The sequence below is a fragment of the Aurantiacibacter hainanensis genome (genome assembly GCF_036321025.1).
Lineage (GTDB): Bacteria > Pseudomonadota > Alphaproteobacteria > Sphingomonadales > Sphingomonadaceae > Alteraurantiacibacter > Alteraurantiacibacter hainanensis.
Genome location: NZ_JAZAPB010000002.1, coordinates 166572 through 280423, shown reverse-complemented (window position 1 = coordinate 280423; position 113852 = coordinate 166572). Strand labels below are relative to the sequence as shown.

Below are 113852 nucleotides of genomic sequence, written 5' to 3'. Positions count from 1 at the left end.
GCGCGCCTCTACCGGCGTTCCATCACGTGCCGTGGCGGGATTGAAGCGTATGCGCTCGATCACCAGCGGGCACACGAGGGCGGTGGTGGCCGCATCCACCTGGGTGCTGGCAACCGAGCAGTCGCGGGCACGGCCATCGGTGGTGACGGTGAAATGCACGGTCACGGACTTGCCGAAGCGCGCCGCGCGCCCCCCTTCCGGCACGGGAAAGTCGCGCGCCTCGTTCAGTTCGCCCGAGCGCACCGATGGACCCACGGCAACTGCGCCGCCCTGCCCCGATCCGCTGCGCCCGCTGCCGGTTCCCTCGCCTTCTCCGCCAGCGCCGGTCCCCTCGCCGCGGTCGGCCGCGCCGCTGGTGTTGGCGGTGCCGGTGGACGCGGCCCGCGGCGCCGGGCTGGGCCGGGGAAGCGGGCGTTCGGGCGCGGTCACCTCGCGCGCCACCGCTTCCTTGCCGGCCTCCGCCGCCGCGCCTTCGTCGGGCTGAGGCGGAGACACGCTGGGCTCGGTCTCGGGCGGTTCTTCCTCGTAGGTGGAGACGGTGACGGTCACCAGCGAAGTTGCCTGCTCCACCACGCTGGCGGTGAATTCGGGCGCTAGGGCGCGGGCAAGACCGTAGAGCGCCGCGAAGTGCAGCAGGACGATCACGACGATCAGCTTCCAGTTCAGACGCTTTGGCGGACCGTATCCGGGGGTTGCCATCGGTGCTCCTTCCGCGCGCCAACTAGGCGCAGCGCCCTCCAAAAGCCACCCCCCGGCGACCTGCCCCCGCGAGGCGTTTCGCGCAGACGACGAAGCGAGGAACGGCGAGCCTTAACCGTTCGTTGTATAGGTGTAAGTCGATAAAAAGAAAGGAATTCTCATGTTCGAGAAGCTACGCATCAAGGAACATATGGAAGTCACCAACTTCGAGGGCCAGCACGTCGGGACGGTCGATGACGTGAAGGACGACCGCATCAAGCTGACCCGCACCGACAGCGAAGACAACATGCACCACTACATGCCGCTGGATTCGGTGGACCGCATCGACGACAACCGCGTCTACCTGAAGCAGGGCGCGACCATTCCCGCCGGTCTCGCATCCTGACTTCGATCCGATAGCGCACAGCGCTTGGAAAATGGCCCCGCAAGCCTATCCGGCTTCCGGGGCCTTTCCATGTCCGCACGCCGCCAGATACTGGCGACGCTAGCTGTCCCAGCCGAAGTGGTCGGCCAGTTCCTTCGGGGTAAAGCGATAGGAACTGGCATCGGGGGAAGACAGCATGGTGGCGTTCCATTCCTCGAATGCCGCCTTCAGTCGGGCGAAAGTGTCTGCCTCGCGGAATTTCAGGTTGGCCCGTTCCAGCGGGTCGGCGACGATGTCGAAGAGGTATTCCTCTCCGCCGATGGAAAGGTACTTGTATCGCCCGTGCCGCGCCGCCTTCTGGTCCTTTGCCCAGAAGCGCCAGAACAGCGTGCGATCGGGCGGAGTGGCGCCAGCGAGCACCGGGCGTAGATCCATGCCGTCGCTGGGATAGTCCGGGTGCGGAGCCGTGCCGGCAGCGGCCAGGAAAGTGGGCAGAAAATCCATCGACAGGGCGGGCACGTCGGTTTCGGTGCCGGGCATGGTCAGACCGGGCCACTTGACGATGAAGGGCACGCGCATGCCGCCCTCCAGCAGTTCGGTCTTGATCCCGGTGAACGGCCAGTTGTCGCTGAAGCGCTCGCCGCCGTTGTCGCTGGTGAAGACGACCACGGTATCCTGCTCCATGCCCAGTTCGCCAAGCCGGGCGAGCACGCGGCCCACGTTCATGTCGAGGCTGGTGACCATTCCGGCATAGGTTTCCATGTCGCCGCCGTCGAAATGGGTAATGTCCAGTGAGCCGGGAATGGTGGGTCCGGATTCGGCCAGCCGCGCGCTTTCGGCGCGCCCTTCTGCGTCGTTGGCTTCCCACGGCCAGTGCGGGGCGGTAAAATGCAGCGACAGCAGCCAGGGCCTGTCCGCCTCCGCCGCACGGTCGTCGAGGAACGCGATGGCGCGGTCGGCCATCAGGTCGGTCATGTAGCCGACTTCCTCAATGGGCACGTCGCCGTCCCACAGGTCCGGCTGCCCGGCGACGTTGTGCGTGAAGTAGTCCACGCCGCCGCCGCGGATGCCCCAGAATTCGTCATAGCCGCTCTTCAACGGGCCGAAGTCGGGAAGCCAGCCGAGATGCCACTTGCCGACCAGCCCCGTGTGATAGCCGGCATCGCGCAACAGCGAGGGCATGGTCGGGTGCGCCGGATCGAGGCCGAGCTCGCGGTTGCCCAGAGGCTCCTCCAGGCCGACGCGCAGGCGATACTGGTAGCGTCCGGTTATCAGGCCGACGCGGGTGGCCGAGCAGACCGCCGAATTGGCATAGCCATGCGTGAACTTCAGGCCCTGCGCTGCCAGACCGTCGAGCACCGGAGTCTCGTACTCGCGCCGTCCGTAACAGGAGAGGTCGGCATAACCGAGGTCGTCGGCCATGATGAACAGGAAGTTCGGCCGTCGGCCGGGCGAGTGCGCCAGACCCGGCACGGTGACGGCCAGCGTCGCCGCACCGGCAGCGCCGATGGCGCCGCGCCGGGTGAAATTGCCGGTGATCGTCTTCTTGCTCACGAAATGCGTCCCCCAAAACTTGCGATTGCCTGCGCAGATGCGGGGCCGGATGCTAGGGAGTAGCCCCGGCCCCGCCAAGACCCTCCGGCTACATGCGCACCCGAATACCGAGCGTGTAGCGCCGCCCGAGCACGTCGTAGACTGCCGTGTTGACCTGCGAGGAATAGCCCAGAAAGGCGCTGTACGATGGCGTGACCGGCGGCGCTTCGTCGCCGAGGTTGGTGATGTTTCCGTAGATCTCCACTTCCGTGCCGGCGAGGTCGAATTCGTACCCCAGCCGCAGGTCGATGTAGGTCACGGAGTCCACCGAGTTGTCCTCGATCCCGATGCCCTCCACCAGCGAGGCGTCCTGTATCCCCCCGCCGATGTGCCGCACCTGCACCAGCCCGGAAAGCCCGCCGTTGCGGTAGGTGATGCCGCCGGTGGCCTTGAAATCGGCATAGGGCAGGTACACGCCCGAAGACTGCGTTGCCCCGGTCTGGCCGGTGACATCGGTGACGTTGCCGTTGAAATCGGTGTCGGAGCGTTCGAGCAGCCACGAGGTGAACAGGCGCGCCGAGAGCGATTCATCGCCGCCCAGCAGGTCGAGATCGGTATTGTAGCTCGCTTCGAAATCGAGGCCTTCGACATTGGCCGCCGCCACGTTGACGAAGACATCGCCCACCAGCACGATATCCCCGCTGGCACCCGGCGTTGCCGTGCCGCTTGTAAGGGTGATGAGGTCGCAGAATTCCTGCGCGCTGTCCTCGAAGCAGCGGCGCAGCACTTCCTGGTTCCCGACCTGGCTGATCGCGCCGCTGATCTCGATGTTGTAATAGTCCACGCTCAGCGAAAGGCCGGGAATGGCATCGGGCTGAAGAACGACGCCAACCGTCCACGTGTCGGCTTCCTCCGGGCTGACCTCGGGGTTGCCGCCGGAAAAGCGGGTCACGTTGATAGCCTCGACGGCTGCGGTACGCGGGTCGTCGACCACCGCGCTGCCGCCGGTGCGATCGAACCGTTCCGACAGGTTGCCGGCCCGCACGTCGCGCGAATAGGTGCCGCGCAGACGGATCTGTTCGTCGATGAATCCGAGTTCCAGTCCGCCCTTGTAGGCCCAGACGGAGCCGGAGCCGGAATAGTCCGCCCAGCGCACCGCGGCATTGGCATTGGCCGTGAAGCCGTCGGTATCCACCAGCGGCATCAGCACTTCGCCGAACGCTTCCCAGACTTCCGAGCGGCCCTTGATGTTCGACACCTTGGAATACTGGATGCCCACCGTGTTGAGGCAATCGGGCGTGCTGACCCCGCGCAAGCCGGGCGCCTCTCCATTGCACAGCACGGGATGGCCGCTCTCGTGGTCCGATGCGGGATTGGTCACGTCCTGCACCAGCTGCAGGATCTCGTCGCGGCGATAGGATCCGCCCAGGGCCACCGCCAGCGGCCCGGCCCACAGCTCCAGCAATTCGCCCGAGGCCGAAATCTCGGCGAAGTGCTGCTCGAAGGTCGTCAGGTTCACCTTTTCCGGCGAGGTCGTGTAGTCGTAGGTGCGGCCGCTGGCGAAGCCATCGTCGGCGAAGAACAGGGGGGTGGAGATGCTCTGCCCCGCCTCGACCCCGGTGACGTAGTCGACGGCGGCGGCAGAGGCATTGCCCCGGCCGAACAGGTTCAGCGGCTCGCATCCCGGGAAGGCATCGCCGAACAGCGATACGCGGCAGACCGGATTGCCAGTGCCGTCGTCCACGGCATCGACCGCGGCGAATATGCGGTCGACCCGCAGGCCGAACTGGCGCCAGTCGCGCTCGGAATGTCCGTACTGGTAGAAGGCATCGACCGACCACCCGCTGTCGAAATCGTATTCGAGACCCACCGTGCCGATGTGCTGGGTGGTCTGGTCGTCGAGGTAGAGTCCGCCAATGTCTTCGAGGCTGCCCATGCGGCGCAGGGTGAAGCTCTCGATATTGTTGGCGATCATCGTCTGGCGCAGGCTGTCCGGCAGGAAGAAGTTATCCTGGAAGATCGTCAGCGCCGTTGGCGTTCCGCCGAAGCTGGAGCGCGGCGTGTTGTACTGCCAGATTCTGGTGCGCCCGTGCAGGTACTGTGCGAACAGGGTCAGGTTGTCGGTCGCTTCGAAGTCGGCGTAGGCGAACACCGAATAGCGCTCGAGGTCGGGATAGAGACTTGGCGCTTCGGCTCCCAGGTCATCGTTGTGGCCGCCGCCCGCGGTGCGCGCAGGAGGGATGCCATAGGGGAACTGGTTCACCGTTCCGGGCTGATAGGGCGCCACGTTTCCGGTGCTGTCGAACACCAGCTGGTGAATGGCCGTGCCGGGAGCGACGACCCGCCCGTCGAAGCTGGCGTTGGCCGAAACGGTGCCGGGAACGAAGCGGTATGGATCGGCGGCGGTGCCGCTGCCGAAGGTGCCCCATCCCTGGTACCAGTCGCGATCCCGGTAAGTGAATATGCCTTTCTGGTCGTAATATTCGCCCGCTACCAGGATGTGGCCGCGACCGCCGGCGAAGCTGGTGCCGAAAGTGCCGGAAATCTCGTAGTTGTCGCCGTCGCCGCGTTCGGTGATGCCGCCCTGGGCCGACACTTCGAGCCCGGTGAAATCGGTATCGAGGATGAAGTTGACCACGCCTGCCACCGCGTCGGAGCCATAGGCCGCCGATGCGCCGCCGGTGGTGGTTTCCACCGCCTGGATGGCGGCCTCGGGGAACAGGTTGATGTCCACCCCGCCGAATGCGCTGGTGGAGGGAACACGCCGCCCGTTGAGCAGGGTCAGCGTGCGGTTCACGCCCAGCCCGCGCAGGTTGAGCGTGCCGTAACCGGCGCGCGTGAAGAAGGCTCCGCTGTTGGGGGTCTGGTTGCCGTAGAACTGGGGCAGCTGCGAAACGCCGGTGATCAGCGCTCCGGGGGAAAGGGTTTCCAGTTCCTCCGCCCCCACCACGGTGACGGGAACCGGTGCCTGCATGCCATCTGTCTGAATACGCGACCCGGTGACGTAGATGATCTGCCTGTCCTGCTCCGCCGCCGGCTCGCCTGCGGGCGCGAAGTCGTCCTCCGCATCCTGCGCCGTCGCCTGCCCGGCCGACAGCATCAGGGCCAGTGCGCTGGCCCCTCCTGCCAGCATACCCTTCGTTGCACGCAGCCGCGCGCCAACCTTGCCTGGTGACATGGTTTCTCCCTCCCTTGTCCTCTTCTGCAAGGAAATTCCGGCACGCGCGGGACAAAAGCAACGCATCGCAAGGTGATGGTTGTTATAACCCACACATTATGTATTCCTTGCGCGATGATAATACCGAGCCTGCCTTTCACCCTGCGCCAGCTGGAGGTCTTTTCCACCCTCGCGATATCCGGCAGCTTTCGCGGCTGCGCGGAACAGCTGGGCATTTCGCAGGCGTCGGTCAGCAACCAGCTCAAGGCGCTGGAAGATCAGCTGGCCGTCACGCTGTTCGACCGGAAGCCCGGGCGCAGACCGCTGCTGACGGCGGAAGGCCGCGCGTTCGAGAGCGACCTGCGCGAATTCTATGCCGCGGCGCAGCGGTTGGCCGCGCACCGGGCCGCCCGGCGATCGGCGGACACCACCATCCAGTTTCGCCTGCTGGTGGGGCAAGGCATGTTCGACTTCTACATTCGCCAGAAGCTGGACAGCTTCTTTGCGCAGAACCCGCAGATCGAACTGGAATTCGAGACCCGGCCTCCGACCTCCGACGTGCCCAGCCTGCTGCAGGCCGGTCGTTTCGATTTCGCCCTGATCAACATCCGCGAGGATCTCGGCACGCCCGACGGCCTGCAGCCGCTGGCACGGGTTCGCGGCGGCATCTACGGCCACCGGTCCTTCGCCGAGGGAGAACGACTGCCGCTGTCACCGGAGCAGGTAAGCCTGCTGCCTTTCGTCCTTCCGCACGCCGGCAGCCGGCAGGAGCGCGAACTGCTGGCCGCGCTTGCCCGTGCGGACGTCAGGCCGCGCAAGGTGGTGGGCCATTCGCAATACTACGATGTGATGGGCGCGATGCTGGAGCGCGGGGTTGCCGTCGCCTCGTTCTCCGAACCGCTGCTTCGCCCCGAAACGCGCGAACAGGTGGTCCAGCTGATGCCGCTCGTCGACTGGCGCATGTGGCTGTTCTGCAAGCCCGCCTCGCCCGATCCCCGCCGCGACGTGGTGAAGTCGTTCCTGATCGATGCGACGATCGGCGATCCCGACTTTCCCGCGGCGGAGGTCTTCGCATAGGGCGACCATTCGCTCGACAAGCGGGCCGCGGCTTCCTAGCTGGACTGGCATGACCGGATCCTATCGCTTTGCCATAGACCGCGGCGGCACCTTTACGGATGTCGTGGCGCAGACGCCGGATGGTGCCATCGTCACCACCAAGCTGCTCTCCAGCAATCCGGAGCAATATCCCGATGCCGCCAGCGAAGCGGTACGGCGGCTGATGGAGGAACACGGCAGCGCGCCGATCGCCGAGCTTCGCATCGGCACGACCATCGCCACCAACGCCCTGCTGGAAAGGCAGGGAGAGCGTGTCGCGCTGGCAATCACGCAGGGACATGCCGATGCCCTCAAGATCGGCAACCAGGCGCGGCCCGATATCTTCGCCCGTCACATCGTGAAGCCCGAGAGGCTGGAAAGCCGCACCGTCGAGATCGCGGAGCGCGTGGGGGCCGACGGGGAGGTTCTCGTGGCGCTGGACGAGGATGCGGCGCGGCGCGACCTGCAAGCCCTGCGCGAGGACGGCTACGAAGCCCTCGCCATCGTCCTGATGCACGGCTGGCACTACCAGGATCACGAGAAGCGCCTGGCCACGATCGCGCGCGAGCTCGGCTTCACGCAGGTCAGCGCCAGCCATGAGGTTTCCCCGCTCATCAAGCTGGTGCCGCGCGGCGATACCTCGGTCGCGGACGCCTATCTCTCGCCCGTGATCCGGCACTATGTCGACCAGCTGGCGCAGCGCCTGCCCGATCACGGCAGCCTTCGCTTCATGCAGTCGAACGGCGGGCTGGCCGATGCGCGCGCCTTTCGCGGCAAGGACGCGGTGCTGTCCGGTCCCGCAGGCGGTGTCGTCGGCATGGTGGAGACGGCACAGGCGCTGGGATACGACAAGCTGATCGGCTTCGACATGGGCGGCACCAGCACCGACGTGTGCCACTATGCCGGCGAGTACGAACGCACAGGCGACAGCGTGGTGGCCGGCATCCGCATAGCCGCGCCGATGATGCAGGTGCATACCGTGGCCGCGGGCGGCGGCTCGATCTGCCGCTTCGACGGACAGAGCCTGCGCGTCGGCCCCGAAAGCGCGGGCGCCGACCCTGGCCCTGCCTGCTATCGCAAGGGCGGTCCGCTGACCGTTACCGACTGCAACCTCATCCTTGGCCGTATCGACCCCGCCGAATTCCCGCGCGTCTTTGGCCCGGACGGCGACCAGCCACTCGATCCCCACGCCTCGCACGCGCGGATCGCGGAAATCGTCGACCAGCTTCCCGAGCCGATGAGCGTCGAGGATCTGGCCGAGGGCTTTCTCACCCTGGCGGTGGACGAGATGGCCAACGCCATCCGCACCATCTCCACCGCCCGCGGTCACGACGTGACGACCCACGCCCTCGCCTGCTTCGGCGGCGCGGGCGGCCAGTTCGCCTGCCGCGTGGCCGACGAGCTGGGCATCGAGACGGTCCTGGTTCACCCGCTGGCAGGCATGCTCAGCGCCTACGGCATCGGCCTGGCGCCGGTGGTTTCCATGCGCGAGGCGGGCGTGGTGCGCCCGCTGGAGGAGGATTTCAGCGAGGCGCTGGCGGACCTGAAGGAAACCGTCACGCGAGACCTTACCGCGCAGGGCATCGATGCCGGCAACATAGAGCTCGTCCCGCGCCTGAGACTGCGCTTCGAGGGCAGCGACACCACGCTCGACCTGCCGCACGGCACGGACACGGACGCCCGCTTTCGCGAGCAGCACCGCCGCCGCTTCGGCTGGTCGGACGAAGAGGCTCCCGTGGTGCTTGAAGCCCTGAGCGTCGAGGGGCGCGGCACCAGCGGCGGGCTGGCGAGCCAGAGCGTGGTCGAAAAACGCGGCTCGCTCACGCCCGGCCAGTCGCTCGACGGACCGGCCATGATCCCCGACCCCGGCTCCACCACCATCGTCGAGAAGGGGTGGCGCGCCACCCTGGCGGACGAGGGTTCGCTGATCCTGAAGCGCACCGCCCCGCGCGAACATGCCGCTATCGCAGGCAGGCCGGAGACAACCGGAGTCGATCCCATCCGCCTTGCCGTGTTCAACAACATGTTCATGGCGATTGCGGAGGAAATGGGCGTGGTGCTGGAAAGCACCGCAAGCTCGGTGAACATCAAGGAACGGCTCGATTTCTCCTGCGCCCTGTTCACCGGTGAAGGCGAACTGATCGCCAATGCACCGCACATCCCGGTGCACCTCGGCTCGATGTCGGCCAGCATCCGCCGGGTGGTGGACAACCGCGCCGGAAGCGAGCGCGGCATCAGGCGCGGCGATGCCTATTGCCTGAACGATCCCTACGCCGGCGGCACCCACCTGCCGGACGTCACGGTGATCGTGCCGGTGTTCCTTTCCGACGACAGCGTGCAGCCCGATGCCTTCGTCGCCGCGCGCGGGCACCACGCCGATATCGGTGGCACCGCGCCCGGCTCCATGCCGCCCGACAGCACCAGCATCGCCGACGAGGGCATCCGCCTCGACGACGTGCTGCTGGTGGACGAAGGACAGTTCCGCGCCGAGCACCTGCGCGACCTGCTGACCTCCGGCACGCATCCGGCGCGCAACCCGGCGCGCAATCTTTCCGACCTCAAGGCCCAGCTGGCCGCCTGCGCGCGCGGCGCGGACCTCCTCGGGGATGCCGCGAGCGAGCATGGCCGCGAGGTGCTGGTCGCCTACATGGGCCACGCGCTCGACCACGGCGAAGCGGCCGTGCGCACGCTGGTGGAGCGGCTGACTTCCGGCAGCTTCACCTACGCGATGGACAACGGCGCGCAGGTCTCGGTTGCCGTCAGCATCGATCAGGATGCGCAGACCGCGCGCTTCGATTTCACCGGAACCAGCGACCAGCTGCCGAACAACTTCAACGCGCCTGCCGCCATCACGCGGGCCGCCGTGCTCTATTGCCTGCGCTGCCTGATCGACGACGACATTCCGCTGAACGACGGCTGCCTGCGCCCGGTGGAGATCGTCGTGCCGACAGGCTCGATGCTTGCACCCGAACCGCCCGCGGCGGTGGTGGCGGGCAATGTCGAGACGAGCCAGGTGGTGACCGACGCGATCTTCGCCGCGCTCGGCGCTCTCGCCCCCGCCCAGGGGACGATGAACAACTTCACCTTCGGCGACGACACGCGCCAGTATTACGAGACCATAGCCGGCGGCTCCGGCGCGGGTGACGGACACGACGGCACCGACGCGGTGCAGACCAACATGACCAACAGCCGCCTGACCGATCCCGAAGTGCTGGAGACCCGCCTGCCCGTGCGGGTGGAGCGGTTCGCCATCCGGTCCGGCTCCGGCGGCAAGGGGCGATGGCACGGCGGCGAAGGGGTGGAGCGGGCGATCCGCTTCCTTGAGCCCATGCGGGCGCAGATCCTCGCCAATCGCCGCAAGGTGGCGCCGCGCGGTATTGCCGGGGGCGGCGATGCCCTGCCCGGCGAAACCCATGTCGAAAGGGCCGATGGCTCCTCGCTCGATCTGGGAGCGACAGGCGGCGCGGACATGGCTCCCGGCGACACCATGATCATCCGCACTCCGGGCGGAGGAGGTTACGGCAAGGCATGAGACAACTCGACGAAACCATCGCCCGCCGCTTCGCCAGCACCGCGCTGGGGCACGTGGGGCAGGAATATCCCAACTCGCTGGGGCAAGTGATGAACGGGCCGTTCGACGCGAAGACGCCGCGCGAACTGCATCCGGCGTTCTTCGGCAGTTACGACTGGCACAGCTGCGTGCACAGCTGGTGGACCCTGCTGACGCTGCGCCGCCTGTTTCCCGACATGCCCGAAGCCGCGCAGGTCGATGCGCTGGCGGCGGAGACCTTCACGGCCAATAAGCTGGCGGGCGAACTGGCCTATGCACGGCGCCCGGAATCGCGCGGGTGGGAAAGGCCCTACGGCTGGGCCTGGCTGCTCGCCCTGCACAGCGAAGCGGCGCGCCGTGACGATCGCGACTGGGCCACGCTGCTGGAGCCGCTTGCCAGGCATTTCGCGGCAGGGTTCAAGGACTACCTGCCCAAGCTCACCTATCCCATCACCACCGGCACCCACGCCAACACCGCCTTTGCCCTTACGCTGGCGCATGACTGGGCGAACCAGTTCGATCCTGCACTGCGCGGCCTGATCGAGGACTACGCGAAGGCCAATTTCGCTCAGCTGGACGAATATCGCGGCTGGGACATAGGGGGCGATTCATTCCTGTCGCCGGTGCTTTCGGTGGCGCTGCTGATGCAGCGCGTCCTGCCGCCGGATGAATATTCCGACTGGTTCGACCGCGTCCTCCCGGAAGGCGGCTGGCTGGAGGATGCCTGTCACCCCGTGACCGTTTCCGATCCTACCGACGGCAAGCTGGCGCATCTCGACGGCCTCAACCTCAGCCGCGCGTGGGCCCTTCAGACGATGGCCCGGCGGCTGGGCGCCGCGCCGCGAGCCGAGGCTCTGCGCAAGCTTGCCGACGAGCACTTCGCAGCCTCGCTTCACGCGGTGGACGGTGACTACATGGGCTCCCACTGGCTGGCGAGCTTCGCGCTGCTGGCACTGCTGGCGGCGGTGCCCGACGAGACCTGAGCCCGCCGCCGGCTTCATAGTCATTCTCCTCAGGTTTCGAACAATAGCAGGCTGTTAGCGCGCATTTCTAGGCGCGAAGTTCCATGCTATACTCACCTCCCACTGCATCAATACAGGGAGGTGACTATGAGTGCTGGAAGTGGAAGCGAGTCCGCGACCCCCGATCACTATTTCGTAGAGATCGTGGAAAGCGGCAAGACCCGGTACGTTCTTTGCGGAGCCGTCGCCTCTTTTGATCCGGACAAGGTTTCCGAGGCAACGCTTCAGGGCATCCAGGAGCTGTTCAAACGGGATTGTCTTCGCGCGGTACCTGCCGACTCCGACTTGCAGGCCCTGCCCATGACATTCGAACTCTACTCTTTCCAGTCCGGCAAGAATCAGTGAGCCTCGAGCCTCGCGCTCGAACCCTTGAAGACACGTTGAAGGCCGCGACAGCGGTCGCCAGGGCAGCGGGCGTGACCCGGGTGGCCGACGTTACCGCCTTCGGCGTACCCGGCATTCCTGTCTGCCAGGCCGTCAGGCCATGGTCGCGATCCCTGTGCGTTGCGCAGGGCAAGGGGCTGACCCCCAGTGCCGCGGTCGTTTCGGCACTGCTGGAATCGGTGGAGCTGTGGGCGGCGGAGAACCTTGAGGCTGATGGCCCGGTGCGGCCGCTCGAAAGCTTGAGTCCGGCGGACCAGGCAATCTGGCATGGGGAGAGACACCCGCTGGCGATCTCCCTTTCCCGCCATCTCGATCGCGCATGGCTGCAGGCCGAGGACCTGTCTTCGGGGGAATTGCGGCCGGTTCCGTTCGACCTCCTCTCCCTCGATTTCACCGGCGACCTTCTCGAATGCCCGGCGACGTCTAACGGCCTGGCGTGCGGCAATACGCGGGACGAGGCAATCGCATCGGGCCTTGCCGAACTGCTTGAGCACCATTGCTGCGCCTGGTTCGCGTCCCTTTCTCCCGCAGAACGAGTGTCGTGTCAGGTGAAGCTCGACAGCATCGACGATCCCCTGCTGGAAAGCCTGATCGCGCGCGCCAGGGCAGCGGGCTTTTCGCTTCGCGCCTGGAGCGTGGGCAAACCGTTCGGAGTGAGCGCCTTCCAGTGCCTGTTGACGGAAGACAGGCGCCAGTTCGACGATCTTGCCCCCTCCACGGGAAGCGCCTGCCACACCGACAAGCGGATCGCCCTTGCCAAGGCCCTGCTGGAGGCGGTGCAGTCCCGCGCCACGCTTTTCGCAGGCGCGCGGGACGACATCAGGGCCGATGCCTATATCGACGGTCGAAAGCAGGAATTTGCACTGATGCTCGCGTCCCTCGGATTCGGCGAGGGGCGCAAGGACTGGAAGCAGTTGCCGTCATCCCGGCACCGGGATGCGGGGGATATAGTCCGCGCGTTTCTGCGTGCTGTCGCGGCGATCACGGACCTGCCAGTCCTTGCCTACCGGCACGACCTGCCGACCGACGAGATCGAGTTGTGGCACTGCCTGGCACCCGGGCTGCACGATGGCGCGCGGCGCAACCGGGAGCGGCGCGATGCCCCGGCACGGCGCGCTCCGCAAGCGGTCCGCGCGGATCGCCGGGACCGCAAGATCGTGTTCGCAGGCCCGAGCGTGCACGGCCTGGAATGCCCTGACCACATCGAGCTGCGCCCTCCCGCGGCCTGCGGCGACCTTCTTGCCCTGCTGGCGGAGCCGCCAGCCACCGTCGCGCTGGTCGACGGTGTCTTTCGAACGGCGAGAACCGTGTGGCACCGCGAGATCCTGAGCCTGCTCGAAGCCGGGTGGCGCGTGCTGGGCGCAAGCAGCCTGGGGGCGATCCGCGCCGCCGAGTTGGCGCCCTACGGCATGGTGGGGGTGGGAGAGATATTCGCGGGCTACGCCCACGGCGCCATCACGCGCGACGATGCCGTGCTTCTCCACCATGGGCCGGCCTATCTCGGTTTCGAGCCTTTCAGCGTGGCGCTGGTGGACGCGGAATTCACGCTCGCCCATCTGGACTTGGGCGAGCACGACCGGCGCATGATGCAGAGGATCGTGCGAACCACGCCCTATCCGCAGCGCACCTGGCAAGCCTGCTGCGAACGGTTCCGGCAGCGCACCGGAAGCCCTTTCCCCGTCGCGGTGCAGGAACTGGAACGCATGCCTTCGCTCAAGCGCATGGACGCGGTGGCCCTGTTCGACGTGCTGCGCGAGCCGCGACCATCTGCCACGCGGCTGCCGTGCGCCCCTCCCTATACGATCTACTACGACCGCCTGATCACCAGCATGGCCGGAGCATCTCCCGTAGTCCATTCTTGACGAAATTCCTGTTCTCCAGCGGGAATAGCGGGAGTGTCGCGTCCAGCCATTCGTCGACGTCGTCGAGAGTCGGCGCCTCGCTCCGCTGCCAGGCCTTGCGAAAGGCGGAAGCGAAGGATTCCGCGACCGGGACGAGGTCCTTCATGTGGCCATTGAGCCGCGTGGCATTGGCGAGCCTGACCGCGGTATACTGCAGGCCGATTTCCCCCGACACGATGAAGTGGTCTTCCGCAGCCCGCGCTTCGCCGCGCAGGGCCGCGATCACGGCATAGTCGGCATGATAGTCGCTGGGCGGGAAGGGGTTGAGGCGAAAGGCGCGCTGCATCAGGTCCTCGGCCAGTTCGAATTCGCCCAGGTGGCAGAAACCGAAGGCGCACATGTTGACCGTATCCGCATCGCGCGGAAGGCTTTCGAGCGCCACCATGAATTCCCGCCGCGCAAGGTCGAGATTGCCCTTGCGCAGCTCGCACCAGCCCTTGCGAAGGTGCAGTTCGCTTTGTTCGGGATGCAGCCTGGCTACCGCGGCGAGGTGCTCTTCCGCCTTGGCGCGGAAGGCCTGCACGTCGTGCCCGCACAGCTGCTGCCAGAAATCGGTGTTGTACATGCGCACGAGCAGCAGCCTGGCGCCGACGTGCCTCGGATCGCTCTCGACCAGTCCTTCCAGCAGGTCCACCGCGCGCCGGACGGACTCCAGGTCGCCCGCCTGCCGGATGAGGAGCCTGGCGCGGGTGAACCTGTCGCGGTCGCTCTCGCCCCCCTCCTCCGCAGAAGCCAGCTTCTGCTGAAGATCGCGGTCGATTGCCGAAAGGACAGCGCCGCAGGCCTTCTCGACCAGCGTGTCGAGCGTGTCGAAATCGGCCTGCTCCACCCGCAGCTTCTCCGCCCACACGATGATCTGCGTGGCGGCATCGGCCAGTTGCAGGCTGGCGCGCATCTGCTCGCCCAGCTTCGACACTCCCAGCGACAGCGAATAGATGGCGAGCGCGTTCTCGGCCTCGGCAAGCGTGCGCGTCGCGGGCTCGTGGGCGAGGTGGATTACCTCGACGCTCTGCAGTCTCTGGATTTCCGTGCAGATGTCGACCGCGCAGGCGCTTGCGAAGGATTCCAGCTCGCCATCGGCAGAGCGCGAGGACGATACCAGCACCAGTGGCAGCAGGTCGCTCTTTCCGATCAGCCTGCCGGGCGATGCGGGCGCGGAAGCCGTCCCGGTCGCGTCCGCATCGGTGGAGTGCGGCTCCGCGCCGGTCAGGGAATCGAACAGGGCTCTCGTCTGTCGCGAAGGCCGGACATCGAATTCGGCCTTCAGGCAGCGTTGCAGCTCGCGGTAGCGCCGGTGCAGCGAGCTTGCGTCGCCGGCCATGTGATCAAGCTGCATGCCCAGCCGTACGGCTTCCTCGTTCGCGGGATCGAGGCGGTCGAGACTGCGCAGGATTTTGCGGGCGTGCTTCATGTCACTGACATCCACCTCGCCAAGAGCGTCCAGCACGTCTCCGATCAGCTGGTCGCGCAGCCTCGTCCGCTCCGTCGCGAGCCACTCGTCGAAACCGGGCGAGAGATCGATCAGGTCTTCCAGAGGTTCGCCCTGCACCAGGTCCAGCGCATCCGCCAGACGGGGGAGATCCCGGCGTGCGGCGGCCTGCCGTATCTGCTCGAGGTCGCTCGTCACCCGGCCTTCGGTCAGGGCGATGGAGTCGCGCCCCATGTCCAGGGCATCGGAAAATCGCGGCAGGTCGCGCAGTTCCATGAGGGCATGGCGCAGGCTTCCGCGCGCCTGCTCCGCGCCGCGGTCGGTCCACAGGAGAGATGCGAGAATGCCACGCGAGGCGGCACGTTCGGGGGAAAGCACGAGGTAGGCGAGGATGGCGCGGGCCTTGCGCCCGGGCAGGTCCAGCGATTGGCCGCCCACCCTGATCGCGAACGAGCCGAGCAGGACGATCTGGGGCTGCTGTTCGGGTGACGCCGCAAGTCGATCCGCCGTCGTAGCTGCCACGCGAGGTATCCCCCTCCCTGCGCGGGCGAAAAGACAGTCTGGCCAGCAGGTCTGCCCGCACTGGCTCAGAATCTGCCCTGTGTCGGTTCACAAGGCAAGACGCGGGTGCCGCCGAGACGACACCCGCGTACATGCAGAAGATTGCCATCGCTCAGTTGGCGAAAGCCAGGCGGATCCGCGACGGGCGGTTCGGGTCGCCATCGGCGCCGGCGAGTTCGACCGAGCCCCGGGCCTGGTTGATGGCGAATTCGCGCTGTCCGGCGACGCCCGTTTCGGCTTCGCGCTCGCACTTCTTCACCTGCATGCGTTCGCTCAGGGTCGTGGCGCTGGGAACCCGGCAAACGCGGCTGATCGCATGTTCGATGCGGGAATCGAGCGTTGCGATCCCTTCGGGCGTCTGCAGGTTGAGATCGCCGTACTCCACGTACTGCTGGCGAACCTCTTCCTGCGCCAGGGCGACCGTGGGTACGGCAACCTGGACGGCGAAAAGGGCGGCAAAGGCTGCCGCGGCGGTGGTCTTGATGGTCTTGCTGCTCATTGTCTGTCTCCATGTCCTTGTCCGACGGAATTGCCGAACGCCGTCCTTGTGAGACAGGCTATGTGATCGCTCCGGTGATCGGGCGTGAAAAGAACGTGAAAAATGAACCCGCAGGTGGTGTCGGGACACATTTCTCGCCTCCGGACCGTTGCGGGCGTCGCTCGAAGGGCGCCGATCTGCTATGAAGGCAATCGGGGTCGCGCAGCCGGGAGACCGAATATGCGCCGCACGATCATGCTTTCCACCGCAGCATTGGCGACTTTCGCAGTCGGAAGCGCCTCTGCCAGTCAGCCCGCCGGTTTTTCGGCGCAGTCGCTCGAGGCTCTCGATCCGTCCCTGACGGGTCGCCTGGCCTGCCGCGGCTTCGATGCCAGCGGCGGCACGCTCGACACGAGGCTCCGGCTGGCCCGGTCGCTGGCACAGCAGCAGGGCCTGGGTTCGCGCGCGATCAATCTCTATTCGGACGTTTCTCCATCCGACCTGCCTGTCGGGGACGTCGATCCGCTGGCCAAGCGTTACTTCGACCAGGGCCTGGCGCTGGCCTATGGCTTCAACCACCGCGCGGCCATCCGATCGTTCCAGCGCGCCCGGGAAGTCGATCCTTCCTGCGCCATGTGCTGGTGGGGCGAGGCCATGGCCAATGGCCCCAACATCAATTCCGGCATGGACAGCGAGCAGAACCAGGCCGCCCTTCGTGCGCTCGACCGGGCGAGGGAACTGGCACCGGGTGCCGGCCCCGCCGCCATGCAGCTGATCGAGGCGCAGGCCGCGCGATACTCGCCCGACCCGGATGCCGATCGTGCCGCGCTCGACCGCGCCTACGCGGTTGCCATGCTCGCCATTTCGCAAGGCAATCCCGACAGCGACGACCTGGCGATCCTGGCGGCGGAAGCGAGCATGAACACGACGCCCTGGAACTACTGGGACGCCGCTTCCGGCCAGCCGCGCCCGCTGATCGGGGAAGCCGTGGACCTGATCGAGCGGGTGATGGCCCGCAATCCCACGCACCCGCAGGCTTCCCACCTCTACATCCACCTGCTGGAACTGCCCGAGCCCGAGCGAGCCGAAGCCGCCGCCGACAGGCTGCGCCAGACCGGCCCGAAGGCGTTCGGCCACCTCGTCCACATGCCCTCGCACATCTATTACCGGCTTGGCCGTTATCGCGATTCGATGGATGCCAACATGGAGGCTGTCGCCGCCGACGAGGCCTATCTTGCCGATGTCGGAGACGATGGCCTGGTGCGCTTCGGCTATTACCCGCACAACGTCCATTTCCTGCTGACCTCGGCCCAGATGATGGGAGACGTGAGGACGGTGGTGGAGCAGACCGCCAAGCTGGAATCCATTCTCGACGTGGATACCGGGCGCGATCTGCCGTGGGTCCAGGCGATCTACGCCGCACCCTATTTCGCGCTGGGCCAGTACGGTTCACCGGCGGCGACGCTCGCGCTCACGGAAGATGCGCACGCGCTCGACTATGTTGACGCCATGCGCCGCTATGCCCGGGCCGTTGCCCACGCGCAGGCGGGCGACTTTGCCGCCTTCGACACCGAACTGGCTGCACTCGAGGCTTTCGAAACGGCGGAGGACGTGACGAACCTGGAAGCAAACGGCTTCCCCGCCCCGCTGATCATCCGCCTCGCCGCAGAAGTGGCGAAGGGCCGGAAAGCCATGGCGCAATCCCGGTTTTCGGACGCGGTGAGGCACTTCTCGCAAGCCGCGGAATTGCAGACCTCGATCCCCTACAACGAACCGCCATTCTGGTATTACCCGGTCAACCAGTCGCTGGGCGCCGCACACTTCCAGGCGGGAGACTTCGAAGAAGCCTCAAAGGCCTTCAGGGCCGCGCTGTTCGATGCGCCCAACAACGCCCTTGCCCTCTACGGCCTGGCGCAGACCGAACGCAGGCTCGGCCACCGGCCCGAGGCCGCAGCCGCGACACAGGCGTTCGACCGGGTCTGGAGGGGCGAGCGAAGCGCTCTAGACATGAACCGCATCTAGGCATTGTCGAGCACCCGGGAGGCGCCTGCGCGACTCCGGCTGCCGGACGAACTTTGCGAAGTGATGGTGAGCCCTGCTGGGTTCGAACCAGCGACCTACTGATTAAAAGTCAGTTGCTCTACCGACTGAGCTAAGGGCCCCCTTGCGGGTGTGGCGGCAGGTGCCGCGCGCGCTCACCTAGGGGTGGGGCGGTGGCTGGTCAAGCGGGCAAGCAGGTGTTTCACGCTGAGGCCAGTCAGCGGATCGCGCCAGTCGGGGGCGACGGTGGCGGCTGGCCGCAGCACGAAATCGCGCTGGCGAAACAGCGGGTGGGGAACCAGCAATTCGGGCGAGGCGAAGATTCCGCCATCCCACAGCACGATGTCGAGATCGAGCACCCGCGCGCGCCAGCGCTGTCCGCGCCGCACGCGGCCGAAGGCAGCCTCCGCCTCCTGCAGGCAATGCAGCAGGCCTTCGGGCTCCAGCTTGCTTTTCAGCAGCAGCGCGGCGTTGGCGTAGCGGCGCTGCGAAGGACCGACGGGCGCGCTGTCCATGATAGGCGAGCGCGCCCTCACCTTGCCCAGCGTCTCGTCGAGGATGTCCATCGCCGCCGCCACCACAGCGCGGGGCGGGCCGAAATGCGGGTGCCGCTGGTTCGATCCGACGGCGATGATGTAGCGGTGTTTCTTCATGCCCACCCCCGATGCCCCGGCAAAGGGGCGCTTGCCTCAGATATCCTCGGCGATCCGGCCGTAGAGCTGCGGGCGCCGATCGCGGAAGAAGCCCCAGCTGGCGCGGTGCTTGCGCGCGGCATCGAGGTCCAGCTGCGCTACCAGCGCACCGGTTTCCTCGCGGCCGTACTCGGTCAGAATGTCGCCCCACTCGTCGCAGATGAAGCTGTGCCCGTAGAAGGTGTTACCCGCCTCCTGCGAACCCTCGTGGCCGATCCGGTTGGCGGTGACCACGGGCATGCAGTTGCTGACTGCGTGGCCGATCATCGCGCGGCGCCACATGCGGCTGGTATCCATATCCGCATCCTTCGGCTCGCTGCCGATGGCGGTGGGATAGAACAGCACCTGCGCGCCCAGCAGCGCCAGGCAGCGCGCGGTCTCGGGATACCACTGGTCCCAGCAGATGCCGATGCCGATCCGGGCTCCGAAGACGTCCCACACCTTGAACCCGTCGTTGCCGGGGCGGAAATAGAACTTCTCCTCGTACCCCGGCCCGTCGGGAATGTGGCTCTTGCGATAGGTGCCCATGATCTCGCCCTCGGCGTCGATCATGGCGAGGGTGTTGTAATAGTGATGGCCGTCCCGCTCGAAAAAGCTGGTGGGGATGGCCACGCCCAGCTTTTTCGCCAGCGCCTGCATGGCGATGACCGAGGGGTGCTCCGCCGTCGGGCGCGCGAGGGCGAAGAACTCGTCCTGTTCCTCGCGGCAGAAATAGGGGCCGGAGAACAGTTCGGGGGGCAGCACCACCTGCGCGCCCTTCCCGGCAGCCTCTGCCACCAGGTCGGAAACGGCTTCGATATTGGCGGATTCGTCCTCGTCGAAGAGGGCGAGCTGCAGCGCGGAGACGTTGAGAATGGTCATGGACGGGGCAATTACCCGCGTGCGCACGCCAAGTCTACGAGCTGTGATCCGCCATGATCTTCCAGCCGCCCTGCTCGCGCGCGAAGATCAGGCTGGTGAGGCCGGTCGCCGGTTCGCGGTCGTCGGGATAGGTAAGGGTGTAGCGGCCGATGTAGAGCGCGTAGTCGCTGCCGAGCGGGCGGAAATCCTCGGTTTCGAAAGTCAGCACGCCGCGCTCGGCAGGGTCGGCCTGAGACCAGTCGTAGGCCTCGCGGTAGCGTTCCTCCATCGCCTCTGCGCCGCGGATCAGACCGCCGGACCCCACGAAGCTGGTATCCTTGGCGCTCGAGTAGATGGCGAGGAAGCGATCCATGTCGCCTTCGTTCCAGCCCGCCGCGCTCTCCTCCATCGCGGCCTCGATAACCTCCAGCTGCGGAGCGGAGACCAGGCCGACGGGATCGGTGTCGACCGGCTCCGGCTCGGGCGTGCAGGCGGCCAGCGCGAAGGCGGCCACGATGGGCAGGGCAACACGCATCAGGCGCGCTTGCGGAACAGCAGGGTCATGCGGTCGCTCTCGCCGATTTCGGCGCGGCGGGCGCGTTCCTCGCTCCCTTCCGCTGCGCCGCGATAGCTGGGCGGCAGGCTCCACACGCCGCCGTCCCAGTCGGCCGGGTCGGACGGGTTGGCGTTGATCTCGCTGCGCGCGACGAGTTCGAAACCGTAGGCCTCGAACAGGGCGATCACGTCCTGCTCGCGCTGGTAGCCATTGTCGCCCAGCACGTAGGACGCCGGGGCATCGGCATCGGCGCGGTGCTGCACAACGCCCAGCAGGCCGTCGTCCTTCAGCATGGTGCGCGCGGCGACCAGGCTGTCGTGCAGCCAGCCGAACCGGCGCATGTTGTGCACCTCGCGGAAGATCAGGAAGCGGTCGGCAGTGCCGGCATGGCTTTCCAGCGCATCGTCACCGGTGTTGAGCCCGACGACCTCGGCTCCGTCATCGCCCACCCAACCCTGCGCGTCGGATGGAATCTTCGTCGCCGCGTCGCGGTACATGTCCCAGTATCCGGTCAGCGAGGGATGCAGTTCGGGATTGAGGCCAATGTAGGTGCCTTCCTCGCCCAGGTAGGGGATCAGCACGCGCGAATACCAGCCGGTGGCGGGCATGTAGTCGACCACGGTCATGCCCGGCTCCACCCCGAAGAAGGCCAAGGTTTCGGCCGGGTTGCGGAACTCGTCGCGCACACGGTCCTCCGCCCGGCGCGGGTGCAGCAGCACGCTTTCCAGGTTCAGCGCGTTTTCCATCGCGGTGGGCCGGTCGCCCTCGTGATGGTCGGCCAGGGCCGGAACGGAACAGGCCAGCGCGGCGGCGGCTCCCAGGATTGCAGGAATACGCATCAGTCGGCCTTTCGGAAAAGCAGGGTCATGCGGTCGCTCTCGCCGATCGCCTCCAGCCGTTCGCGATCGGTGTCGCCGCCCGACAGAACCGGCGGCAGGGTCCACACCCCGCCCGGCCAGTCGGCGGGATCCTCGGGATTGGCGTTGATTTCAGCGGCGGCGACGAGGTCGAAGCCGTGCACGGCGAACAGCTTGATCACGTCCGCCTGACGCAGGTATCCGCGCGAGCCGTCGGCATCGTCGTAGCTCGCATCCTCCGGCGCGCGGTGCTGCACCACGCCCACCATGCCATCGTCAGCCAGCAGGCGGCGCATCGCGCGAAGCTGGGTATCCGCACCCTCGCTGTTCAGCATGCCGTGGAGCGAACGGAACACCAGGATGCGATCGACGGTGCCGTGCATGTCCTCGGTGATCTCGTCGGTCTCGAATGCGGTGATGGCATCGGCGGAAACGCCTGTGGAACCGGTGGCCATGGCGGTGAAGCGTTCGGCCCAGGCGGGCTCTCCCGGTTCGGGTTCGCCGGTGTCGGGCTGCATGGCCATGTAGGTGCCGTGCGGCGCGATCCACGGCAGCAGCACGCGGGTGTACCAGCCGCCGCCGGGGCCGTATTCCACCACGCGCATCGTCGGCTCGACGCCGAAGAAGGCCAGCGTCTCTGCGGGATGGCGATACTGATCGCGCGCAGCATCCTGGGCGCGCGTGTCCATCGCAAGAACCTCTTCCAGCGACGGGCTTTCGTGATGGTCGGCAAGTGCTGGAGTGCCGAACGTCAGCGCGGCGGCAGCAACAAGGGGGGCAATTCGCATGTCTTTCAATCTCCCGGATCGATATTGCGCGCAATCTACGCTGCCGGCACGGGATGACAAGCGGACCATTGGTACCCATCTGGCAGACCGAAGGAGATTATGATGAGCGAAACGGCAATCGTCGCAGGCGGATGCTTCTGGTGTACCGAGGCGGTGTTCAAGGACGTGATCGGCGTGGAAAGCGTTGAAAGCGGCTATATCGGCGGCACCACCAAGGACCCCACCTACAAGGAGGTTTGCACCGGATCGACCGGGCATGCCGAGGGCGTGAAGATCACCTACGATCCGGGCACGGTGACCCTGCCGGAAATCTACGACATGTTCATGGGCACGCACGACCCGACCCAGCTCAACCGCCAGGGCAACGACGTGGGCACGCAGTACCGCAGCGCCATCTTCCCGCTGACGGACGATCAGAGGGTCGAGGCGGAAAAGGCCATCACGCGCTGGAACGAGAGCCACGACGGCAAGGCCGTGACCACGATCGAGGATGGCAGCTGGTATCCGGCGGAAGACTACCACCAGGAATACTGGGAAGGCGAAGGCCAGCGGAACCCCTACTGCATGGCCGTGATCCCGCCCAAGCTGATGAAGCTCAGGAAGAGTTTTGCCGACAAGGTGAAGAGCTGACGGGCGCTATCGGCGCGGGGCTGAACTATATGTCACAGCAGGAAAGGGAGGGCCGGCGAGGTGCTGGCTCTCCCTTTTCCTTGCGTCCTCCTGAATATCTGCGGCGGCGCCATTACCGGTGCCGCCGCCCGGCCAGGAGCATGGCCGGTTACTGCCTGCGGATGTCGCTGCGCTGCGGAGCGCGGACCGCCAGGATCTCGACCGTCCCGCGCCGCAGTTGGGCGATCTGCTGCTGCGCCGCTTCCATGGCGAAGTCGGAGCACCGACGGGCATCCAGCGTCCTGCTCACGGGGCCGTATTCGGCAGCCGGGCAGACCTGGCGAACAGCCGCGCGCACCCGGTTCTGAAGCGTTTCCATCCCTTTCTCGGTCCCCACGTTGAGATCGGCATGTTCGACGTAGGCCGTGCGAACCTGCTCCTGCGCAGCGGCGGGAGTGGAGATGGCGGCCAGCGAAAGCGCGGCCACGGCGGAGCTGATGATAATGTTGCGCATGATTTGGTTCCTTCCTGTTCGACGATGAAGGCGACAGGTAAGCCGCCAACCGGTCCTCGGGAGTGACGCTGCGATGAACTTCGCTCCCGTGGAGATCGGGTTGTGCATCGACTCGGAAAATTGTGCGCTGGCGCTTGGTTGATGATTACTTGAAGTTTTCTTGAATCCTGTTGTTTCGCTGAAGGCAGGAGAGAAAAACCCATGCGATCATGACGATGCTTCCCTGAAATACATTCGATCCAGACGCGTCGTTTATTCACCGGAGCATATAAAATTGCGCGCCGATATTCCGAGGCGTATGATTCTCAAAGGGAGCGAGTGGCAGAAAGGGGATGCCGCGTGACCGAGATTGAGATCGGCAGACATGTGCTTCAGCCCAATCGCCAGCTCCTGCTGGACGGCGAACACATCCATCTCGGTCCCCGCGCCCTGGAAATTCTGACCGTATTGGCCGCAGCGAACGGCGAGATCGTCACCAAGGACGAGCTGATGGAGGCCGTCTGGGGGGACGTGACGGTCGAGGAGAACGCGCTCCAGGTGCATGTCACCGCCCTTCGCAAGGCTCTTGGGGAGGATGCTGATCGGCTGCAGACGATCCGCGGGATCGGATATCACCTCGAACTCAGGGCCAGCGAACCGGATTGCCACGCACCACGTGAAGCAACGGCACCAGTGCCCGCTACCGATCGCCTTGGTGCGGCATCCGGATCGCGCCAGTTGCGGCGCAAGCCGTTGCTGCTGCTGGTGGCGTTACTGCTCGTGTCGCTCCTCGCCTGGGGTGGCACGCTCATGCTCGGCGAAGACGAGAGCGATGAAGAGATCGCCCTGCTGGTCAGCACCTTCGAGGCGAGCGATTCCGCTAACGCGCAGGATGTGGCCCTTGCGCGGGGTATTACCGACGAACTGATCGCGCGGCTGCGACAGGTCGACGGGCTGATTATCGGCTCGGCGGGCGCCAATGATCCAGTGACTTCCGGACCGTTCGAGCAAGCGCACAAGATTACCGGCAGTGTCGCCCGGAACGGGGACAGGGTTCGCGTCACCGTCCGGTTGCAAGAGCCCAACGGCGCGGTCCTCTGGATCGATTCCTACGAACGGGATCTCATCGGTCTGTTCGAGATGCAGGAACTGATCGCCGCGTCGATCGGCGACGCATTGAGCGTCTCGCTCGATGTTGGAGGCAACTCCCGCCGTTATGGCGGAACCGACAATCCGGAGGCTTTTGCCGCCTATCTGCAGTGGCGCGCGAACTCGCTCGACCTCAATCCCTCGGTTTCGCGGCGCTATCTGGAAAGAGCGGTCGAACTCGACCCCAATTATGTCGTCGCCCTTTCTGCCCTGGCCCAGAACCTGGGCGTCGCCATAGTCAGTTCGCCCAGTTCCGCGTCCGTCCGGTCCCTGGTCGCCCGCATGGATGCCCTCTCGCGCGGCGCGATAGAGGCACGTCCCGAACTGGCCCACGCCCATGTCGCCCGTGGCTGGTACCACGTGGCCGTCCGCAACCTGGTCGAGGCAGATCGCGCGTTTGCGCGGGCCGAGGAACTCGATCCCGGAAACAGCCCGGAAATCGAGTATCAGCTTGCCGTGCACGATCTCGTGCTGGGGCGCATCGAAGATGCATTGGCCCACCAGCGGTCGGCGGAAATGATAGACCCCGTGGCGCGATACAATCCCTGGCAGGCCACCGAGCTCGTCTATGCCGGGCGGCCGGATCAGGCCCATTCGCTGTTCCTGCAGCTGGCGGAAGACCCTGACCGCAATGTCGAGGCGCACGTTTGGCACGTGGCGACCGGCCTGCTCTCTCTCGATCAACCGAATGAGGCGGTGACATTGCTGGACCGGCATGGCCCTGCCCAGTTCAGCCAGTTGATCTCCAACTTCGACGCCGCGCGGCTTGAGCGGATGTCGCTTGCCGAACTTCGATCGCAATACGCCGAACTGGGCCAGGCCCAGGTTGCCAGCGGTCCGATGATCCTCGCCGGATACGAGAACAGGCCGGGGCTTGCGCTCGACCTCGCCCGGATTGCTTTCTCCAAGCCCGGTGGGAACATGCTCTTCACGCTGTGGAACCCGAACCTTGCAGCGGCTCGGCGTGCCGAGGGGTTCAAGCAACTTGTCACCGACCTGGGCTTTGTCGAGGCATGGCGAACGTCGGGCAACTGGAGCGACTATTGCCGCCCGCTTTCGGGCGACGACTTCGAGTGTTTCTGACCGAGCGCTAACGTGTCGCTAGCGGACCTGCCGCCCAGCCGCTTCAGCACGTGCATCCGGCGAAACCTGAATCACCTCAAGCGGACTCGAGTTAATCCCGTTTTCCTACGCCTGTTGAGTGCTTCCAGGGTGCGCACGCCATGACTTGCCCGCGCTCGTTAACCATAGCTGGCAACTGTTTTCGGCGCACATCTGCCAACTTCGTGCTGGACGCCCTGATGCCCGCAAATGCTCGGGCTTCCCGCAAGGGATCATCGTCGCGAGGTCGGGTCCTTCAACTTTGCCTGGTGAACCGCGCGATGAAGAAGCCGTCCAGCCCGCCTTCGTCCCGCAACATTCCCGGATCGGTGCGAACATGGCCCGCGCCTGTCGGCTGCAGCCCGGCGGGCAATTCGTCGGCGCGGACGGGGTCGGGCGTCAGCGTGCAGGTCTCGGCGATGGCTTCGCCCTCCTCTCGCTCCAGCGAACAGGTGGCATAGACCAGCGTGCCGCCGGGCCTGACCCAGCCGCTGGCACGGGAGAGCAGCGCCGCCTGCAATTCGGCCATGGCGGCGATCTGGCGCGGTCCGATGCGGTGGACCACCTCGGGATGGCGACGGCAGGTGCCGGTGGCGGTGCACGGCGCATCCAGAAGCACGGCGTCGAACGGCTCGTCCGGCTCCCACTCCAGCGCATCGGCGATAACCGTGTGGGCGGAAAGGCCGGTGCGCGAGAGGTTTTCGCGCAGGCGCGTCATGCGTCGGGGATCGATGTCCAGCGCGGTCACCTCCCATCCGGCGGCGGCGAGTTGCAGCGTCTTGCCGCCCGGCGCGGCGGCCAGGTCCAGCACGCGGCGGCCCTTCCCTTCGCCCAGGAGAGAGGCCGGAATTGCGGCGGCCATGTCCTGCACCCACCAGCTGCCTTCGTCGAAGCCCGGAAGGTCTTCCACGGCAGTACCGCGCGGAAGGCGCAGATGGCCGGGGGCAAGGCTGGTCGCGTCCATCCGGGTGGCCATCTCGTCGGTCAGGCCGGGTGCCTTTAGGCGCAGGTCGAGCGGTGGCGGCACGGCGATGCCGGCGGCGATTGCCCCTGCCCGCTCGCCCCATCGCTCCGCCACGGCCGGCGGCAGGGTCGGGGCATCGGGCAGGCGCGTCTCCGCCCTCGTCAGCGTGGCGAAAACGCCGTGCGCCAGCCGCTTCGGCCCGCCCGTCAGCAGCGGCAGCGCGGTGGCGATCACGGCATGGGGCGGGGTTTCCAGCCGCAGCCACTGGGCCAGCATCATGCGCAGGACCATGCGCGCCTTGGCATCGTCGGGCAGCACGTCCCGCGTCGCGGAATCGATCATCGCGTCGAAATCCACCAGCCAGCGCAGCACTTCGCCGGCAATCGCGCGGGCCAGCGCCCGGTCGGAAAAGCTGGGCAATCCGTTGGCAGCGCCGCCTGCATGCTCCAGCGTCTCGCCGCGCCGCAGCACGGCATCGAGCATCTTCAGCGCGGCACGGCGCGGGAGCAATCCGGGAGTCTTCGCCATGGGCACGGCCCTAGGACCAGTTGCGCCGCAGCGCCAGAGCGCCCATCTTCGAGGCGTCATGAAAAGAGCGACCAAGCGACCCCCCGAAACGGAGAAGGGCTTCGAGAAGCCCGCTCACTGGACCAACGACCCGCCGCCCAAGCCCGAAAAGGGCGAGGTGGACGAGGAACTCAGCCCCACCCGCTATGGCGACTGGGTGCACAAGGGCATCGCGATCGACTTCTAGCTCGCCGTCTCGTCCCGGTGCGCATGTTCGGGCGCCGGACCGAACCTCTTCTCCCAGTCGATCCGCAGCAGCAGCACCAGCCCGATCAGCAGCAGCACCTGCAAGGCTATGCCGAGAGGACTGGACAGCGAATCGCGGAATACGTCGCCAAGCGAGGTACTGGCGATCAACTGCGCGGACCCGGCATAAATCGAATAGGACACCAGCCGACCGGCAAAGAAGGCAACCGTGAAAGCAGCGACCGGCATCCCCGTCAGGCCGACGGCCGCAAACAGCTGCGCCGAGGGGACGGGGGACACCGCGAACAGCGCCAGTGCGGCAATGCCATGGCGCTTCCGCCTTTCGAAAGCGGCGCGGGCTGCGGCAAGGTTGCGCTTCGTCTTTTCGGGCACGTACTTCGCCAGCAGGCGAAAGCCATGCGCCAGCGTGAAGCGCCCCAGGGCAGCCGCCAGCGCGCCGCAGAGCACGATGCCGGGCAACGGCATGTCGGTATTGAGCCCGAACAGCACGATGACGGACCATGTCGGCGGCCCGAATGCGGGCAACAGGTTGATGGCGTAGACGACGCCAAACAGGAGCAGGAACTCCATGGCTCCGCCCGGGGCGGCAGCAAAGGTCAGATCCATCCGGCCAATTCGCGCCGCAGGATCGCTTCCAGCATCCTCATGCCCGCATCGCTGGTGTTGAGACAGGACAGCGCGGCGAACTGCTCTCCGCCCGCCTCCTCGAACTGTTCGCGGCCCTGGATGGCCAGCTCTTCCAGCGTCTCCAGACAATCGGCCGAGAAACCCGGCGCGGCGACGGCCAGGCGTTTCGTGCCCCTGGCGGCTTCTTCCATCAGCGTCGTGTCGGTGGCGGGCTCCAGCCACTTGGCGCGGCCGAACCGGCTCTGGAAGGTGGTGACCATCCGCATGTCCGGCCGGGCCAGCGCCGCCTCCAGCAGCCGCGCGGTCTTGCGGCAGTGGCAGTGATAGGGGTCGCCCTTCAGCAGCGTGCGCTCGGGCATGCCGTGGAACGACAGCAGCAGCACCTCGGGCGTGAAATCCAGCGCGTCCAGCTGGCGCGAGAGGTCGCTTGCCAGGGCATCGATGTAGGCGGGATCGTCGTGATAGGGCGGCAGCGTGCGCAGGCTGGCCTGCCAGCGGCGGCTGCGCAGCCAGTCCGCCGCCTTGTCCACCACGGTGGCCGTGGTCGCGCCGCAGTACTGCGGGTAGAGCGGAGCCAGCAGGATGCGATCGCAGCCAGCCTCCACCAGTTTCTCCAGCTTTGCGGGGATGGATGGCTCGCCATAGCGCATGGCCCAGTCCACCTTGACCGCTTCGCCCAGCCTTTCCTGCAAGCCGGCGGCCTGGTCGGCGGTGATGGCGGCCAGCGGAGATCCGGCCTTGGTCCACACCTTGCGATAGGCCTCGGCGCTCTTTTGCGGGCGGGTATTGAGGATGATGCCCCGCAGGATGGGCTGCCACAGCAGCGAGGGGATTTCGATCACCCGCGGATCGGAAAGGAATTCCGCCAGGTAGCGGCGTACGGCCCCGGTCTCCGGCGCCTCGGGAGTGCCAAGGTTCACCACCAGCACGCCGATGCGGCCACTTTCGACGGGGGGATGGTCGGCCGGCAGCCGCTGCTTCGTCCAGGTCATGGCAGCGCCGATAGCAGCGGAAGGCTTCGCAGGCGAACCCCTGTTGCGCTGGCAAAGGCATTGGCAACCGCCGGGGCGACGGCGGGAACGCCGATTTCGCCCGGATCGAAGGGCGCGGCATCGCTTTGCACCAGCTCGATCTCGATCTGCGGACAGTCGGCCAGGGTCGGCAGGTCAAGCGCCGCCAGTCGCTCCGCCGTCGGCATCCCTTCGGAATATCCGGTGGAGCAGCCCAGCGCCATGGCAAGCCCGAAGACCATGCCGCCTTCGATCTGCTGCAGGGCCAGGTCCCGGTTCACCACGCGCCCGATGTCGGCGCAGGCAAACAGGCGACGCACCCTAACGCCGCCCTCTCCCGCACTGGCCTCCGCCACCACGGCGATGCGGCCCGCGGCATCGAGCAGGTCCATCCGGTGGCAGGCGATGCCCTGCCCGCTCCCCGGGGTTCCGCCGTCCCACGTGGCAAGCCGCGCGGCGCGCTGCAGCACGTCGGCCATGCGGGGATCCTGTCCCAGCATGGCGATGCGATAACTCATCGGCTCGCGTCCGTGCTCCTGCGCCACTTCGTCGAGGAAGCTCTCGCGCATGAAGCAATTGTAGCCGTCCGCCTGGCCCCGCATCGGGGCCGTCGGCAGCATCAGGGTGACCGGCGCGTGCTCGACGGAGAGATTGGGTACGCCGTAAGGTCCGGCCAGCCCGGATACGGCAAAACTGTCCGCCTCCCCTTCCAGCGCATCGATGGCGGCCCAGGTCACTTCGTTTTCGAACAGGCGGCGGCCGAATTCTCGCATTGTCGGCGGGCTGGCGACGCGGGCGCGGAGCGTGCGAATGGTGCCTTCGCTGTCCGTTTCCGCGGCCATCAATCCGCTGGCTGGCGAACGCGGGAAGCTGGCTGCCATCTCCTGCTCGCGCGACCAGGTCAGTTGCACCGGCCTGCCAGCCTCGCGTGCCAGCAGAGCGACCTGTATCGCCGCGTCGTTCTGCAGGCGGCGATCGAAGCTGCCCCCTGCGGCCACGGGATATAGCACCACCTTTCCCGTTCCGATTCCGAGCGCGTTCGCCGCAGCTTGCCGCGCCGATTCGGGGGCCTGGGTGGGGAGCCACAGTTCCAGCGTGCCATCGGTCAGTCGTGCGGTGGCGCTGGTCGTTTCCATCGTCGCGTGGACGCCCGGGGCGATATCGTAGCGGCGGGCCATGTTGGGGACGTAGCCCTCGATCCCGTTGCCGCGCTTTTCGAATACCGTGCCCGGTCCGTCTTCCAGCGCGCCGTGCAGGGCATCGATCATGCCGCCGCTGTCCACAGTCCGTCCGACGCCGAAGCGCGGGCCGATGGTTTCCAGGGCCTGGTCGGCTGCCCACCAGCTCTCGGCGATGGCGGCAAGCCAGCGCTTGCCCCTCACCAGCTGGAGCAGTCCGCGTTGTCCGCCTGCCGAGGCAGGGTCGAAATCGAGCAGTTCCGCCTGGTCGTGCGGACCGTGACGAATGGCGGCAAAAACCATGTCGGGCAGGCGCACGTCGCCGGCAAAGACGTAACTGCCGTCCACCTTCGATGGCAGGTCGATCCGCGGATAGGCCGGCGATACGTCGCCTGTATCCATTCCGGCCGGGGGAGCAGGCTCTGCCGGCGGATCGGTCTTCAGGGGCGGCGGATCGGGCGGGTCGAAGCGCGCCGCCTCCAGAGCCAGTTCGGCGAAGCTGGCGGCCCGTTTGTCATGGTAGATCAAGCCGTTCTCGGCCCGGCACTGCTCCCACGGCACGTCCCACCGCTCGCCCGCAGCCATGGCCAGCATGGCGCGCGCCGCGGCCCCGGCATCGCGGCAGGCGTTCTCGTAGGCGGCCAGCGTCGTCCCGCGCGCGGTCACCGTGAAACGCGCGTCCTGCGCCCAGCTTCGCAGCAGCAGGTCATCGGGTTCGTCTGCAAGCGCGGGGATAAGGGGCTGCCACAGCGGCGCCCATTCCGCGGCCAGCGGGATATTGGCATAGGCTCCGCTTACAGGCGCGGGCTCCACCGCCACCTGGCGCCAGTCGGCGCCCAGCTCCATCGCCACGATCTGCGGCAGCAGGGTGGTGACGCCCTGCCCCATTTCCAGCTGCGGCACTGCGACGGTAATCACGCCGTCCGCGCCGACTTTCAGCCACGCATCGACGGCGAACTCGTCCTCGCCGGGGGAGAGGGGGTTTTCGAAACTGCGTGGAAGAAGGCTCCATGCCACCAGCAGGCCGCCGCCCACTGCGGCTCCCACCAGCAATCCCCGCCGCGAAACCTTCACGCGTCAGCCCTTCGCGGACCCGAGGAACTGCGCCAGTTGCGCCGCGATCTCGGAAAAGGGGCGTCCATGCTCGCTATCGTTGGCGGTGGGCGGCTGCCCCGTATCGCTGGCCACGCGAATTTCCATCGCCAGAGGCACCCGCCCGAGGAACGGCACGCCCAGCGCCCGCGCGGCCGATTCGGTGCCGCCCTGGCCGAACGGGTTGCTCAACGCGCCGCATTCCGGACACAGGTACCCGGCCATGTTCTCGACCAGCCCCACGATCGGCACCTGCGCCTGGCGGAAAAGGTCGAGCGCGCGGGTGGCGTCGATCAGGGCAAGGTCCTGCGGGGTGGAGACGACGATCGCGCCCGCCGGCTTGAACTTCTGGAGCATGGTCAGTTGGACGTCGCCCGTGCCGGGCGGCAGATCCACCAGCAGCAGTTCGCAATCGCCCCAGTCGGCGTCCATCAACTGGCTCAGCGCGCTGCCCACCATCGGCCCGCGCCAGGCGATGGCCTTGCCGGTCTCCACCAGCTGGCCCATCGACAGCACCTTTACCCCGAACTCGCTTTGCGTCGGGATCAGCGTCTTTCCTTCGGCGCGCACCTTCTCGTTGGAGGTTCCCAGCAGCAGCGGCTGCGAGGGACCGTAGATGTCGGCATCGACGACGCCGACCTTCATGCCCTCGTTGGCCAGCGCGACGGCGAGGTTGGTGGTAAGGGTCGACTTGCCGACCCCGCCCTTGCCCGATCCGACCACGATGATCTGCCGCTGCACCTTGTCGGCCATCAGCGCGACGCGCACTTCCTCCACGCCGTCGACCGCGCCGACGGCTTCCTCGAGCTCGCCCTGCAACTGCGCCGCGGCACTGCGGCCCAGCCCTCCTGCGTCGGCGATGATGGTGGCCACGCCATCGGCGAACTTCACCGAGCGGACCATGCCCGAAAGTTCAGGCGGGATGGCGGATCTTATAGCTTCTTCGCTGCTCATGCCGGGGACTGCTAGCGCCTCTGGCGGGCAAGGTCAGCAATATTGGGCCTAAGACCCCCTGTTTTTTGCGCAAAGCCTACCTATAGATAATAGCATGACGACTTTGGGCGGGTTTTTCGAAAGGTTCGGCCTCGCGATGGCTGGAAAGCGCAATCCCTGGGGCAAGCCAAGCGGCGGCTCCGGCGATGGAGATGATAGCGGCGACAATACGCCGGTGGGCGAGGGCGATGATGGCGGCGATCCGCCGCCTTCGCGCGGTCCGCGCAATCCGTGGCTGCCTGGCGGCGGCACCGGAAATTCCGATCGTCCGCGCCGCTCCGCCAACATAGAGGACATTTTCAAGAACCGCGGGCCCGAAGGTCCGCGTCGGCGCGGAGGCGGCGGCCCGCGAGGCCCCAACTTCCGCCTGCCGCAGCGCCCCGGTGGGGGCAGCTGGTTCCCGATCGCCATGGCGGCGATCGCGGCGGTGTGGATCCTGGCGACCTCGCTTCACTTCATCCAGCCGCGCGAGCAGGGCGTGGCCATGTGGCTGGGCGGCAAGTATTCCCGCACTCTCAACCCTGGCACGGAATGGACCTTGCCCTGGCCGATCCAGACCGTGACGGTGGAGAACGTGAGCGAGATCCGCCGCGAGACCATTGGTGACGGGGCGGAAAACCTAATCCTGACCGGCGACCAGAACCTGGTCGACCTGTCGTACCTGGTACGCTGGAACATCAAGGACCTGGTCATGTACCAGTTCGAGCTTGCCGATCCGCAGGAAACCCTGCGCGAGGCCGCCGAAAGCGCCATGCGCGCCGCCATCGCGGAAACCGATCTCGACACCGTGCTGTCGGGTGCGGGCCGCGAACAGGTGGAAACGCGGGTGCGCACGCGGATGCAGACGCTGCTCGATACCTACGGTGCCGGCATCGCGGTACAGGGCGTGGAAATCGCCCGGACCGAAGCTCCGCAGCAGGTGATCGAGGCATTCAACGACGTGCTGGCCGCACGCCAGGATGCCGAGCGCAACCTGAACGAGGCGCGCCGCTACGAACAGCAGCTGCTCGCCCAGGCGCAAGGTAGCGCGGCGGAATTCAACGAGATCTACTCGCAGTATCGCCTGGCTCCGGAAGTGACCCGGCGACGCCTGTATTACGAAACCATGGAGGGCGTCCTGCGCGACACCGACAAGACTATCGTCGAAGCCGACGGCGTGGTGCCCTATCTGCCGCTGCCAGAGGTTCAGCGCCGATCGGGCCAGAACCAGGGACCGTCCCTGACCGTCGCCCCCGGCCAGCAGGGAGGGCAGTAAGATGTGGGAACGTTACAAGGGCCCGATCATCGCCGTGTTCGCGGTGCTGCTGCTGGCGATGAGCACGCTCGTGATCGTGCCGGAAACCCATCAGGGCGTGGTGATCCGCACCGGTGAACCCGACCGCGTGATCAACCGCTTCGATCCGGACGAGCCCTATGGCTCCACCGGTGCGGGCCTCACCTGGCGCATTCCCATCGTGGAACGCGTGCAGATGGTGGACCGCCGCGTGCTCGATCTCGACATGGAAGGCGAGACCGTGCTGTCGAACGACCAGCAGCGTCTGGAAGTGAACGCCTACGCCCGGTATCGCATCTTCGATCCCGTGCTGTTCGTGCAGAGCGCATCGAGCGAGGAGCAGCTGGTCAACCAGCTCGAACCGATCCTGATCTCGGTGCTGCGGCAGGAACTGGGCCGTCGCACCTTCGCCAGCCTGCTGACCCCGGAACGCGGCACCGCGATGATCAACATCCGGCGCGAGCTGGACGAGCAGGCGCGCCAGTACGGTGCCCAGGTGCTCGACGTGCGCATCAAGCGCGCGGACCTGCCGCAGGGCACTCCGCTGCAGGCGGCCTTCACCCGCATGGAATCGGACCGGCAGGAAGAGGCCGAGACGATCCGCGCGGGCGGGCGACGCGATGCGCAGATCATCCGCGCCGAAGCCGAGGCCGATGCCGCGAGCATCTACGCCGAGGCCTTCAACCAGGATCCGGAGTTCTATGACTTCTATCGCGCCATGCAGTCGTATCGCACGACGTTCGAGACCGGCGATGGCGAAAGCGCGATCATCCTGAGCCCGGACAGCGAATACCTGAGGCAGTTCCGCGGCGGCTGAACCGTTACCGCGGAGCGTCGACTACATTTGTCGTTAAACGCGTGTTCAGCCGTCATGCGCTGGAAATCGCGGCTTCAGGACGGAACCAATTGCCCCCTCGTGCGAAGATCATGAGAGGACGCCAGAGACAAAGGACACAAAGGACGTGAAGCCAGTGCGCTATTCCTACGGTATCACATCGGCCCTGCTGGTAGGCGGGGCGGCGATCTCGCTGATGACCGGCTATCCCGCCGGAGCACAGGTCGCGCAGAACGATCGCATCCAGATTCAGAACACGGTGCCCGTCGAAGGCGCGCCTGCGAGCTTCGCCGACCTGACGGAGGCCTTGCAACCGGCAGTGGTGAACATCTCCACTCGCCAGTCCATCACCATTCCGCCGGCGCAGAATCCGTTCCAGGGCACGCCGTTCGGCCAGTTCTTCAACCAGCCCCGCGGCAACAACGGCCCGCAGACGCGCGAGGCGACGTCGCTGGGTTCGGGCTTCATCGTTTCGGCGGACGGCTTCGTGGTGACCAACAACCACGTCGTCTCTCCCGACCAGCGCGCGCAGCTGGAGGAAGTGACCGTCACCCTGTCCAACGGGCAGGAATACGAGGCCGAACTGATGGGCACCGACCCGCAGAGCGACCTGGCGGTGCTCAAGATCACCCGGCCCGAGCCGTTTCCCTACGTCAACTTCGGCGACAGCGCGCAGGCCCGCGTGGGCGATTGGGTCATCGCCATCGGCAACCCCTTCGGCCTCGGCGGCACGGTGACCAGCGGCATCGTCTCGGCGGTGCAGCGCACCACCGGCCAGGGCGGTGCCTACGATAGCTTCATCCAGACCGACGCCGCCATCAACCGCGGCAACTCCGGCGGCCCGCTGTTCGACATGCAGGGCAATGTTATCGGCATCAACAATGCCATCCTCTCGCCCTCGGGCGGCAGCGTGGGCATCGGCCTTGCCATTCCGGCGGAAGATGCCGCCCCGATCATCGAATCGCTGATCGCGGGCGAGGAAATCCTGCGCGGCTACCTGGGCGTGCAGATCCAGCCGGTGGACGAGGACATCGCGGAAGCGCTCGGTATCGAGGACGGCGTCGGCGAACTGGTGCAGGGCGTGCAGCCGGGCGAGGCGGCGGAAGCTGCCGGACTCCAGCCCGGTGACGTCGTGATCTCGGTCGATGGAAAGGAAGTCACCCCCGACAACACGCTGTCGCGCATCGTGGCCAACATCCGTCCGGGCACCACCGTGCCGCTAACGTTCATCCGCAATGGCGATCGTCGCCGTGTCAACCTGACAGTGGGCCGTCGCCCGAGCGAGGAAGAACTGCTGCGGCAGAACATGTTCCAGAACGACGACGAGGCCACCCCGCCGCAGCCGGTGCCCGAAGAGGGCGGCGGACTGATGGAGGACCTGCTGGGCATCCAGGCGGTGGAAATCACCGCGCAGATCGCGCGTCAGCTCGGCCAGCCGGCCGACACGACCGGTCTTGCCATCACCGCCGTCGCGCCCAACTCGGATGCCGCCCGTCGCGGCCTCTCTCGCGGGGTTATGATCCTGTCGGCCAACGGCCGTCCGGTCGCGAACGTGGAAGAGCTCGAGGCGATCCTGCGGCAGGTCCAGGCGGATGGCCGCGAAGCCGTGCTGCTTCGCGTACGCTCTCGCCAGGGCGTGACCCAGTCGCTCCCCGTGCGATTCCTCGACAACTGATGAAATATCGCCTCCCTGTGCACCGGCACGGGGAGGCGACTTCAAGCCATATTGGCAAAGGTGGACAAGGCCGGTTCCGGGCCGTTCACAACCCGATTGCCGCTTTAGCCCGGCAACCTTTTCCCCGAACTGACCGGGGCGCTCCTAGAAACGCTGTTCGTTTATCGCCTCGTCGCGCTGACGAGGGCGCGGCGGATTGTCCTCGGGCAAATCCTGCCCGGTCGCCCGCTCCAGGAAATCGTCGCTTGCGGCCGGCGGCGCGTTGCCACGACGCTGGGTGGGCGCGGGAGACGGGGCGGGCCGCTGTTCCATGCCACGCGGATCGAGCGGATCGCGCACCACGTTCTCGCCCTCGCCCTCGACATCGAAGCCTTCACCGTACTGGCCACGCGTGCCGCTGGGATCGACCAGGTTGCCCTGCTCGTCGATGTAGAAGTAGTAGTCCTCGTTCTCGCCGTAGTAGAACTCGTCATCGGGCTCGAGCTGCCATTCGGGCAACTGCAGGTCGGTGTCGAATTCCTCCACCGGACGGTCTCTCACGGCATAGCGCATGAAGGCGGCAAAGGCCTGCGCGGGAGCGCGTCCCCCCTGCAGCGCGGGCACACGCGAGTTGTCGTCCATGCCCATCCACACGCCGGTGGTGATGCCGCTGGAAAAGCCGACGAAGTAGCCGTCGCGGTTGGAGTTGGTGGTGCCGGTCTTGCCGGCCACCGGACGACCGATCTGTGCCGCGCGTCCCGTGCCGGTGGCAACGGCGGTCTGCAACAGGTCGGTGATGCCGGCAGCCACGTAGTCGGGCACCAGCGTATAGGCGCGCCCGTCCTGATGGCGATACAGTTCCTCGCCATCCGCCGTGGTCACCCGCAGGATGCCGTAGGGTTCCACCGATCGGCCGCCGCTGGAGACCGCGGCGAAGGCCCGCACCATGTCGATGAGGCGCACCTCCGAGGTGCCCAGCACCATCGAGGGATAGGTGCTGATCGGAGTGGTGATACCGAACCGGCGCGCCATGCTGGCGACATTGGAAAAGCCCACCTCGTTGCCCAGCTGCGCGGCGACGGTGTTCTTGGAATAGGCAAAGGCCGATCGCACGTCGATCTCGCCGGCGTAGGTTCCGCCGGAATTGCGCGGCGACCAGTCGTTGATCGTGACCGGCACGTCCTGCACCCGGTCGTCAGGCGTGTAGCCCGCTTCGAGCGCGGCGAGATAGACGAACAGCTTCCACGACGATCCGGGCTGGCGCATGGCGTCGGTGGCGCGGTTGTAATTCGAGGTGACGTAGTCGGTGCCGCCGACCAGCGCCAGGATCGCCCCGTCGCGGTCGAGGCTGACCAGCGCGCCTTGCGCGTCGCCCGGGACATTGGACTGGATCGCCGTCGTCGCGGCGCGCTGCATACCGACATCCAGCGTCGTCCACACCTCGATCGGCTCGAACGTCTCGCTGGGCAGCAGCAGGTCGAGCTGGGGCAAGGCCCAGTCGGTGAAATAGCGGATGGAATTTTGCCCTTCGGTAGTGGACAGCTTCACCGCGTCCACGTTCACCTGCCGGGCCACCGCCGGGTCGAGATCGCCGTAGCGCACCATCTGGTCCACCACCACGTTCGCGCGGCTGACCGCTGCATCGATATCGGCCGTGGGCGAATACCGGCTGGGCGCCTTCACCAGTCCCGCGATGATCGCCGCCTCTTCCAAGCTGAGCTCGCGGGCGGAGTGGCTGAAGAACTTGCGGCTGGCGGAATCGATGCCGTAGGCGCCGCCTCCGAAATACACCTTGTTCAGGTAAAGCTCGAGGATCTGCTCCTTCGAGAACCGCCATTCCAGCGCCATCGCCAGCACGGCCTCGCGCAGCTTGCGATCAAGCGTGCGGTTCGAATTTAGGAAAACGTTGCGCGCCAGCTGCTGGGTGATGGTCGACGTCGCGCTGACCTGCCGATCTTCCGAAACGGCATTGTAGACCGCGCGCGCAAGCCCCATCGGATCGACACCGAAATGCGAATAGAAGCGGTGATCCTCTACCGAGATCATCGCGTGTTTCATCACCTCGGGAATTTCGTCGGACGAGAGCCATTGGCCGTAGCTCGGTCCCAGTTCCACGATCTGCGAACCGTCGCGGGCGCGCACCAGGATGGTCTGGCCGTTCTGGCTTTCCCGCAGGGAAGCGTAGGAAGGCAGGCTGCGCGAGGCGAAGAATACCGCCGTGGCGAGCCCGATGGCGGCCAGCAATGCGGCCACGGTGCCCGCCAGCGCGGCCCGTTTCGTCCAGCGCCACAGCACGGCCTTCCAGCCGCGCGCCGCCGCCTCGCGATCGCGCGCCTGTGATGCCGCGCGGCGCGACCTGTATCCTCTTTTACTGGAGCCCGTGCCCCGCCGATTGGCCATCTACCGTCAAATTCCTGCGTTCGCGCGCCAAGGCACGCCGATCATGCATTTGGGAGCAATCATGCATAGGGCAAACGTAATCCAGCGTGAACGGCAAGAGCGGTCAGTCGTCCGGTTTATCCTCCGGTTCGAACTGCAGGGCGGCGGAATTGATGCAATACCGCAGGCCTTCCGGGCCGGGTCCGTCGGGGAAGACATGACCTAGGTGCCCCGCGCACTTGCTGCATACCACCTCGGTGCGAACCATACCGTGAGACGCGTCCTGGTTCATTTCCACAGCGTCGCCGCTGGCGGGGGCGGTGAAGCTGGGCCAGCCCGATCCGCTGTCGTACTTGTCCTCGCTTTCGAACAGCGGCTGGCCGCATCCGGCGCACTTGTACTCGCCCTCTGCCTTGTTCTTCTCATACTTCCCGGTGAAGGCGCGCTCGGTGCCCTTCTGGCGAAGGATCTGGTACTGTTCCGGCGTCAGCTTCTCGCGCCACTCGGCCTCGGTGAGTTCTACCTTTTCCGTCGTCATTTCGTGACTCCTTGTTGGTTCAGTCCTTCAAGCGCCGGGCGCAGCGCTGTCGCGCTTGGGCGCATCGCGCCGGGGCCATTCCAGGAACTAACGGTCAAGACCGATATCGGTTCGCGCCCGGCGAACCGCAAGCGCGAACGCGCAGGTCCCTCATGGCGGCGGAGCGAACAGCACGGATGACGAAAACGCGGAAGCGCCTTCGACAGGCAGATCACGCATTCACGTCGGCATAGTGCCGGGGCGCGGGCAGGCCTTCCATCTTCTGGCTGAGCAGCGGAGCGAAACTGGGGCGGCTTTTCATCACGCGGTACCAGCCGTGCGCTGGCTCGTGCCCCGACCAGTCGATACCGCCGAGGTAATCGATCACCGAGAGCTGCGCCGCCGCGGCAAAGTCCGCCAGGCTCAACTGCGCGCCCGCCAGCCAGCGGCGATTGTCGATCAGCCAGTCGATGTAGTCGAGATGTTCGTGCGTCAGCCGCATCGCCGCGCGAAGGATGCCGCTGTCGGGCGACTGGCGCAGGACCAGGCGCTTCTTCATCTTCTCCACGAGCAGCGGCTCCGTCACGTCGCCGTAAAGGTTGTCGTCGAACAGGGCGGTAAGCCGGCGCACCTCGGCGCGCGAGGCGGCCGATCCGGGAATCAGCGGGCTCTTGCTCTCGGTTTCCTCGAAATACTCGCAGATTGCCTGACTATCCACCAGCACCAGGTTGCGCTCGGCATGTTGCATAACCGGCGTCTTTCCGGCCGGGTTCAGGCCGTGGATCCGCTCGTCGTCGTCCCACGGATAGGCGAGCTGCAGGGTGAAGGGCACCTTCTTTTCGGAAAGCACCAGTTGCACCTTGCGGCTGAACGGACACAAAGGGAAATGGTAAAGTTGCCACATGCCTGCCCCTGCTAATGCCGGAAGGGGCCTTTCGGGTCCAGTATCGGCAAGTCGCGGGCGAAGATTATTCTGCGGGCAAAAGTGTCAGGCACACCGGCATCACATCGTCCAGCGAGCGGTTGTTCCGGATATCTTGTGCTTCGGCCGAAAGGGCCGCCTCGATCTGCGAGCGGTCCAGCCCGGCCTCGTCCATTACCCTCGCCGAGGCGCGTACGAAGAATTCGCGCCCGCGCTGCGCCATGTCGGGATAGCGCATCGTCGCCTCGTTCCCGTTTTCCTGCCCGTTCGCGACGATGGCGAAGGCGGCCGAGCAGCGCACCAGCATGCGGTGATCGAGGCTGAGCTGCGGCGGCGGGGTCTGCGCGAACGCCGCAATGGGCGCGGCAATCAGGGCGAGGGCAAGGGTCGAGCGGATCATGCGACCCGCTCTAGCCGATCGGAGATTAACCTGCGCCATCGGCCTTGCAGTCCATCAGCACGACCGGATTCTCGGCGGGAGATTCGCGACCCGAGAGAAATTCGTTGCGGATGTTGCGGTAGGTAAACTTCCACTCGCCGTCGACGCGAGCGAGCTCGTCCTCGTAGATGCCGAAGGTGCCGAGGGTGGGCGTGAAGCGGCTTCCGTCGGGCACGCGCGGGCCGTCGTTGGCGGTTTCGAACCACATGCCGGTGTGCCAGGCCCTGTCGCCCTCCACGCGGATGGCGGAATGGCAAAGGATGTGCCGCAGCACCGCCGGATTGCCGTCCACGTCGGTGTAGATGCCCGCGATGGCCTCCTTGAAACCGCGCGCCTTCTCGCGAATGGCATCGCGCCCCGTCACCGATCCGCGGGCGAACTCCAGCGTCCCGTCCTCGGTGAAGCAATCGGCGTAGGTATCGAAGTCGTTCCAGTCCATCGCGAACAGGTAGCGTGCCAGCAGATCCTCGATCTCGGCCCGGTCGCGGGCGTAATTTTCGTCGTAGCGCGGCAAATCCGCCTCCCTCTTTCCAACCCCTCGTTGACTCTAATCGCGCGTCCCCGCAATTGTAAGTGAAACATACGAATTGGGAGAGTCGTTGATGTCCGAAGATCGCGTCGCCGCGCTTGAAGCCCGGCTGGAAGAGATGGAAAAGCGCCTGACAGTCCGCGAGGACGAACTGGACGTGAAGAAGCTGCAGTATCTCTACGGCTACCTTATCGACAAATGCATGTACGACCAGGTGGTGGACCTGTTCACCGACGATGGCGAAGTGCGCTTCTTCGGCGGCGTGTGGAAGGGCAAGGAAGGCGTGCGGCGCCTCTACGTCGACCGCTTCCGCAAGCGCTTCACGCACAACAACAACGGGCCGATCGACGGCTTCCTGCTGGATCACCCGCAAATCCAGACGATCGTGGATATCGAGCCCGACGGCAAGACCGCCAAGCTGCGCGGGCGCAGCACCATGCAGGCCGGTCGCCACGTCGACTACCAGGGCGAACAGCCGTGGGAGAAGGTTCGCCAGTGGTGGGAAGGCGGCCTTTACGAGAACACCTACAAGAAGGGGGACGACGGCAAGTGGCGCATCCACGTGCTCAACTACTTCCCCCACTGGCACGCCGATTTCGAGAAGGGCTGGGCCTACACCGAGGCAGAGTACGTGCCCTTCCCCAAGACGCTTTACCCGGAAGACCCGAGCGGGCCTGACGCCCTGATCGACGATCACTGGCTGTGGCCGACGCACAAGCTGCTCCCCTTCCACATGAAGCACCCGATCACGGGCGAGGAAATGAAGGCGGAGCGCTGGGAAGGCGACGTGGCGCGAGAGAAGGCGAAGGGCTGAATCCCGCCGCGCGCGCACTCGTTTAACCGGACCGAGCTTGCGACCAAGGTTTCCCGATCACGTCCGAAATGACGGAGTTTCTCGATGACCCAGTACCCCAGCCTTCACATGGATATCGATGGCGAAAAGGTGACAGGCGGCGACCGCCGCACCTTCGACGTCGTCAATCCCGTCAGCGGTGAAACCCTGGCCGAGCTGCCGCTGGCGAACGCCGCAGATCTCGACCGGGCGCTGGAGACGGCGCAGAAGGGCTACAAGATGTGGCGCTACACTCCCGCGGCTGAGCGGGCGAAGGTGCTGCACGGTGCCGCCGCGCTGATCCGCGAGCGGGCGGACGAACTGGCGCGCATCGCCACGATGGAGGAAGGCAAGCCGGTCGGCGAGACGAAGATCGAATGCATGGCCTCCGCTGGCTGGTTCGATTTCGCCGCGGGCGAGTGCCAGCGGCTCTATGGTCGCGAACTGGTGCGTCCGGTGGGTCAGCGCAGTGTGGTGCGGTGGGAGCCTGTCGGCCCCATTGCCGCTTTCGCGCCCTGGAATTTCCCGCTCGGCAATCCCAGCCGCAAGCTGGCGGCCGCCGTCGCGGCCGGGTGCTCGATCATTCTCAAGAGCGCCGAGGAAACCCCGGCCTCCGCCCTGGGAATTCTCCAGTGTCTGTACGACGCGGGCCTGCCCAAGGAAGTGGCGCAGGCCGTCTTCGGCGTTCCCGACGAGGTGAGCCGGCACCTGCTTGCCAGCCCGATCATCCGGAAGCTGTCGTTCACTGGCTCCACCGTGGTCGGCAAGCACCTGGCCAAGCTGGCGGCGGACAACATGATCCGCACCACGATGGAACTGGGCGGACACGGCCCGGTGCTGATCTTCGACGATGCCGACATGGAAAAGGCGCTGGCCACTGCCTCGACCGGCAAGACGCGCAATGCCGGCCAGGTCTGCGTGTCTCCCACGCGCTTCATCGTGCAGGAGGACGTGTTCGAGAAATTCCGCGACGGCATGACCGAGCGACTGGCCGCCACCGTGGTGGGCGACGGGCTGAAGGACGGCACGCAGATGGGTCCCATGGCCAATCCGCGTCGGCCCGACGCGATGGAGAAATTCGTTGCCGACGCGAAGGCGAAGGGCGCGCGGGTGAACACCGGCGGCGAGCGCATCGGCAACCAGGGCTATTTCTTCCAGCCGACCGTGCTTTCCGAAGTGCCGCTGGATGCCGAGGTGATGAACGAGGAGCCGTTCGGCCCGCTGGCGCTGATCAATCCCTATCGCACCGAGGACGACATGATCGCAGAGGCCAACCGCCTGCCCTACGGCCTGGCCGGCTACGCCTGGACCCGCGACGTGCAGCGCCAGCGCCGCCTGGCGGACGAGATCGAGGTCGGAATGATGGGCATTAACAGCCACATGATCGCTGGCCCCGATGCGCCGTTCCAGGGCGTGCAATGGTCAGGCCACGGTAGCGAGGACGGGCCGGAGGGCGTGAAGGCCTGCATGGTCGTCAAGACGGTGCACGAGGGGTAGAAGGCACCGACCAGCGCCAGACCTTGGGAGGGGAACGATGGACGCGATTGCTTCGAAATCACCGATCAGCAGTGCCGCCCTGCAGGCCATGCAGGACGCGCTGGGCAGCGCGAACGTTCTCCTGCCCGAGGATGACCTTTCCGATCACGGTGACCCCTTCGGACCTCCGGGCGAATGGTACAGGCCCGGCGCGGTACTGATGCCCGGCAGCGTGGAGGAGGTGCAGGCCGTCCTGCGCATCGCCAACGAACACGGCACCCCGATCTGGACCAGCAGCCAAGGCCGCAACAAGGGCTACGGCGGCGGCGCGCCGCGCGTTTCGGAAACCTTCACCGTGTCGCTGCGGCGCATGAACCGCGTGCTTGAGGTTGACGAGGAGAACTGCGTCGCCCTGGTGGAACCCGGCGTGCGCTTCTTCGATCTCTACGATCACCTGCGCTCCACCGGGTCCAAACTGTGGATGAGCTGCCCGGACCTTGGCGGCGGCTCCGTGATCGGCAATGCGCTGGAGCACGGGGTCGGATACACGCCGCTGGGCGATCACTGGGGCCAGCATTGCGGGCTGGAAGTGGTGCTGCCCGACGGAGACATCCTGCGCACCGGCATGGGCGGGATGAGCAATCCGCACAACTGGCTCGTCTATCCACATTCCGCCGGGCCCAGCTGGGATGGCATGTTCACCCAGTCGAATTTCGGCATCGTCACCAAGATGGGCGTCGCCCTGATGAACCCGCCCGAGGTCTATGCCCCCGGCTGGTTCACACTGGCGAGCGAGGAGCATTTCGCGCAGTTTCTCGACGTGCTGCGGCCGCTGATGATCAACGGCACGATCTCGAACCAGCCGATGCTGCTGAATGCGGTATGCGGCGCCTCGGCCATCTCCGAGCGCAGGCAGTGGTACGAGGGCAGCGACCCGATCCCGGAAGAGGTGCTGGACCGCATCGCCGCCACGCCCGGCTTCGGGCGGTGGGTGATGCGCTTCTCGGTGCAGGGCGATGCGCCGGTCGTGGCGCACAACCGCGCCAAGATCGAGAAGGCCTTTGCCACCATTCCCGGCAGCTCGGTGACGTTCGAGGAGTTCGACGGCCACGACCTGCCCGAATTCGAGAACCCCCATCACAACGTGCAGGCCGGGATCCCGGCCATGGCGCTGGACCAGATGACCAAGTGGTATGGCGGCGAGGAAGGCGGGCACATCGGCTTCTCCTGCGCGCTGCCCATCTCCGGCAAGGACGGCGTCACCATTCGCGACCTTTGCCGCCGGGTTCTGAACGAGCACGGGCTGGACTATTCCGCCGCCACCATCATCGGCCGGCGCAGCATGATCCACGTGGCGCTGGTGGTGTTCGATACCAAGAACGAGCAGATGACCCGCGACGCCTACGCCGCGGTCAAGGCCATGCTGGAGCCGGCCGCGAAGCTGGGGTTCGGCGAATACCGCAGCCACCTGGATTTCATGGACGAAGTGGCCGGCCTTTACGATTTCAACGACAACGCACAGCGTCGTTTCGCAGAGAAGATCAAGGACTGCCTCGATCCCAATGGCATCCTTTCACCAGGCAAGCAGGGCATCTGGCCCAGCAACATGAGGTAATACGTGACGAGTGAACTCAAGACCGGTGGCCAGCACGGCTACCTGCGCATCGCGACCGAGGAAGCCTTCGCAACCGAGGAGCAGCTCGATGCGATCCTGCGACTGGTGAAGGAAGGTCGCGCCGACAAGGGCACGGTCAGCCTGTGGGGCTTTTATGGCACCAGCCCCAGCGAGCGCACGACCTTCATCCGCGAACGCCTGCTCGACCTTGGCGAGCTGCGCCTTGCGGCCATGGACGAGGCGGGGATCGACAAGGCGGTGCTGGCAATGACCAGCCCCGGCGTGCAGTCGCTGTTCGATCTCGACGAGGCGAAGGGCATCGTCACCAGTTCCAACGACCGGCTGAAGGATGCCTGCGAGCGCCATCCCGACCGTTTCGTCGGCATGACCGCCATCTGCCCGCAGGACCCGGAATGGTCCGCGGAGGAATTGCGGCGCGGCAAGGAAGAGCTCGGCTTCGTGGGCGTGCAAGTGAACTCGCACACCCATGGTCACTATCTGGACGAGGCGCAGTTCGATCCGATCCTGCGCGCCTGCGCGGACATGGATATTCCGCTCTACATCCACCCCCAGGGCCCGCCCGACGGCATGATCGGCGGCATGGTGGATGCCGGGCTCGAGGGCGCGATCTTCGGCTTCGCGGTGGAGACCAGCTACCACGCGCTGCGGATGCTCACGACCGGGGTGTTCGATCGCTATCCCTCGCTGCAACTGGTGCTGGGCCACGGCTGCGAAGGCCTGCCCTTCTGGATCGACCGCTTCGACTACATGTTCAACGCGGGCGTTCGATCCCAGCGGTACGAGCGGCTGAAACCGCTTGAGCACAGCCTGCACCACTACCTGCGCAACAACGTGTGGGGCACCAATTCCGGCCTGCCCTCGCCTGCATCCATCAAGCTGATGATAGAGGTGATGGGCGAGGACCGCGTGTGCTACGCGATGGACTATCCCTACCAGTACGTGCCGGACGAGGTGCGCCTGCTGGACGCCATGGACATTCCGGCAGAAGCCAAGCGCAAGTTCTTCCAGACCAATGCGGAGGCTCTGTTCGGCATATGAGCGAGAGCAGCCACACCGCACCGCCCGCCGGCGGAACCGCCCCGGCGGCGCCCGTCGCCCCGGCGGCGAGCGAGGCGGGCGGAGTGCAGGTCATCAGTCGCTATGGCTGGCATGCCATCATCCTGATGAGCAGCGCGCAGATGATGAGCCTGCTCGACCGGCAGATCCTCTCCATCCTCGCCAACGACATCCGCAACGACCTCGGCATCGGCGATGCCGAGATGGGCCTGCTCTACGGCACCGTCTTCGCGCTGTTCTATGCCCTGTTCTCCCTGCCTCTGGGGCGGCTTGTCGATGGCTGGGTGCGCACGAAGCTGCTCGCCATCTGCCTTGCCGGGTGGAGCTTCTTTGCCGGACTTGCCGCCTTTGCCCAGGGCTTCACCCTGCTGGCGATCTCGCGCCTCGGCGTGGGCATCGGCGAAGGCGCGACGCAGCCTGCCGCCAATTCGATCCTGTTCGACTCCCTCCCCAAGGGCCGTCGCGGCATCGCCATGGGCGGGCTTGGCGTGGGCCTTGCCCTCGGCCTGGGCCTGTCGATGGCAATCGGCGGCGTGGTCGCGGAATGGTGGGACCTGCGCTACCCCGACGGGAATGCCCCGCTGGACTTTGCCGGCTGGCAGTTCGCCTTTCTCGTCTCCGCCCTGCCCGGCTTCCCGCTGGCCTGGCTGATCTACAAGCTGCGCGAGCCCGAGCGCGGGGCCATGGACGGGATCGTCTCGAAGCCCGACCCGGCTCCGTTCAAGGCCAGCGCCGGGGTGCTGGGTGCGGTGACACCGGGCACCAACTGGATGAACCTGTGGCGGCGCGATGCCAGGGCCAAGCAGTGGGCAATCAATCTCGGCGGACTGGCCGTGATTATCGGATTCTGCACCCTGATGGTGCGGATAACCTCTGCCTTTTCACCGCGTCCGCCGCTCGATTTCGGAGCCTTCGCCATCAGCCCGCACGTGCTGCAATGGAGCGTGATCGGCTTCGGCGCATTCGTGATCCTTAACCTGTTCCAGAACTATCGCCTGACCGACAAGCCCACTTTCCACGTGGCGCTAAATCCTTCGCTTCTCCTCCTCATGATCGTGGGCGGACTGCAGACGGCCATCAACTACGGCGTGATGGGCTTTACCCCCTCCATGCTCATCCGCGAGTTCGGGCTCACCACGGCAGAGGCCGGTGTGCAGTTCGGCCTGCTGTCGGCCCTGCTCGCCACCATCGGAGCTCTGGTGGCCGGACCGCTGACCGATTTCCTTGGTCGCAAGATGGGCGGCAGGGGCATGCTGTGGCTGGTTTTCTGGTCGCTGGCGATCAGCCCGTTCTTCGGCGTATGGACCTACAGCGCGGAGAGCGTGGGAGATTTCTATCTCCGGTTCGTGATCTACAGCCTGATCCTGACACTGTGGCTGCCGCCGATCTACACCCTGCTCCTGGGCCTTGTCCTGCCGCGCATGCGCGGGATCATCTTTTCCACGTACCTCATCTTCATGACCCTGCTGGGCCAGGGCCTCGGCCCCTATTTCGTCGGTATCGTTTCCGACCGGAACGGCGGCGATCTTGGTCAGGCGGTCATTGCCGTCAACGCGGTGTGCCCGGTGATTGTCGGGCTGCTGCTTGTCGTGCTGTGGCGCTATCGCAAGGATGAAGACAGCGTGCTTGGCCGGGCGCGCAAGGGCGGGGAAGAGGTCTGACGCCATGCCGACAGTTCGCGATGCCGCCTTTGCCGTGTTCGACCATTTCGGCGTGGACCGCCTGTTCGGCAATCCCGGCTCCACCGAGCTGCCGATGCTCAAGGGCCTGCCCTTCCCCTACGTGATGGGCCTGAACGAGGCGGTGGTGATGGGCATGGCCGACGGTTATGCCCGTGCGGCGCGCAAGCCTGCCCTGGTGAACCTGCACAGCGCGGCAGGCACCGGGCATTCGCTCGGCAACCTTTTCACTGCGTGGAAGAACAATGCGCCCATCGTCGTGACGGCGGGTCAGCAGGCCCGTTCCATCCTTCCCTTCGACCCGTTCCTCTATGCCGAGCGGCCAAGCGAATTCCCGCGCCCTTACGTGAAGTTCGCCATCGAACCTGCGCGGGCCGAGGACGTGCCGCTGGCGCTGGTGCGCGCCTTTGTCACCGCACTGACCCCGCCGATGGGTCCGGTATTCGTTTCCATCCCGGTCGACGACTGGGAGCGCGAATGCCTCATGCCCGGCCTGCCGGTCATCGATTCCATCACCGTTCCGTCGGCCACCGGAATAGAACGACTGGCTACCATGCTCGACAATGCCGAGCGCCCCGCCCTGGTTTTGGGTACCGGCGTTGCCAACTGCGAAGGCTGGGCCTGCGCCATTGCGCTTGCGGAGAAGGCAGGCTGCGCGGTGTTCGCCGCTCCCTATGCGGCGCGAGAGACATTCCCGGAAGACCATCCGCAGTTCGCCGGCTTCCTCAACGCCTGGCGCGACCAGATCCGCCAGGCGCTCGATCCCTTCGACGCGATCCTCGTCGCCGGCGCGCCGGTGTTCACCTATCACGTGGAAGGCGAAGGGCCGCACTGGCCCGAGCATGCGCAGCTGATGGCCTTGTCCGACGATCCGCAGCACCTCGCCAACCTGCCCGGCGGCGGCGGCGTGCTGGGCGATGTGAACGAAGGCCTCGCCAAGTTGGCGGAGCGCACCAACCAGCGCGACTACACCGGCACCACCCATGAACTGATCGAACCCGAAGCGGAGATGACCGCCGCCTGGGTGCTCAGCCGGATCGCCGCGCTGCGCCCGGAGAACGCGATCATCGTCGAGGAGGCCCCCACCGCACGCGGGCCGGAGCACAAGACCCTGCCGATCACGCGCGAGGGCGGTTTCTACTCCTGCGCCAGCGGCGGACTGGGCTACTCGCTGCCCGGCGCGCTCGGGGTCTGCATGGCGCAGGACGACAAGGTGATCGCCATTCTGGGCGACGGGGCGGCGATGTACACGATCCAGGGGCTGTTCACCGCTTTCCAGGAAAACCTGGCGGTCAGCTTCGTGATCATGAACAACTCGGCCTATGCGGCGCTAACCGGGTTTTCCGGGGAATTCGGCATGAATCACGTACCCGGCTGCGATCTTGGCGGACTGGACTTCGTCAAACTGGCAGAGGGCCATGGAATCGCTGGCCGCAAGGTGGATTCGACCGAGGCTCTCGACGCGGCCCTGCAGTGGAGTTTTGATTCGGACAAGCCGACCCTTCTCGACCTTCGGATTTCGTGACCGCGTTCATCGCCTGCTAACTACCCTGGCTGGCCGGAGAGCCGGTGGCCCCGTGTTGCAAATTACCCGCATTGCACATTTTTTCTGAATTCGTTGCATTTTGGGCATGCAAAACTTCAAAATTCTTCTAGCTTACGCAACGCCCGGATCGGGTAACCGCCGCGATCACGAAATCGCGTGTAGCAATGGGGGAACGATTTCAGTGTCTGACTCATTCCCCTACCTGCTGTCGCGACGGCTGATTTCGGCCCGGTTCGACCAAACAGGAGGATTTAATGCGTAATTCGGAACCGAAGACATTCGGCAATCTCACCACCATGGCGCTCAGCGCTTCGGGTCTTGCCATCGCTGCCGTGGCCACGCTTGGCGCCACCCCTGACACCGCGTCGGCAGAAGAATGTCTGCTCGATACGAACGACAACGGCGTGGCCGACGCTGCCGACACCGTCGGTGGTGCCAGCGGCACGGGCGTTGATTCGCTCGCTTGCGGCGAAAATGCGACCGCCAACGGCAACGGCACGACTGCCGTTGGCCAGGGTGCGACTGCTGCCTTCATCAATTCGACCGCCATCGGTCACGAAGCCAATGCCGCTTTCGACGGCACGACCGCAGTCGGCATCCAGGCCGCCGCGACCGGCCGCCTCGCGACCGGCGTAGGCGCCAACACGATCGCCGAAGGCGAACGCTCGGTTGCTCTGGGCGTGCAGGCCCAGGCCTACGGCCTTCAGTCGATCGCCATCGGCAACATGTCGGAAGCCGACGCCGATTACGCCATCGCCATCGGCAACGATGCGGACGGCAACGGCCAGGGCGCTGAAGCTCTCGGCTTCGGTTCGACCGCCCTGGGCTGGGATGCCTCTGCAACCGGCTCGACTGCAACCGCGCTGGGTGGCGGTTCTTCGGCCACCGGCCTAGCGTCCACCGCGGTAGGCGTCAGCGCTGAGGCTTCCGGCTCAAACTCCACCGCACTGGGGAACGGTGCGACTGCGTCGGGAACTTCGAGCTCCGCCATTGGCTATCTTGCGACCGCATCGGGGACTTTCTCGAATGCGCTGGGTGATGGTGCGACGGCCTCGGGCAACGGCTCAAATGCCTTTGGTGGCGTGGCGACTGCTAGCGCAGATGGCGCGACTGCAGTTGGTGAGGGTTCGACCGCTACGGCGCTTGATTCCACTGCGGTCGGCATCGGTGCCTTTGCTTCCGATGAAGACGCCGTCGCTATAGGTCAGACAGCGATTGCCTCCGGCTTTCACTCCACAGCAGTTGGTTCGGAATCGATCGCTTCCGGTCTTGGTGCCCAGGCCTTCGGCTGGCAGTCGGAAGCTTCGGCTGAGTTCTCGACCGCTCTCGGCCGCGTGTCGGAAGCTTCCGGCCAGGGCTCGACCGCTGTCGGTGACGGTGCCGTTGCCAACAACGAGTTCACGGCCGCCCTCGGCCGTAACGCCGAAGCCACTGGAGCCGCCGCTACCGCGATCGGTTACGAATCGAGTGCCACCGGCACGCGTTCGACCGCTCTCGGCTACTTCGCCGTTGCCTCGGGTGAGCGTTCGACCGGCCTCGGCGAAAACGTCGATGCTACCGGCCAGGGTTCGGTTGCCATCGGTAACGATGCCCAGGCTACGAACGAGTTCACCAGCGCCATCGGTGCAAGTGCGGAAGCCACCGCGGCTGCCGCAACGGCAGTCGGCTATGAATCGAGTGCCACCGGCACGCGTTCGACCGCCCTCGGCTACTTCGCCGTTGCTTCGGGTGAGCGTTCGACCGGCCTCGGCGAGAACGTCGATGCCACGGGTGAAGGTTCGCTGGCCATCGCCAACGATGCCCAGGCCACCGGCCGTTTCAGCAGCGCCATCGGCGCGAGCGCTGAAGCCACCGCGGCCGCGGCTACCGCAGTCGGCTACCAGTCGAGTGCAACCGGTGCCCGTTCGACCGCACTTGGCTACTTCGCAGTAGCCTCGGGCGAGCGTTCGACCGGCCTCGGCGAGAACGTCGATGCCACCGGCACGAACTCGGTTGCCATCGGTAACGATGCGCAGGCCCTCGGCACGCGTTCGACCACGACGGGCTCGCAGTCCATCGCTTCGGCAGCTGCTTCCTCGGCCTACGGCTACGGTGCTCAGGCTACCGCCGACCGTACCAGCGCCTTCGGTCACTTCGCAGTCGCGACGGCCGCCGGTGCCACGGCAATCGGTGAAAACACCGACGCCAACGCCGCGGGTGCCACGGCTCTCGGTCAGAACGCCACGGCGAACTTCGCCGGTTCGACCGCGATCGGTGCGAATGCGACGACCACTGCCGACAACCAGGTCACCCTGGGCGGTGCGGGCAGCTCGGTTCGCATCGGCGACATCGCGGCCAGCACGGCTGCGCAGACGGGTGCCATCTCGGTCCTGACCGTGGACGCCGATGGCGTGATCGGTGCCGACTCCACCCTCGGCAACGCCCTGAACATGGCGAACAACAACATCGCCGCCAACCAGCAGGCCATCGCCACGCTGCAGGGCCAGACCACCACGCTGTTCGATCTCGCTTCCGAGAACGCGCAGGGTGTGCGTGAAGCCAACGAAGGTGTCGCCATGGCACTTGCGATGGAATCGCCGGTCCTCATGCCGACCGACAGCTTCGGCCTCGCCGGTGGCTTCGGCTACTACAACGACCGCGTTGCCGGTTCGGCCAGCTTCGCTGCCCGCATCAGCGACAACGCCGCCTTCACCGGTGGCGTCGGCATCGGGTTCGACGAAGGTGAAGTCGGCGCCCGCGCCGGTTTCCAGGTCACCTGGTAAGGAGAGCGCGGCCTCAGGGTCGCACTCCCGACACGGGAAAAGCAGGGGGCGGCTCGCAAGGGCCGCCCCCTTCGCTTTGGAGCTACGCCCTCGGGACAAAAGGAAAAAGGCGCGGGAGCCAGTTGCTCACGCGCCGCTTCCATTTTCCGGATCGGCAATCTCGACGTTCAGGTAACGCGCCAGACCCACAGCTTGATCGAGTTGGCGTAGCGCGCGCCCGAGCAGATGAAGATCGATCGGTTCATCCAGTCATAGGGCCCGGTCGGTGCAATGAATTCCGGCACCGTGCGGAAGTAGTATTCCGAAGGATCGACCTCCTCCCCGCGGCGCAACCGGTCCATGACTTCGGGCGGGCCGTGGCGCAGCCCCTTGTTGCGGATCTGGATGAGCGCGCCGTCGTCCGTCTCGATGGCGTAGATGGCATCGGCAACGGTCACACCGTCGGGGCGGGTCAATTGCCAGTCCGCCGAATTCCCCATAAGCTTGCCGCTGATCCTGGGCCCCTTCACGTAGCCGCCCGGCTTGATCGGAATGATCCGGCGGGTGCCGTCCACCACCTCTCCGATCTCGCGCGGGGCCTCCAGCTCGCCGCCGGCCTCGTAGACGAATTCCAGTCCCGGTTCGATCATCAGAACTTCTCCCTGCATATATGGGCGATCCACTCTGGGTAAGCCGCCGCCCACCCACTCGCCAGTCCTTCGGGCAGACCGCCGTCATTGTTCCAGGCCCGTGCGAGGTTGCCCACCGGATCGGACAAATGGGCCCGCGCTTCGAAACACAGCGTGCTCCATTCCTCGCGTTCGTCCACGCGGACCCTGCCCAGCTCGATTTCGCAGGCAGGCTCGCCCTCGGCATCCTCCAGCGCCACGACCTGCCGATCCTTCTCGACGACGAGTTCCGGGTCGGAAGAATGCTTATCCCGCACCACTTCCTGCTTTAGCCACAAGGTCGCATCGGGAAGGCCGGGAACACGGCACTGTCGTGCCAGAGCCATCTTGCTTTCCCACGGGCCGTCGACGCCGCGCCGCTTGAGCCCCCAGCCCCTATGATCGGTTACGCAATAGACATCGCGGCGCTGTTCCGGTCTCGCCTCTCCAAGACCGGCGAACCAGCCCTGCACGCCGCGGGGCGCATCGCCCTGCCACCACCAGCGCAGTTCGGCCGTAAGTTCACCGGGAACCTGCGCGCCGCCGCCCGTCATTCCGATGGCAGCGGCGTGGCTGCAATTCTGCCGAAGTAATCCGCCACCACACCGTCCAGTTCGGCACCCGGAGGATAGTGGCTGAGCTTCACGATCACCGTGCGGCTTTGCGGGTGGACGTAGATATACTGTCCGGCAAGACCGATGGCCGAGTAGGCCCCCGGCTCGTCTCCCAGCTGCCATGTCTGGAAACCATAGCCCGGACGCGGGCTTTCAGGGTCGAGCGGGCGCATCGACGTCATCTGGTCCACCCACCCCTCCGGCAGGACGCGTGTATCGCCGACCTTGCCGTCATCCAGCATCAGCTGGCCCAGCAGGGCGAAATCCCGCAAGGTGGCATTGAAGCCCATTCCTGCGAGAGAACGTCCCTGGCCCGACGGGCCGTCCGCCAGCCAGAAGGCGTTTCGTTGTGCGCCGAGCGGTTGCCATAACCGCTCGCTGGTCAGCCGCGCCAGCCGAGTGCCGGTCGCGTTTTCCAGCACACGGCCGAGCACGGCCGTATCGAGCGTCGCATAGTTGAAACTGGTGCCGGGGGCCTCGCGCCGTCCCACCCTGATGCCGAAGTCGGCAAAGCGGGCGCGGTTCAGGACGATTGCCGTCTCGTGGATGCATGCCGCCAGGCTCGGGTTCTCACCGAAATCATAGCGCTCCTCGATGTCGGCTCCCGAACGCATCTCCAGCAGGTTGCGGATCGTCGCTCCCTCGTAGCCGCCGCCTTCGAGCGCGGGCCAGTAAAGCTCGACCGGATCATCGAGCGAGGCGATTTCGCCCCGTTCGAGCGCCTGCCCGACCAGCATGGCGACGATCGTCTTCGACATCGAGAAACCGATATGCCGCTCGCGCGGGGAAAAGCGGTTGCGATAATCCTCGAACACGATCGCGCCATCGCGCAGAACGAGCATCGCGTCGGTGAAGGTGGACTGCGCGAAGGCGTCGTAGCCTTCGGGCATTTCGAACGCCTCTGCCTCGCGCCAGGAACGCGGCGTTTCGGACGCGCTGACCCGGCGATTGGCCCAGACCTCGCTCATTTCGCGGAAGGTGAATGAGTTCACCTCCGGGTTGAGCAATTGCCGGCGCATGGAAATGGTCGCGGGCGATGGCTCGCGATAGACCAGGTCGGGTCCGGATGGCGCGTCATCCAGCGGAGCCAGATCGCGGCAGGCCGGCGCAACGTCCCACTGGCGCCACTCTTCATCCTGGGCCGCTGCCGGGACCGAAAGCCCCAGCAGCGCCGCAGCCGATAGCACCTGCCGGATCACGCGGCTTCGGCCTCGCGCGTCTTCGCCAGACCGATATCCTCGCTCCGCGCAAAATTGCCATGCAGGCCGAAGCGCAGGCGAATGGGGACGTTGATGGTGGCGACGGGGCCCTTCTCGATTTCCAGCGCATCGAACACCAGCAGGTCGCTGCGGTGCTCGGTGATGCGATTGCACACCTGCACCACCCAGCCGTCACCCTCCGGCGCGTCGGGCGAGCGCGGGATGAAGCACGGCTCCTGGAGGGTGCTGGTCTCGCCCGCCCACCAGTGCTGCTCCTCGCCGGTCTGCATGTCGCGGAAGAACAGGCAGTTCATGGGCGCCCCGCCGGCAGAGCGCGCCTCCCCGTCCATCGGACGGCTCATGTCCATCTCGAGGCCCCAGGTGTAGCGGTTCTTGCGACCAGTGAAGCGGTCGTCGATGCGGGGGAACTCGGACACGGTATCGGTGAGCTTCTCGATGCTCTCGAATTCGTCGCCATTGCTGGCGAGGTCCACCGTCCACATGGTGAGCCTCGTCATGGCCTCCATCGGGTTGAACTCGGCGCCGTGGATGTCGGGGAAGAAGGGGAAGAAGTTGTTCTTCGATTCAGGCGTCACGAACCGGATCTTCGAACCTTCCTGCCAGGCGTTCATCGTGTGGCTGGCAAAGCAGTTGTCCCGCTTGAACCAGCGAATGTCCTCGTCCTTCAGCCCCTCGCGGCGGGGGATGATGCCGAGATAGGCGGGCCTGGTGGTGTCGAACATGAAGGCAGGCTTGCCCGCCTCCAGCTGCTCCCAGCTGCCGACCGAGGGAATGATGTGCAGCACCAGGTAATCGGGCGTGATCGCGAAGTCGTGCATCATGCAGTAATACGGGACCTTGAACCATTCCTCCCGCACCAGTTCACCCTCCGGGCTGACCTCGTAATAGGTCACGTCGTCGGTATGCATGCCGCTGGCGGCATAGCCGATGGCGACCATGTTGCCGGTGTCGGGGTCGACCTTGGGATGCGCGGTGAAGGTTTCGCCGGTCATCTTGCCGCCGAACTTCTCGTACCCGACCGTCTCCATCGTCGCCGGGTCCATCACCAGCGCCGGGGAATCTTCCTTCAGCGCCCACAGCTTGCCGCCGTAGAGCCAGGCATTGGTGTTGGCCGTGCCGCGGTATTCGCCCTTTACGCTCTCATCGTCGGTCAGGGGATTGCGGTATGCGCCGAACAGCGCCTTGCCGGCCTCGTTCTCCAGCTTCCACTTGTCGGTCTGCGCCCAGCGCTGGCGAAAGTCGCACTGGCCGTCGTGGAAATGGAAGCGGGTGATCATGCCATCGCCGTTGAAGGAAATGTCGTCACCCAGGCGCGGGGGGAACTGCGGATCGGGCTGAACGCGGAAGAAGGCACCGTCGAGCTCGGGTGGAATCTCGCCGGTATGCTGCAGGTTCGCGATATCCGCCTCGATCCTGCTGGGCGTGTTGAAGCCGGTGTAGTTCGGGGTTTCGGGAAAATGCGCCATGTTCGTCCTCTCCTTGCGGATAATTGTATGCTTTACTAACAAATCCGCAAGACAGACGAGAGCAGGACCTTGGCCCACGGCACAGCAACCCAGCAAGAAGACGAGACACCAGAGCCGGAATTCGGCGAGTTGGACGGCATTGTCGGGTTCCATATCCGGCTGGCCCATGGCGCCGTCTATCGCCACTTCACGGAAACTTTTGCCGAGCTCGAACTGACTCAGAAGCAAGTGAGCGTGATGTGGCTGCTGGGCGACAACCCCGGCATCGCCCAGATCGAGGTAGGCGGGCGGCTGCGCATGGACAGGGCGACGACGATGACAATCGTCAACCGCCTGCAGTCGCGCGGCTACCTGCGCCGGGAGCGATCGAGCAGCGACGGGCGCAAGCAGTCTCTGCACCTGACGCACGAGGGCGAAGCCGCGTTGCGGGAGGCGAAGAGCTGCATCGAGGAGCACGAGTCCTGGCTGAAAAGCCGCTTTACGCGGCAGGAATTAGAGAAACTGGTGGAAATGCTCGCCAGAATCCACGAATAGAGGCGTTCAAGGGAGAGGACAAAGTCAATATGGCCGGACCATCAAGCGGGGGTAATCCCGTTGCAGTCATGAACGATACGCCCATGGGCACACGACAGGTCATTGTCGTGATACTCATGGTCCTGCTCAACGCACTCGACGGGTTCGACGTGCTTTCCAGCGCCTTCGCCGCACCGGGAATCGCGGCTGACTGGGGGGTTGAGCGCGACGCATTGGGAATCATGCTCTCGGCCGAACTGGTCGGCATGGGCTTTGGCTCGGTGATCCTGGGTGGCCTGGCGGACAAGTACGGCCGCAAGCTCACGATGCTCACCTGCCTCGTGGTGATGGCCATCGGCATGTGGTTCGCCCACTCCTCTCAAGCGATCGTCGAGATAACCGTCTGGCGCTTCATCACCGGTCTTGGCATCGGCGGCATGCTCGCCAGCACCAACGCCGTGGTGGCCGAAACCACCAGCAAATCGGGCCGCAGCATCTCGATGGCGCTCTACGTCATCGGTTATCCCATCGGTGGCGTGATCGGTGGCTTCGCCGCGCAGGGCTGGCTGCTGGTCGAGTACGACTGGCGCGCGGTCTTCCTGTTCGGTGCGATAGTGACGGCGGCGATGATCCCGCTGGTCATGCTGCTTGTCCCCGAAACGCCGGCCTACTTTGCCTCGCGGCGTCCCTCGCGCGCGCTGGAGAAGATGAACAAGTCGCTCGCCGCCTTCGGCAAGCCGACGGTGGAGGCGCTGCCGATCATCGACACCACGCTGGAACAGCCCAAGGTGACCGACATCCTGTCGAAGCCCAGGCTGCGCAAGATCACCTTGCTGCTCGCCTTCGGCTATGCGTTCCACACGCTGACCTTCTACTACATCCTGAAGTTCGCTCCGACGATCGTGGCCGGTGCAGGTTTCAGCCAGCCCGACGCGGCCAGCAGCCTCACCTATGCCAACATCGGCGGCGCACTCGGGGGATTCCTGTTCGGCTTCGTGATGCGCAAGTTCGACATCAAGGGACCGACCATCGGGGCCGCGCTGCTCGGTGTGGTCGCGGTCGCCTACTTCGGCCTCGGGCACGATACGCTGTGGACATGGCGCATCGCGGCCTTCTTCACGATGTTCTTCCTGAACGCCGCGATCGTGGGCTACTACGCCGCCTTCGCCCGGGGCTTCCCGGCCTATGCGAGGGCGACCGGCACCGGCTTCGTGCTGGGTGTCGGGCGCCTTGGCGCGGCGGGATCGCCGATCATCGCCGGCTTCCTGTTCACCTGGCTGGGGGACTCGGAGCTTCTCGCCGTCTCGCTCATCATGTGCTCGGGCGCGGTAATCGGTGCGGCGCTTCTGTTCTTCCTGCCCAACGACGAAGGCGACGCCGCCTTGGCCGAGGCAGCGCCTTTGCCCAACAACGATGCCGTAACCGGGAGGCCCGCCTAGCCGGGACGCCGGCCGCCACCTGACGACACACGAATTCGATAAAGGACCATCTATGAAAACCCGTGCCGCCGTAGCTTTCGAAGCCAAGAAGCCACTCGAGATCGTCGAACTGGACCTGGAGGGCCCGAAGGAAGGGGAGGTGCTGGTGGAGATCATGGCGACCGGGATCTGCCACACCGACGCCTACACGCTGGACGGGCTGGACAGCGAGGGGATCTTCCCCTCGATCCTGGGCCATGAAGGCGCGGGTATCGTGCGCGAGGTCGGGCCCGGCGTCACCAGCGTCAAGCCGGACGATCACGTGATCCCGCTCTACACGCCCGAATGCCGCCAGTGTAAGATGTGCCTTTCGGGCAAGACCAACCTGTGCAGCGCGATCCGCGAGACGCAGGGCAAGGGCCTGATGCCCGACGGCACCAGCCGGTTCTCGTACAAGGGCGAGACGATCCACCACTACATGGGCTGTTCGACCTTCTCGAACTTCACCGTGCTGCCCGAAATCGCGGTGGCGAAGATCCGCACCGACGCTCCGTTCGAGACCAGCTGCTACATCGGCTGCGGCGTGACGACCGGCGTTGGCGCGGTCACCAACACCGCCAAGGTGCAGCCTGGCGATAACGTGGTGGTCTTCGGCCTGGGCGGCATCGGCTTGAACGTGATCCAGGGCGCCAAGATGGCGGGCGCGGACCGGATCGTGGGCGTCGATATCAACCCTTCGAAGAAGGAATGGGGCGAGAAGTTCGGCATGACCGACTTCGTGAACCCGAAGGAAACCGGCGACGTGGTGGCGCACCTTGTGGAGATGCTGGACGGCGGCGCGGACTACACCTTCGACTGCACCGGCAATACCGATGTCATGCGCCAGGCGCTGGAGTGCTGCCACAAGGGCTGGGGCACCAGCATCATCATCGGCGTGGCAGAGGCGGGCAAGGAAATCGCCACCCGCCCCTTCCAGCTGGTGACAGGCCGCAACTGGCGCGGCACGGCGTTCGGCGGGGCCAAGGGCCGCACCGATGTGCCCAAGATCGTCGACTGGTACATGAACGGCAAGATCGCCATCGACCCGATGATCACCCACACGCTGACGCTGGACGAGATCAACAAGGGTTTCGACCTCATGCACTCGGGCGAGAGCATCCGGTCGGTAGTGGTCTACTAGGCCCGGACAGCGGGGCCGACCAAAGACCCGATTGCGAAAATCGGGTCGCACGGACATTCGTTCTTTCACATTGCTGAAAATTTCGGCTATGTGATGAAACAAGAGAATCGCGGGCAGCGAGGTGAATTCGCGCGCGCTATCTGAGAGAGGACCAACCCGATGCTCAACCACGTTTTTCTCGGCACCAACGACGTCGCGAAGTCGCGCCAGTTCTACAACGCAACGATGGGCGCGATCGGCGTGCCCGCGGTGAACGAACTCCCCCACGCCACGATCTATGCCAACGAAGGCGGCGCGGTGGCCGTGGGCAAGCCTGCCAACGGCGAGGAAGCGACCGTTTCCAACGGCGCGACGCTGGGCCTCAAGGCGAAGAACTACGACGAGGTGAATGCCTGGCACGCAGCCGGGCTCGCCAATGGCGGAACGGACGAAGGCGCGCCCGGCATTCGCGAGAACAGCCCCGGCCAGATGTACGGCGCCTATCTGCGCGATCCGGACGGCAACAAGATCTGCGTGTTCTGCCCCAACGCCGAGAACGCCTGACCACGATGAGCATGTACACCCACATCGTTGTCGGAACGGACGACCCCAAAGCATCGGCAGCGTTCTATGACGCGACGTTCGGTGCGCTGGGCATCCCGGGCAACCGGATGGACGATGCATCCTACTACGGTTCCTATGAGCAGGGGTTCTTCTCGGTGAACCGGCCGCGTAACGGCGAACCGGCAACCTTCGCCAACGGCGGCACGATCGGTCTTACGGCTGCCACGCAGGCGCAGGTGGATGACTGGCACGCCGCGGGGCTTGCCAATGGCGGCACCGACGAAGGCGCGCCGGGTCGCAGGGACATGGGCGAGAACAAGCTCTACGGCGCCTACCTGCGCGATCCGGTGGGCAACAAGTTGTGCGCCTTCACGACAAACGTGGAGGACTGATCGCGGTGCGTTCCCTTTCCGTCTCCATGGCAATCACGCTCGCCGCACTGGCCGCTTCCGCGTCGGCGCAGCAGGCGCTCGTGGGTGGCACGCTGATCGACGGAACGGGGAACGCCGCGATCGAGGATTCGGTGGTCGTCGTGGAGAACGGCACGATCACCTGCGCCGGCACGCAAGCGGACTGCCCCCTGCCTTCGGGCGTTCGGGTGACCGATGTCTCGGGCAGTTTCGTCACCCCCGGCCTTGTCGACGCCCATGTCCATTTCGCCCAGACCGGCTGGCTCGACGGACGTCCTGACGGTCTGCGCGACCGCAGCGTCCTCCCCTATGCCGATACCGTGCAGGCGCTTTGGGACAACCCGGGCCGCTGGCACCGCGCCTACCTGTGCAGCGGCGTGACGGCAGTGTTCGACGTGGGCGGAGCCCCGTGGACCGTCACCGGCGAACACGCAGACGGCGAAGGCCGCGCGGACCGGGCACACGTGCGGGCGGCGGGCCCGCTCATCACGCACGTCAGCGACGAGGTGAGCGATCATTTCAGCTACGGTCCGCTGGCCGACCAGCCCACCTTCCTGCCGATGGAAACCCCCGAACAGATCCGCGCCGACGTGGCGCGCGTCAGGGACATGGGATCGGATGCCGTGAAGGTATGGTTCGTCGCTCCGGCCTCGCCGGACGACATGGACCGCCTGAACGACTTGATGATGGTAGCGGGCGAGGCCGCGCGCGAAGTCGGGTTGCCGCTGATCGTCCATGCGACCGAACTGGAAGCTGCCAAGACCGCGCTCCGGGCCGGCGCGAAGATGCTGGTGCACAGTGTCACGGATCAGCCTCTCGACCAGGAATTCCTCGACCTGCTGCTGGCCAACGATGCCTTCTATGCGCCCACCCTTGTCGTCGGACGCAACTGGTCGCTGGCGCTGCTGTCCGCGTCCACCGGAGAGCCTGCGCAATACCGGGACGACGATCGCTGCGTTGACGAAGACCTTGTACAGCTGCTCGCCAATCCCGGCATCGCGACCGATGCCGTGCTGGCGCGAACTGACGGGCGGGTGACGCCCTTTGGCGAGCGCATGGAAAGCGAAGGGCGCGAACTGGCGATGATGGAACAGAACCTGCGCGCCGTGCGCGACGCGGGGGACCGCATCGTGCTCGCGACCGATGCCGGCAACCCGCTGACGCTGCACGGCCCCTCGGCGCTCGACGAACTCGAGGCCATGCAGGCTGCCGGCATGACGCCGGACGAAATCATGCAGGCGGCAGGCCCCGTCGCTGCAGAGGCGCTGCGCATGGGCGACAGCATCGGCGCATTGCGCGCCGGGATGACGGCAGACCTGCTGGTCCTCGCCGAAGATCCGCGAAACGACATATCGGCCTTCCGGTCGCTCACTCACGTTATGCGCCAGGGCGTTCTGCAGAGGCAGGAGGAACTGCAAGTACGATGACCATCGAAACCGTCAGCGAAACGAAGTGCTTCGGAGGCAACCAGGGCGTGTACAAGCATGCCAGCGATTCCACCGGCACGGACATGACCTTCCAGGTCTTCATTCCCGAGCATCGCGAGGGTGAGAAGCTTCCGGTGCTGTGGTGGCTGTCCGGTCTCACCTGCACGCACGAAAACGCGATGATCAAGTGTCACTATCACCAGGCCTGCGCCGAGCATGGGGTGATCCTGGTGGGACCTGACACCTCTCCGCGCGGCGAGGGCGTTCCCGACGACGAGGCATACGATTTCGGCCAGGGCGCGGGCTTCTACGTCAATGCCACGCAGGATCCGTGGGCGAAGCATTTCCACATGCGTCGCTACGTCGAGGAAGAGCTGCCGGCGCTGGTGGCGAAGAACTTCCCCGTCAACATGGACCGGCAGGCAATCTCCGGCCATTCCATGGGCGGCCACGGGGCGCTTACCGTTTCCCTGCGCAATCCGGGGCGTTTCCGCTCCACCAGTGCATTTTCGCCCATCGTCAGCCCGCTGAACTGCCCTTGGGGCGAGAAGGCGCTGACCGGCTATATCGGCTCCGACAAGGCGGATTGGCGCGAATACGACGCCTGCGCCCTGATCGAGGAGGGCGCGCGGATCGAAAACCTGCTGGTGGACCAGGGCCGCGCAGACAACTTCCTGGACGAGCAGCTGAAGACCTGGCTGCTGGAAGAGGCGGTCCGCAAAGCCGGGATGGATGCGACGATCCGCATGCAGGATGGGTACGACCACTCCTACTTCTTCGTCTCCACCTTCATCGCCGATCATATCAAGTGGCACGCAGAAAGGCTCAAGGCATGAGCGACAAGAGCGAAATCCTGGGTGATATCATCGCCCGTCATCACGAACGCGAAGGGCCGTTGCTGCCGATCCTGAACGACGTGCAGGATGAATTCGGCTGCGTCGACGCGGAAAGCGAGGCCCTGATCGCGAAGGGTCTGAACATCAGCCGGGCCGACGTGCATGGCGCGGTCAGCTTCTATCACGATTACCTGCCCCAGCCCGATCCCCGCCCGCACGTGCAGATCTGCCGTGCCGAGGCCTGCAAGGCACGCGGCGTGGAAAAGCTGATCAAGGGCGCGACGGAGGCGGCGGGTCAACGCGTGCGCATCTCCACCGTCTATTGCCTCGGCCTGTGCAGCGCCGGCCCCGCCGCGCGCACGGGTGACGACCTCCATATCCGCCTGGACGAGCAGGCGATCACCAAGCTGGTAGACAACGTATGACGACTGTTCGCATCTCAGACGACGCCCTGGCCCGCGCCGGCGGGGCGGACAAGCTTGCAGCTGCTTTCGAGAAGAAGGGCTGCGAGGTGCAGCGCGTATCCAGCTGGGGCATGCACTGGCTGGAACCGCTGGTGGAAATCGACGGCGAGGGCTTCGGTCCGGCGACGCTGGACGATGTCGATGCCATCCTGGATGGCAAGAGCGACAAGTCCATCGGCATCATCGAGGACCACCCGTTCATCGCCACGCAGACGCGCATCACGTTCAAGCGCGCCGGCAAGACCCGTCCGTTGAGCCTCGAAGACTACGAGGCGACCGGCGGCTGGGTGGGCCTGAAGCGCGCGCGCGAAATCGGCTCCGAAAGGATCGTCGAGGAGATCAAGCATTCGGGTCTTCGCGGACGCGGCGGCGCGGGCTTCCCCACCGGCATCAAGTGGGACACCGTGATGAAGGCGCCCGGCCCGAAGAAGTACATCGTCTGCAATGCCGACGAAGGCGACAGCGGCACCTTTGCCGACCGCATGGCGATGGAAGGCGATCCCTTCGCGCTGATCGAGGGCATGGCCATCGCCGGCGAGGCCGTCGGCGCCGACCAGGGATACATCTACCTGCGCAGCGAATATCCCGACGCCATCCGCAAGCTGAACGCCGCGCTGGAACTGTGCGCGGACATCATCGCGCCGTTCAAGTGCGAAGTGCGCGTAGGTGCCGGCGCCTATGTCTGCGGCGAGGAAACCTCGCTGCTCAACAGCCTGGAAGGCAAGCGTGGCGAAGTGCGCGCCAAGCCTCCCCTGCCCGCCCTCGAGGGTTTCCTCGGTCGGCCCACCGTGGTCAACAACGTGCTCAGCCTGCAGGCCGTGCCGCACATCCTGCACGAGGGCGGCGCGGACGAATACAAGGACGCGGGCTTCGGCCGCTCGCGCGGCACCATGCCCATCCAGCTTGCCGGTAACATCAAGCACGGCGGACTTTACGAAGTCGGCTTCGGCGTGACGCTGGACGATCTGGTGAACAAGATCGGGGGCGGCACGGCATCGGGTCGGCCGGTAAAGGCGGTGCAGGTGGGCGGGCCGCTTGGCGCCTACATCCATCCCGACCAGTTCGACATCAAGTTCGACTACGAGGAATACACCAATGCCGAGGCGCTGATCGGCCACGGCGGCGTGACCGTGTTCGACGACACCGCCGACATGCTGGAAATGGCGCGCTTCGCGATGGAGTTCTGCTCCGTCGAAAGCTGCGGCAAGTGCACGCCCTGCCGCATCGGCGCGGTTCGCGGCGTCGAGATCCTCGACCGCATCAGGGCCGGCGGGCGCGAGCGCGACCGGATCGAACTGGCACCGCAGATGCATAACGCACCCAAGGACAAGGGCCGCGATGCTGGTGACGAGATCGGCCTGCTGACGGACCTGTGCGAGACGATGAAGTTCGGCTCGCTCTGCGCGCTGGGCGGGTTCACGCCCTATCCGGTGATGAGCGCCCTGCGTCAGTGGCCGGAGGATTTCACGCGCAATCCGGAACTGGTCAAGCAGGCCCTGCCGGAGGTCGCCGAGTGATCCTGGGCGCGGTCCTGGCAGGCGGCAAGTCTTCCCGTTTCGGCAGCGACAAGGCGCTGGCGGAACTGGGCGGCCGCACGCTGATCTCCCGCGCCGTCGATGCCCTTTCGGGATTTTGCGAATATGTCGTGGTGGTGGGCCGGGAAACTGCACCTGCGCCGACGATACCCGACTGGCCGCATCCCGACATGGGGCCGCTTGGCGGAATCGCCGCGGCTCTGCGCTATGCCGAGGATGAAGGCTACGAAAGCGTGCTGACCTGCGGAGTGGACTCCGTGTCCCTTCCGCCCACGCTCTTGTCGATTCTTTCGCCGCCCCCGGCTTACCTTGAAAAACAGCCCGTAATCGGGCATTGGAAAAGCAACAACGCATCAATCGTTTCGGCCATCCTCCAGAGTGAAGGACGCCATTCGATGCTGGCATTTGCAAAGGCCGCCGGAGCGCGGCCCGTAACCAGCACCGATGCGCCAGCAAATATCAATACACCCGCAGACCTTGCGGCGATGGAGCGATAATTATGGGATACGAAGCCCCAAAGGATTTCGGCACTCCGGAAGTCAAGTCGGACGAGAAAGTCACGCTGACGATCGACGGACGCAGCGTTACCGTGCCGGCCGGCACCAGCGTGATGCGCGCGGCCACGGTTGCGGGTGGCCAGATCCCCAAGCTGTGCGCGACGGACAACGTGAAGAGCTTCGGCTCGTGCCGCCTGTGCCTGGTGGAGATCGAGGGTGCGCGCGGCACGCCCGCCAGCTGCACCACGCCCGTTTCCGAAGGCATGAAGGTGAAGACGCAGACTCCGCGGCTGGAAAAGCTGCGCAAGGGCGTGATGGAGCTGTATATCTCCGATCACCCGCTCGACTGCCTCACCTGCTCCGCCAACGGCGATTGCGAACTGCAGGACGAAGCGGCGAACGTGGGCCTGCGCGACGTGCGTTACGGCTACGAGGGAGCGAACCACCTCGGCTTCGAGACCGACAACTCCAATCCCTATTTTCACTTCGATCCCTCGAAGTGCATCGTGTGTTCGCGCTGCGTGCGCGCCTGCAACGAAGTGCAGGGCACCTTCGCGCTCACCATCGACGGGCGCGGGTTTGCCAGCATGGTTTCCGCCGGTCAGGACGATGACAATTTCCTCTCCAGCGAATGCGTGAGCTGCGGCGCCTGCGTGCAGGCGTGCCCCACGGCCACGCTGCAGGAGAAGAGCGTCAAGGAAGTGGGCCTGCCCGAACGCAGCGTCGTCACCACCTGCGCCTATTGCGGCGTGGGCTGCACCTTCCGCGCCGAAATGCGCGGCGAACAGCTGGTGCGCATGGTTCCCTACAAGGATGGCAAGGCCAATCGCGGCCACTCCTGCGTGAAGGGTCGCTTCGCCTACGGCTATGCCAATCACAAGGATCGCATCACCAGCCCGATGGTGCGCGACAGCATCGACCAGCCGTGGCGCGAGGTTACCTGGGAAGAAGCGCTGGAATTCACCAGCAGCAAGATCAAGGCGATCAAGGACGAGCACGGCGCGGGCGCGCTGGGCGGCATCACCTCCAGCCGCTGCACCAACGAGGAAACCTTCCTCGTGCAGAAGCTGATCCGCTCCGTCTTCGGCGCGAACAACGTCGATACCTGCGCGCGCGTGTGCCACTCGCCCACCGGCTATGGCCTGAAGACGACGTTCGGCACGAGCGCCGGCACGCAGGATTTCGACAGCGTGCAGCATACGGACGTGGCGCTGGTGATCGGCGCCAATCCCACGGACGGGCACCCGGTCTTCGCCAGCCGCCTGAAGAAGCGCCTGCGCGAAGGCGCGAAGCTGATCGTCATCGATCCGCGCCGCATCGACCTGGTGCGCACCCCGCATGTCGAGGCCGCGCATCACCTGCCCTTGCAGCCCGGCACCAACGTCGCCGTGCTCACGGCGATGGCGCACGTCATCGTCACCGAGGGCCTGTGCGACATGGATTTCATCCGCGAGCGGTGCGACGTCGACGCCTTCGAGGAATGGGCGCGCTTCGTTTCCGACGAGCGGCACAGCCCCGAGACGCTGGAGCCGGTCACGCGCGTCCCCGCGGATGACCTGCGCGAGGCCGCGCGCCTCTATGCCACGGGCGGCAACGCGGCGATCTACTATGGCCTGGGTGTCACCGAGCACTCGCAGGGCTCCTCCACCGTGATGGCGATCGCCAACCTCGCCATGTGCACCGGAAACATCGGCAAGCCCGGCGTGGGCGTGAACCCGCTGCGCGGCCAGAACAACGTTCAGGGCGCCTGCGACATGGGCAGCTTCCCGCACGAACTGCCCGGCTATCGCCACCTTTCCGACGGCGAGACCCGCGCCATGTTCGAGAAGGACTGGGGCGTTTCGCTGGACCCGAACCCGGGCCTGCGGATCAACAACATGCTGGATGCCGCCGTCGATGGCAGCTTCAAGGCGATCTACATCCAGGGCGAGGACATCCTTCAGTCCGATCCCAACACCCAGCACGTGGCCGATGGCCTTTCGGCGATGGACTGCGTGATCGTCCACGATCTCTTCCTCAACGAGACCGCGAACTACGCCCACGTGTTCCTGCCCGGCTCCACCTTCCTCGAGAAGAACGGCACCTTCACCAATGCAGAGCGCCGCATCCAGCCGGTGCGCAAGGTGATGGAACCCGCGAACGGATACGAGGACTGGGAAGTCACCCAGCTGCTGGCCAACGCGCTGGGCGCGAACTGGAACTACACGCACCCCAGCGAGATTCTCGACGAGATCGCCCGCCTCACCGGCAGCTTTGCCGGGGTTTCGTGGGACATGCTCAACGAGCGCGGCAGCGTGCAGTGGCCGGTCAACGAGAAGCATCCCGATGGCTCGCCCGTCATGCACATGGAAGGCTTCGTGCGTGGCAAGGGCCTGTTCGTGGTGACGGACTACGTGCCCACCGACGAGAAGACCGGTCCGCGCTTCCCGCTGCTGCTGACCACCGGCCGCATCCTCAGCCAGTACAATGTCGGCGCGCAGACGCGGCGCACGGCGAACACCGTCTGGCACGAGGAGGACCTCCTCGAGATCCACCCGGTCGATGCGGAGAACCGCGGCCTCAAGGATGGCGACTGGACCAAGCTTTCCAGCCGCACCGGCGAGACGACCCTGCGCGTGAAGGTCACCGATCGCGTGGCGCCGGGCGTGGTCTACACCACGTTCCACCATCCCGCGACGCAGGCGAACGTCGTCACGACCGACTATTCGGACTGGGCCACCAACTGCCCGGAATACAAGGTGACGGCGGTGCAGGTCACGCCCAGCAACGGCCCGACCGACTGGCAGGAAGACTACCAGGAGCTGACCGAGCGTTCGCGTCGCATCGCGGGCGAAGATGCCGTGGAGCCCGCCGAATGAGCAAGGACACCCAGGCAACGCTGGTGCGCTTCGCCAACCAGATCGCCAAGAACTTCGTGGCCATCGGCCACGACAAGGCGGTGCTGGCGACGGCGGACCATATCGAGAGCTTCTGGGATCCCCGGATGAAGAACGCCATCTTCACCGGCGACCGCTCCGGACTGGATCCGATCGCTGCAGAAGCCATCGCGCATCTGGCGGAACAGGGCAATCCGGGTTCGCAGACCCGCGCTACCGACTTTTCCAAGGCGGGCGAGCTGCACAATTCGGATGCGGGCTAGCAGGCGAAGTCCGCTTGCTTGAGCGGAGCTGGCAATGTCCGACCTGACCCAATTCTCGGCCGACGGCTCGCAAGAGCCGATCTCCCGCCAGTGGGTGCCAGAGGTGCCGGTTGCGCTGGAATACAATGGCCTGTCCTACGCCGTGATGATGGCCACCCCCCACGACCTGGAGGATTTCGCGCGAGGCTTTGCCCTGACGGAGGGGCTGGCGCGAACACCCGGAGACATTACCGACATCGCCATCGCCGAAGTCGATCACGGATGGATCGCCCGCGCGCAGCTGACCGGCCTCGGCATCGAGAAGCTGACCGAGCGCGTGCGGACCCGCGTCGCGGAATCGAGTTGCGGGCTGTGCGGGATCGAAAACCTGGAAGCGGTCAGCGCGCCGCTGCCGCCGGTCGCGGCGCATCACCCGCTCGACCCCCAGGCCATCTTCGCCGCACTGGCCAGGCTGCGCGACCACCAGCCTCTGACCGCGAAGACGGGCGCAGCCCATGCGGCCGCCTATTGCTCTGCCAAAGGGGCGATCCTGCACGCACGCGAGGATGTCGGTCGGCACAACGCGATGGACAAGCTGGTCGGCGCGCTGGCTGCGGCGGCGCAGCCCGCCGGAGACGGCTTCATCCTCTCCAGTGCGCGCTGTTCCTACGAGATCGTGGAGAAGGCCGTGCGGGCCGGTGCCACGCGGCTCGTCACCATTTCGCTCCCCACCTCGATGGCGGTGGAACGCGCACGGGCAGCGGGGCTCAGCCTCTGGTGCCTCGCCCGCGACGACAGCGTGCTCCTCGTGAACCACGGCCGATCGGAAGCCTGATTCTGTTGCCGCCCGGCAACGCAATTTCAGGACTTGTGTGGTATACGGGAACCGGTTCGGAGAATCGGCCTTAAGTTATCATGGAAGCTTTCATCTCATCCATTCTGCCAATGGCGCTGCTGGACAGTCTTGCCGCCATGCCGATGGGTATCCTTGCGCTCCCCGCCCTGCTCGCCGCCGTGACGGCCTCCCTCGTTGCCATGTCGGTGCCCGGCGCGGTGAACACCATGTCGTTTCTCAGCGGACTCGTGCTCGGTCTCGGCGGCATCCTGGTCGTCGCGCTGGGGTGTGCCGTCGGAAGCCACCTGCTCTTCCTGATTACCCGGCGCTGGCTGGGCGAACGCATGCGTCGGCGCTTTGGCAAGCGACTGGACGGCATCCAGGATCACCTGGCCCGCCGTGGCCCGCTATACGTCGTCGGCGCGAGGCTGGGCGGTGTGCCGCATGTCATCGTCACCGCGGGATGCGCCGCCACGCCGATGGGAGCGCGAGCGTTTCTCGCCGCGAGCCTGCTGGGCATGCTTCCGGCGATTTCCCTGTCGGCCATTGCAGGTTCCGCGCTGTTCTAGGCTGCAAGACCGATCCACGCTGCCAGGCCGTCGATGATCGAGCGGCCGCCCAGCCTGTCGAGAATGAGCGGCTCGATCCCGATAAGCTGGATCAGCGCGAACCAGCCCGTCAGCGTCAGAGCCAGCCATGGCCGGCGATAGATCGCTAGGTCATAGAGGCATAGCGCGATGAACGGCAGGACGATCGCCACCTGTTCGCCGTAAGGGACCGGCGGAACGAAGAGCCCGATCACCTCCATAGCCGCTTCCGCACCCGCGCTGGCGAGAAACGCCACGCTGCCAAGCATCAGTCGCTTGTGAATGAACGGACGCCTGTTCAGCGCAATGCCCAGTGCCGCAAGAACGATGCCCATTCCAGTCTGGAGGAGTTCGAACACCGCGACAGTATCGGTCTTGCTGCCATGATCGTACTGCTCGACGACGGCGAAATAGCCGCTCAGCAGCACGAGCCCGATCAATGCCGTCGCCGCCAGGCCGATCCGTTTGTGAAGGGAGCGCTCGCTTTGCCGGATCAGCAGAACCTGCACCAGGAAAAGCGTTACCCAGCTCAGAAATGCCAGCCCCTGCAGCGTGGCGAGCACGGACATCGGCGGAAATTCGCCGGGGAAAGACAGCCGCCATATGATCGGCGTGCCGAAACCTACGAGAGAGGCGGCGAAAAGCCAGGCGGCCATTGCAAGAAAGAACCACCGGTCGGCTTTCGGTCTGCTTGCAACTGCTCTTGCCATGTCGCCCCCGGATCGGGCGATGCTTACCAGCTAGCGGCTCAATTGGAAAACCGCATGTTCGGCGCGCCAGTTGGCGTTTCCTCCACCGATCTCGCGCCCCTTGGCGAAGAACCAGCTGCCTTTCACCTCCACGCCGCGTGCCTCCAGCAGTTCGCGAAAGTCGGTGACGGTAAGGTGGTGAATATTGGCCGTCTCGTACCAGCTTCCCGGCAGGTGGCGCGTCACCGGCATGCGGCCGTCGCGCAGCAGGGAAAGGCGCATGCGCCAGTAGGCGAAGTTGGGAAAGCTGACGAACGCCTCGCGTCCCACGCGCAGCAATTGCTCGAGCAGCCAGTCGGGGCGCTGGGCGGTTTGCAGCGTCTGGCTGAGAATGGCGACATCGAAGGCGCCGTCCGGATAGTCCGAAAGGTCGCGATTGGCATCGCCCTGTATGACGGAAAGCCCGCGCGACACGGCCTTCGCCACGGCCTCGGCGTCGATCTCCATGCCGCGCGCGTCGCAGGACCGCTGGCTTTCCAGCACTTCCATCAGGTCGCCTTCGCCACAGCCGACATCCAGTACGCGGCTGCGCGGCGGCACGTGATGCGCGATCTTGGCGAGATCGGGCCGCAGGCCGAAGGTGACGGGCGGGGTCATCGGCCGAGGAACCCTTCAACCACCCGGTCGAGCGCGGGTACGTCGAGCAGGAAGCTGTCGTGCCCGTAGGGCGCCGAAAGCTCGACGAAGCTGACCGGCGCGGCCACCGCGTTCAGAGCGTGCACGACCTCGCGCATGTCGGCGGTGGTGTAGAGCCAGTCGGTATCGAAGCTGACAAGACAGAAGCGCGTGTCCCCTGCCCCCCGGAAGGCATCGGCCAGGCGGCCGCCGTGCTCTTCCGCAAGATCGAAATAGTCCATCGCGCGGGTGATGTAGAGATAGCTGTTCGCATCGAAGCGGCCGGTGAAGCTCAGCCCTTGGTGTCGCAGGTAGCTCTCCACCTGAAAATCTGCATCGAAACCGAAGCTCTTGGCCTCGCGGTCCTGCAGGCGCCGCCCGAACTTCGCGGTCAGCCCTTCTTCGGACAGGTAAGTGATATGCGCGGCCATGCGCGCCACGGCCAGGCCCTTGGCCGGGGCATCGCCGTCATAATAGTCTCCGCCCCGCCAGTTGGGATCGGCCATGATCGCCTGGCGTCCCATTTCGTGGAAGGCGATGTTCTGCGCCGAGTGGCGGGCAGTCGTGGCGATGGCGAGCACGCGGTCGGTGCGCTCCGGGAAATTCGCGGCACAACACAGGGCCTGCATGCCGCCCATCGAGCCGCCGACGACGGCGTGCAGCCGCTCTATTCCCAGGGCATCCAGCATCGCCATCTGCGCGCGGACCATGTCGCGAATGGTGATGACGGGAAAGCGCATGGCGAAGGGCCTGCCGTCCGCATCGGGCGAGGATGGCCCGGTGGAGCCCAGGCAACTGCCGATCACGTTGGCGCAGATGACATGGAACCGGTCCGTATCGATCGGCTTTCCCGGGCCCACCATGCGATCCCACCAGCCCGGCTTTCCGGTCGCGGGATTTGTGCCGGCCACGAACTGGTCGCCGGTCAGCGCATGAAATACGAGCACGGCATTGTCCCTGCCATCCGCCAGATCGCCGTAGGTTTCGTAGGCGATCTGCACGCCTGCCAGTTCACGGCCGCTGTCCAGCGGCAGAGGCGCGCCCAGCGTAAGGGTGCGAAAGTCTATTGCGCTTGTCGTGGCCATGGTCTCGTCGGGCGGGCTTGGGCGAGGCGAAGCGGGCTGTCAATCGCTGCAAATGGCGGCTATGCGCGCTTTTCGAAAACTGACGGGACCCCTTCGCATGGCCGAGACAAGCCGCCCAACCGCCAAGCCGCAGATGAAGCCCTATGTCGAGGCGATCCACGCCTATGTGCCGGGCAAGAGCGCGGGTGCGGACGGCAAGCCGCTGGTCAAGCTTTCGGCCAACGAGAATCCCCTGGGTTGCTCCCCCCTCGCGCTCGAAGCGCTGGGCAAGATCGCCTCGCCCGCCGCCTATCCCGATCCCGGTTCGACCGCACTGCGCGAGGCGATCGGCGAACTTCACGGCATCGATCCGACGCGCATCGTCTGCGGCACGGGCTCCGACGAGCTGCTGAACCTGGCTGCCCAGGCCTTCGCCGGGCCGGGCGACGAGGTGATGTTCAGTCGCTTCAGCTTTTCCGTCTACGACATTGCCGCGCGCCGCTGCGGGGCGACGCCGGTGGAAGTCGAGGATGCGGATTTCGCTGCCGATGTCGATGCCATGCTGGCCGCCGTTACGGATCGCACCCGCGTCGTCTTCATCGCCAACCCCAACAATCCCACCGGCACCTTCCTTGCACGCGGCGAGCTTGCCCGCCTGCATGCGGGACTGCCCGCAAACGTCCTGCTGGTGGTGGATCAGGCCTACGCCGAATATCTCGCTCCCGGGAATGAAGACGGCGGGCTGGAGCTGGCTGCATCCAGCGAGAACGTGCTGGTCACCCGCACTTTCTCGAAGATCTACGGGCTTGCCGGAGAACGCATCGGCTGGGCCACGGGCGCTCCGCACCTGATGGCCGCGCTGAACCGCATTCGCGGGCCTTTCAACGTCACGACGAGCGGTCAGCGTGCCGCCGTTGCAGCGCTGGGCGATCAGGACTTCGTAGAGCGCAGCCGGGAACACAACACGTCTGCCCGCGCCCGCTTCGCCGATGCCATCGGCTCGCTGGGCAACCACGGCCTGCGCGCCGTGCCGAGCGAGGCCAATTTCCTGCTCGTCCTGTTCGAAGGCGCGCTGTCGGCCGAAGACGCCCTGACAGGCATAGCCGAAGCGGGATACGCCGTGCGGCATCTGCCGGGACAGGGTCTGCCGCAGGCCCTGCGCATCACCATCGGCACCGACGCGCAGATGGCCGACATCGCCGAGCGCCTTCGCACCATGTGCGAGGGGCGACGATGAGCTTTCAGCGCGTCGCCGTTATCGGCCTCGGCCTGCTCGGCGGTTCAATCGGGCTGGCAGTCAGGGAGCATCTGCCCGGTGTCGCCACCACCGGGTTCGATAGCGACGTGGCGGTGCGCGAACGGGCGCGGGAGCGGGCCTTGTGCGACGGGATCGTGGATGATCCCGCAGAGGCGGTTCGCGGCGCGGACCTCGTCATCCTGTGCGTCCCGGTCGGCGCGATGGAAGCAGCGGCGAGAGACATCGCTCCCGGCCTCGATCCCGATGCCGTCATCAGCGACGTCGGCTCCTCGAAGCTGAGTGTCGCGCGCAGCCTGGCGAAAGTGCTGCCGGACCACACGATCATTCCCGCCCACCCGGTGGCAGGCACCGAGCAATCCGGGCCGGACGCGGGTTTCGCCAGCCTGTTCCACCAACGCTGGTGCATCCTCACTCCGCCTGCAGGCGCGCCCCCGCAGAAGGTGAAGGCGCTGGAGGAGTTCTGGCAGGCACTCGGCTCCACTGTGGAAGTGATGGACGCCGAACACCACGACATGGTGCTGGCCGTCACCAGCCACATCCCCCACCTCATCGCCTATACGATCGTCGGAACCGCCAGCGACCTTGAAGAGGTGACCCGCAGCGAGGTGATCAAGTATTCCGCCGGCGGCTTTCGCGACTTTACCCGCATTGCCGCCAGCGATCCGGTGATGTGGCGCGATGTGTTCCTGAACAACCGCGATGCGGTGCTGGAAATGATGGACCGGTTCCTGACCGATCTCGGCATGATGCGCGAAGCGATCCGGGCGGGCGATGGCGAGATGATGTTCGACCAGTTCAGCAAGACCCGCGCGATCCGTCGCCGGATCATCGAACAGGGGCAGGACGACGCGCGGCCCGATTTCGGGCGCCACGATCACGACCCGGAGGATAGCGAATGAGCGAGCATATCGAGGTCTCTCGCGACGGTAACCTGATGGCGGTGGTGCTGAACCGCCCGGACAAGAAGAACGCGCTGACGGACGCCATGTACGGCACGCTGGTGGAGGCGCTGGAGACCGCCCAGGCGAACGACAAGGTGAGGGCGGTGGTGATCCGCGGCGCGGGCGATACCTTCTGCGCCGGTAACGACATCGGCGATTTCCTTGCCGCCGCGAGTTCCGGCGACATAGCCAAGGCGAACGTGTTCCGCTTCATCCGCCTGCTCGCGACCTTCGGCAAGCCGCTGCTTGCGGGCGTCCAGGGCAAGGCCGTTGGCATCGGCACCACGCTGCTGCTGCACTGCGACTATGCCGTGCTGGCCGAGGACGCGCAGCTGACGACGCCTTTCGTCGGGCTGGGGCTCGTGCCGGAGGCTGCATCCAGCCAGCTGCTTCCCGCCATGGTGGGCCATTCCCGCGCCTTCGCCATGCTGGCGATGAACGAGGGCATGGACGCCGGCGAAGCGAAGGCAGCGGGCCTCGCAAATGCCGTGGTGCCGGTCGCGCAATTGCAGGAAGCGGTCGAGTCCGCCGCCCGCCGCATTGCCGCGCTGCCTCCCGGCGCGGTGCAGGCGACAAAGGCCCTGATGCGCGATGGCGATGCCCTCGCCGCCGTGGTCATGAAGGAGGCCGAGGTCTTCGCTCGGCGGCTCCAGAGTGCCGAGGCGCGCGAGGCTTTCATGGCCTTCATGGAAAAACGCGCGCCCGACTTTTCGAAGGGCTGATTACTCCGCCGCTTCCTTCTGCGCGAATTCCAGCGTCGCCAGGAAGCGTTCGGCATCCAGCGCGGCCATGCAGCCGGTGCCCGCCGCCGTAACCGCCTGGCGGTAGGTGTGGTCCATCACGTCGCCACAGGCGAACACGCCGGGGATGGCGGTCTTGGGCGTGCCGGGTTCGACCAGAAGGTAGCCGCTTTCGTCCATCGGCAGCTTGCCCTTGAACAGTTCGGTCGCCGGGGCGTGGCCGATGGCGACGAAGGCGCCGTCCACTTCCAGTTCGCTCTTCTCGCCCGTTACCGTATCGACCAGCTCCAGCTTCGCCAGCGCGCCATTTTCGCCCGCCACGAAGCGTTCGACGGTCTTGTTCCACAGGGTGCTGATCTTGTCCGACTTGAACAGCCGATCCTGCAGGATCTTCTCGGAGCGAAGCTCGTCGCGGCGATGGATCAGGGTCACATCGTCGGAATGGTTGGTTAGGTAGAGCGCCTCTTCCACTGCGGTATTGCCGCCGCCGATCACGGCAACTTTCCTGCCGCGATAAAAGAACCCGTCGCAGGTGGCACAGGCGGAAACGCCCTTCCCGCCCAGTTCCTGCTCTCCCGGCACGCCCAGCCACTTGGCCTGCGCGCCGGTGGCGATCACCAGCACGTCGCCCACGTATTCGTCACCGCTGTCGCCGATGGCGCGGAAGGGCGAGCCGCCTTCCAGGTCCACCTCGACGATCGTGTCCCACATCATGCGCGTGCCGACGTGCTCGGCCTGCTTCTGCATCTGCTCCATCAGCCACGGGCCCTGGATCACGTCGGCAAAGCCGGGATAGTTCTCCACGTCGGTGGTGATGGTCAGCTGGCCGCCGGGCTGCAGGCCCTGCACGACGATCGGCTCCATCCCGGCGCGCGCGCCGTAGATGGCGGCCGAATAGCCGGCAGGACCGGAGCCGATGATGAGCATGCGGGTGCGATGGGTGGTCATTCTTGTCTCGATTCGCTGATTGATATTCCGAGGTAGGAAGCCACTCGATTCGGTGCAAGCGAACCGCTGCGCTTCTCAACGGGCGAAAACACCCGCCAGTATGGCCCACATCCCCAGCCCGTAGACGATCAGCACCGCCCAGCTGTCCAGCCCCATGCGCGCCACCACCAGCCCGCGCCGGGTGATGATGCCGGTGCAATAGATCGCCGTGAGCACCAGCGCGAGGATGGCGGCGGCCATCGAGGCAGGCTGCACCATGGTCAGCACGGGGCCCTCCGGATGCAGCACGTCCACCAGCAGGATCAGCGAGGTATCGAACATGTTGCCGCCCAGCACGTCGCCGATGGCAAGGCTCGCGCGGCCCAGCCGCATGGCCGCCAGCGCGGTGGAGAATTCGGGCAGCGAAGTCGCCGCCGCCAGCAGCGTGAGTCCGACGATGCCGCCCCCGGTGCCGGTGTTCTCGGCGATGCCCTCGGCCGACAGCGTCAGCACCGTGCCGGCCACCATGATCGCCGCGCCCGCCAGCACGGCGCGCAGGGCCAGCGTGCGGTTCGAGATATCGCTTTCGCCGGAGGCCTCGGGATCGGTGCCGGAAAAACGCCCGGGCCGCCAGCCGTTGTCGTCGCAGCGGCTCAGCAGCCAGGCCCCGAACAGATAGGCCAGCATGGTGAGCAAGGCGAAGGCGCCGATGCCCAGCACGGGGATGGCGAATTCTCCCACCACGACCCCGAAGGCGATGATCGCCAGCATTATGATCGCCAGCTGCGCATTCGCCATTACGCTGGCACTGGTGACGCGCGAGGTGACCGCGCGCCCTCCATATACGAGGTCGACCAGCGCGAGGGCCACAAGCTGCACGGCCACGCTGCCCAGCAGGTTGTTCACCGCCATGTCGCTTTCGCCGCGAAGCGCCGCGGTGCCGCTGGTCGCGATTTCCGGCAGCGAAGTGACCGCGCCCAGCAGGACCACGCCGATCACGGCATGGCCCAGGCTGGATCGCTGGGCGATCAGGTCCGCATAGCGGGCAAGCTTCTGGCCCAGGAAATAGACCGCCACCGCACCTGCAAGGAACCACGCGGCGAGCATGGGCAGCGACATCGCTGTGAAATCAGGCATACAGACTAAAGCCCGTGCCGCAGCGCCCGTTCCGCGACGGGCAACCTGAAATGCGAAATGCTTAAACCGTAAAGTCGATTCTGGCTATGGGCGGAAAAGGAGTCCTCCGGCCTTGCCAGACGCAGAAAGGGGAGCGAGCCCGTTGCGGGCTGCTCCCCTTCCTTCATGCGCGTCAAGGCGTGATCAGGTGTTGGGCGTGCCGGGCGTCTTCGGCGTGGTGGGATCCTGTTCCGCCTTGTCCGCAAGACGCTTAACCAGATAACCTCCGCCAACCAGGGCCAGCAGGGTGGGAAGGCGAAGACGCCTCACCAGCGGAACGGCAACCGCGCCGAGAACGGCACCCGTGGTGCCACCCATCTTGCGACTTTCGCTGCCCAGTTTCGCGCCGATCCCGGCGCCGATTAGCTTGCCAATCATGTGATATCTCCTTTGCCCGCATAACGGACAAGATGCGGCGATGGTTCCACCGTCAGGGCTGCGGCAACGCCGTCTGTTGCGGCGGCAAAGTGAGGTCGGTCGAGGCCACTTCGTCGGTATGGACCTCGAAATTGGCGAGAAGTGCGGTGCCGAAGGCGGTCGTGATGGCGGCATCGGTGGCGTCCCTGCCCCGGGCCATGACGATGCGGGCGATGCGCGGGGTGTTGTGGCGCGCATCGAAGGCATACCACTGGCCGCCGATGTAGGCTTCGAACCAGGCGGAAAAATCCATCGGGGCGTCGATCGGCTCGATGCCGATGTCGCCCAGATAGCCGGTGCAATAGCGGGCCGGGATATTGACCGCGCGGCACAGCGTGATCGCCAGGTGCGCAAAGTCGCGGCACACGCCGAAACGCTCGTCATAGGCGCTTCTCGCGGTGCGCTCGCTGCTGGCTTTCATGTAGTCGAACTCGATCCGCTCGTGGACGGCATCGACGATGGCCTGCACCCGCTCCCATCCGGTCTCGCGCCCTTCCACCACCTTCCAGCCTTCGTTGCCCAGCTGGCTGACTTCGCAGTAGCGCGAGCTCATCAGGTAATGCAGGGTCTCGTAAGGCAGGTCCTCGACGCTGTCCTGCATGGCACCGGGCACGACGCGGTCGGGCTGGCCGCTGTCCTCGATCACGAAATCGTTCGAGAGGGTGATGCCGCCGGCAGGAATGATGAGCCTGGAGCAGACGTTTCCATAGAAATCGATGAACTGGCGGACCGGTACTTCCGGTTCCGTGCGCAGGACCTCCGGCGTGCGAAGATCCTTCTGGCGTTCGGGACGGACATGCAGAAGCGCCAGGAGCGGAACGTCGCGATCGGTTTCAAAGCGGATGTTGAACCCCGTCCGGATCAGCATGATCTGGCCTCCTTGTGTTGCGGGAAATCGGCATGGCTGGTCGACAGGTCGACGCGCTTGATTCTCACGTCCACGTCCATGTCGATATGACTTCCCTCCAACCCCAGCCATGTGCCCGACAGGGGCACGGCCTGCGCGGGATCGCGCGCCACCGCGACCCGGATAAGTCCCCGGTTGCCGACGATGCCGTTGGTGGGATCGAATTCTATCCACCCGGATCCGGGCAGGAAGATGCGCACCCAGGCGTGGGTGCTGTGCCCGCCCACCCGCGCATCCTCGTCGCCCGGGTGGTAGAGGTAGCCCGAAACGAAGCGCGCCGCAAAGCCGAGCGCCCGCACGGCCTCCATCATCAGCACGGCGAAATCGCGGCAGGTACCCGACCGCAGCGCAAGCGTCTTGAGCGGCGGCTGGATTCCCTTGGTCTCGCGGCGCTGATAGGCGAAGTCGTTCCTGATGGCCTTGGTGATGGTCTTGAGGAGATGGAGCGTGGAGGCGTCGCCGCCCGGATCGATCATGTCGCGCACCCAGCTGTCCAGTTCGCGGCTGGTGTCCGGATAGTCGCGTTCGATGGATCGCAGCAGGTCCGGCATGTCTTCGGCCGAATAGGTGAAGGGATAGGTGCTGGCATAGGGCTCCACCGCGATGTCGTCCTCGCCGGTCGGCAGGTGCTCCACCTCGGCAGTGCCGCTGATCTCCAGCGCATCGGCGCGCTCGTCGAAAGTGGCGATCGCCACGGCATTGCCGAACACGTCCTGCAGCCAGCGAAGCGATCTTGGCTCCGGATCGATGTCGAGCGAGGCGGACAGTACGCGCTGGTCGTAGCTCTCCCGCGGGCGCACCAGGATACGGTGTTCGCCGAATTCGACGTCTCGCCGGTAGCGATATCGGGTGACGTGATTGATGGAAACGGTGGGCATGACTGGTCTGACCGAATGAAAACTGCAAGGGTTACGCCCAATGTCAGGCATCGCTCTCTTGAACCCTTCAGACCCCGATCCGGTCCAAAGTATTTGTAATCCATCGCACACCAGCCCCTTTTTGCTGGTGGGCGACCATGCCGGTACGGCCATTCCGCAAAGGCTTGGCGATCTCGGCCTTTCAGCCGAGGATCGCGCCCGCCACATCTTTGTCGACCTGGGCGTGGAACGCCTGGGCCGGCTGATGTCCGAGCGGTTGAAGGCCCCGTTCGTGTGGCAGGCCTATTCGCGCCTGGTGGTGGACTGCAATCGCAAGCCCGCGACAAGGGACTGGGCTGCGCCGATCAGCGACGGCACCCGGATTCCGGGCAACTGCGACCTTTCCGAAGGCGATCTGGCCGCGCGGCACGACGAAATCTTCGAGCCCTACCATGCCGCGATCGCCGACATGATCGACCGGCGGACCAAGCGGGGTATCGAGACGATCCTGATCTCGCTGCACAGTTTCACGCCTCAAATGCAGGGAAAGCGGCGGCCCTGGGAGCTCTGCGTACTGCACGATGGCGCGCGTTATGCATTCGCCAAGGACGTACTGGCGCACCTGCAAACAGGCGATCGGGTTATCGGCGACAACGAGCCCTACCGCATGGACGAAACCGACTACACGGTACCGCGTCACGCCTTCGCCCGCGGCCTGCGTTACGCCGAGATCGAGGTCCGCCAGGACATCGTGCTGGACGAGACGGAAACCGTCGTCGCGCTGCTGGCAGACGCGTTCGAGGCAGCGGCGCGCGACGCGGAGAAACGGTAAGGGCTCTCCGGAAACCGTCTACAGCCCGAAGGGAAAGGTTTCCGGCACACCCTTGGCGGAGTGGGTGGTCTCCAGCGCCTGCAGGGCCCGCGTCTCGTCGAACCAGCAATAGGCGTCGAACTGGTCCGGCAGCACTGCTTCGCTGTAATGGCTCCATCGCTCGGTTTCGGGCCGGTATATGACGCCGATGAACCGCTCCAGCCGTGGCTCCTTCAGGCGTTCGGCAAGGTCGGGGTGCTGGGAGAGATCGAGCAGGAAGCTTTCTACGCCGCTCTCGTGGCACAGCCGCTCGTAACTGTCGCGCCGCGAGGGATTGACCTGCTTCGTCTCGCGCTCGCCATCCCAGTCGGTTGCAGCCGTCACCGTGCCGCCGTGCGTTCCGAAGCCGATCAGCGCGACATCCTCGCCCCAGCGTTCGCGTGCGAGCTGGCCGATATTGTGCTCGTCCCTGACGGCGCCCATGTCGGTCGCGCGGGCATCCCCGATGTGGCTGTTGTGCGCCCAGACCACGGCCTTCGCCTGTTCGCCGCCGTTCTCCAGCAGGTGTTCCAGCGTGTCGGCCATGTGGCTGTCGCGCAGGTTCCAGCTTTCGCTGCCTCCGTAATACATGACGCGGTAGTATCTCTCGGCGGAAGCCACGAGCCGTGCGTTCATGGCCGCGGAGAACGATCCCTCGCCCTCCAGAGCGCGGTCGAGCAGGTCGCGGCACTGGTCGATCACCGCCTCCTCGCATTCGGCATAGCCCCTGGTCAGCGCGGACCGACCGTAAGTCGCCGGATCCGCCTGCCACGGCGTAAGACAACCGTAGCGCTCGCGAGCGACGGCGGCCGCTTCCGGGTCGTGTTCGTCGAGATAGGCCAGCACGGCTTCGATCGAGGCGGACATGTTGTAGATGTCGAGACCGTAGAAGCCGACTTGGTCATCGCCCTTCCTGGCGGCGTTAATGTCCCGCAGATCGTTCAGGAAGCCCGGCATCACGGTGTTGCGCCACATCCACGTGGGAAAACGGGTGAAGGGCCTGGCCGCACCTTCGGGCGGCTGTTCGCCGCGAATGAAACGGTTGTAGACGGCCGCATCCGGCCAATCGCCTTCCACGGCGACGATCGAGAAGCCATGCCGCTCCACCAGGTGGCGGGTGATCGCCGCGCGCGCGGCGTAGAATTCGTGGGTGCCGTGGCTGCACTCGCCCAGCATGACGATCCGCTTGTCGGCGAACCTGTCGAAATGCGCGCCGAAGGCCGGATCGTCGATATCGGGCAGCGCAATGGCGGCGCGGGCGATCAATTCGGGCGTCGAGAGATCGCGGGCGGGGCGGTGGTCCGACGAGGCACGCGCTCCGTCCTGCGGCACGACACCCTCCAGCAACGGCACGAAGCGCACCGCCGTGATATCGTGGCTGCGCCAGTCGTTCTCGCCCGTGCGCTCCACGCACCGCAGTTGCTGCATGTTCTCCCCGCCCACCGGGATTATCAGCCGGCCGCCGACCTTGAGCTGCTGCTTTAGTGCCTCGGGCACCTTGTCGATGCGGGCCGCCACGATGATGGCGTCGAAAGGCGCTTCCTGCGGCAGGCCTTTCATACCGTCGCCGGTAATGACCGAGCAATTGTCATAGCCCAGCCGCTCGATCCGCTCGGCAGCTTCCCGGGCGAGCTTTTCGTGCCTCTCGATCGCGTGGACACCGGAAACGATGTGCGACATGACAGCGGCGGCATACCCGGACCCTGCGCCCACCTCCAGCACCCGGTGGCCGGCTGCCAGGTCCGCCGCATCGATCATGCAGGCAACGATATAGGGCTGGCTGATCGTCTGGCCTTCGCCGATGGGCAGAGGCGCATCGTCGTATGCGAACTCGCGCATGGGCTCGGTGACGAATTCCTCGCGCGGCACTTGCCGAAACGCATGCAGGATTGCCTCGTCGTCGATACCGCGGGCGGCCAGCTGCCGCTCGACCATCGCCCTGCGCCGGTTTTCGCTGTCGTTTGTCATGGCGTCTGCTCCGCTTTGGTCTGCACTGGAAAAGCGAGCAACAGGGCGCGACGTTCCGAACCGGGCCGCTATCCGCAACGGAACATTGCCCGTCGAGCCGCATTGGCAACCAGAGTACCGCAGTCTTGCGGAGGGAGCTGCCAGGACATGACAGGCCCGGAAATCTGGATACCCTACTGCGGCGCCGCTCCGGTGCCCGCGCAGTGGCTCGCGCGGTGGAACTTCGATCCGGCCCTGCTTCTCGTCCTCGGCAGCGCGCTCGGCTTTTGCCTGGTGCGTCCCTCGAGCGACAGGCTCGTGCAATGGATGCGGCTGGGCACCCTGGCCCTGACCTTCCTGCTTTTTGTCAGTCCGTTCTGCGTTCTGGGATCGGCGCTGTTTTCGGCGCGGACCGTTCATCACATCCTCCTCGTCGCCCTGCTCGCGCCGATGGCGGCGACCGCGCTGGAACTGCACCGGCACAAGCTGCCCGGAACCTTCGCCCAGTGGACCGTGGCGCAGGCAGCGGTGTTCTGGCTGTGGCACGCGCCGCCCGCCTATGAGCTGGCCTTGTCCAGCGATCTGGCGTTCTGGGCCATGCAGGCAACGATCTTCGGCAGTGCCGCGGTATGGTTCGCGCATCTGCGGCAGCAGCGCGCCGGCACGGCCGTGGTGGGCCTGCTGGCAACGATGGTCTCGATGGGACTGCTGGCCGCCCTGCTGACGTTCGGCGGCGCTGCCTTCTACGCGCCGCACGCCCTGACGACATCCGCCTGGGGCCTCGGCCCGCTGGAAGACCAGCAGATCGCCGGCCTGATCATGTGGGCACCGGGATCAGCGATCTACCTTCTTGCCGCGGTGACGATCCTCTATCGCTCTCTCCAGCCCGCCACGGCGCGATGAAACCGTGGATCCAGCAATGGCGCGAGTGGTCGCTCACCTATCGCGACCGCGGCAAGTACACGCCGGTCGGCGTTGCATTTCACTGGATCATGGCCGGGCTCGTCATGTTTCAGCTGGTGTCGGGCTGGCTGATGCAGCGCTACCTGGTGGGCGGAGACAAGCTCGATGCCTACGAACTCCACAGCGAGATCGGGTTAAGCCTCCTGCTGCTGGGCGCGCTTCGGCTTTTGTGGCGACTGATCGTACCGGGACCGATCAACGATGCCGACAACCAGGGCTGGCGCTCGACGGTCGCGCACGCGATCCATGCGGCCTTCTACACCCTGTTCGTGCTGCTGCCTCTCAGCGGCTGGATCATGTGGTCTGCCATACAGCCTGCCCGCGAACTGTCGCTGGCCGGCATTGTCAGGGTGCCGGGCATGCCGTTTCAGGACCTGTCGCCCGAATGGCAGTTCTGGGTGCTGGCAAATGCCCAGGACTTGCATGTCCTGTGCGTCGTGGTGCTGTCGCTCCTGATCCCGGCCCACGCCCTTGCGGCTATCAAGCACCACTTCTGGGATCGGGACGACGTGTTTGAAGGCATGCTTCCCGACGTACCGGATTCGCACTGGAACCCGACAGCTGCGAAGCATACCGGGAGAGAGGAAGCAGCTCCTCCTCGCGCAGGAGGGAACTGATCCGCTGCATCGCGCCACCCGGGTCGCCATAGCGCTCGCCCTGCCGCCAGTGGCGCAACTGCGCCTCGAGATAGGGCGCGGGCTGCGCTGACACTGGCGGATTGCCCTCGCCAACGCCCATGCCGTTATCGCCATGACACGACGCGCAGGCTTCGACGCCGCGTTCCGGGGCGCCGTAGTGATAGAGGCAGGCCGCGTGATCGCTTCCCGGCGGCACCTGCAGCGCGCCGTCCCGCGTCACGGGCGGAATTGGGAGCCGGGAGTAATGGCCGGCGACCTTCTGCCGCGATGGCCAGTCGAGATGATCGGCGATCCACACCATCTGCGGGTGGCGGCGCTGCCCGGCCGAGAAATACTCCAGCTGGCGCGCGATGTATCCGGGGTTGAGGCCGGCCAGCCGGGGCGAGAGGTTGCCGTCCCCCTCCCCGTCGAGCCCGTGGCAGGTAATGCACGCTCCGCGCGCGCCCGCATCGCCTCCGCTCAGGGCGATCAGCTCCCCCGTCGCCTCGAACCGGTCCACGGTCGGCTCGGCCTCAGTGCATGCGCCAAGCGCGAGCGCCGCGGCCACCGGAAGCAGCGATTTGCGTGGTTTGTGGGGGGCGGAGGCCATCGGCTTGGGAACCATCCCGGGCAAAGACAGGTTCCCGATGGATGAGGGGAAGGCTGTCCATGAACCCTGCCGCGCATCGAACGAAGGTGTTGTTCGCTCTTGCCGCGTGCGGCAGCCTTGGCCTGACGGCATGCAAGGACGCTCCGGGACCGCGCTACGTTCGTGGCGGCGCGGATGCCGAGAATGGCCTCGCACTGATCGAGCGGACCGGATGCGGTGCCTGCCACGAAATACCCGGCCTGGACTGGCCTAAGGGCCGGACCGGCCCTTCGCTTGTGGGTTTCGACGATATCGGGCTTATCGCGGGCCACCTTCCCAACACGCCCGAAAACCTTGCCTGGTTCGTCCGCAACGCACCCGAGGCGAAGCCGGGCTCCGCCATGCCGGCCATGCCGCTCGACGAACAGGAAGCGCGCGACGTTGCGGCCTATCTCTACAGACTGAACGATGCTTGATCCGCTGTGGGGTTGGCCTCCGCCGGTGCTCGACCCGGCAGGACCATACGCCCACAGTGTCACGATCCTCGCATGGGCGCTGTTCGGCATGGGGCTCGTCGTCACCACGATCATCGTCGCCGCCTTGTGGGTGGCGGCGAAGGGACCGGACAGGTGGCGCAAGCGACTTGGCGGAGAGCGCGCGATCTGGATCGGCGGTGTGGCCTTCCCCGGCGTGGTGCTGACAGGGCTGCTGATCTGGGGCCTGACCCTGACGGCGTCGCTTACCGAGGACATTACCGGCGAGGAAATGCGCGTGCGCGTCACTGGCGAGATGTGGTGGTTTCGCGTCGAATACCTCGACGCCGACGGCAACGTGGTGATGGCGGACGCCAACGAATTGCATATTCCCGCCGGGCAACCCGTCGTTCTCGAACTTGAGAGCGCCGACGTGATCCACAGCTTCTGGGTGCCGAACCTGTCGGGGAAGATGGACATGATCCCCGGTCGCACCAACCTGCTGCGCATCCAGGCCGACGAGGCAGGACAGTTCGGCGGCGTCTGCGCGGAATATTGCGGCGGGCCCCACGCGCTGATGGGCTTCGTTACCGTGACGCACGATGCGCAGGAATGGCGCGACTGGCGCGAGGCGCGACTGACACGGCTGGAAGCGCCGGCACCCGGTGCGCCGCCTGGCGGAGACGGGATCGCCGCTTCGCTCGATGGCCGCGAGCTGTTCATGGATAGCGGTTGCGGCGCCTGTCACACCGTCGCGGGGACCGAGGCCAACGGCCTCACCGGCCCCGACCTGACCCATCTCGCTTCCCGCCTGTCGCTGGGAGCGGGCATCCTGCCCAACCATCGCGGCACCCTGATCGGCTGGATTGCCGACAGCCAGTCGATCAAGCCCGGAAACCGCATGCCCAGCTACGACCGGCTTTCCGCCGAAGAGCTGACGGCAATCGCCATCTGGCTGGAGCAGCAGCAATGAGCGAAGCGCGGGGGGGACGCGAGCCGCACGATGGCGGCGACCGGCTCATCGCGTCCGAAACCGGTTTCGATCACGATCTCTATCGGCTGTTCCCCGACCACAGCCCCCGGCCCGATGGCGAGGTGGAGGAACTGGAACGGATCTGGGACAACCCCAGGGGCTGGGGACTGCTGACGGTCGTCAACAACAACTACATCGGCTTCTTCTACGTCGCCGCGGCGTTCCTGTTCTTCTTGCTGGCGGGCATCCTGGCGTTGGGCATGCGCGTGCAGCTGGCCGCCCCGTTGCAGGACTTCCTGCCGCAGGAAACCTACAACCAGTTCTTCACCATGCACGGCACGGTGATGATGTTCCTCTTCGCTGTGCCGGCGGTGGAGGCGCTGGGGGTCATGCTGTTGCCGCAGATGCTGGCCGCCCGCGACCTGCCGTTTCCACGCCTGTCTGCCTATGCGTTCTGGGCCTATCTCGTGGGCGGGCTGTGCTTCTTCGCCTCCATCTTCGTGGGGCTCGCGCCCGATGGCGGGTGGTTCATGTATCCGCCGCTCACCTCGATTGCCTACAGTCCCGAGATCAACACCGATTTCTGGCTGCTGGGCATCGGCTTCATCGAGATCAGCGCCATCGCCGGTGCGATCGAGATCATCGTCGGCGTGCTGCGCACGCGTGCGCCCGGCATGACACTTGACCGGATGCCGATGTTCGCCTGGGCCATGCTGGTCTTCGCGGTGATGATCGTGATCGCCTTTCCCAGCGTGATCCTGGGCACCTTGCTTCTGGAACTGGAACGCGCGTTCAACTGGCCGTTCTTCGATCCCACGCGCGGCGGCGACCCTCTGTTGTGGCAGCACCTGTTCTGGTTCTTCGGCCACCCGGAGGTCTACATCATCTTCCTCCCGGCGGCGGGCCTGATGAGCATGATGGTGGCCAGCATCGCGCAGACCCCGCTGGTGGGCTATCGCCTCAACGTCATCGCGCTGGTGGCTACCGGCTTCATCAGCTTCGGCGTGTGGGCGCATCACATGTTCGCCACCGGCATGCCGCGCGTATCGACCGGATACTTCAGCGCCGCGAGCATGGCAGTGAGCCTGCCGGCGGGGATCCAGGTGTTCTGCTGGATAGCCACACTGGCCGTGGGCAGGATACGCTGGTCCACCCCTGCCCTGTTCGTCGTCGGCTCCATCGTCATCTTCACCATGGGCGGCCTCACCGGCGTGATGGTGGCCATGGTGCCGTTCGACTGGCAGGCGCACGACACCTACTTCATCGTCGCTCACCTGCACTACGTGCTGCTTGGCGGCATGGTGTTCCCGATGTTCGCGACGTTCTATCACTGGGTGGGAATGACCAGCCGCAACCCCCTGCCGGAGAAGACCGGAAAATGGGTGTTCTGGCTGATGTTCACCGGCTTGCACGTCACCTTCCTGCCGATGCACCTGACCGGGATGATGGGCATGCCGCGACGGGTCTATACCTACCTGCCCGACCGGGGGCTGGACCTGCTCAACCTGGTATCCACCATCGGCGCCTTCATCATCGCCGCGGGCGTGCTGCTGTTCCTAGTCGATCTCGCCCGGTCCTTCCGCTTCACGACCGATCACGATGCCGGCAACATCTACGGCGGCGGCACACTGGAATGGCTGCCCACGGGAATGTACTCCACCCGCTCGATCCCTCTCGTACGCAGCCGCGAACCGCTGTGGGACGATCCCGACGTCTGCGACGACGTGAAAGAGGGGCGCTATTTCCTGCCCAACAGCGTGACGGGACTGCGCGAAACCGTGATCACCTCGCCCGTCAACGCGGAGCCGCAATACCTGCAGATCATGCCGGGCCCTTCGCCCTGGCCGGTGGCGGCGGCCGTCGGCACGTCCGGCTTCTTCCTGTCGCTGACGATCCAGGGCTATGCTTTCGCCGCCTTCTGCGGAGTGGTGGCCCTGGCCTGCGTGCTGCGCTGGCTGTGGGAAACGGACGTGCCGATCCAGCAGGAGACGGCGGAGATCGGCGCGGGCATAACCGTGCCCATCGCCGTCACCGGCCCTTCCAGCCACTCGTGGTGGGCGCTCAACACCCTGCTGGTCGTCATGGGGATGATCGGCTTCATGGGGCTGTTCAGCTATCTCTATCTCTACGGCATCCATCCCGAAGTCTGGATCGCCGCGCCGCCCATGCTCGAAACGGTCGGGGTGGCGCTGCTGTCGCTGGCCGCGGTCGGGCTCGCCTGGCTCTCGCGCCGTTTCCTCGCCGCGCACCCCAAGGGGGAATTTCCGGGCCAGCTGCCGTGGCTCAGCGCGGCCCTGGGGGCTGGCTGCACGCTCGGCGCCGTCTGGCTCGACTGGACCGGGTGGGAAGCCGCTGGCCTTCTTCCCACCGCGAGCGGGCAGGGGGCGACGGTGTTCGGCATGCTAGCCTACCAGGCCTGCGGCGTTGCCGTGGCGGCGATCATGGCGCTCTACCTCGGCTTTCGCAGCGGGCGCGGACTGCTGACTACGCCAACCAGCGTCACGCTGGATGTGGTGACCCGCTTCATCGGCTATATCGGACTGCAGGGCGCGATCTTCGCGCTCGTCATGCGGCTTTTTCCGGGGTGAGGCGATGGACGAGGACTTTCGCAACCGCACCGACTACCGGACGCTGGCCATGGCGCTTGGCCTGTGGGCGGCGCACTTCGGCCTGCTGTGGGTGGCCAGCAGCGTGTTTCCCGATCAGCCGGCGGCGCGGTGGATCGCGCTGGCGCTTACCCTTGTTGCCGCGGCGGGGCTTTTCTGGCTGTGGCGATGCGCCGGGCGTCCTCCTGTCACCAGCGTGGCGGGGCTGGGCCTGGCGATAGCCGCCGTCGGCATTGCATACGATTTCGCGCCCGCCGTGGTGGGATAGCGGATCAGCCTTCCCCCTCCCCGCCGGAGCCGCAGAAACCGCTCGAACCGACCAGCCCGGCACCCAGCGCCAGCGAGGCGGCGCTCAGTCCCAGGGCTATCAGCATCAGCAGTCCGTCGCGCACCAGGAGCGCCAGCCCGAACGCCGCGATGGCCAGCATCGGTGCGGTACTGGCGAAAGGCAGGAACTCCAGCGGCGGCACCGTGCAGCACAGGATGATGATCGCAACGGCGGCCACGCGCGGCCAGGGTTGCTTGACGAAACGCGGCATCCGCCCGTGAAACCACTTGTCCAGCCTTCGCGCGGTGCCGTTCAGCTTGTCCGCTGCCTTGTGCAGCTTGCTTGCCGAAACGGTGCGGTTCTGGATGAAGCCGGGCAACCAGAGGTGATCCTTGTCGAACAGCATCTGCACCGCCGTCAGGGCGATGATGAGCGCGAGGAAAGTTGGCACGCCCGGAATGCCGCCGATGGGGGTGATCTCGACCAGCGCGGGGATCAGCAGCGTCGGGCCGTAGGACCTGTCTCCGATCGCATCCAGCACGTCGCCGACCGAGACCTTGTCCTCGCTGTCGGCGACTTCGCGCAGACGGTCGAGAATGTCGCAGACGGAATGGACTTCCACGGAAGACATCGCTTTGGTTTCACTGTTCAAATCATTCTCCATTCGCATCGACAGCGCCGATCCGGTGACCAGGCATGATCTCCAGACGCGGCTGCGCCCGCCTGGTGCCCGCGACTAACGGATGATCCGGTCTAGCGAACCGTAGCTTTCGACGATCCGTCCGCGCGGGAAAGACAGCGCGACTATCGCAAGCCCGCCCACGACGCTGACGACGATATGCGCCAGTGAGCCATCATAGAGGAACGGTGCCACCGCCAGCGCCAGCCCGAGCGGGATGAGCGCGAAACGCGCCGCGCGGCACACTTCCGCCGCGGCCACGGCCAGTACCGTGATCACCAGCGAGCCGAGCAGGTGATCGGCGTCGGCCAGCGTGCCTTGCGCTCCCAGCGTGAGACGAGTGAAGAGGAACGACAGGCCGATGGCGCCGGCCAGCCAAAGGTTCCACGGAAGGTTGACCGCGCCCGCCCACATTTCCTTCATTATCGTCATGGGACGGCGTTCGAATTCGTGTTCTACCGGCGTGAGGCGGTCGCCCTCGTCGGTGTCGCCGAAGAGCACGACGCGCAGCAGGCTTTTCCCTGCCTTCACCCGGCGACGGATGAAGCTCATGCTCGCGGCCAGTTCGTCCACCGAATAGGGGATCTGGATCAGCATCGCCGCTGCGCCGATCAGGGCCAGCGTGCTCCACGTGCCGATCACGATGGGCTGGATGATGATGAAGCCGATGGAAACGATGCCTAGCGGCACGATCATCAGTCCGAAGGCCAGCACCAGCCACGGCATGGTGCGCCAGCGCGCCCTGCTGCCGACGATGCCGGTCAGGATTTCGAGCATGTAGGTATATGCGCCCACGGCGGCATCGGGGACCGGCCAGGCCTCGGAGACGCTGGAAGTGATGATTTCCTCGGTGCCGTTCTGGGGGTCCGTGGCGGAGCCTGCAAAGAACGGCTCCCACACGCCATCGACGTGGCCCATCTGGTAGGCTGCGAGATAGCGCGAGAACAGCAGGCCGACGATGGCGAGAGCGATGATCGGCAGGCGCTGGGTCCAGGATGAAGGGTTGAAGCTCCATCCCGGCGGTATCTCGGGCTCTCGTCGTCGTGCGATGATGGCCGTTCCCACCTCCGGCTTTGCGGCGATAGCCATGCCGAAAACCAGCGCGCCGACGAGCGTATCCGAAAGGTAAGCAGCGGCGTTCGGCGTGACGAACACCACGGGCAGCGCCATCACCACCATCCCGATGCCCGCCGACAGCCATCGCGCGATGGCCAGTCGCCAGCTGAGCGACGCGATGGCCGTCACCAGCAGCGCCGCGCCGGCAGCGACCTCGGCCCAGGCATAGAGCGGATCGTCGATCCCGATCAGAGGTGGCTGGGTCATCAGCCAGAAGGCGAGCGCGATGTTGACGAAATGGGTCCAGCGGCTGGCCCGGTGCTGGGCGATGCGCGTCGCCTCTATGTCCTCGCGCAGCGCCTCGGGCTGCTCCACGTCTTCATCCTGCGCATCCTGCAGCCAGTGCGGCGGCGTTATGCCGTTGCGCTCGTACCAGGCGACCGGATCGCGCTTCAGATTGGCCACCATCGCCGGGAGTTCGTCTTCCAGCCGGTGCCGGGGACGCCAGCCGAGCCAGTCTTCAGCGCGCTTGATGTCGAGGGCGTAGTGATCGTCCGCCATGGAGATCATGAACGGCTGGATGAACGGCTTCTCGCCCTGGTCGATGGCATCGGGAACGATCGGTTCGGCTGCATTCTGCGCGGCGGCGCCGACCTTGGCGACAGGTGCGGGCAGCTTGATGGTTTCCCATTCGCTCGCCCCGTGGATCAGTTCGCCGATCCGGTCCTGCAAGGTGTCGTATCCCGGAGCGAACGGCTCTCCGACGAGGATCTCGGCATCGGGTGGCAGCGTGCCGCGCCGCCCCACCGTGCGCCGCATAGCATCGACCATGTCGTCGCGGTGAAGCATCGCCTGCCCGGCATTCAGGGGCCCGGAGTAGAAGTGGGATTGCGGACTGCGCTCGTAGATCCTGGCGATCTGGTGGGACAGCGTAGGAACGGCGCTCTCGCTGTCGTAAATGCCGGCAAGGCGCAGGATGGCATAGGGCATCTGCGCCTCGGCCCGGATCAGGTCCTCCACCTTCTTCTTGGACTTGGGGTATTCCCAGCGCGGATCGAACGGGGTCTGCTCGTCGATCCGCTCGCCCGGATCCTGCGGCTCGTGCACCAGCATGGTGCTGGCGTAGATGAAGCGCTCTACCTCGAACCCTTCCAGCGCATTCAGCAGGTTGCGCGTTCCTTCGACGTTGACCTGATCGTACAGCGGGCTGGGCTCGCCGGAAAAGTCGAAGAACGCGACCAGGTGGATGACCGCGGCCACCTTGCGCCCGTGCTCGTCGCCGATCTTCTCGAGCGCGGTTTTCATCGACTGGGGAGAGGTGATGTCGATCTCGACGATGGGCGGCCCGCCCTCGTGATCCATGTCGCGGTCGAGCCCCACGACGGTAAAATCCTCGGAAAACGCCTTGCCCAGTGAACGGCCGATGTTGCCGTCCGCTCCGGTGATGAGGAGCAGGGGCTTGGCCTCGCGTGCGTCGGTTTCTTGCCTGTCGCCCAACAACTGCACTCCCATGCTGTTCACTAGGTCAATCGCCTGCGCGCCGAAGTGTTTCAAAGTTTGCGGAACTATTGGCCGCATGGTTCGCTCGGCAAACATGACCGAGATCGGCAAGCGACGCTGGACCATGGCGGAATTATGCATTCCGCCTGCGAGCGTATCCGCGGCCGACGTTCCGATCGTCGACCAGCAGGTGCGGCTCGATTCCCGGCGCAGCGAGCGCGCGCTGCTTTCATCAATGGCGTTAGGGGCATGAGTGCCGATCTCACAGGGCGCGCGGCGCTGGTCACGGGCGGCGACAGCGGCATCGGAGAGGCGATTTCGCGCGAACTGGCGGCGCGCGGCGCCGATGTCGCGATCAACTGGCACAGCGATTCCGGACCGGCCGAAAAGCTGGCGGACGAAATATCGCGCGGCGGCACGAAGGCTTTCGGCATCGGCGGCGACGTTTCCAGCGAGGACGATGCCACGCGCCTCGTGGAGGAGACCGTCGCGCGCTTCGGACGGATCGACATCCTCGTCTCGAACGCGGGCATCCAGATCGATGCACCGGCGCTGGAAATGAAGGCGGATGAGTTCCGCAAGGTCATCGACGTGAACCTCACAGGGCAATTCCTGGTGGCGCGCGCGGCGGCGCGGCACTTCGTCGATCAGGGCATCGGCGAGGGTCGTCGCAATGCCGGCGTCATCGTTTGCATGAGCTCGGTTCACGATGTCGTGCCCTGGGCGGGCCACGTCAATTATGCCGCCGCCAAGGGCGGCGTGGACATGCTGATGAAGACGCTGGCGCAGGAATTCGCCGCGCACCGCATCCGCGTGGTCGGCATCGCGCCGGGCGCGATCAAGACCGACATCAATCGCGAGGTTTGGAGCGACGAGGAACAGGCGGAAAAGCTTCTCGAACTGATCCCCTACGGCCGGCTCGGCGAGGTCGAGGACGTGGCAAAGCCGGTCGGCTGGCTATGCAGTGACGAGGCGGACTACGTTACCGGAACGACGCTCTACATCGACGGCGGGATGACACTTTATCCCGGGTTCATCGGCAACGGGTGATCGCTCAGCCCGCCGAACGGTGCGGAACGTCCGCGGCCGGGCCATCGTCGGCGATCATGTCCTCAAGCCCACCAAGGCGGAACCAGCGATAGCCGTACGGCTCCAGCACCAGGTCGAAGCTGCCATCCTCGCCTGGCGGAATGGCGCGGTTGCTCTGCAAGCATACCAGTGCACGTCCCCCGTCCTCGCCATCGTCCAGCGAGACGGCGAACTCCACCTTCCGGTCGGAGACATTGTGCGCGAACACGGAAATTCGGCCTTCGTGCCGGTAGAGCATGGCCAGGATGTGGCTTTCCGTATCGAGGATGGAGAAGCTGCCGTGGCCGATCTCGGTCAGTTCCTTGCGCATCCTCAGCATACGCTCGGTCCAGCGCAGGAAGGAGCTCTCGCTTGCGCGCTGCATGGCCACGTTCACCTTGCGATAGCCGTAGGGCCCATGGTCGATAACCGGACGAACCGGCTCGTCGCACACGGTGAAACCGGCGTTCTTCTCCGCCGACCACTGCATCGGCGTGCGCGCCGCTTCGCGTTCGGGCAGCGAGAGATCCTCCCCCATGCCGATCTCGTCGCCGTAGCGGATGACAGGCGTGCCCGGCATTGTCAGCATCAGCGAATAGGCCAGTTCCAGTTTCGCCCGGCTGCCGCCGAGCATGGGCGCCAGGCGACGGCGGATGCCACGCTCGTAAAGCTGCATGTCCTCCTCCGGCCCGAAGGCGGCGAAGACGGCCTCTTTCTGCTCCTTGGGCAGCCTTCCGATATCCAGTTCGTCGTGGTTGCGAAGGAAATGCGCCCACTGCGCCGTGCCGGGCACGTCGCGCGATTCTTCAAGCTTCTCCCGCAGCGGAAGGGTGTCGGCGCTGGCCAGCGCGTAGAACAGCGTCTGGTTGACCGGGAAGTTGAACATCATCTGCAATCGGTCGCCCGCCTCGCCGAAGTAGCGCAGGCAATCCTGCGGCGGGATGTTGGCTTCCGCCAGGAACACCGCGTCGCCTTTTCGCCACTGGGCGAACTCGCGCAGCCGCCGCAGGAAGCCGAAGGCCGGTTCCGGGTCCTTCACGTTGATGCCGTTCTCCGCGATCAGGAATGGCACGGCGTCCACGCGGAAACCCGATATGCCCAGTTCCAGCCAGAAGCCGACGATCTTGAGCAATTCGGCCCGCACCGCCGGGTTGGCGAGGTTCAGGTCGGGCTGGAAGTCGTAGAACTTGTGAAAGTAGTAAGCCTGCGCATGGCGGTTCCACGTCCAGGTGGTCTCCTGCACTCCGGGGAATATCATGCCCTCGTCGGCGTCTTCGGGCCGTTCCTTCGACCAGATGTAGAAATCGCGGTACTTGCTTTCCTTGTCGGCAATCGCCGCCTGGAACCAGGGATGGTCGATGGAGGTGTGGTTGAGCACGAGGTCCATCATCACGCGGATGCCGCGCTGACGGCACGCCTGCGTCAACTCCACGAAATCGCCCAGCGTGCCGTAGCGCGGATCGACACCGTAATAGTCGGCCACGTCGTATCCGTGATCGCGGCGCGGAGAGGGATGGAAAGGCATGAGCCATATGGCCGACACGCCCAGGCCCTGGAGATAATCCACCCTGTCCAGCAGACCGGCAAAGTCGCCCACGCCGTCGCCGTTCGAATCGAGATAACTGTCGAGCGAAAGCGAGTAGATGACGGCGTTCTTGTACCAGCGGTCTTCGATCATGAGCGGTTTTCCTCGGCCCGCACGATGACGCCTTCGCCGGGTCGGAGATCGAGGGTGGCGGCGTCTCTCCTGCGCAGGTCGCCATCTTCCTCGGAGGAAAAGACGATACTGCCATTGCGGTAGGGTTGGGGAAGCAGCGGGCCGGGGGCGGCGTCCCCGGAAAAGTTCAGCACCACGGCCAGTCGTTCGCCCTCGTGCACCCGCTCGTATGCGAAAACCGCGTCGTCCACATGGATCTCGCGATATGTCCCGCGCCGCAAGGCCGGCTCTTCCTTTCTGAAGGCGAGCAGGCGTTTGTAGAGACGCAGCAGGGAACCCGGCTCCTCGTCGAGCTCCGCGACATTGCGATCGCGCCAGTCCTGCGACAACGGCAGCCAGGGTTCGGCTTCGGAAAAGCCCGCGTTTTCCTCGCTCGACCATTGCATCGGCGTGCGCGCCTTGTCCCTGTTGAAGCTGCTGTCCGGTTCCTGCCTGGCCCAGGGATCCTGAATGCGATCGGGGGGAATCTCGACGTCGGCCAGGCCGATCTCGTCACCATAGTAGAGCGTCGGCGTGCCGCGCAGGGTAAGCAGCAGCATCGCGGCGATCCGGGCCTGACGCAAGCCCGTCCGCGCGGCAATGCGTGGCTGGTCGTGATTGCTCAGCACCCAGTTCGGCCAGCCCTCTTCGGGCAGCGCCGCTTCGTATTCGGTTACGAGGGCGGCGATTTTCTCCGGCTTCCACGGGCATTGCAGCAACTGGAAATTGAACGGCAAGTGCACACCGCTCTCGCCGCTCTCGCCATAATATCGAACCATCCGTTCGAGCGGCAGGTAGATTTCCCCGATCAGCAGCCGGTTGTCGTACTCCTCGATCACGTCGCGCATCTGCGCCACGAGATCGTGGATTTCTGGCTGATCCGCCGAATGTATCTGTAGGTTCTTCTCGATCTCCGGCTGGCCGGGGCGGTATTCGGGATTGGGAGGGTTATCGCGGAACCGGGCATCCTTGATGAGGTGCCAGATCACGTCGACACGGAAGCCGTCCACTCCCTTGTCCATCCAGAACCGCAGGATGTCGAACATGGCGGTGCGAACCTCGGGATTGCGCCAGTTGAGATCGGGCTGCGAGGCGAGGAACGCGTGGTAGTAGTACTGCCCGGTCCCCTCGTCGAACTCCCATGCGGACCCGCCGAAATTGCTGATCCAGTTGTTCGGCGGTCCGCCATCGGGGCCCGGATCCTTCCAGATGTACCAGTCGCGCTTGGCATTGCTCCGCGAGCTTCGGCTCTCTTCGAACCACGCGTGCCTGTCTGACGTGTGATTGGGAACGAAGTCGAGCAGCAGCTTCAATCCGTGCGAATGCGCCGCGTCCAGCAACCTGTCGAAATCGTCCATCGACCCGAACAGCGGATCGATGCTGCGATAGTCCGCCACGTCGTATCCGAAGTCTTTCATCGGCGAGGCGAAAATCGGCGAAAGCCAGACGCAGTCGACGCCGAGCCGAGCAACGTAGGAAAGCCGGGAAAGAATACCGGGCAGATCGCCGACCCCGTCCGAATCGCTGTCCTGAAATGAGCGCGGATAGACCTGGTAGATGGTCTCATCGCGCCACCAGGCCGGTTCTCGACGGAAACTTCCCATTCCCATGCAATGGCAGATTTCCAGCAATGTTCCGCTGCCTGGCGCGGCTGCCCACCCTTTTCCGGGTTCCCGAGACGCGCACACCGGCTGCCTCACGAAGAGTCAGGCGGGACCCAAGCACTCGGTTCAGTGACGAGAGTATCGGCGATACAGCACGCATGCACCGGAAGGCCGGGTCAGGTCAGGAGCTGAACCCCGCGAAACCGCGCCATTGCCGGGACGGCCTCCGCTCGGAGACCTTTTCCGGTTCGCTCTGGGGGTGATTGGTGCGGTCGAGAAGACTCGAACTTCCACGGCCTTTCGGCCACAACGACCTCAACGTTGCGCGTCTACCAGTTCCGCCACGACCGCACATCGATAGGAGGGGATGACCATCTGCCCGCCCCGGGTAGGAGCGCGCCCCTAGCAAAGAGGTTATCGCGCTGCAAGCAGTCAATGGAGGGCGACCGCAATGGCCTTGCGCTACTCCGGTTTCCAGCCGAATTCGGCGAAGCGCGCGCGGCGGGGAATATCGGTCACCGCCTCGTTGATGGTAACCGTTTCGCCCGGTGCCAGCTCCCGCTGCGGCGGGGGCACTTCCCAGCTGTAGACGATTGCATCGCGGGCATCGCGCAGCACGATCAGGATCGTGGGTATGGTGCGGGTCTGGGTGCCGATGTTGGTGATGCGGCCGCTTGCGCCGAAGAACTCCGTGCCATTGGGCAAGGTCCGCCGCTCCTGCTCTTCCGGCGGGAATTCCAGCTGCAGGTCCGGCTGATCGGCGGCGAAGGTGGGGCGCTCCACCGGGACCCAGTCGGGCAGGCCCCAGTAGCTGACCGCGAATATCAGTCCCGACACCACGATGGCGAAGATCGCCGCGGCCCAGGTCCACATCTTCAGCGGATTGCGGCGGGGGCGGAACGGCGGCTCGGAATCGAAGGGAGACTGCTCATCCTCGTCGGACTGCGAGCCGTAGCCATGCGCATCCACGGCCGGGGGCGGGGCTACCTCGTCGTCCTGCTCCATCGGCGGAGGATCGGGGATCGGATCGTGCTCGGCTTCCGCTTCCGCTTCCGCTTCCGTTTCGGGCTCCGCCGCATCTTCGTAGTCGGCTTCGTGTTCGGGTGACGCGGCTGGCTCTTCATCCAGAACGGGTTGGCGCGCGGCCGGAGCCTCCGCGTCGGCCCGCGCGGCCGCGGCGTCCCTGATGTTGAAGGACATCGCGACCTTGGGCGACGGATTGTGAAGCCGGGCCCCGCGTTCCCCGGTCACGGCATTGCGCATGTCCTGTCCCGGTGCCGACGGCTGCGAAGCCTGTGCGGGAGGAGGTGGCGGCGGAGGGGGCGGTGGCGGTGGCGGTGGCGGTGGCGGTGGCGGTGGCGGTGGCGCCGCTTCAACAGCTTTCGCCGGCGCGGCCACATGCGGCCCTTCCTGGAACCAGCTGTGGCGGCACTTCGCGCAGCGCACGGTGCGGCCGTCCACGCCAACGGCGGTATCGGGCACGACATAGCGCGTCGAGCAGGCGGGGCATTGCAAGATCATCGAACTGGCCGAACTCTACGCCTACGGGGGACGCGCGGGCAAGCGCACGAAGGGGCACATCGATGCGGTTGCGCCTTTTTTCCACAAGCGCCAGCGCTTATATCCGCGCGAATGCCCGCAAGGCCCTTTCCCGCGCCCATCGGAGGCCCTAGCAACCGGCCATGAGCGGGAGCGAAGATTCCATTGTCCAGTTCGATAATGTCGGGCTGCGCTACGGCACCGATCGCGAGGTGCTGAGCGACATTTCGTTCACGCTCTATCCTGGCAGCTTCTATTTCCTCACCGGTGCCAGCGGCGCGGGCAAGACTTCCATGCTCAAGCTGCTCTATCTCGCGCAGCGGCCCACGCGCGGGGCAATCCGCATGTTCGGGCACGACCTGATCACCCAGCCGCGCCTTGCCCTGCCCGATTTCCGCCGCCGGATCGGCACCGTGTTCCAGGATTTCCGCCTGATCCCCCACCTCACCGCCTTCGACAACGTGGCCTTGCCGCTGCGCATCTCGGGCATGAGCGAAAGTGCCATCCAGAAGCCCGTGTCGGACATGCTGGAATGGGTCGGGCTGGAGCACCGGATCGACGCACGCCCAGCCACGCTTTCGGGCGGCGAGCAGCAGCGCGTGGCCATTGCCCGCGCCGTCATCGCGCGGCCGGAAATCCTGGTGGCGGACGAGCCGACCGGCAACGTCGATCCTGACATGGCGGTAAAGCTGCTGCGGCTGTTCGAGGCGCTTAACCGCCTTGGCACCACCGTCGTGGTCGCGACCCACGATGTGCACCTTTTGCGCAAGGTGCCGGATTCGCTGATCATGCGGCTGGACAAGGGCACCCTGTCCGATCCCACCGGCGCGCTGCGCTATCCGCCCAGGCGCGAGATCGTTGGCCGTACGGGGCCCACGGGCAGGCAGGAGGCGCGCGGCTGATGGGGCTTGGTCCGCTCATCCGGCGCGGCACTCCGCGTTTCGGCAGCGAGAGCGCGCGCATGCTGCCGCAGGCGCGCATCGCCGGCCCGATGCCGTGGGTGATCGCCATCATGATCGCGCTCACGGTGATGGCCGCGGGCGCGGGTCTCGCCCTCAACAATGTGGCCGCCAATGCCCGGGCCGAGATATCGGGCGGCATTACCGTGCAGATCGTGCAGGGTGCCCCGGCAGCGCGCGAGCGCGAGGCCCGGCGCGCGCTGGCCTTCTTTACCGGGCGCGAAGACGTGGCCTCGGTGCGCCGCGTTCCGGACGAGGAACTCGCGGCCCTGCTGGAACCGTGGCTGGGTGACGCGGTGCACGAGGAGGACGCCGTGCCGACGCCCGCGCTTATCGATATCCGGCTGAGCGGTCCCGTTACCGCCGAACGGCTGCGCGCCCTGCGCACAGAGCTAGTGGCCCAGGTGCCGTCCGCCCGGCTCGACGCGCAGGCCGGATGGCTCGGCCCGGTGTTCGATGCGATCCGCTCCATGCAGTACCTCGCCATCGGCCTTGTCGTGCTGCTGGCGGCGACGAGCGTCGCGGCGGTCTGGCTGGCGGCACGCAGCGCGCTCGGCTCCAATCGCGACACCATTGAAGTGATCCACCACCTTGGCGGCACGGACGGCCAGATCGCCCGCATCTTCCAGCGTTCGATCGGCATCGATGCCGCGCTTGGCGGTGCCGCGGGGCTGGCGCTGGGGCTCGGCGCGATCCTGCTTCTTGGACGGCAATTCTCCGAACTGGGATCCGGCATGGTTGCAGGCGGCGCACTTTCGCCGCCGGACTGGCTGGCCATCGCCGCCGTGCCGCTGATGGGCGTGGCACTCGCCATGCTGACCGCCCGCCTGACTGTGGTGGCCGCCCTGAGAAGAATGCTATGACCGCCCGCCGTATTCTCGCCATTCCGCTGATCGCCTGGGCCCTGGGCTTCATCTGGTTCGCCGTCGCCCTGCCGCAACCCGCTGCGCAGGCCCGCACCGATGCCATCGTCGTGCCCACCGGCAGCGGCGGCCGGATAGAGCGCGGACTGGACATGCTGCAGGCGGGCGCGGCGCAGCAGATGCTGGTGACAGGCGTCGATGCGAGCGTGCAGCCGGACGAGTTCGTGGCGCAGTTCGCGGTGCCGACCCGGGTGATGGACTGCTGCGTTACCCTGGGTTTCTCGGCCCTCGATACGCGTGGCAACGCGCGCGAGACCGCCGAATGGCTGGATGAACGCGGCTATACCTCGCTGCGGCTGGTGACGGCGGACTGGCACATGCGCCGCGCGGCCCTGGAACTGCAGGACCAGCTGCCGGAGGGGATCGACGTGCTGCGCGATGCCGTGCGGTCGGAACCCAGCCTGTGGACGCTGTTCCTGGAATATCACAAGTTCATCGCTGTCTGGATTCTGCAGGCCCTGGAGTGATCTATCTTCGCAACATCGCGTTCTACCTGGTCTTCTACGGGGGCTCGATCGGTCTGGTGATCGCAGCCGTGGTGGCGGCCCGCATCGCGCCGGGCCGGGTTCGCGGCATCTGCGACGCGTGGTCCGCGCTGCACCACTGGGCCTGCGAACGGCTGCTGGGCATCCGCATCGTCGAAACCGGTGAAAGACCCGACCGCCAGTGCTTCTATGCCATCAAGCACGAGAGCTTCTTCGAGGCCATCGGCATCCCTCACCTGTTCGACCACCCGGCGCTGTTCGCCAAGCAGGAACTGTTCGACATTCCCGGCTGGGGCCGCGCCGCGCGTCGCTTTGGCGCCATTCCGGTGAAGCGCGAGGAAGGGGCCAGGGCGCTGAGAACCATGATTCGCGAGGCGCGCCCCTACGTCGAGGATGGCCGGCCTATCGTGATTTTCCCCGAAGGCACCCGCGTGCCCCACGGTACGCACCCGCCGCTGGGGGCTGGCTTTGCCGCGCTCTACAAGCTGCTGGACCTGCCGGTGGTGCCGGTGGCGGTGGACAGCGGACCCCTGTATCACCACCTGTGGAAGCGCGCCGGCACGATCACGATCCATTTCGGGGAGCCGATAGAACCCGGCCTTCCGCGCAAGGAAATCGAGGCCCGCACGCATGCTGGACTGAACAGGCTGAACGAGCATCGCGGGGTGGAGCGCGTTCCGCCGGCGGAGACGCCCTAGCCTTCGATTGCGGCGACCACGCCCGCCAGCCATTCCCGCGCGTCCGCCCGGTCGCCGATATCGGCGACGAATTCCTGGCCGCGCGCAACGCTCTGCAGGCGGCCGCATTCCCGCCACCGATCCGCGCGGTGGTGATAGGAGAGGCCTGTCTCGTGCAGCCAGCGGGGCACGTTCCACAAGCTGGGCGGCCCCTCGGGCACGGTCAGGCGCAATGCCTCGCTAGCCTGCGAGGCAACACGCCCTGCCCCTTCGTACAGCGTGTCGTTCTTCGCGTGCAGACCGATCGCATGCGGCATTCCCAGCTCCGCCAGCTGCGCAAGGCGATCGGCGAGAGCATCGTCCAGCCGCAGGACTTCCTCGATCCGCAGAAAGCCGAACAGCCGGTGGTGCGGGCGTTCCTCTTCCGCGCAGAACAGCCCGAAGAACAGGAAGATGTCGCCGATGCCCACGCCCTGCCGCTCGAGGTGGGTCTGTGCGGCTCCGCACTGGCCAAGCATGGCGCGTCCGCCGGGAAGGAACATGGGATCGTGGTGGCACAGGTCGTCCGCACCCAGCCTGCCGCGGCTGGCCTGCGCGGCGTGATCCCCCAGATCGAGGTCGCCATAGGTCGTGCGGGAAGGCCCGCTGCCGGCGGGAATCGGCAGGCTCATCGGCCGCCCTTCGACGATGGGCGAAGGCCCGCCACCGGCAGAAGTGTCGAAACCTTTGCGACTGAAGACCATTCTCATGACTCGCCCCTAGCCGCTGGCACGCTTCCGCCCCAGCCCGACTTTGCTTGATAACCTTGGAAACCAAGTCCATGTCCCACCCGATGGCCCTAGACAGAACCGCGCTCAGAAACGCTTACCGCCAGGACGAGGATGCCTGCGTCGCCCAACGCATGGAGCAGGCCTCCGTCGTGACGCAACTGCACGACAAGTCTGCCGATATTGCCGCCAAGCTGATCAAGGAGGCGCGAAAACGCGAGAGCACCGGGCTGGACGCCTTCCTGCACAATTACGGCCTCAACACCGATGAAGGCATTGCCCTGATGTGCCTGGCCGAAGCGCTGCTACGCGTGCCGGACGAGGAAACCGCCGACGCGCTGATTCGCGACAAGATCTCCACGCAGGACTGGGCCGAGCACATCGGCGAAAGCGGCAGCGTGTTCGTGAACGCGGCGACATTCTCGCTGATGCTGACAGGTGAAGTGCTGCGTGGCAGCAAGAGCCAGGAAAAGGGCCTCGCCAACGCGCTGCGCCGGGCGACGGGCCGGATGGGCGAGCCGGTGATCCGCAACGCCACCTGGCAGGCCATGCGCATCATCGGCGGGCAGTTCGTCTATGCCCGCACGATCGAGGAAGCCATGGGCCGCGCAAAGCCGGAAAAGAAGCGCGGGCTGACCCACAGCTTCGACATGCTGGGCGAGGCGGCGATGACCTTCCCCGATGCCGAACGCTACAGGAAGGCCTATGCCGACGCCATCGATCGGCTGGCCAGGGAACCGGGCGACATCCACACCGGCCCCGGCATCTCGGTGAAGCTCTCCGCGCTGTATCCGAAGTACGACTTCTTTCATGCAGAGGCCGCGCGCGAGGCGATCGTGCCGATCGTGCGCGAACTGGCCGTGCAGGCGCGCGATGCCAACATCCATTTCACCGTCGATGCCGAAGAGGCCGAGCGGCTGGAGCTCAGCCTCGACATCATCGAAGAGCTGATGGCCGATGACGATCTGTTCGACAACGGCACCGAGGATGGCTGGGAAGGCTTTGGCCTCGCCATCCAGGCCTACCAGAAACGCGGCCTGCCCCTGTGCAAGTGGATCGCCAAGCTGGCCCGGCGGCACGAACGCAAGCTGTTCGTGCGACTGGTGAAGGGCGCCTACTGGGATGCCGAGATCAAGCTGAGCCAGGTGGGCGGGCATGTCGACTACCCGGTCTTCACCCGCAAGATCGGCACCGACGTGTCGTTCCTCGCCTGCGCCGCCGAACTGCTGAAGGCGGAGGATTCGATCTTCCCCGCCTTCGCCACGCACAACGCCTATACCATCGGCGCGATCAAGGCGATGGCGGGCGACACTCCATTCGAATTCCAGCGCCTGCACGGCATGGGAGAGGATGTCTACGGCGCGCTCGGCCGGATGGAGGGCGACAACAAGACCCCCGTGCGCATCTACGCGCCTGTCGGCGGGCACAAGGAACTGCTCGCCTATCTCGTGCGCCGCCTGCTGGAAAACGGCGCCAACAGCTCCTTCGTCAACCGCATGGCAGATGCCGAGGTGCCGGTGGAGGAACTCACCACCAACCCGGTGGCAGACATTGCCGCGATGCAGCCCTACCGCAATCCCGCGATCCCGTTGCCGCGCGACATCTATCCCAATCGTCGCAATTCCAAGGGCGTCGATCTCGCCCACCCGCCCGAGCTGGAGGAACTGCGAGAGCAGCTGGCCTACTGGCGGCAGGACCACCCCGTGGCCCGCCCCACCCTGATGGCCAACGTCGAGCACGAGAAGCAGGAAGTCTACGCGCCCCAGTCGGGCAAGGTCGTGGGCCACCAGGTCATGGCGAGCGAACGCGACGTCGACCTGGCGCTGGCCCGCGCCACCGCCGCGCAACCGATGTGGGATGCCCTGGGCGGCCAGAAGCGCGCCGATCTGCTGATCAAGGCGTCGGACCTGCTGGAAGACAACATGGCCCGGTTCATGGACCTGTGCCGCCGCGAGGCCGGCAAGACCATGATGGACGGCGTGCTGGAAGTGCGCGAGGCGGTGGACTTCCTGCGCTATTACGCGTGCGAGGCCCGCATGCTGTTCGGCGCTCCGCAGCCGCTTCCCGGCCCCACCGGCGAACAGAACCTGCTGCGCCTGCACGGGCGCGGCGTTTTCGCCACCATCTCGCCGTGGAACTTCCCGCTGGCGATCTTCATGGGTCCGGCCGCCGCCGCGCTGGCCGCGGGGAACACCGTGGTCGCCAAGCCGGCGGAGCAGACCCCGCTGATCGCGGCGCTGGCCATCGACCTGTGCCACCAGGCGGGCATTCCCAAGGACGTGCTGCAATTGTTGCCGGGTGACGGCAAGGTGGGCGCGGCGCTTACCTCCGATCCGCGCGTGACGGGCGTTGCCTTCACCGGCTCCACCGCCACGGCCCACGCCATCAACCGCTCGCTCGCCGCGCGCGAGGGAGCCATCGGCACGCTGATCGCGGAGACCGGCGGCATGAACGCGATGATCGTCGATTCCAGTGCCCTGCCCGAACAGGTGACGCGCGATGTCGTGGCCTCGGCGTTCCAGAGCGCGGGCCAGCGCTGTTCCGCCCTGCGCGTGCTCTACCTGCAGGAGGACGTGGCCGACGAGATGCTGGAAATGATCAAGGGTGCCTTCAAGGCGCAGGTGATCGGCGATCCGGCCAACCTCGAGACCGACATCGGCCCCGTGATCGATGCCGAGGCGCGCGAGAAGCTGCAGGACCACGTGGCCGAGATGATCGAGGCGGGCTTCCCCGTCTGGCGACGCTCGATGCCGACCGACTGCGAGCAGGGCAATTTCTTCTCGCCCACCATCATCGAGATCGGTTCGATCCTCGATCTCGACGAGGAGCAGTTCGGCCCCATCCTGCATGTCTGCCGCTATCCGGCAGGTGGCCTTGGCAAGGTGCTGGATGACATCAATTCCACCCGTTACGGCCTGACTCTTGGCCTCCATAGCCGCATCGACGAGACGCGGCACTTCGTGGAAGCGCGCGCCAAGGTCGGCAACTTCTACGTCAACCGCAACCAGATCGGCGCGGTCGTCGGCAGCCAGCCGTTCGGCGGCGAGGGCCTGTCGGGTACCGGCCCCAAGGCCGGCGGCCCGCACTACGTGACGCGCTTCGCGACGGAGCGGGTGACGACGATCGACACCACTGCGGCGGGCGGCAACGCGAGCTTGCTGGCGGGCGGCTGAGCCAACATGTTCCACGCCGGGCCGGTGCAGACCGGACACGGCGTGGAAGTGGTCGCTGTCAGGCGACGCGAGGCCCTATCACAACGGTGTCCACCTTGGCATTCTCCAGCACAGACATTGCCTGGCTGCCGATGGTGGCATGCCGGAAGCCGGTCTCACCTTGAGAGCCGACCGCGACGAGATCGATACCTTCGCTCTCGACTAGCTGGTTCACCGCCTGGCACAGGCTGCCTTTGATGACATGCGCGATAGTTCTGGAGGTAACCGCATCTGGCAGGTCGTCCAGCACCGCTTCCAGCCGCGCCTTCGCCTCTTTCTCGATCTCCTCCGCGACATATGAAGCCTTGTTCCAGGCCTCGAAGGGCACGGAGTAGGCGTGCAGCAGGGATATCCGCGCTCGCGGGAATTTTGCGGCCACCCAGTCGAGAGCCTCCCGCGATGGATCGGAGAAATCGGTCGCCACCAGGATCTTGCCATAGGATTCGCGGGGCCTCGCCTTCACCACGATCACCGGCTTGCTTGTGCCCCGGATCACCCGGTCGACGGCAGTCCCGAGAAAATAGTCTCCGACTGAATTGTACCGCGCGACGCCCAGCACGATCATCGCGACATCGTGTTCCTCGGCATGCCTGGCGATGGCAGCCGGGACCGAACCTTCGGGATAGGCGAAACTGACTTCGACGCCGGTTTCGGGCACGACTGCGCGCATGGCGCGGTCCAGCGCAGGCCGGTCGACTGTGCTTCCGGGCGCGTACTCTACGGCGTGGATCAGTTCGACAGGATTTCCGAGCTCCTCTGCGAGCATGATTGCCCGATCCACAGCCCTGTCCGCCCGCGCCGAGAAATCGGTCGCCGCCACTATCGGTCCATCCATCTTTGCACCTCGTCTGATCCCCACATTCCTAAATGTCGGTACATCGGCACAGAGCGTCAAGCTCAATCGGGCCGCGTTCGCTACACGGCAACCCTGCGTGAGAACGCACTGCAGGGGGATATGTCCGACACGATACTTGCCCCGACCCGCCACTTCGGGAATCCCTCATCCATGGCAATTCTTTCCGACAAGTGGATTCGCGAGGCCGCGCAGACCAAGGGCATGATCGAGCCTTTCGTGGAAGCGCAGAAGCGCGACGGGTGTATCTCCTACGGCCTTTCCAGCTTTGGCTACGACGCGCGCGTGGCGGACGAGTTCAAGATCTTCACCAACGTCAATTCCGCCGTGGTCGACCCCAAGAACTTCGACGGCGACAGCCTGGTCGACCGCAAGACCGACGTCTGCATCATCCCGCCCAACTCCTTCGCCCTCGCGCGCACGGTGGAATATTTCCGCATTCCGGAAGACGTGCTGGTGATCTGCCTTGGCAAGAGCACCTATGCACGATGCGGCATCATCGTGAACGTCACCCCGCTGGAGCCGGGCTGGGAAGGCCACGTCACGCTGGAATTTTCCAACACCACGCCGCTGCCCGCCAAGATCTACGCCAACGAGGGCGCGTGCCAGTTCCTGTTCCTGCAGGGCAATGAACGGCCCGAGGTCACCTATGCCGACCGCGCGGGCAAGTACATGGGTCAGCGCGGGGTGACGCTGCCGCGATTGTGACGTAATCCTTCCGCGAAAGGGAGGATGCAATGCCGACAAACGAAGACCTGCTGGCCCGGATCGAGGCGCTGGAAGCGCGCGCGCAGGCGGCGGAGGACTACCGCGACCTCGTCAACCTGCAGGGCGCCTACGGCTACTATGTCGACAAGGGATTGTGGGACAAGGCGGCCGACCTGTTCGCCCGCGACGGCACGCTGGAGATCGCCGGACGCGGCGTCTACGTGGGTCAGGACCGCGTGCGCGAATACCTGCATCGCCTGCCCGAATACCGCGACGGGGTGATATTCAACCACATGCAGTTGCAGCCCGTGCTTCACATCGACAGCGCGGCCGGCGCCGCGAAAGGTCGCTGGCGCACGCTGATGATGGTGGGCATCATGGACGACGAGGTGGGCCGCTGGGGCGAGGCGACCTACGAGAACACTTACGTGCGCGAGGACGGGCGCTGGCGCATCGCGTCCCTGCACGGCATCATCAACTTCTATTGCGAATACGACGAGGGCTGGCATCGCGGCGGCGTACCGCTGCTGCGCTCCACCGAAGGGGTACAGCCCGACCGGCCGCCCAGCTTCGAATACGAAGCGCATCCCACCGCAGTGATCGCGCCGTTTCACTATGACGAGGTCTAGCGATCCGGCGCGTCAAGCAGACTGTCCGCTAACGACCGGATTGCGGAAGTTCTGCCCAGATGCCGGGACGTATTTTGCTCAGGCTCGATTTGAAGATATGTTAGCGCAATGAGGCAGGTGCATTGGCTCCTTTTAATCGTTCTGCTTTGGACTGGCGCCATATGGTATTTCGTCGCCCTCAGTGCCCGAGGCTTAATCGGTATTGAGGTGCCCTCCGCCGCAATCATGCTCGGGGCGATTGGCATGGTGGCGATCACCGGGATTTTTGTTTTCAAAGAGGGGCGCTGGCAAGCGGTCGGCAGTTGGCTAGCGTTGACATTTGCCGCCAGAAAGAACTTCTCGGCATATTTGGCAGCGTTGATACCCGCAGGGCTGTTTGCGGTCGGAATTGGATTGCTGCCTATTCTTGGCGCCAAGGCGGCCTTCGACCCCGTCCTCAGCGTAGGTGTTCTTGGCTTGTTGATCCCGGTCTGGATCGAAGAGATCGTTTGGCGAGGCTATGCACTCCCAAGGCTCTTGGAGGTGCACACACCTATCCAAACGGGTTTAATACTCTCAATCGTCTGGGTGCTATGGCACATACCGTTCTACCTTATGCCCGGCTATAACACATGGGGCATGGTCGGCTGGCTCGCCTGGGTTCCATTCTATGTCGTCTATACGTTCTATCTTACGTGGCTGGGCGTGAAGACCCAATTCAGCGTGTTGTTAGCTATGATTTCGCATCTAGCGGTCAACTGGTTTGTTTCCAGCACCTCCCCACCGTTTGTGGAGAATTATGTCGCGCTTTTGGGTGCTCTTATTTTGGCTCCCCTGACGATCCACTTCATGCGCCTCTTGAAAGCCAAGAACGCATACGTGTCTGCCTAATTTCACCGTTGGCATCGATGTCCGCTTTCCACCCACTTGCAGACGCATTCGCCGAGCTAGCGGTAAGCCAAAAGCGGACCAGCCGATGACGACGCGATCGCGGTCCAATCAGAAGCACTCGAATTCAGACTCGGATAGCGGACGGCAATAATCGCCCCAATCGCCACTTTCCCGCCATGCATCCACCAGGCCTAGCCTGGCTATCAGCTGCTCGAAACCTTCGCTTCTTCGAACCTCTCCGAGATAGGGATGCCAGAGCATCAGATATGATGCCTGTCCTGGTCGATCGTAGGCGAGTTGGAGATAGCTGAGTGCCAACTCGTTTTCCCCCTTGTCAGCGGCGCGAGTGGCCAGAGCCGCCAGTTGGAATCGTCCCGTGTCCCCATAGACTTCATCGGCCCATTCCCGAAGTGCAGCTGGCGGCAGCCTGGGAAAGGTCTGTTCATTAAATTCCAGGGCCCAGTCGATCATGAAAGATGTTTGACTGGCGCTCGCGACCCTTTCGCTTGCGACCTCATCGCCCAGCGAAAAATACGATCCGGCAACAATGGCCAGGGTGCTGTCAGGAAGATCCTGACCGGATGCGAGAGCTTCCTCGTAAAGCTCCACGACCTCTTGGTGTCTCCCAGCCAGAAATAGCGCCGCGAGATGATTAGGTGTGATCTGCCTATTGAAGATAGGGTCGATGAGGGCTTTGGATCTTACGTAGTCCAGTGCGTCCTCGACGCGTCCGAACTGTAGGGCAATGAACGCGATCCTATCCCGAAATTCGGTGTCGTTACCTGGGTCGAGACGGATTGCTCGCTGGTTGAATCGTTCGGCAAGCGCCACCTCGTTAACATGCAACAGAAACCAAGCGCGCGCTGCATTGCCGATCGCAAGATCGGGTCCGGTCCTGATGGCCTGGAGCGATGCCTGATCCATCGCGGCGAGACGGTCGCGAACGCTAGAGGCATCCGAGTCATTCAGTAGTGCGAACGATTGCGCGTAAACGATTTGCGCCCAGCCACGGGAAAAGTCAGGATCGATTTCGATCGCTCGCTCGAGGTGTCGCAGCGAGAGGTGTATCTCGCTTCCAAACCCGTAGGATATGCCCTGCACGAAATGAGCGTAAGCTTCCGCGTCGTCAGTGCCACCGTAACCCGAGGTTTCCAAACCAACATTGAGAGACACGCTCAAGGCGCTGGCCACGGCTGCTGCAATCTCCTCCTCGACATACAAGAGGTCGTTCAACTCCCGATCGAAATTCTCCGTCCACAAGACTTCACCTGAACCGTCTTCCAGGCGCGCGAAGACCCGAAATTCTTCTCCATCGACCTGCACGGATCCGTGCAACCTATTGCCATTGGCTTGACTGCTGGAGAGGCCGCTCACGACCTCCAGTTCGGGAATCCGGCGAAGTCGGACAATCAGTTCTTCCGTAATGCCGTTGGCAAGCGCTGCTTCTTCCGGCTCATCGCCGATTGCGGTGAGTGGCATGACGGTGACCTGGGTGGTGCTCGGGTCATTTCGTATTCCGAGCTGCCACATCGCGCCAAGCAGCAATACGGCCACGATCAGGCCCCCCAGCCAGATGGCTGTCCGCCGACCTCGCCAGACGTTTGCCCCGGCAGCCGGTTCCAAAGCCGTTCCCGAGACTAGGGATGGTGGTGCGGCAGTCGGGCCTTGGTCGTGGCCGGGCTCTGCCGCAGCACCCAGGTCGAGCTGATACCCGATGCCTCTTATTGTGTGCAGCCGAACGGCATCTTCCCCAAGAGCCTTGCGAAGGGCGGTGACATGCACTTGGAGCGCGTTCTCCTCGACCGTTACATCGCTCCAGACGGCCTCCATCAGCTCGTCCTTGGTGACGATCTCGCCATTCGCTGCGGCCAATTCGGTCAGAATTTCCAGGGCACGGGGACCGAGATGGATGTGTTCGCCGTCCAGCAGGAGCTGGCGATTGGGCTGAAGCACATGTCTACCGATCTCAATCTCGGTCACGCGGCATCCCCTTTCTGCCATTCGCTCCCGTAAGGAACGATACGCCTTTGCCTCTCGGCGCGCAATTTGATGTCGGGGAGCGAGTGAAAGAGGTGTCCGCTTTCCACGAAGAGCGGCCGCACATCGCGCCCATATGGCATCCTGAAGGCTGTCTGCCCGCTGTGTCTTGCCGGCCAAATGCAGTCGACGACTAGCGAGCCGCTGGCGGCAATTGGGCGGAATGCTTGCAATTATTTTACATGAAGCTATATGGAAATTGCCTAACGTCGCCTGCGACGGAATTCGATTGCTCTAACGGCAATCTCTTCTTCCCTTACATGCTTCCTGGCTCCGCCTCGGGACAAGCCCCTGCGCGGACGGATTTTGCATACGGGGTTTCGGTTTGGCGAAAGAAGAACTCATGACATTGGAAGGCGAGATCAACGAGGTCCTGCCCGACGGACGCTTCGGCGTCACGCTCGACAACGGACATGAGCTCATCGCCTATACGGCGGGAAGGATGCGGCGTTTCCGCATCCGCACCGTCGCCGGAGACCGCGTACACGTCGAGATGACGCCCTACGATCTGACCAAGGGTCGGATCGTGTTTCGCGAACAGACATCGGGGCAAGGCCCCGGCGTCAGGCGCAAACGCGGCTTCATGCGCTAACATAGAATGAAAAGGGCAGCCGACGCGCTGCCAACAAGGATATAATGAACAACACGTTTTCGGGCGCCGACAAGCGCCAAAGCAACCGCCCCGGCACCAGCCAGGGCAATCACGGGAATATCGATAACAATTCGAACCTGCCCGGAATTCTCTCGACACTCGAACTGCGACGTCTCGTCGCGGCGATGGTTGATTGAGGATTGAACGAAATAACGGCCATGCATCCTGCAATGCCGCAAATTGCCGGAGAAAGAACATGGACCTCAACAAGCAATACGCTGCGCACCAACAGGCGCTGATGTCGTCAAGAACTACCGAAAGCGATGCAGATCGCCAGGGTCACCTGGCGCGGGCACGCAGGATCGCAGGTGAAATCGGCTCGTTCCAGCACAGCCTGGGCGCCGCTGCCTCCTGCGCATGGTGCGCATCGCATTTCGCGGCGACTCCCAGCGTCTGATCGGAAGGGATTCCGCTTCCCGAGCCATGCGAAAGAGGTTGTAATCGCGCCTCTCGATGACCATTTCCTAACCAGCTACCAGACGCAACCGTTGGTCTGACCGGCGCCTCTTTCGCGCCCCTTTTTCCTTCACTTGAGCCTCCTAGCCGCAGTCGGGCCAATCCCGGCAGGCTGCACTCCGCCTCGAAGGAATAGTCATGCCCCAGTTCGGCAACATCAAATCATACAACACGGAAAAGGGCGCAGGGACGATCATCCCCGAAGAGGGCGGCGACGCTCTTCCCTTCAAGAAGGCTGACCTGCAGCAGCAGGCGCAGACACCTTCGCTGGACGAGCGCTATTCCTACGAGACAGTGGAAGTCGACGGAGGAAACAAGCGCGCGGTCGACCTGCAACAGCAGGGCGAGGAATCGTCGCAGCAGGAACGAGCCCCCACTCAGCAGGGCTAGACGGACTGGCCGGCATCGGAACCTGCAAGTTCCCGGTGCCGGCCTTCGCCTTCGCCCGAGAGGGGCGTGCCGGAAAGGTTACCAGATGACGAACATGGAAAAGGACAGCCTGCGCTCCAGCCCCTTCGGCTCGAGCGAATGGGAAGACGAAGGCGGGGCTCTCGCGCGCCCATCCATGCCTGGCGGCTTGCCGGCCGGGATCGATAGCAGCTGGACCCTGGAATACCGCGTCGGGCCCTACCGATACAGCAGACTCGCCGACGCGGAGGCCGAGCTGAAACGCCGCAACGAGGCGCGGAACAAGCCCGAGGCGTAATTTAATCCGCTCCGGTGCATTCTCCCTGCATCTCCGTTCGCGAGTGAGCAGCACTCCGAAAGCCGACATTCAGAGTTGATGGATCAGCCAGAGGCACATTTTGCACGCGCTTTGATTAGCGCTTGACCCTGACATCGTGTTAAGGTGCATTTGACCAATCGGCATAGGAGAAAGCCGATGACAAACCACCGACACACTGACCACAGTGCCTGCCATCACGAGCGCCCGCACCAGGCGACTTCAGGCACCGCAACCGACCCGGTCTGCGGAATGACCGTGAATCCCGAAACCACGCAGCATCATGCCGTTCACGACGGGCAGGAATACCATTTCTGCAGCGGATCCTGCCTGACGAAATTCAAGGACGGTCCCGATCGCTGGCTTAGTCCGCGTCCTGACGTGCCCGAGGAAGCCGTTCCCGAAGGCACCATGTGGACATGTCCGATGCACCCCGAAGTGCGACAGGACCATCCGGGCGCCTGTCCGATCTGCGGAATGGCTCTGGAACCGGAATTGGCGACTGCCGAAGCCGGACCGAGCGAGGAATTGGTCGACATGACCCGTCGCTTCTGGATCGGGCTGGTTCTCGCCGTACCGGTTTTCCTGCTTGAAATGGGCAGGCACCTGATCCCGGCGATTCACGATCTCGTGCCAATGGATGTTTCCGCATGGGTTCAGTTCGCGCTGGCAACACCGGTTGTGCTGTGGGGGGGCTGGCCGTTCTTCGAGCGCGGCTGGGCATCGCTCAAGACCCGGCATCTCAACATGTTCACCCTGATCGCCATGGGAACGGGCATTGCCTGGCTCTACAGCGTCGTCGCGCTGGTGGCTCCGGGCCTGTTCCCGCCCACCTTCAGGAATGAAATGGGCCAGGTTGCGGTCTACTTCGAGGCCGCCTCGGTCATCGTGGTACTCGTGCTGCTTGGACAGGTGCTCGAGCTTCGCGCCCGTGAGCGCACTTCCGGTGCGATCAAGGCCCTGCTCGGCCTCGCTCCCAAGACCGCGCAACGGATTGACGAGGAGGGAAGCGAAACCGAAGTCCCGCTGGAAGACGTGCTGGTCGGAGATCGCCTGCGCGTTCGCCCCGGTGAAAAAGTCCCCGTCGACGGCGTGGTGACGGACGGCAAATCGACGCTCGACGAGGCGCTGGTGACCGGAGAGTCCATGCCGCTTGCCAAGACGGTAGGCGACCGGGTGATCGGCGGCACGATCAACCAGACCGGCGCGCTTGTCATCCGTGCCGAAGCGGTCGGCAGGGACACGATGCTGTCCCGCATCGTCCAGATGGTCGCGGAAGCCCAGCGCTCTCGCGCCCCGATCCAGCGTCTCGCCGATCAGGTGGCCGGCTGGTTCGTACCGGTCGTGATCGCTGTCGCGGTGATGGCGTTTGCGGCCTGGTCGATCTGGGGTCCCGAACCGAGCTTCACCTACGGGCTTGTCGCAGCCGTTGCGGTGCTCATCATCGCCTGTCCCTGTGCGCTCGGACTGGCGACACCGATGTCGATCATGGTCGGTGTCGGAAGGGGAGCTTCGCTTGGCGTGCTCGTCAAGGACGCAGCGGCTCTCGAACGGCTGGAGAAAGTCGATACCCTCATCGTCGACAAGACCGGAACGCTGACCGAGGGCAAGCCTGCGCTCACGATGGTTGTCCCGGCTCATGGGTGGGAAGAGAATGACCTGCTCCGGCTGGCATCTGCGGTCGAGGTCGCGTCCGAACACCCGCTCGCAAAGGCGATTGTCGATGGGGCAAGGGATCGCGAGATCGCCATTCCGGGCGTCGAGAACTTCGATGCTCCCACGGGCAAGGGTGCGTCCGGCATCGTGGAAGGCCGCGATGTCGCCCTCGGCAACGCCCGCTTCATGTCCGAGATCGAAGTTTCGACCGAAGCCCTGGACAAGAGTTCGGATGAGCTGCGTTCCGAAGGCGCGACAGCCATCTTTGTTGCCGTCGATGGAAAGGTGGCAGGCGTTCTCGCGGTAGCCGACCCGGTCAAGCCGAGCACGCCTGGCGCGCTTGCGGCCCTTCGCAAGTCGGGGATCAGGATTGTCATGATGACTGGCGACAATCGCACGACTGCCGAAGCGGTCGCCGGTCGCCTTGGCATTACGGAGATCGAGGCGGATGTCCTGCCCGACCGCAAGAGCGAGGTCGTCAGGCGGCTTCGGTCCGAGGGCAAGGTCGTGGCGATGGCCGGGGACGGCGTGAACGACGCACCTGCCCTGGCAGCGGCGGATGTCGGCATCGCCATGGGATCGGGAACCGATGTGGCGATGGAAAGCGCTGGCGTTACTTTGCTGAAGGGCGATCTCAACGGCATCGTGACTGCCATCGCCCTGAGCCGGAAAACGATGGCGAACATCCGGCAGAACCTGTTTTTTGCCTTCTTCTACAATTCGCTTGGCATCCCCGTGGCAGCCGGGGTGCTCTATCCGACTTTCGGGATATTGCTGTCGCCGATCATTGCGGCTGCGGCCATGTCGCTTTCCTCGGTGAGCGTCGTTGCCAACGCGCTGCGGCTCAATCGGGTGAAGCTGTGAACATCGGAAAAGCCTCCCGCGCGAGCGGCGTATCTGAACGGATGATCCGCCACTACGAGAAGATCGGACTGATCCCGCCGCCAGCGCGGCGGGATTCAGGCTATCGCGATTATTCGGATGCCGATGTTCATCGCTTGAGGTTCGCGGCAAACGCTCGCGACCTCGGCTTTCCGATCGAGGAGATCCGCGAGTTACTGGCGCTGTGGGAGGATAATCAACGCACGAGTGCCGATGTGAAGGCCTTGGCGCTCGCGCGGGCGGAAGAGCTAGGGAAGAAGGCGCGGGCACTGGCCGACATGCGGGCCGCCCTGCTCGACCTCGCCAACAGGTGCCAGGGCGGTGAGCGGCCCGATTGTCCCATCATCGAAACCATCTCCAGGTCCGTTCCAAAGGCCTGATCGATCACCCTGAACGAAACGGCCCGGGCGGCACCGTCCCGTTCCGGTTTCTTCCTTGCATCCTGTCGTCGTCCGCTTTGCACAGATCTGCTCGCCCTCCAGCGCCTCGGTCGCACCGACCT

Annotated in this window: 103 protein-coding genes, 2 tRNA genes and 1 pseudogene (1 of these 106 only partly in view); 61 read left to right on the top strand and 45 right to left on the bottom strand. The window is 65.4% G+C overall.

Annotation, left to right across the window (positions count from 1 at the left end):
• Nucleotides 1-699, bottom strand: the 5' portion of a protein-coding gene (locus AAA989_RS08850) for an energy transducer TonB (protein ID WP_338242716.1). Its footprint begins 33 nt before the window's first position; 699 of the gene's 732 nt are visible here — the first part of the coding sequence; its start codon is at nucleotides 697-699; the stop codon falls past the left edge of the window.
• Between the two features lie 160 nt (nucleotides 700-859).
• Here AAA989_RS08850 and AAA989_RS08845 point away from each other — a divergent pair, with 160 nt between their 5' ends.
• Nucleotides 860-1084, top strand: coding sequence for a DUF2171 domain-containing protein (locus tag AAA989_RS08845; protein WP_338242714.1), 225 nt, complete (start codon nucleotides 860-862; stop codon nucleotides 1082-1084).
• A 99-nt stretch (nucleotides 1085-1183) separates the two neighbouring features.
• Here AAA989_RS08845 and AAA989_RS08840 read toward each other — a convergent pair whose 3' ends face one another.
• Together AAA989_RS08840 and AAA989_RS08835 are read right to left on the bottom strand one after the other, a co-directional pair.
• Nucleotides 1184-2617 (bottom strand): sulfatase family protein, encoded by a 1434-nt coding sequence (locus AAA989_RS08840; RefSeq protein ID WP_338242711.1) that lies wholly within the window; start codon nucleotides 2615-2617, stop codon nucleotides 1184-1186.
• A gap of 88 nt (nucleotides 2618-2705) precedes the next feature.
• Nucleotides 2706-5774, bottom strand: coding sequence for a TonB-dependent receptor plug domain-containing protein (locus AAA989_RS08835; RefSeq protein ID WP_338242709.1), 3069 nt, complete (start codon nucleotides 5772-5774; stop codon nucleotides 2706-2708).
• 114 nt (nucleotides 5775-5888) lie between these two features.
• Between AAA989_RS08835 and AAA989_RS08830 the strand changes: the two genes are divergently transcribed.
• The 5 genes from AAA989_RS08830 (at nucleotide 5889) to AAA989_RS08810 (ending at nucleotide 13666) form a co-directional block, all read left to right on the top strand.
• Nucleotides 5889-6830 (top strand): LysR family transcriptional regulator, encoded by a 942-nt coding sequence (locus AAA989_RS08830; RefSeq protein ID WP_338242707.1) that lies wholly within the window; start codon nucleotides 5889-5891, stop codon nucleotides 6828-6830.
• Between the two features lie 49 nt (nucleotides 6831-6879).
• Entirely contained in the window at nucleotides 6880-10380 is a 3501-nt protein-coding gene (locus AAA989_RS08825) for a hydantoinase B/oxoprolinase family protein (RefSeq protein WP_338242705.1), read from the top strand.
• The gene (locus tag AAA989_RS08820) at nucleotides 10377-11381 is read left to right on the top strand and encodes a DUF2891 domain-containing protein (protein ID WP_338242702.1); all 1005 of its coding nucleotides are present in this window, start codon (nucleotides 10377-10379) and stop codon (nucleotides 11379-11381) included. Before AAA989_RS08825 ends, AAA989_RS08820 begins: the two co-directional genes overlap by 4 nt.
• Before the next feature lie 126 nt (nucleotides 11382-11507).
• Nucleotides 11508-11765 carry a hypothetical protein gene (locus AAA989_RS08815; protein WP_338242699.1) on the top strand — a complete coding sequence of 86 codons (258 nt, stop codon included), beginning with the start codon at nucleotides 11508-11510 and terminating at the stop codon, nucleotides 11763-11765.
• Between the two features lie 35 nt (nucleotides 11766-11800).
• The gene (locus tag AAA989_RS08810) at nucleotides 11801-13666 is read left to right on the top strand and encodes a YcaO-like family protein (protein ID WP_338242697.1); all 1866 of its coding nucleotides are present in this window, start codon (nucleotides 11801-11803) and stop codon (nucleotides 13664-13666) included.
• Here the strand turns inward: AAA989_RS08810 and AAA989_RS08805 are convergent.
• A complete protein-coding gene (locus AAA989_RS08805) occupies nucleotides 13626-15656 on the bottom strand; it encodes a BTAD domain-containing putative transcriptional regulator (RefSeq protein WP_338242695.1) in 2031 nt (676 codons plus the stop codon). The two genes, AAA989_RS08810 and AAA989_RS08805, sit on opposite strands and share 41 nt — an antisense overlap.
• Nucleotides 15657-15807: 151 nt before the next feature.
• Entirely contained in the window at nucleotides 15808-16194 is a 387-nt protein-coding gene (locus AAA989_RS08800) for a UrcA family protein (RefSeq protein WP_338242693.1), read from the bottom strand.
• A gap of 219 nt (nucleotides 16195-16413) precedes the next feature.
• On the opposite strand from AAA989_RS08800, the gene AAA989_RS08795 reads away from it, so the two are divergent.
• Nucleotides 16414-18195: a tetratricopeptide repeat protein gene (locus tag AAA989_RS08795; RefSeq protein ID WP_338242691.1), complete on the top strand. Its 1782-nt coding sequence runs from the start codon at nucleotides 16414-16416 to the stop codon at nucleotides 18193-18195.
• A 64-nt stretch (nucleotides 18196-18259) separates the two neighbouring features.
• Here the strand turns inward: AAA989_RS08795 and AAA989_RS08790 are convergent.
• The 6 genes from AAA989_RS08790 to AAA989_RS08765 all read right to left on the bottom strand — a co-directional run bounded on the left by AAA989_RS08790 (nucleotide 18260) and on the right by AAA989_RS08765 (nucleotide 21946).
• Nucleotides 18260-18335, bottom strand: a tRNA-Lys gene (locus tag AAA989_RS08790).
• Between the two features lie 33 nt (nucleotides 18336-18368).
• The gene (gene folK, locus AAA989_RS08785; protein ID WP_338242688.1) at nucleotides 18369-18866 is read right to left on the bottom strand and encodes a 2-amino-4-hydroxy-6-hydroxymethyldihydropteridine diphosphokinase; all 498 of its coding nucleotides are present in this window, start codon (nucleotides 18864-18866) and stop codon (nucleotides 18369-18371) included.
• 36 nt (nucleotides 18867-18902) lie between these two features.
• A complete protein-coding gene (gene aguB / locus AAA989_RS08780) occupies nucleotides 18903-19766 on the bottom strand; it encodes an N-carbamoylputrescine amidase (protein ID WP_338245482.1) in 864 nt (287 codons plus the stop codon).
• Nucleotides 19767-19800: 34 nt separating this feature from the next.
• Entirely contained in the window at nucleotides 19801-20280 is a 480-nt protein-coding gene (locus AAA989_RS08775) for a YybH family protein (RefSeq protein ID WP_338242686.1), read from the bottom strand.
• The gene (locus AAA989_RS08770; RefSeq protein ID WP_338242684.1) at nucleotides 20280-21140 is read right to left on the bottom strand and encodes a class I SAM-dependent methyltransferase; all 861 of its coding nucleotides are present in this window, start codon (nucleotides 21138-21140) and stop codon (nucleotides 20280-20282) included. The genes AAA989_RS08775 and AAA989_RS08770 overlap by 1 nt, the downstream gene beginning before the upstream one ends.
• Nucleotides 21140-21946 (bottom strand): class I SAM-dependent methyltransferase, encoded by an 807-nt coding sequence (locus tag AAA989_RS08765; protein ID WP_338242683.1) that lies wholly within the window; start codon nucleotides 21944-21946, stop codon nucleotides 21140-21142. Before AAA989_RS08765 ends, AAA989_RS08770 begins: the two co-directional genes overlap by 1 nt.
• Nucleotides 21947-22045: 99 nt before the next feature.
• On the opposite strand from AAA989_RS08765, the gene msrA reads away from it, so the two are divergent.
• Entirely contained in the window at nucleotides 22046-22576 is a 531-nt protein-coding gene (gene msrA, locus AAA989_RS08760; RefSeq protein ID WP_434781441.1) for a peptide-methionine (S)-S-oxide reductase MsrA, read from the top strand.
• 148 nt (nucleotides 22577-22724) lie between these two features.
• On the opposite strand, the gene AAA989_RS08755 is transcribed toward msrA, so the two are convergent.
• Nucleotides 22725-23069: a UrcA family protein gene (locus tag AAA989_RS08755; RefSeq protein ID WP_338242678.1), complete on the bottom strand. Its 345-nt coding sequence runs from the start codon at nucleotides 23067-23069 to the stop codon at nucleotides 22725-22727.
• 339 nt (nucleotides 23070-23408) lie between these two features.
• Between AAA989_RS08755 and AAA989_RS08750 the strand changes: the two genes are divergently transcribed.
• Nucleotides 23409-25280 carry a winged helix-turn-helix domain-containing tetratricopeptide repeat protein gene (locus AAA989_RS08750; RefSeq protein WP_338242676.1) on the top strand — a complete coding sequence of 624 codons (1872 nt, stop codon included), beginning with the start codon at nucleotides 23409-23411 and terminating at the stop codon, nucleotides 25278-25280.
• A 274-nt stretch (nucleotides 25281-25554) separates the two neighbouring features.
• On the opposite strand, the gene AAA989_RS08745 is transcribed toward AAA989_RS08750, so the two are convergent.
• Nucleotides 25555-26790 carry an RsmB/NOP family class I SAM-dependent RNA methyltransferase gene (locus AAA989_RS08745; RefSeq protein ID WP_338242674.1) on the bottom strand — a complete coding sequence of 412 codons (1236 nt, stop codon included), beginning with the start codon at nucleotides 26788-26790 and terminating at the stop codon, nucleotides 25555-25557.
• A 58-nt stretch (nucleotides 26791-26848) separates the two neighbouring features.
• Here AAA989_RS08745 and AAA989_RS08740 point away from each other — a divergent pair, with 58 nt between their 5' ends.
• Nucleotides 26849-27016, top strand: coding sequence for a DUF1674 domain-containing protein (locus tag AAA989_RS08740; RefSeq protein WP_338242672.1), 168 nt, complete (start codon nucleotides 26849-26851; stop codon nucleotides 27014-27016).
• Here AAA989_RS08740 and AAA989_RS08735 read toward each other — a convergent pair.
• Genes AAA989_RS08735 through AAA989_RS08720 form a run of 4 tightly spaced genes read right to left on the bottom strand, consistent with a single transcriptional unit; the run spans nucleotide 27013 to nucleotide 31897 of the window.
• On the bottom strand, nucleotides 27013-27642 hold the full coding sequence (locus tag AAA989_RS08735; RefSeq protein ID WP_338242669.1) for a hypothetical protein: 630 nt from the start codon (nucleotides 27640-27642) through the stop codon (nucleotides 27013-27015). The two genes, AAA989_RS08740 and AAA989_RS08735, sit on opposite strands and share 4 nt — an antisense overlap.
• Entirely contained in the window at nucleotides 27633-28655 is a 1023-nt protein-coding gene (hemH, locus tag AAA989_RS08730) for a ferrochelatase (protein ID WP_338242667.1), read from the bottom strand. Before hemH ends, AAA989_RS08735 begins: the two co-directional genes overlap by 10 nt.
• Entirely contained in the window at nucleotides 28652-30925 is a 2274-nt protein-coding gene (locus AAA989_RS08725; protein ID WP_338242665.1) for a molybdopterin cofactor-binding domain-containing protein, read from the bottom strand. The genes hemH and AAA989_RS08725 overlap by 4 nt, the downstream gene beginning before the upstream one ends.
• Nucleotides 30926-30928: 3 nt before the next feature.
• Nucleotides 30929-31897 carry an Mrp/NBP35 family ATP-binding protein gene (locus tag AAA989_RS08720; protein ID WP_338242664.1) on the bottom strand — a complete coding sequence of 323 codons (969 nt, stop codon included), beginning with the start codon at nucleotides 31895-31897 and terminating at the stop codon, nucleotides 30929-30931.
• A gap of 94 nt (nucleotides 31898-31991) precedes the next feature.
• Between AAA989_RS08720 and hflK the strand changes: the two genes are divergently transcribed.
• The 3 genes from hflK (at nucleotide 31992) to AAA989_RS08705 (ending at nucleotide 35719) form a co-directional block, all read left to right on the top strand.
• Complete coding sequence (hflK, locus tag AAA989_RS08715) at nucleotides 31992-33191, top strand: protease modulator HflK (protein ID WP_338242662.1); 1200 nt, start codon at nucleotides 31992-31994, stop codon at nucleotides 33189-33191.
• 1 nt (nucleotide 33192) lies between these two features.
• Nucleotides 33193-34026, top strand: coding sequence for a protease modulator HflC (hflC, locus tag AAA989_RS08710; protein ID WP_338242661.1), 834 nt, complete (start codon nucleotides 33193-33195; stop codon nucleotides 34024-34026).
• A gap of 154 nt (nucleotides 34027-34180) precedes the next feature.
• Nucleotides 34181-35719 carry a Do family serine endopeptidase gene (locus tag AAA989_RS08705; RefSeq protein ID WP_338245480.1) on the top strand — a complete coding sequence of 513 codons (1539 nt, stop codon included), beginning with the start codon at nucleotides 34181-34183 and terminating at the stop codon, nucleotides 35717-35719.
• A gap of 144 nt (nucleotides 35720-35863) precedes the next feature.
• Here AAA989_RS08705 and AAA989_RS08700 read toward each other — a convergent pair whose 3' ends face one another.
• The 5 genes from AAA989_RS08700 to AAA989_RS08680 form a co-directional block, all read right to left on the bottom strand.
• Complete coding sequence (locus AAA989_RS08700) at nucleotides 35864-38098, bottom strand: transglycosylase domain-containing protein (protein WP_338242659.1); 2235 nt, start codon at nucleotides 38096-38098, stop codon at nucleotides 35864-35866.
• A 103-nt stretch (nucleotides 38099-38201) separates the two neighbouring features.
• Nucleotides 38202-38615 (bottom strand): peptide-methionine (R)-S-oxide reductase MsrB, encoded by a 414-nt coding sequence (gene msrB, locus AAA989_RS08695; RefSeq protein ID WP_338242657.1) that lies wholly within the window; start codon nucleotides 38613-38615, stop codon nucleotides 38202-38204.
• A 211-nt stretch (nucleotides 38616-38826) separates the two neighbouring features.
• Nucleotides 38827-39498 carry a glutathione S-transferase family protein gene (locus AAA989_RS08690; RefSeq protein WP_338242655.1) on the bottom strand — a complete coding sequence of 224 codons (672 nt, stop codon included), beginning with the start codon at nucleotides 39496-39498 and terminating at the stop codon, nucleotides 38827-38829.
• A gap of 64 nt (nucleotides 39499-39562) precedes the next feature.
• Nucleotides 39563-39916, bottom strand: coding sequence for a hypothetical protein (locus tag AAA989_RS08685; protein WP_338242654.1), 354 nt, complete (start codon nucleotides 39914-39916; stop codon nucleotides 39563-39565).
• 25 nt (nucleotides 39917-39941) lie between these two features.
• Complete coding sequence (locus AAA989_RS08680) at nucleotides 39942-40469, bottom strand: nuclear transport factor 2 family protein (RefSeq protein WP_338242652.1); 528 nt, start codon at nucleotides 40467-40469, stop codon at nucleotides 39942-39944.
• Between the two features lie 88 nt (nucleotides 40470-40557).
• Here AAA989_RS08680 and AAA989_RS08675 point away from each other — a divergent pair, with 88 nt between their 5' ends.
• The 7 genes from AAA989_RS08675 to AAA989_RS08645 all read left to right on the top strand — a co-directional run bounded on the left by AAA989_RS08675 (nucleotide 40558) and on the right by AAA989_RS08645 (nucleotide 51471).
• Nucleotides 40558-41298, top strand: a complete 741-nt coding sequence (locus tag AAA989_RS08675) for a nuclear transport factor 2 family protein (protein WP_338242649.1) — start codon at nucleotides 40558-40560, stop codon at nucleotides 41296-41298.
• A gap of 84 nt (nucleotides 41299-41382) precedes the next feature.
• The gene (locus AAA989_RS08670; protein ID WP_338242646.1) at nucleotides 41383-42813 is read left to right on the top strand and encodes an NAD-dependent succinate-semialdehyde dehydrogenase; all 1431 of its coding nucleotides are present in this window, start codon (nucleotides 41383-41385) and stop codon (nucleotides 42811-42813) included.
• 37 nt (nucleotides 42814-42850) lie between these two features.
• A complete protein-coding gene (locus AAA989_RS08665) occupies nucleotides 42851-44407 on the top strand; it encodes an FAD-binding oxidoreductase (protein WP_338242644.1) in 1557 nt (518 codons plus the stop codon).
• Nucleotides 44408-44410: 3 nt separating this feature from the next.
• Entirely contained in the window at nucleotides 44411-45466 is a 1056-nt protein-coding gene (locus tag AAA989_RS08660; RefSeq protein WP_338242642.1) for an amidohydrolase family protein, read from the top strand.
• On the top strand, nucleotides 45463-47145 hold the full coding sequence (locus tag AAA989_RS08655) for an MFS transporter (protein WP_338242640.1): 1683 nt from the start codon (nucleotides 45463-45465) through the stop codon (nucleotides 47143-47145). The genes AAA989_RS08660 and AAA989_RS08655 overlap by 4 nt, the downstream gene beginning before the upstream one ends.
• A 4-nt stretch (nucleotides 47146-47149) precedes the next feature.
• A complete protein-coding gene (gene mdlC, locus AAA989_RS08650; protein WP_338242638.1) occupies nucleotides 47150-48688 on the top strand; it encodes a benzoylformate decarboxylase in 1539 nt (512 codons plus the stop codon).
• Between the two features lie 275 nt (nucleotides 48689-48963).
• Nucleotides 48964-51471 (top strand): YadA-like family protein, encoded by a 2508-nt coding sequence (locus AAA989_RS08645; RefSeq protein ID WP_338242636.1) that lies wholly within the window; start codon nucleotides 48964-48966, stop codon nucleotides 51469-51471.
• A 167-nt stretch (nucleotides 51472-51638) separates the two neighbouring features.
• On the opposite strand, the gene AAA989_RS08640 is transcribed toward AAA989_RS08645, so the two are convergent.
• From AAA989_RS08640 to AAA989_RS08625, 4 genes are read right to left on the bottom strand one after another with little or no spacing between them, the layout of a single operon-like run.
• The gene (locus tag AAA989_RS08640) at nucleotides 51639-52100 is read right to left on the bottom strand and encodes a DUF3237 domain-containing protein (protein WP_338242634.1); all 462 of its coding nucleotides are present in this window, start codon (nucleotides 52098-52100) and stop codon (nucleotides 51639-51641) included.
• A complete protein-coding gene (locus AAA989_RS08635; RefSeq protein ID WP_338242632.1) occupies nucleotides 52100-52672 on the bottom strand; it encodes a hypothetical protein in 573 nt (190 codons plus the stop codon). Before AAA989_RS08635 ends, AAA989_RS08640 begins: the two co-directional genes overlap by 1 nt.
• On the bottom strand, nucleotides 52669-53931 hold the full coding sequence (locus AAA989_RS08630) for a serine hydrolase domain-containing protein (RefSeq protein ID WP_338242630.1): 1263 nt from the start codon (nucleotides 53929-53931) through the stop codon (nucleotides 52669-52671). The genes AAA989_RS08635 and AAA989_RS08630 overlap by 4 nt, the downstream gene beginning before the upstream one ends.
• On the bottom strand, nucleotides 53928-55418 hold the full coding sequence (locus tag AAA989_RS08625; RefSeq protein WP_338242628.1) for a lignostilbene-alpha,beta-dioxygenase: 1491 nt from the start codon (nucleotides 55416-55418) through the stop codon (nucleotides 53928-53930). The genes AAA989_RS08630 and AAA989_RS08625 overlap by 4 nt, the downstream gene beginning before the upstream one ends.
• Nucleotides 55419-55487: 69 nt before the next feature.
• Here AAA989_RS08625 and AAA989_RS08620 point away from each other — a divergent pair, with 69 nt between their 5' ends.
• The 14 genes from AAA989_RS08620 (at nucleotide 55488) to AAA989_RS08555 (ending at nucleotide 68763) form a co-directional block, all read left to right on the top strand.
• A complete protein-coding gene (locus tag AAA989_RS08620; RefSeq protein ID WP_338242626.1) occupies nucleotides 55488-55952 on the top strand; it encodes a Saro_0803 family transcriptional regulator in 465 nt (154 codons plus the stop codon).
• Nucleotides 55953-56020: 68 nt separating this feature from the next.
• On the top strand, nucleotides 56021-57370 hold the full coding sequence (locus tag AAA989_RS08615; RefSeq protein WP_338242624.1) for an MFS transporter: 1350 nt from the start codon (nucleotides 56021-56023) through the stop codon (nucleotides 57368-57370).
• A 52-nt stretch (nucleotides 57371-57422) separates the two neighbouring features.
• A complete protein-coding gene (locus tag AAA989_RS08610; RefSeq protein WP_338242622.1) occupies nucleotides 57423-58529 on the top strand; it encodes an S-(hydroxymethyl)glutathione dehydrogenase/class III alcohol dehydrogenase in 1107 nt (368 codons plus the stop codon).
• Between the two features lie 159 nt (nucleotides 58530-58688).
• Nucleotides 58689-59072: a VOC family protein gene (locus tag AAA989_RS08605; RefSeq protein ID WP_338242620.1), complete on the top strand. Its 384-nt coding sequence runs from the start codon at nucleotides 58689-58691 to the stop codon at nucleotides 59070-59072.
• Between the two features lie 5 nt (nucleotides 59073-59077).
• Nucleotides 59078-59464 carry a VOC family protein gene (locus AAA989_RS08600; RefSeq protein WP_338242618.1) on the top strand — a complete coding sequence of 129 codons (387 nt, stop codon included), beginning with the start codon at nucleotides 59078-59080 and terminating at the stop codon, nucleotides 59462-59464.
• 5 nt (nucleotides 59465-59469) lie between these two features.
• Nucleotides 59470-60909 (top strand): amidohydrolase family protein, encoded by a 1440-nt coding sequence (locus tag AAA989_RS08595; protein WP_338242616.1) that lies wholly within the window; start codon nucleotides 59470-59472, stop codon nucleotides 60907-60909.
• Nucleotides 60906-61745, top strand: a complete 840-nt coding sequence (fghA, locus tag AAA989_RS08590) for an S-formylglutathione hydrolase (protein WP_338242614.1) — start codon at nucleotides 60906-60908, stop codon at nucleotides 61743-61745. The genes AAA989_RS08595 and fghA overlap by 4 nt, the downstream gene beginning before the upstream one ends.
• A complete protein-coding gene (locus AAA989_RS08585; RefSeq protein WP_338242612.1) occupies nucleotides 61742-62170 on the top strand; it encodes an NAD(P)H-dependent oxidoreductase subunit E in 429 nt (142 codons plus the stop codon). The genes fghA and AAA989_RS08585 overlap by 4 nt, the downstream gene beginning before the upstream one ends.
• Complete coding sequence (locus tag AAA989_RS08580) at nucleotides 62167-63726, top strand: NADH-ubiquinone oxidoreductase-F iron-sulfur binding region domain-containing protein (RefSeq protein ID WP_338242609.1); 1560 nt, start codon at nucleotides 62167-62169, stop codon at nucleotides 63724-63726. Before AAA989_RS08585 ends, AAA989_RS08580 begins: the two co-directional genes overlap by 4 nt.
• Entirely contained in the window at nucleotides 63723-64241 is a 519-nt protein-coding gene (locus AAA989_RS08575) for a molybdenum cofactor guanylyltransferase (RefSeq protein ID WP_338242606.1), read from the top strand. The genes AAA989_RS08580 and AAA989_RS08575 overlap by 4 nt, the downstream gene beginning before the upstream one ends.
• Before the next feature lie 2 nt (nucleotides 64242-64243).
• A complete protein-coding gene (gene fdhF, locus AAA989_RS08570) occupies nucleotides 64244-67099 on the top strand; it encodes a formate dehydrogenase subunit alpha (protein WP_338242603.1) in 2856 nt (951 codons plus the stop codon).
• Nucleotides 67096-67380, top strand: a complete 285-nt coding sequence (locus tag AAA989_RS08565; protein WP_338242600.1) for a formate dehydrogenase subunit delta — start codon at nucleotides 67096-67098, stop codon at nucleotides 67378-67380. The genes fdhF and AAA989_RS08565 overlap by 4 nt, the downstream gene beginning before the upstream one ends.
• A 34-nt stretch (nucleotides 67381-67414) precedes the next feature.
• Complete coding sequence (gene fdhD, locus AAA989_RS08560) at nucleotides 67415-68194, top strand: formate dehydrogenase accessory sulfurtransferase FdhD (protein ID WP_338242597.1); 780 nt, start codon at nucleotides 67415-67417, stop codon at nucleotides 68192-68194.
• 110 nt (nucleotides 68195-68304) lie between these two features.
• The gene (locus AAA989_RS08555; RefSeq protein ID WP_338242596.1) at nucleotides 68305-68763 is read left to right on the top strand and encodes a VTT domain-containing protein; all 459 of its coding nucleotides are present in this window, start codon (nucleotides 68305-68307) and stop codon (nucleotides 68761-68763) included.
• Here the strand turns inward: AAA989_RS08555 and AAA989_RS08550 are convergent.
• The 3 genes from AAA989_RS08550 to metX form a co-directional block, all read right to left on the bottom strand.
• Complete coding sequence (locus AAA989_RS08550; RefSeq protein ID WP_338242594.1) at nucleotides 68760-69437, bottom strand: hypothetical protein; 678 nt, start codon at nucleotides 69435-69437, stop codon at nucleotides 68760-68762. The two genes, AAA989_RS08555 and AAA989_RS08550, sit on opposite strands and share 4 nt — an antisense overlap.
• Nucleotides 69438-69521: 84 nt before the next feature.
• Nucleotides 69522-70127: a methionine biosynthesis protein MetW gene (gene metW, locus AAA989_RS08545; protein WP_338242592.1), complete on the bottom strand. Its 606-nt coding sequence runs from the start codon at nucleotides 70125-70127 to the stop codon at nucleotides 69522-69524.
• Complete coding sequence (metX, locus tag AAA989_RS08540; RefSeq protein WP_338242590.1) at nucleotides 70124-71230, bottom strand: homoserine O-acetyltransferase MetX; 1107 nt, start codon at nucleotides 71228-71230, stop codon at nucleotides 70124-70126. Before metX ends, metW begins: the two co-directional genes overlap by 4 nt.
• A 97-nt stretch (nucleotides 71231-71327) precedes the next feature.
• Between metX and hisC the strand changes: the two genes are divergently transcribed.
• The 3 genes from hisC to AAA989_RS08525 are packed head-to-tail and all read left to right on the top strand — an operon-like array spanning nucleotide 71328 to nucleotide 74130.
• On the top strand, nucleotides 71328-72446 hold the full coding sequence (gene hisC, locus AAA989_RS08535; RefSeq protein ID WP_338242587.1) for a histidinol-phosphate transaminase: 1119 nt from the start codon (nucleotides 71328-71330) through the stop codon (nucleotides 72444-72446).
• Nucleotides 72443-73366 (top strand): prephenate/arogenate dehydrogenase family protein, encoded by a 924-nt coding sequence (locus AAA989_RS08530; protein ID WP_338242585.1) that lies wholly within the window; start codon nucleotides 72443-72445, stop codon nucleotides 73364-73366. The genes hisC and AAA989_RS08530 overlap by 4 nt, the downstream gene beginning before the upstream one ends.
• Nucleotides 73363-74130: an enoyl-CoA hydratase gene (locus tag AAA989_RS08525; RefSeq protein WP_338242582.1), complete on the top strand. Its 768-nt coding sequence runs from the start codon at nucleotides 73363-73365 to the stop codon at nucleotides 74128-74130. The genes AAA989_RS08530 and AAA989_RS08525 overlap by 4 nt, the downstream gene beginning before the upstream one ends.
• On the opposite strand, the gene trxB is transcribed toward AAA989_RS08525, so the two are convergent.
• From trxB to AAA989_RS08500, 5 genes are all read right to left on the bottom strand, one after another.
• The gene (gene trxB, locus AAA989_RS08520) at nucleotides 74131-75096 is read right to left on the bottom strand and encodes a thioredoxin-disulfide reductase (protein ID WP_338242580.1); all 966 of its coding nucleotides are present in this window, start codon (nucleotides 75094-75096) and stop codon (nucleotides 74131-74133) included.
• 75 nt (nucleotides 75097-75171) lie between these two features.
• Entirely contained in the window at nucleotides 75172-76212 is a 1041-nt protein-coding gene (locus AAA989_RS08515) for a sodium:calcium antiporter (RefSeq protein WP_338242578.1), read from the bottom strand.
• Nucleotides 76213-76395: 183 nt separating this feature from the next.
• Nucleotides 76396-76629 (bottom strand): hypothetical protein, encoded by a 234-nt coding sequence (locus AAA989_RS08510; protein ID WP_338242575.1) that lies wholly within the window; start codon nucleotides 76627-76629, stop codon nucleotides 76396-76398.
• Nucleotides 76630-76681: 52 nt separating this feature from the next.
• On the bottom strand, nucleotides 76682-77536 hold the full coding sequence (locus AAA989_RS08505) for a transglutaminase-like domain-containing protein (RefSeq protein ID WP_338242574.1): 855 nt from the start codon (nucleotides 77534-77536) through the stop codon (nucleotides 76682-76684).
• Entirely contained in the window at nucleotides 77530-78453 is a 924-nt protein-coding gene (locus AAA989_RS08500) for a transglutaminase family protein (RefSeq protein ID WP_338242572.1), read from the bottom strand. Before AAA989_RS08500 ends, AAA989_RS08505 begins: the two co-directional genes overlap by 7 nt.
• A gap of 40 nt (nucleotides 78454-78493) precedes the next feature.
• Here AAA989_RS08500 and AAA989_RS08495 point away from each other — a divergent pair, with 40 nt between their 5' ends.
• Complete coding sequence (locus AAA989_RS08495) at nucleotides 78494-79264, top strand: N-formylglutamate amidohydrolase (protein ID WP_338242569.1); 771 nt, start codon at nucleotides 78494-78496, stop codon at nucleotides 79262-79264.
• Nucleotides 79265-79282: 18 nt separating this feature from the next.
• Here the strand turns inward: AAA989_RS08495 and AAA989_RS08490 are convergent, their stop codons facing one another.
• Entirely contained in the window at nucleotides 79283-81250 is a 1968-nt protein-coding gene (locus AAA989_RS08490) for a protein-L-isoaspartate(D-aspartate) O-methyltransferase (RefSeq protein ID WP_338242566.1), read from the bottom strand.
• Nucleotides 81251-81397: 147 nt separating this feature from the next.
• Here AAA989_RS08490 and AAA989_RS08485 point away from each other — a divergent pair, with 147 nt between their 5' ends.
• From AAA989_RS08485 to AAA989_RS08455, 6 genes are all read left to right on the top strand, one after another.
• Nucleotides 81398-82132: a cytochrome c oxidase assembly protein gene (locus AAA989_RS08485; protein WP_338242563.1), complete on the top strand. Its 735-nt coding sequence runs from the start codon at nucleotides 81398-81400 to the stop codon at nucleotides 82130-82132.
• Nucleotides 82129-82809 (top strand): cytochrome b, encoded by a 681-nt coding sequence (locus AAA989_RS08480; protein ID WP_338242560.1) that lies wholly within the window; start codon nucleotides 82129-82131, stop codon nucleotides 82807-82809. The genes AAA989_RS08485 and AAA989_RS08480 overlap by 4 nt, the downstream gene beginning before the upstream one ends.
• 651 nt (nucleotides 82810-83460) lie before the next feature.
• Nucleotides 83461-83874: a c-type cytochrome gene (locus tag AAA989_RS08470; protein ID WP_338242558.1), complete on the top strand. Its 414-nt coding sequence runs from the start codon at nucleotides 83461-83463 to the stop codon at nucleotides 83872-83874.
• Nucleotides 83867-84844 (top strand): cytochrome c oxidase subunit II, encoded by a 978-nt coding sequence (locus AAA989_RS08465; protein ID WP_338242556.1) that lies wholly within the window; start codon nucleotides 83867-83869, stop codon nucleotides 84842-84844. Before AAA989_RS08470 ends, AAA989_RS08465 begins: the two co-directional genes overlap by 8 nt.
• Nucleotides 84841-87432 (top strand): cbb3-type cytochrome c oxidase subunit I, encoded by a 2592-nt coding sequence (locus tag AAA989_RS08460; protein WP_338242554.1) that lies wholly within the window; start codon nucleotides 84841-84843, stop codon nucleotides 87430-87432. Before AAA989_RS08465 ends, AAA989_RS08460 begins: the two co-directional genes overlap by 4 nt.
• A 4-nt stretch (nucleotides 87433-87436) precedes the next feature.
• Entirely contained in the window at nucleotides 87437-87718 is a 282-nt protein-coding gene (locus AAA989_RS08455; protein ID WP_338242551.1) for a hypothetical protein, read from the top strand.
• Between the two features lie 4 nt (nucleotides 87719-87722).
• Here AAA989_RS08455 and AAA989_RS08450 read toward each other — a convergent pair whose 3' ends face one another.
• Nucleotides 87723-88349 (bottom strand): exopolysaccharide biosynthesis protein, encoded by a 627-nt coding sequence (locus AAA989_RS08450; RefSeq protein WP_338242549.1) that lies wholly within the window; start codon nucleotides 88347-88349, stop codon nucleotides 87723-87725.
• A 105-nt stretch (nucleotides 88350-88454) separates the two neighbouring features.
• On the bottom strand, nucleotides 88455-90950 hold the full coding sequence (locus AAA989_RS08445; protein ID WP_338242546.1) for an NAD-dependent epimerase/dehydratase family protein: 2496 nt from the start codon (nucleotides 90948-90950) through the stop codon (nucleotides 88455-88457).
• Between the two features lie 97 nt (nucleotides 90951-91047).
• Here AAA989_RS08445 and AAA989_RS08440 point away from each other — a divergent pair, with 97 nt between their 5' ends.
• Both AAA989_RS08440 and AAA989_RS08435 read left to right on the top strand, forming a co-directional pair.
• A complete protein-coding gene (locus AAA989_RS08440) occupies nucleotides 91048-91206 on the top strand; it encodes a sensory rhodopsin transducer (protein WP_338242544.1) in 159 nt (52 codons plus the stop codon).
• Nucleotides 91203-92003: a glucose 1-dehydrogenase gene (locus tag AAA989_RS08435; protein ID WP_338242542.1), complete on the top strand. Its 801-nt coding sequence runs from the start codon at nucleotides 91203-91205 to the stop codon at nucleotides 92001-92003. Before AAA989_RS08440 ends, AAA989_RS08435 begins: the two co-directional genes overlap by 4 nt.
• A gap of 4 nt (nucleotides 92004-92007) precedes the next feature.
• Here AAA989_RS08435 and AAA989_RS08430 read toward each other — a convergent pair whose 3' ends face one another.
• The 5 genes and pseudogenes from AAA989_RS08430 to AAA989_RS08410 all read right to left on the bottom strand — a co-directional run.
• Entirely contained in the window at nucleotides 92008-93699 is a 1692-nt protein-coding gene (locus AAA989_RS08430; protein ID WP_338242540.1) for an alpha-amylase family protein, read from the bottom strand.
• Nucleotides 93696-95327: an alpha-amylase family glycosyl hydrolase gene (locus AAA989_RS08425; RefSeq protein WP_338242538.1), complete on the bottom strand. Its 1632-nt coding sequence runs from the start codon at nucleotides 95325-95327 to the stop codon at nucleotides 93696-93698. The genes AAA989_RS08430 and AAA989_RS08425 overlap by 4 nt, the downstream gene beginning before the upstream one ends.
• Before the next feature lie 258 nt (nucleotides 95328-95585).
• Nucleotides 95586-95672: transfer RNA gene (locus tag AAA989_RS08420), tRNA-Leu, on the bottom strand.
• Nucleotides 95673-95783: 111 nt separating this feature from the next.
• A complete protein-coding gene (locus AAA989_RS08415) occupies nucleotides 95784-96584 on the bottom strand; it encodes a thioredoxin (RefSeq protein ID WP_338245478.1) in 801 nt (266 codons plus the stop codon).
• Between the two features lie 162 nt (nucleotides 96585-96746).
• Nucleotides 96747-96842 (bottom strand): annotated as a pseudogene (locus AAA989_RS08410) (MJ0042-type zinc finger domain-containing protein); the annotation flags it as partial.
• Nucleotides 96843-97003: 161 nt separating this feature from the next.
• Between AAA989_RS08410 and ftsE the strand changes: the two are divergent.
• From ftsE to AAA989_RS08390, 4 genes are read left to right on the top strand one after another with little or no spacing between them, the layout of a single operon-like run.
• Entirely contained in the window at nucleotides 97004-97762 is a 759-nt protein-coding gene (gene ftsE / locus AAA989_RS08405; protein WP_338242535.1) for a cell division ATP-binding protein FtsE, read from the top strand.
• A complete protein-coding gene (locus tag AAA989_RS08400; protein ID WP_338242533.1) occupies nucleotides 97762-98682 on the top strand; it encodes a cell division protein FtsX in 921 nt (306 codons plus the stop codon). The genes ftsE and AAA989_RS08400 overlap by 1 nt, the downstream gene beginning before the upstream one ends.
• A complete protein-coding gene (locus tag AAA989_RS08395) occupies nucleotides 98679-99209 on the top strand; it encodes a YdcF family protein (RefSeq protein WP_338242531.1) in 531 nt (176 codons plus the stop codon). The genes AAA989_RS08400 and AAA989_RS08395 overlap by 4 nt, the downstream gene beginning before the upstream one ends.
• Nucleotides 99206-99925, top strand: a complete 720-nt coding sequence (locus AAA989_RS08390) for a lysophospholipid acyltransferase family protein (protein WP_338242528.1) — start codon at nucleotides 99206-99208, stop codon at nucleotides 99923-99925. The genes AAA989_RS08395 and AAA989_RS08390 overlap by 4 nt, the downstream gene beginning before the upstream one ends.
• On the opposite strand, the gene AAA989_RS08385 is transcribed toward AAA989_RS08390, so the two are convergent.
• The gene (locus AAA989_RS08385; protein WP_338242526.1) at nucleotides 99922-100653 is read right to left on the bottom strand and encodes an Nmad3 family putative nucleotide modification protein; all 732 of its coding nucleotides are present in this window, start codon (nucleotides 100651-100653) and stop codon (nucleotides 99922-99924) included. The two genes, AAA989_RS08390 and AAA989_RS08385, sit on opposite strands and share 4 nt — an antisense overlap.
• An 83-nt stretch (nucleotides 100654-100736) precedes the next feature.
• On the opposite strand from AAA989_RS08385, the gene putA reads away from it, so the two are divergent.
• A complete protein-coding gene (gene putA, locus AAA989_RS08380) occupies nucleotides 100737-103844 on the top strand; it encodes a bifunctional proline dehydrogenase/L-glutamate gamma-semialdehyde dehydrogenase PutA (RefSeq protein ID WP_338242524.1) in 3108 nt (1035 codons plus the stop codon).
• 58 nt (nucleotides 103845-103902) lie between these two features.
• On the opposite strand, the gene AAA989_RS08375 is transcribed toward putA, so the two are convergent.
• The gene (locus AAA989_RS08375; protein ID WP_338242520.1) at nucleotides 103903-104718 is read right to left on the bottom strand and encodes a universal stress protein; all 816 of its coding nucleotides are present in this window, start codon (nucleotides 104716-104718) and stop codon (nucleotides 103903-103905) included.
• A 171-nt stretch (nucleotides 104719-104889) separates the two neighbouring features.
• Here AAA989_RS08375 and dcd point away from each other — a divergent pair, with 171 nt between their 5' ends.
• The 3 genes from dcd to AAA989_RS08360 all read left to right on the top strand — a co-directional run bounded on the left by dcd (nucleotide 104890) and on the right by AAA989_RS08360 (nucleotide 106943).
• Nucleotides 104890-105444: a dCTP deaminase gene (gene dcd / locus AAA989_RS08370; RefSeq protein WP_338242516.1), complete on the top strand. Its 555-nt coding sequence runs from the start codon at nucleotides 104890-104892 to the stop codon at nucleotides 105442-105444.
• Between the two features lie 29 nt (nucleotides 105445-105473).
• Nucleotides 105474-106073: a nuclear transport factor 2 family protein gene (locus AAA989_RS08365; protein ID WP_338242513.1), complete on the top strand. Its 600-nt coding sequence runs from the start codon at nucleotides 105474-105476 to the stop codon at nucleotides 106071-106073.
• A 108-nt stretch (nucleotides 106074-106181) separates the two neighbouring features.
• Nucleotides 106182-106943, top strand: a complete 762-nt coding sequence (locus tag AAA989_RS08360; RefSeq protein ID WP_338242511.1) for a CPBP family glutamic-type intramembrane protease — start codon at nucleotides 106182-106184, stop codon at nucleotides 106941-106943.
• A gap of 108 nt (nucleotides 106944-107051) precedes the next feature.
• Here AAA989_RS08360 and AAA989_RS08355 read toward each other — a convergent pair whose 3' ends face one another.
• Nucleotides 107052-108923, bottom strand: coding sequence for a winged helix-turn-helix domain-containing tetratricopeptide repeat protein (locus tag AAA989_RS08355; RefSeq protein WP_338242508.1), 1872 nt, complete (start codon nucleotides 108921-108923; stop codon nucleotides 107052-107054).
• Between the two features lie 382 nt (nucleotides 108924-109305).
• Between AAA989_RS08355 and infA the strand changes: the two genes are divergently transcribed.
• From infA to cueR, 7 genes are all read left to right on the top strand, one after another.
• Entirely contained in the window at nucleotides 109306-109572 is a 267-nt protein-coding gene (gene infA / locus AAA989_RS08350) for a translation initiation factor IF-1 (RefSeq protein WP_338242506.1), read from the top strand.
• 44 nt (nucleotides 109573-109616) lie between these two features.
• Nucleotides 109617-109769, top strand: coding sequence for a hypothetical protein (locus AAA989_RS08345; protein WP_338242504.1), 153 nt, complete (start codon nucleotides 109617-109619; stop codon nucleotides 109767-109769).
• Nucleotides 109770-109828: 59 nt separating this feature from the next.
• On the top strand, nucleotides 109829-110029 hold the full coding sequence (locus AAA989_RS08340; RefSeq protein WP_338242502.1) for a hypothetical protein: 201 nt from the start codon (nucleotides 109829-109831) through the stop codon (nucleotides 110027-110029).
• 197 nt (nucleotides 110030-110226) lie between these two features.
• A complete protein-coding gene (locus tag AAA989_RS08335; protein ID WP_338242500.1) occupies nucleotides 110227-110478 on the top strand; it encodes a cold-shock protein in 252 nt (83 codons plus the stop codon).
• An 85-nt stretch (nucleotides 110479-110563) separates the two neighbouring features.
• Entirely contained in the window at nucleotides 110564-110794 is a 231-nt protein-coding gene (locus AAA989_RS08330) for a hypothetical protein (protein WP_338242498.1), read from the top strand.
• Nucleotides 110795-110971: 177 nt separating this feature from the next.
• Nucleotides 110972-113332: a heavy metal translocating P-type ATPase gene (locus AAA989_RS08325; RefSeq protein ID WP_338242495.1), complete on the top strand. Its 2361-nt coding sequence runs from the start codon at nucleotides 110972-110974 to the stop codon at nucleotides 113330-113332.
• A complete protein-coding gene (cueR, locus tag AAA989_RS08320) occupies nucleotides 113329-113730 on the top strand; it encodes a Cu(I)-responsive transcriptional regulator (RefSeq protein WP_338242493.1) in 402 nt (133 codons plus the stop codon). Before AAA989_RS08325 ends, cueR begins: the two co-directional genes overlap by 4 nt.
• Nucleotides 113731-113852: the final 122 nt, after the last annotated feature.

Excerpts from the sequence above, each read along its gene's own strand:
- AAA989_RS08845 (WP_338242714.1), top strand. The coding sequence starts at position 860 with ATGTTCGAGAAGCTACGCATCAAGGAACATATGGAAGTCACCAACTTC.
- AAA989_RS08835 (WP_338242709.1), bottom strand. The coding sequence starts at position 5,774 with ATGTCACCAGGCAAGGTTGGCGCGCGGCTGCGTGCAACGAAGGGTATG.
- AAA989_RS08830 (WP_338242707.1), top strand. The coding sequence starts at position 5,889 with ATGATAATACCGAGCCTGCCTTTCACCCTGCGCCAGCTGGAGGTCTTT.
- AAA989_RS08825 (WP_338242705.1), top strand. The coding sequence starts at position 6,880 with ATGACCGGATCCTATCGCTTTGCCATAGACCGCGGCGGCACCTTTACG.
- AAA989_RS08820 (WP_338242702.1), top strand. The coding sequence starts at position 10,377 with ATGAGACAACTCGACGAAACCATCGCCCGCCGCTTCGCCAGCACCGCG.
- AAA989_RS08815 (WP_338242699.1), top strand. The coding sequence starts at position 11,508 with ATGAGTGCTGGAAGTGGAAGCGAGTCCGCGACCCCCGATCACTATTTC.
- AAA989_RS08800 (WP_338242693.1), bottom strand. The coding sequence starts at position 16,194 with ATGAGCAGCAAGACCATCAAGACCACCGCCGCGGCAGCCTTTGCCGCC.
- AAA989_RS08795 (WP_338242691.1), top strand. The coding sequence starts at position 16,414 with ATGCGCCGCACGATCATGCTTTCCACCGCAGCATTGGCGACTTTCGCA.
- folK (WP_338242688.1), bottom strand. The coding sequence starts at position 18,866 with ATGAAGAAACACCGCTACATCATCGCCGTCGGATCGAACCAGCGGCAC.
- aguB (WP_338245482.1), bottom strand. The coding sequence starts at position 19,766 with ATGACCATTCTCAACGTCTCCGCGCTGCAGCTCGCCCTCTTCGACGAG.
- AAA989_RS08775 (WP_338242686.1), bottom strand. The coding sequence starts at position 20,280 with ATGCGTGTTGCCCTGCCCATCGTGGCCGCCTTCGCGCTGGCCGCCTGC.
- AAA989_RS08770 (WP_338242684.1), bottom strand. The coding sequence starts at position 21,140 with ATGCGTATTCCTGCAATCCTGGGAGCCGCCGCCGCGCTGGCCTGTTCC.
- AAA989_RS08765 (WP_338242683.1), bottom strand. The coding sequence starts at position 21,946 with ATGCGAATTGCCCCCCTTGTTGCTGCCGCCGCGCTGACGTTCGGCACT.
- msrA (WP_434781441.1), top strand. The coding sequence starts at position 22,046 with ATGATGAGCGAAACGGCAATCGTCGCAGGCGGATGCTTCTGGTGTACC.
- AAA989_RS08755 (WP_338242678.1), bottom strand. The coding sequence starts at position 23,069 with ATGCGCAACATTATCATCAGCTCCGCCGTGGCCGCGCTTTCGCTGGCC.
- AAA989_RS08745 (WP_338242674.1), bottom strand. The coding sequence starts at position 26,790 with ATGGCGAAGACTCCCGGATTGCTCCCGCGCCGTGCCGCGCTGAAGATG.
- AAA989_RS08740 (WP_338242672.1), top strand. The coding sequence starts at position 26,849 with ATGAAAAGAGCGACCAAGCGACCCCCCGAAACGGAGAAGGGCTTCGAG.
- AAA989_RS08735 (WP_338242669.1), bottom strand. The coding sequence starts at position 27,642 with ATGGATCTGACCTTTGCTGCCGCCCCGGGCGGAGCCATGGAGTTCCTG.
- hemH (WP_338242667.1), bottom strand. The coding sequence starts at position 28,655 with ATGACCTGGACGAAGCAGCGGCTGCCGGCCGACCATCCCCCCGTCGAA.
- AAA989_RS08720 (WP_338242664.1), bottom strand. The coding sequence starts at position 31,897 with ATGAGCAGCGAAGAAGCTATAAGATCCGCCATCCCGCCTGAACTTTCG.
- hflK (WP_338242662.1), top strand. The coding sequence starts at position 31,992 with ATGACGACTTTGGGCGGGTTTTTCGAAAGGTTCGGCCTCGCGATGGCT.
- hflC (WP_338242661.1), top strand. The coding sequence starts at position 33,193 with ATGTGGGAACGTTACAAGGGCCCGATCATCGCCGTGTTCGCGGTGCTG.
- AAA989_RS08700 (WP_338242659.1), bottom strand. The coding sequence starts at position 38,098 with ATGGCCAATCGGCGGGGCACGGGCTCCAGTAAAAGAGGATACAGGTCG.
- msrB (WP_338242657.1), bottom strand. The coding sequence starts at position 38,615 with ATGACGACGGAAAAGGTAGAACTCACCGAGGCCGAGTGGCGCGAGAAG.
- AAA989_RS08690 (WP_338242655.1), bottom strand. The coding sequence starts at position 39,498 with ATGTGGCAACTTTACCATTTCCCTTTGTGTCCGTTCAGCCGCAAGGTG.
- AAA989_RS08685 (WP_338242654.1), bottom strand. The coding sequence starts at position 39,916 with ATGATCCGCTCGACCCTTGCCCTCGCCCTGATTGCCGCGCCCATTGCG.
- AAA989_RS08675 (WP_338242649.1), top strand. The coding sequence starts at position 40,558 with ATGTCCGAAGATCGCGTCGCCGCGCTTGAAGCCCGGCTGGAAGAGATG.
- AAA989_RS08670 (WP_338242646.1), top strand. The coding sequence starts at position 41,383 with ATGACCCAGTACCCCAGCCTTCACATGGATATCGATGGCGAAAAGGTG.
- AAA989_RS08665 (WP_338242644.1), top strand. The coding sequence starts at position 42,851 with ATGGACGCGATTGCTTCGAAATCACCGATCAGCAGTGCCGCCCTGCAG.
- AAA989_RS08655 (WP_338242640.1), top strand. The coding sequence starts at position 45,463 with ATGAGCGAGAGCAGCCACACCGCACCGCCCGCCGGCGGAACCGCCCCG.
- mdlC (WP_338242638.1), top strand. The coding sequence starts at position 47,150 with ATGCCGACAGTTCGCGATGCCGCCTTTGCCGTGTTCGACCATTTCGGC.
- AAA989_RS08645 (WP_338242636.1), top strand. The coding sequence starts at position 48,964 with ATGCGTAATTCGGAACCGAAGACATTCGGCAATCTCACCACCATGGCG.
- AAA989_RS08640 (WP_338242634.1), bottom strand. The coding sequence starts at position 52,100 with ATGATCGAACCGGGACTGGAATTCGTCTACGAGGCCGGCGGCGAGCTG.
- AAA989_RS08635 (WP_338242632.1), bottom strand. The coding sequence starts at position 52,672 with ATGACGGGCGGCGGCGCGCAGGTTCCCGGTGAACTTACGGCCGAACTG.
- AAA989_RS08625 (WP_338242628.1), bottom strand. The coding sequence starts at position 55,418 with ATGGCGCATTTTCCCGAAACCCCGAACTACACCGGCTTCAACACGCCC.
- AAA989_RS08615 (WP_338242624.1), top strand. The coding sequence starts at position 56,021 with ATGAACGATACGCCCATGGGCACACGACAGGTCATTGTCGTGATACTC.
- AAA989_RS08610 (WP_338242622.1), top strand. The coding sequence starts at position 57,423 with ATGAAAACCCGTGCCGCCGTAGCTTTCGAAGCCAAGAAGCCACTCGAG.
- AAA989_RS08605 (WP_338242620.1), top strand. The coding sequence starts at position 58,689 with ATGCTCAACCACGTTTTTCTCGGCACCAACGACGTCGCGAAGTCGCGC.
- AAA989_RS08600 (WP_338242618.1), top strand. The coding sequence starts at position 59,078 with ATGAGCATGTACACCCACATCGTTGTCGGAACGGACGACCCCAAAGCA.
- fghA (WP_338242614.1), top strand. The coding sequence starts at position 60,906 with ATGACCATCGAAACCGTCAGCGAAACGAAGTGCTTCGGAGGCAACCAG.
- AAA989_RS08585 (WP_338242612.1), top strand. The coding sequence starts at position 61,742 with ATGAGCGACAAGAGCGAAATCCTGGGTGATATCATCGCCCGTCATCAC.
- AAA989_RS08580 (WP_338242609.1), top strand. The coding sequence starts at position 62,167 with ATGACGACTGTTCGCATCTCAGACGACGCCCTGGCCCGCGCCGGCGGG.
- fdhF (WP_338242603.1), top strand. The coding sequence starts at position 64,244 with ATGGGATACGAAGCCCCAAAGGATTTCGGCACTCCGGAAGTCAAGTCG.
- AAA989_RS08565 (WP_338242600.1), top strand. The coding sequence starts at position 67,096 with ATGAGCAAGGACACCCAGGCAACGCTGGTGCGCTTCGCCAACCAGATC.
- fdhD (WP_338242597.1), top strand. The coding sequence starts at position 67,415 with ATGTCCGACCTGACCCAATTCTCGGCCGACGGCTCGCAAGAGCCGATC.
- AAA989_RS08555 (WP_338242596.1), top strand. The coding sequence starts at position 68,305 with ATGGCGCTGCTGGACAGTCTTGCCGCCATGCCGATGGGTATCCTTGCG.
- AAA989_RS08550 (WP_338242594.1), bottom strand. The coding sequence starts at position 69,437 with ATGGCCGCCTGGCTTTTCGCCGCCTCTCTCGTAGGTTTCGGCACGCCG.
- metW (WP_338242592.1), bottom strand. The coding sequence starts at position 70,127 with ATGACCCCGCCCGTCACCTTCGGCCTGCGGCCCGATCTCGCCAAGATC.
- metX (WP_338242590.1), bottom strand. The coding sequence starts at position 71,230 with ATGGCCACGACAAGCGCAATAGACTTTCGCACCCTTACGCTGGGCGCG.
- hisC (WP_338242587.1), top strand. The coding sequence starts at position 71,328 with ATGGCCGAGACAAGCCGCCCAACCGCCAAGCCGCAGATGAAGCCCTAT.
- AAA989_RS08530 (WP_338242585.1), top strand. The coding sequence starts at position 72,443 with ATGAGCTTTCAGCGCGTCGCCGTTATCGGCCTCGGCCTGCTCGGCGGT.
- AAA989_RS08525 (WP_338242582.1), top strand. The coding sequence starts at position 73,363 with ATGAGCGAGCATATCGAGGTCTCTCGCGACGGTAACCTGATGGCGGTG.
- trxB (WP_338242580.1), bottom strand. The coding sequence starts at position 75,096 with ATGACCACCCATCGCACCCGCATGCTCATCATCGGCTCCGGTCCTGCC.
- AAA989_RS08515 (WP_338242578.1), bottom strand. The coding sequence starts at position 76,212 with ATGCCTGATTTCACAGCGATGTCGCTGCCCATGCTCGCCGCGTGGTTC.
- AAA989_RS08510 (WP_338242575.1), bottom strand. The coding sequence starts at position 76,629 with ATGATTGGCAAGCTAATCGGCGCCGGGATCGGCGCGAAACTGGGCAGC.
- AAA989_RS08505 (WP_338242574.1), bottom strand. The coding sequence starts at position 77,536 with ATGCTGATCCGGACGGGGTTCAACATCCGCTTTGAAACCGATCGCGAC.
- AAA989_RS08500 (WP_338242572.1), bottom strand. The coding sequence starts at position 78,453 with ATGCCCACCGTTTCCATCAATCACGTCACCCGATATCGCTACCGGCGA.
- AAA989_RS08495 (WP_338242569.1), top strand. The coding sequence starts at position 78,494 with ATGTCAGGCATCGCTCTCTTGAACCCTTCAGACCCCGATCCGGTCCAA.
- AAA989_RS08490 (WP_338242566.1), bottom strand. The coding sequence starts at position 81,250 with ATGACAAACGACAGCGAAAACCGGCGCAGGGCGATGGTCGAGCGGCAG.
- AAA989_RS08485 (WP_338242563.1), top strand. The coding sequence starts at position 81,398 with ATGACAGGCCCGGAAATCTGGATACCCTACTGCGGCGCCGCTCCGGTG.
- AAA989_RS08480 (WP_338242560.1), top strand. The coding sequence starts at position 82,129 with ATGAAACCGTGGATCCAGCAATGGCGCGAGTGGTCGCTCACCTATCGC.
- AAA989_RS08470 (WP_338242558.1), top strand. The coding sequence starts at position 83,461 with ATGAGGGGAAGGCTGTCCATGAACCCTGCCGCGCATCGAACGAAGGTG.
- AAA989_RS08465 (WP_338242556.1), top strand. The coding sequence starts at position 83,867 with ATGCTTGATCCGCTGTGGGGTTGGCCTCCGCCGGTGCTCGACCCGGCA.
- AAA989_RS08460 (WP_338242554.1), top strand. The coding sequence starts at position 84,841 with ATGAGCGAAGCGCGGGGGGGACGCGAGCCGCACGATGGCGGCGACCGG.
- AAA989_RS08455 (WP_338242551.1), top strand. The coding sequence starts at position 87,437 with ATGGACGAGGACTTTCGCAACCGCACCGACTACCGGACGCTGGCCATG.
- AAA989_RS08450 (WP_338242549.1), bottom strand. The coding sequence starts at position 88,349 with ATGTCTTCCGTGGAAGTCCATTCCGTCTGCGACATTCTCGACCGTCTG.
- AAA989_RS08440 (WP_338242544.1), top strand. The coding sequence starts at position 91,048 with ATGACCGAGATCGGCAAGCGACGCTGGACCATGGCGGAATTATGCATT.
- AAA989_RS08435 (WP_338242542.1), top strand. The coding sequence starts at position 91,203 with ATGAGTGCCGATCTCACAGGGCGCGCGGCGCTGGTCACGGGCGGCGAC.
- AAA989_RS08430 (WP_338242540.1), bottom strand. The coding sequence starts at position 93,699 with ATGATCGAAGACCGCTGGTACAAGAACGCCGTCATCTACTCGCTTTCG.
- AAA989_RS08425 (WP_338242538.1), bottom strand. The coding sequence starts at position 95,327 with ATGGGAATGGGAAGTTTCCGTCGAGAACCGGCCTGGTGGCGCGATGAG.
- AAA989_RS08415 (WP_338245478.1), bottom strand. The coding sequence starts at position 96,584 with ATGCGCAATGCCGTGACCGGGGAACGCGGGGCCCGGCTTCACAATCCG.
- ftsE (WP_338242535.1), top strand. The coding sequence starts at position 97,004 with ATGAGCGGGAGCGAAGATTCCATTGTCCAGTTCGATAATGTCGGGCTG.
- AAA989_RS08400 (WP_338242533.1), top strand. The coding sequence starts at position 97,762 with ATGGGGCTTGGTCCGCTCATCCGGCGCGGCACTCCGCGTTTCGGCAGC.
- AAA989_RS08395 (WP_338242531.1), top strand. The coding sequence starts at position 98,679 with ATGACCGCCCGCCGTATTCTCGCCATTCCGCTGATCGCCTGGGCCCTG.
- AAA989_RS08385 (WP_338242526.1), bottom strand. The coding sequence starts at position 100,653 with ATGAGAATGGTCTTCAGTCGCAAAGGTTTCGACACTTCTGCCGGTGGC.
- putA (WP_338242524.1), top strand. The coding sequence starts at position 100,737 with ATGGCCCTAGACAGAACCGCGCTCAGAAACGCTTACCGCCAGGACGAG.
- AAA989_RS08375 (WP_338242520.1), bottom strand. The coding sequence starts at position 104,718 with ATGGATGGACCGATAGTGGCGGCGACCGATTTCTCGGCGCGGGCGGAC.
- dcd (WP_338242516.1), top strand. The coding sequence starts at position 104,890 with ATGGCAATTCTTTCCGACAAGTGGATTCGCGAGGCCGCGCAGACCAAG.
- AAA989_RS08365 (WP_338242513.1), top strand. The coding sequence starts at position 105,474 with ATGCCGACAAACGAAGACCTGCTGGCCCGGATCGAGGCGCTGGAAGCG.
- AAA989_RS08360 (WP_338242511.1), top strand. The coding sequence starts at position 106,182 with ATGAGGCAGGTGCATTGGCTCCTTTTAATCGTTCTGCTTTGGACTGGC.
- AAA989_RS08345 (WP_338242504.1), top strand. The coding sequence starts at position 109,617 with ATGAACAACACGTTTTCGGGCGCCGACAAGCGCCAAAGCAACCGCCCC.
- AAA989_RS08340 (WP_338242502.1), top strand. The coding sequence starts at position 109,829 with ATGGACCTCAACAAGCAATACGCTGCGCACCAACAGGCGCTGATGTCG.
- AAA989_RS08335 (WP_338242500.1), top strand. The coding sequence starts at position 110,227 with ATGCCCCAGTTCGGCAACATCAAATCATACAACACGGAAAAGGGCGCA.
- AAA989_RS08330 (WP_338242498.1), top strand. The coding sequence starts at position 110,564 with ATGACGAACATGGAAAAGGACAGCCTGCGCTCCAGCCCCTTCGGCTCG.
- AAA989_RS08325 (WP_338242495.1), top strand. The coding sequence starts at position 110,972 with ATGACAAACCACCGACACACTGACCACAGTGCCTGCCATCACGAGCGC.